General features: G+C 67.0%; 104 protein-coding genes and 6 tRNA genes (1 of these 110 only partly in view). 57 read left to right on the forward strand and 53 right to left on the reverse strand.

The features are described from left to right. The 3 genes in view from AC5P5S_RS08855 to AC5P5S_RS08865 are tightly spaced (at most 59 nt apart) and all read right to left on the reverse strand, a layout consistent with a single transcriptional unit that may run on beyond the window. Positions 1–2,230, reverse strand: partial view of a DNA internalization-related competence protein ComEC/Rec2 gene (locus AC5P5S_RS08855; protein WP_062607578.1) — the 5' portion only. It extends 170 nt beyond the left edge of the window; the window shows 2,230 of its 2,400 coding nt (coding positions 1–2,230); it begins with the start codon at positions 2,228–2,230; its stop codon lies off the left edge, out of view. A 59-nt stretch (positions 2,231–2,289) separates the two neighbouring features. Beyond that, a complete protein-coding gene (locus tag AC5P5S_RS08860) occupies positions 2,290–3,633 on the reverse strand; it encodes a sensor histidine kinase (protein ID WP_005408871.1) in 1,344 nt (447 codons plus the stop codon). A 1-nt stretch (position 3,634) separates the two neighbouring features. Continuing rightward, on the reverse strand, positions 3,635–4,306 hold the full coding sequence (locus tag AC5P5S_RS08865; RefSeq protein WP_005408870.1) for a response regulator transcription factor: 672 nt from the start codon (positions 4,304–4,306) through the stop codon (positions 3,635–3,637). A gap of 145 nt (positions 4,307–4,451) precedes the next feature. Between AC5P5S_RS08865 and AC5P5S_RS08870 the strand changes: the two genes are divergently transcribed. After that, the gene (locus tag AC5P5S_RS08870; protein WP_062607576.1) at positions 4,452–5,219 is read left to right on the forward strand and encodes a MipA/OmpV family protein; all 768 of its coding nucleotides are present in this window, start codon (positions 4,452–4,454) and stop codon (positions 5,217–5,219) included. A gap of 30 nt (positions 5,220–5,249) precedes the next feature. Further along, on the forward strand, positions 5,250–5,534 hold the full coding sequence (locus AC5P5S_RS08875) for a hypothetical protein (RefSeq protein WP_005408868.1): 285 nt from the start codon (positions 5,250–5,252) through the stop codon (positions 5,532–5,534). A 42-nt stretch (positions 5,535–5,576) separates the two neighbouring features. Here AC5P5S_RS08875 and AC5P5S_RS08880 read toward each other — a convergent pair whose 3' ends face one another. Then, on the reverse strand, positions 5,577–5,717 hold the full coding sequence (locus tag AC5P5S_RS08880) for a hypothetical protein (RefSeq protein ID WP_005408867.1): 141 nt from the start codon (positions 5,715–5,717) through the stop codon (positions 5,577–5,579). A gap of 162 nt (positions 5,718–5,879) precedes the next feature. On the opposite strand from AC5P5S_RS08880, the gene AC5P5S_RS08885 reads away from it, so the two are divergent. The 3 genes from AC5P5S_RS08885 to AC5P5S_RS08895 all read left to right on the forward strand — a co-directional run bounded on the left by AC5P5S_RS08885 (position 5,880) and on the right by AC5P5S_RS08895 (position 7,340). After that, the gene (locus tag AC5P5S_RS08885; protein ID WP_062607574.1) at positions 5,880–6,449 is read left to right on the forward strand and encodes a TlpA family protein disulfide reductase; all 570 of its coding nucleotides are present in this window, start codon (positions 5,880–5,882) and stop codon (positions 6,447–6,449) included. A 112-nt stretch (positions 6,450–6,561) separates the two neighbouring features. Continuing rightward, entirely contained in the window at positions 6,562–6,750 is a 189-nt protein-coding gene (locus tag AC5P5S_RS08890) for a hypothetical protein (protein ID WP_005408865.1), read from the forward strand. 257 nt (positions 6,751–7,007) lie between these two features. After that, positions 7,008–7,340, forward strand: coding sequence for a hypothetical protein (locus AC5P5S_RS08895; protein ID WP_062607572.1), 333 nt, complete (start codon positions 7,008–7,010; stop codon positions 7,338–7,340). 94 nt (positions 7,341–7,434) lie between these two features. Here AC5P5S_RS08895 and AC5P5S_RS08900 read toward each other — a convergent pair. From AC5P5S_RS08900 to uvrB, 3 genes are all read right to left on the reverse strand, one after another. Next, positions 7,435–7,509 (reverse strand) — tRNA-Val (locus tag AC5P5S_RS08900). Positions 7,510–7,607: 98 nt separating this feature from the next. Further along, positions 7,608–7,682: transfer RNA gene (locus AC5P5S_RS08905), tRNA-Val, on the reverse strand. Between the two features lie 107 nt (positions 7,683–7,789). After that, positions 7,790–9,814 (reverse strand): excinuclease ABC subunit UvrB, encoded by a 2,025-nt coding sequence (gene uvrB, locus AC5P5S_RS08910; RefSeq protein WP_062607569.1) that lies wholly within the window; start codon positions 9,812–9,814, stop codon positions 7,790–7,792. 129 nt (positions 9,815–9,943) lie between these two features. Here uvrB and AC5P5S_RS08915 point away from each other — a divergent pair, with 129 nt between their 5' ends. Further along, on the forward strand, positions 9,944–10,480 hold the full coding sequence (locus AC5P5S_RS08915; RefSeq protein ID WP_100443192.1) for a GspH/FimT family pseudopilin: 537 nt from the start codon (positions 9,944–9,946) through the stop codon (positions 10,478–10,480). Positions 10,481–10,528: 48 nt separating this feature from the next. Here AC5P5S_RS08915 and AC5P5S_RS08920 read toward each other — a convergent pair. The 11 genes from AC5P5S_RS08920 to grxD all read right to left on the reverse strand — a co-directional run bounded on the left by AC5P5S_RS08920 (position 10,529) and on the right by grxD (position 24,002). Further along, a tRNA-Asn gene (locus AC5P5S_RS08920) sits at positions 10,529–10,605 on the reverse strand. A 47-nt stretch (positions 10,606–10,652) separates the two neighbouring features. Continuing rightward, positions 10,653–11,078, reverse strand: coding sequence for a type IV pilin protein (locus AC5P5S_RS08925; RefSeq protein ID WP_062607567.1), 426 nt, complete (start codon positions 11,076–11,078; stop codon positions 10,653–10,655). 13 nt (positions 11,079–11,091) lie between these two features. Further along, positions 11,092–14,913, reverse strand: a complete 3,822-nt coding sequence (locus AC5P5S_RS08930) for a pilus assembly protein (RefSeq protein WP_062607565.1) — start codon at positions 14,911–14,913, stop codon at positions 11,092–11,094. 11 nt (positions 14,914–14,924) lie between these two features. Continuing rightward, entirely contained in the window at positions 14,925–15,446 is a 522-nt protein-coding gene (locus AC5P5S_RS08935) for a pilus assembly PilX family protein (RefSeq protein WP_005408859.1), read from the reverse strand. Positions 15,447–15,449: 3 nt separating this feature from the next. Then, positions 15,450–16,619: a PilW family protein gene (locus AC5P5S_RS08940; RefSeq protein ID WP_005408858.1), complete on the reverse strand. Its 1,170-nt coding sequence runs from the start codon at positions 16,617–16,619 to the stop codon at positions 15,450–15,452. Continuing rightward, positions 16,616–17,116 (reverse strand): type IV pilus modification protein PilV, encoded by a 501-nt coding sequence (gene pilV, locus AC5P5S_RS08945; RefSeq protein WP_005408857.1) that lies wholly within the window; start codon positions 17,114–17,116, stop codon positions 16,616–16,618. Before pilV ends, AC5P5S_RS08940 begins: the two co-directional genes overlap by 4 nt. After that, complete coding sequence (locus AC5P5S_RS08950; RefSeq protein WP_005408856.1) at positions 17,113–17,628, reverse strand: GspH/FimT family pseudopilin; 516 nt, start codon at positions 17,626–17,628, stop codon at positions 17,113–17,115. Before AC5P5S_RS08950 ends, pilV begins: the two co-directional genes overlap by 4 nt. 161 nt (positions 17,629–17,789) lie before the next feature. Beyond that, positions 17,790–19,178 carry a nucleotide 5'-monophosphate nucleosidase PpnN gene (ppnN, locus tag AC5P5S_RS08955; protein WP_005408855.1) on the reverse strand — a complete coding sequence of 463 codons (1,389 nt, stop codon included), beginning with the start codon at positions 19,176–19,178 and terminating at the stop codon, positions 17,790–17,792. Positions 19,179–19,430: 252 nt separating this feature from the next. After that, positions 19,431–22,676 carry a TonB-dependent receptor gene (locus AC5P5S_RS08960; protein ID WP_081113781.1) on the reverse strand — a complete coding sequence of 1,082 codons (3,246 nt, stop codon included), beginning with the start codon at positions 22,674–22,676 and terminating at the stop codon, positions 19,431–19,433. Between the two features lie 232 nt (positions 22,677–22,908). Then, positions 22,909–23,685, reverse strand: coding sequence for an SDR family NAD(P)-dependent oxidoreductase (locus AC5P5S_RS08965; protein ID WP_062607560.1), 777 nt, complete (start codon positions 23,683–23,685; stop codon positions 22,909–22,911). Next, a complete protein-coding gene (grxD, locus tag AC5P5S_RS08970; RefSeq protein ID WP_005408852.1) occupies positions 23,682–24,002 on the reverse strand; it encodes a Grx4 family monothiol glutaredoxin in 321 nt (106 codons plus the stop codon). The genes AC5P5S_RS08965 and grxD overlap by 4 nt, the downstream gene beginning before the upstream one ends. Before the next feature lie 121 nt (positions 24,003–24,123). Between grxD and AC5P5S_RS08975 the strand changes: the two genes are divergently transcribed. Next, on the forward strand, positions 24,124–24,702 hold the full coding sequence (locus AC5P5S_RS08975) for a superoxide dismutase (protein ID WP_032966020.1): 579 nt from the start codon (positions 24,124–24,126) through the stop codon (positions 24,700–24,702). A 114-nt stretch (positions 24,703–24,816) separates the two neighbouring features. Here AC5P5S_RS08975 and AC5P5S_RS08980 read toward each other — a convergent pair whose 3' ends face one another. From AC5P5S_RS08980 to purE, 3 genes are all read right to left on the reverse strand, one after another. After that, positions 24,817–25,158, reverse strand: coding sequence for a carboxymuconolactone decarboxylase family protein (locus AC5P5S_RS08980; RefSeq protein ID WP_099561649.1), 342 nt, complete (start codon positions 25,156–25,158; stop codon positions 24,817–24,819). Positions 25,159–25,270: 112 nt separating this feature from the next. Next, entirely contained in the window at positions 25,271–26,419 is a 1,149-nt protein-coding gene (locus AC5P5S_RS08985; protein WP_024956581.1) for a 5-(carboxyamino)imidazole ribonucleotide synthase, read from the reverse strand. Next, entirely contained in the window at positions 26,416–26,919 is a 504-nt protein-coding gene (gene purE, locus AC5P5S_RS08990) for a 5-(carboxyamino)imidazole ribonucleotide mutase (RefSeq protein WP_005412808.1), read from the reverse strand. Before purE ends, AC5P5S_RS08985 begins: the two co-directional genes overlap by 4 nt. Positions 26,920–26,977: 58 nt before the next feature. Between purE and AC5P5S_RS08995 the strand changes: the two genes are divergently transcribed. The 4 genes from AC5P5S_RS08995 to AC5P5S_RS09010 all read left to right on the forward strand — a co-directional run bounded on the left by AC5P5S_RS08995 (position 26,978) and on the right by AC5P5S_RS09010 (position 29,629). After that, positions 26,978–27,247, forward strand: coding sequence for a Trm112 family protein (locus tag AC5P5S_RS08995; protein WP_005408847.1), 270 nt, complete (start codon positions 26,978–26,980; stop codon positions 27,245–27,247). Beyond that, complete coding sequence (gene nadC / locus AC5P5S_RS09000) at positions 27,244–28,095, forward strand: carboxylating nicotinate-nucleotide diphosphorylase (RefSeq protein ID WP_005408846.1); 852 nt, start codon at positions 27,244–27,246, stop codon at positions 28,093–28,095. Before AC5P5S_RS08995 ends, nadC begins: the two co-directional genes overlap by 4 nt. A gap of 114 nt (positions 28,096–28,209) precedes the next feature. Further along, a complete protein-coding gene (locus tag AC5P5S_RS09005) occupies positions 28,210–29,211 on the forward strand; it encodes a DUF2272 domain-containing protein (protein ID WP_231336790.1) in 1,002 nt (333 codons plus the stop codon). A gap of 67 nt (positions 29,212–29,278) precedes the next feature. Then, positions 29,279–29,629 (forward strand): DUF3301 domain-containing protein, encoded by a 351-nt coding sequence (locus AC5P5S_RS09010; RefSeq protein ID WP_005408844.1) that lies wholly within the window; start codon positions 29,279–29,281, stop codon positions 29,627–29,629. A 46-nt stretch (positions 29,630–29,675) separates the two neighbouring features. Here the strand turns inward: AC5P5S_RS09010 and AC5P5S_RS09015 are convergent, their stop codons facing one another. The 7 genes from AC5P5S_RS09015 to AC5P5S_RS09045 all read right to left on the reverse strand — a co-directional run bounded on the left by AC5P5S_RS09015 (position 29,676) and on the right by AC5P5S_RS09045 (position 35,734). Beyond that, positions 29,676–30,128, reverse strand: a complete 453-nt coding sequence (locus AC5P5S_RS09015; RefSeq protein WP_005412806.1) for a ClpXP protease specificity-enhancing factor — start codon at positions 30,126–30,128, stop codon at positions 29,676–29,678. A gap of 84 nt (positions 30,129–30,212) precedes the next feature. After that, positions 30,213–30,848: a glutathione S-transferase N-terminal domain-containing protein gene (locus tag AC5P5S_RS09020; protein WP_005408842.1), complete on the reverse strand. Its 636-nt coding sequence runs from the start codon at positions 30,846–30,848 to the stop codon at positions 30,213–30,215. Between the two features lie 134 nt (positions 30,849–30,982). After that, on the reverse strand, positions 30,983–31,732 hold the full coding sequence (locus AC5P5S_RS09025; RefSeq protein ID WP_060380407.1) for a cytochrome c1: 750 nt from the start codon (positions 31,730–31,732) through the stop codon (positions 30,983–30,985). Continuing rightward, positions 31,725–32,984 carry a cytochrome b gene (locus AC5P5S_RS09030; RefSeq protein ID WP_012479669.1) on the reverse strand — a complete coding sequence of 420 codons (1,260 nt, stop codon included), beginning with the start codon at positions 32,982–32,984 and terminating at the stop codon, positions 31,725–31,727. The genes AC5P5S_RS09025 and AC5P5S_RS09030 overlap by 8 nt, the downstream gene beginning before the upstream one ends. Beyond that, entirely contained in the window at positions 32,984–33,604 is a 621-nt protein-coding gene (gene petA / locus AC5P5S_RS09035; protein WP_004151998.1) for a ubiquinol-cytochrome c reductase iron-sulfur subunit, read from the reverse strand. The genes AC5P5S_RS09030 and petA overlap by 1 nt, the downstream gene beginning before the upstream one ends. Before the next feature lie 194 nt (positions 33,605–33,798). Further along, positions 33,799–34,719 carry a lytic transglycosylase domain-containing protein gene (locus AC5P5S_RS09040; RefSeq protein ID WP_062607555.1) on the reverse strand — a complete coding sequence of 307 codons (921 nt, stop codon included), beginning with the start codon at positions 34,717–34,719 and terminating at the stop codon, positions 33,799–33,801. Positions 34,720–34,765: 46 nt separating this feature from the next. Next, on the reverse strand, positions 34,766–35,734 hold the full coding sequence (locus AC5P5S_RS09045; RefSeq protein ID WP_062607553.1) for a helix-turn-helix transcriptional regulator: 969 nt from the start codon (positions 35,732–35,734) through the stop codon (positions 34,766–34,768). An 80-nt stretch (positions 35,735–35,814) separates the two neighbouring features. Here AC5P5S_RS09045 and AC5P5S_RS09050 point away from each other — a divergent pair, with 80 nt between their 5' ends. Both AC5P5S_RS09050 and miaB read left to right on the forward strand, forming a co-directional pair. After that, positions 35,815–36,435 (forward strand): glutathione S-transferase family protein, encoded by a 621-nt coding sequence (locus AC5P5S_RS09050; RefSeq protein ID WP_049395457.1) that lies wholly within the window; start codon positions 35,815–35,817, stop codon positions 36,433–36,435. Positions 36,436–36,583: 148 nt separating this feature from the next. Continuing rightward, on the forward strand, positions 36,584–38,002 hold the full coding sequence (gene miaB, locus AC5P5S_RS09055) for a tRNA (N6-isopentenyl adenosine(37)-C2)-methylthiotransferase MiaB (protein ID WP_012479666.1): 1,419 nt from the start codon (positions 36,584–36,586) through the stop codon (positions 38,000–38,002). A 221-nt stretch (positions 38,003–38,223) separates the two neighbouring features. On the opposite strand, the gene AC5P5S_RS09060 is transcribed toward miaB, so the two are convergent. Genes AC5P5S_RS09060 through AC5P5S_RS09070 form a run of 3 tightly spaced genes read right to left on the reverse strand, consistent with a single transcriptional unit; the run spans position 38,224 to position 41,233 of the window. Further along, a complete protein-coding gene (locus AC5P5S_RS09060) occupies positions 38,224–39,336 on the reverse strand; it encodes an ABC transporter permease (RefSeq protein WP_062607551.1) in 1,113 nt (370 codons plus the stop codon). Continuing rightward, entirely contained in the window at positions 39,333–40,256 is a 924-nt protein-coding gene (locus AC5P5S_RS09065) for an ABC transporter ATP-binding protein (protein ID WP_062607549.1), read from the reverse strand. Before AC5P5S_RS09065 ends, AC5P5S_RS09060 begins: the two co-directional genes overlap by 4 nt. A 20-nt stretch (positions 40,257–40,276) precedes the next feature. Further along, on the reverse strand, positions 40,277–41,233 hold the full coding sequence (locus AC5P5S_RS09070; RefSeq protein WP_059033876.1) for an HlyD family secretion protein: 957 nt from the start codon (positions 41,231–41,233) through the stop codon (positions 40,277–40,279). A gap of 481 nt (positions 41,234–41,714) precedes the next feature. Here AC5P5S_RS09070 and AC5P5S_RS09075 point away from each other — a divergent pair, with 481 nt between their 5' ends. From AC5P5S_RS09075 to AC5P5S_RS09110, 8 genes are all read left to right on the forward strand, one after another. Continuing rightward, positions 41,715–42,701 (forward strand): PhoH family protein, encoded by a 987-nt coding sequence (locus AC5P5S_RS09075; RefSeq protein WP_033834734.1) that lies wholly within the window; start codon positions 41,715–41,717, stop codon positions 42,699–42,701. Beyond that, the gene (gene ybeY / locus AC5P5S_RS09080) at positions 42,698–43,183 is read left to right on the forward strand and encodes an rRNA maturation RNase YbeY (protein WP_032966554.1); all 486 of its coding nucleotides are present in this window, start codon (positions 42,698–42,700) and stop codon (positions 43,181–43,183) included. The genes AC5P5S_RS09075 and ybeY overlap by 4 nt, the downstream gene beginning before the upstream one ends. A gap of 48 nt (positions 43,184–43,231) precedes the next feature. Next, positions 43,232–43,840, forward strand: coding sequence for a hypothetical protein (locus AC5P5S_RS09085; protein WP_005412797.1), 609 nt, complete (start codon positions 43,232–43,234; stop codon positions 43,838–43,840). A 74-nt stretch (positions 43,841–43,914) separates the two neighbouring features. Continuing rightward, positions 43,915–44,523 (forward strand): hypothetical protein, encoded by a 609-nt coding sequence (locus tag AC5P5S_RS09090; protein WP_062607547.1) that lies wholly within the window; start codon positions 43,915–43,917, stop codon positions 44,521–44,523. Continuing rightward, positions 44,523–45,110 (forward strand): hypothetical protein, encoded by a 588-nt coding sequence (locus tag AC5P5S_RS09095; protein WP_172711786.1) that lies wholly within the window; start codon positions 44,523–44,525, stop codon positions 45,108–45,110. Before AC5P5S_RS09090 ends, AC5P5S_RS09095 begins: the two co-directional genes overlap by 1 nt. A gap of 64 nt (positions 45,111–45,174) precedes the next feature. After that, a complete protein-coding gene (locus AC5P5S_RS09100; protein ID WP_005408827.1) occupies positions 45,175–46,056 on the forward strand; it encodes a CorC family transporter in 882 nt (293 codons plus the stop codon). Next, a complete protein-coding gene (locus tag AC5P5S_RS09105) occupies positions 46,053–47,303 on the forward strand; it encodes a lipoprotein N-acyltransferase Lnb domain-containing protein (protein WP_033834730.1) in 1,251 nt (416 codons plus the stop codon). Before AC5P5S_RS09100 ends, AC5P5S_RS09105 begins: the two co-directional genes overlap by 4 nt. Positions 47,304–47,309: 6 nt before the next feature. Then, positions 47,310–48,338 carry a magnesium and cobalt transport protein CorA gene (locus AC5P5S_RS09110; RefSeq protein ID WP_049396223.1) on the forward strand — a complete coding sequence of 343 codons (1,029 nt, stop codon included), beginning with the start codon at positions 47,310–47,312 and terminating at the stop codon, positions 48,336–48,338. 181 nt (positions 48,339–48,519) lie between these two features. Here AC5P5S_RS09110 and AC5P5S_RS09115 read toward each other — a convergent pair whose 3' ends face one another. From AC5P5S_RS09115 to AC5P5S_RS09130, 4 genes are all read right to left on the reverse strand, one after another. Beyond that, entirely contained in the window at positions 48,520–49,884 is a 1,365-nt protein-coding gene (locus AC5P5S_RS09115) for an NAD-dependent succinate-semialdehyde dehydrogenase (protein WP_049417555.1), read from the reverse strand. Positions 49,885–49,967: 83 nt separating this feature from the next. Next, on the reverse strand, positions 49,968–50,810 hold the full coding sequence (locus tag AC5P5S_RS09120; RefSeq protein ID WP_005408823.1) for an ABC transporter permease subunit: 843 nt from the start codon (positions 50,808–50,810) through the stop codon (positions 49,968–49,970). Next, positions 50,807–51,739, reverse strand: coding sequence for an ABC transporter permease subunit (locus AC5P5S_RS09125; protein ID WP_005408822.1), 933 nt, complete (start codon positions 51,737–51,739; stop codon positions 50,807–50,809). The genes AC5P5S_RS09120 and AC5P5S_RS09125 overlap by 4 nt, the downstream gene beginning before the upstream one ends. Further along, complete coding sequence (locus AC5P5S_RS09130) at positions 51,736–52,872, reverse strand: ABC transporter ATP-binding protein (protein ID WP_005408821.1); 1,137 nt, start codon at positions 52,870–52,872, stop codon at positions 51,736–51,738. Before AC5P5S_RS09130 ends, AC5P5S_RS09125 begins: the two co-directional genes overlap by 4 nt. 273 nt (positions 52,873–53,145) lie before the next feature. Between AC5P5S_RS09130 and AC5P5S_RS09135 the strand changes: the two genes are divergently transcribed. Next, complete coding sequence (locus AC5P5S_RS09135; RefSeq protein WP_099595525.1) at positions 53,146–54,546, forward strand: flavin-containing monooxygenase; 1,401 nt, start codon at positions 53,146–53,148, stop codon at positions 54,544–54,546. A gap of 38 nt (positions 54,547–54,584) precedes the next feature. Here the strand turns inward: AC5P5S_RS09135 and AC5P5S_RS09140 are convergent, their stop codons facing one another. The 3 genes from AC5P5S_RS09140 to AC5P5S_RS09150 all read right to left on the reverse strand — a co-directional run bounded on the left by AC5P5S_RS09140 (position 54,585) and on the right by AC5P5S_RS09150 (position 57,942). Then, positions 54,585–55,694: a polyamine ABC transporter substrate-binding protein gene (locus AC5P5S_RS09140; RefSeq protein WP_005408819.1), complete on the reverse strand. Its 1,110-nt coding sequence runs from the start codon at positions 55,692–55,694 to the stop codon at positions 54,585–54,587. Between the two features lie 92 nt (positions 55,695–55,786). Next, complete coding sequence (locus AC5P5S_RS09145) at positions 55,787–57,184, reverse strand: glutamine synthetase family protein (RefSeq protein WP_005408818.1); 1,398 nt, start codon at positions 57,182–57,184, stop codon at positions 55,787–55,789. Beyond that, a complete protein-coding gene (locus AC5P5S_RS09150; protein WP_231336789.1) occupies positions 57,181–57,942 on the reverse strand; it encodes a gamma-glutamyl-gamma-aminobutyrate hydrolase family protein in 762 nt (253 codons plus the stop codon). Before AC5P5S_RS09150 ends, AC5P5S_RS09145 begins: the two co-directional genes overlap by 4 nt. Positions 57,943–58,103: 161 nt before the next feature. Here AC5P5S_RS09150 and AC5P5S_RS09155 point away from each other — a divergent pair, with 161 nt between their 5' ends. From AC5P5S_RS09155 to AC5P5S_RS09175, 5 genes are all read left to right on the forward strand, one after another. Then, positions 58,104–59,381, forward strand: coding sequence for an NAD(P)/FAD-dependent oxidoreductase (locus tag AC5P5S_RS09155; protein ID WP_049460103.1), 1,278 nt, complete (start codon positions 58,104–58,106; stop codon positions 59,379–59,381). 50 nt (positions 59,382–59,431) lie between these two features. Next, positions 59,432–61,036: an MASE1 domain-containing protein gene (locus AC5P5S_RS09160; protein WP_062607538.1), complete on the forward strand. Its 1,605-nt coding sequence runs from the start codon at positions 59,432–59,434 to the stop codon at positions 61,034–61,036. A 198-nt stretch (positions 61,037–61,234) separates the two neighbouring features. Next, on the forward strand, positions 61,235–62,788 hold the full coding sequence (locus AC5P5S_RS09165) for an MASE1 domain-containing protein (protein ID WP_062607536.1): 1,554 nt from the start codon (positions 61,235–61,237) through the stop codon (positions 62,786–62,788). A gap of 96 nt (positions 62,789–62,884) precedes the next feature. Then, positions 62,885–64,228, forward strand: coding sequence for a diguanylate cyclase (locus AC5P5S_RS09170; protein ID WP_005408813.1), 1,344 nt, complete (start codon positions 62,885–62,887; stop codon positions 64,226–64,228). An 85-nt stretch (positions 64,229–64,313) separates the two neighbouring features. Next, complete coding sequence (locus tag AC5P5S_RS09175) at positions 64,314–64,775, forward strand: bacteriohemerythrin (RefSeq protein ID WP_004151683.1); 462 nt, start codon at positions 64,314–64,316, stop codon at positions 64,773–64,775. On the opposite strand, the gene AC5P5S_RS09180 is transcribed toward AC5P5S_RS09175, so the two are convergent. Continuing rightward, a complete protein-coding gene (locus AC5P5S_RS09180) occupies positions 64,756–66,048 on the reverse strand; it encodes an MFS transporter (protein ID WP_176394327.1) in 1,293 nt (430 codons plus the stop codon). The genes AC5P5S_RS09175 and AC5P5S_RS09180 overlap by 20 nt on opposite strands. 154 nt (positions 66,049–66,202) lie before the next feature. Between AC5P5S_RS09180 and AC5P5S_RS09185 the strand changes: the two genes are divergently transcribed. Then, the gene (locus AC5P5S_RS09185; RefSeq protein WP_044569750.1) at positions 66,203–66,844 is read left to right on the forward strand and encodes a hypothetical protein; all 642 of its coding nucleotides are present in this window, start codon (positions 66,203–66,205) and stop codon (positions 66,842–66,844) included. 115 nt (positions 66,845–66,959) lie between these two features. Here the strand turns inward: AC5P5S_RS09185 and AC5P5S_RS09190 are convergent, their stop codons facing one another. Then, on the reverse strand, positions 66,960–68,456 hold the full coding sequence (locus AC5P5S_RS09190) for an aldehyde dehydrogenase (RefSeq protein WP_012479650.1): 1,497 nt from the start codon (positions 68,454–68,456) through the stop codon (positions 66,960–66,962). 103 nt (positions 68,457–68,559) lie between these two features. On the opposite strand from AC5P5S_RS09190, the gene aptA reads away from it, so the two are divergent. The 6 genes from aptA (at position 68,560) to AC5P5S_RS09220 (ending at position 74,780) form a co-directional block, all read left to right on the forward strand. Continuing rightward, a complete protein-coding gene (aptA, locus tag AC5P5S_RS09195) occupies positions 68,560–69,912 on the forward strand; it encodes an omega-aminotransferase AptA (protein WP_005412783.1) in 1,353 nt (450 codons plus the stop codon). Positions 69,913–69,975: 63 nt separating this feature from the next. After that, positions 69,976–70,854 (forward strand): hypothetical protein, encoded by an 879-nt coding sequence (locus tag AC5P5S_RS09200; RefSeq protein ID WP_062607534.1) that lies wholly within the window; start codon positions 69,976–69,978, stop codon positions 70,852–70,854. Between the two features lie 118 nt (positions 70,855–70,972). After that, complete coding sequence (locus AC5P5S_RS09205) at positions 70,973–72,259, forward strand: DUF445 domain-containing protein (protein WP_024958724.1); 1,287 nt, start codon at positions 70,973–70,975, stop codon at positions 72,257–72,259. 246 nt (positions 72,260–72,505) lie between these two features. Continuing rightward, the gene (locus tag AC5P5S_RS09210; RefSeq protein ID WP_005412781.1) at positions 72,506–72,820 is read left to right on the forward strand and encodes a DUF3649 domain-containing protein; all 315 of its coding nucleotides are present in this window, start codon (positions 72,506–72,508) and stop codon (positions 72,818–72,820) included. Beyond that, positions 72,817–74,454, forward strand: coding sequence for a PepSY-associated TM helix domain-containing protein (locus AC5P5S_RS09215; protein WP_060381011.1), 1,638 nt, complete (start codon positions 72,817–72,819; stop codon positions 74,452–74,454). The genes AC5P5S_RS09210 and AC5P5S_RS09215 overlap by 4 nt, the downstream gene beginning before the upstream one ends. Beyond that, complete coding sequence (locus tag AC5P5S_RS09220) at positions 74,451–74,780, forward strand: DUF3325 domain-containing protein (protein WP_049396280.1); 330 nt, start codon at positions 74,451–74,453, stop codon at positions 74,778–74,780. The genes AC5P5S_RS09215 and AC5P5S_RS09220 overlap by 4 nt, the downstream gene beginning before the upstream one ends. A 120-nt stretch (positions 74,781–74,900) precedes the next feature. Here AC5P5S_RS09220 and rlmKL read toward each other — a convergent pair whose 3' ends face one another. Further along, positions 74,901–77,039 (reverse strand): bifunctional 23S rRNA (guanine(2069)-N(7))-methyltransferase RlmK/23S rRNA (guanine(2445)-N(2))-methyltransferase RlmL, encoded by a 2,139-nt coding sequence (rlmKL, locus tag AC5P5S_RS09225; protein ID WP_049396278.1) that lies wholly within the window; start codon positions 77,037–77,039, stop codon positions 74,901–74,903. 145 nt (positions 77,040–77,184) lie between these two features. Then, on the reverse strand, positions 77,185–77,712 hold the full coding sequence (locus AC5P5S_RS09230; RefSeq protein WP_024958728.1) for an alpha/beta hydrolase: 528 nt from the start codon (positions 77,710–77,712) through the stop codon (positions 77,185–77,187). 72 nt (positions 77,713–77,784) lie between these two features. On the opposite strand from AC5P5S_RS09230, the gene AC5P5S_RS09235 reads away from it, so the two are divergent. Then, the gene (locus AC5P5S_RS09235) at positions 77,785–78,351 is read left to right on the forward strand and encodes an N-acetylmuramoyl-L-alanine amidase (protein ID WP_012479642.1); all 567 of its coding nucleotides are present in this window, start codon (positions 77,785–77,787) and stop codon (positions 78,349–78,351) included. 335 nt (positions 78,352–78,686) lie between these two features. On the opposite strand, the gene AC5P5S_RS09240 is transcribed toward AC5P5S_RS09235, so the two are convergent. The 3 genes from AC5P5S_RS09240 to AC5P5S_RS09250 all read right to left on the reverse strand — a co-directional run bounded on the left by AC5P5S_RS09240 (position 78,687) and on the right by AC5P5S_RS09250 (position 81,306). Continuing rightward, positions 78,687–79,589 carry a sulfurtransferase gene (locus AC5P5S_RS09240; RefSeq protein ID WP_012479641.1) on the reverse strand — a complete coding sequence of 301 codons (903 nt, stop codon included), beginning with the start codon at positions 79,587–79,589 and terminating at the stop codon, positions 78,687–78,689. Further along, complete coding sequence (locus AC5P5S_RS09245; RefSeq protein WP_024957875.1) at positions 79,586–80,389, reverse strand: CoA pyrophosphatase; 804 nt, start codon at positions 80,387–80,389, stop codon at positions 79,586–79,588. Before AC5P5S_RS09245 ends, AC5P5S_RS09240 begins: the two co-directional genes overlap by 4 nt. Before the next feature lie 215 nt (positions 80,390–80,604). Further along, positions 80,605–81,306 (reverse strand): FKBP-type peptidyl-prolyl cis-trans isomerase, encoded by a 702-nt coding sequence (locus tag AC5P5S_RS09250; RefSeq protein ID WP_005408797.1) that lies wholly within the window; start codon positions 81,304–81,306, stop codon positions 80,605–80,607. A gap of 167 nt (positions 81,307–81,473) precedes the next feature. On the opposite strand from AC5P5S_RS09250, the gene AC5P5S_RS09255 reads away from it, so the two are divergent. The 15 genes from AC5P5S_RS09255 to rnt all read left to right on the forward strand — a co-directional run bounded on the left by AC5P5S_RS09255 (position 81,474) and on the right by rnt (position 94,860). Further along, on the forward strand, positions 81,474–82,256 hold the full coding sequence (locus tag AC5P5S_RS09255; RefSeq protein WP_231336788.1) for an enoyl-CoA hydratase/isomerase family protein: 783 nt from the start codon (positions 81,474–81,476) through the stop codon (positions 82,254–82,256). 4 nt (positions 82,257–82,260) lie between these two features. Beyond that, complete coding sequence (locus tag AC5P5S_RS09260) at positions 82,261–82,614, forward strand: hypothetical protein (RefSeq protein WP_005408795.1); 354 nt, start codon at positions 82,261–82,263, stop codon at positions 82,612–82,614. Next, a complete protein-coding gene (gene nth / locus AC5P5S_RS09265) occupies positions 82,614–83,303 on the forward strand; it encodes an endonuclease III (RefSeq protein WP_012479638.1) in 690 nt (229 codons plus the stop codon). Before AC5P5S_RS09260 ends, nth begins: the two co-directional genes overlap by 1 nt. A 196-nt stretch (positions 83,304–83,499) precedes the next feature. Next, entirely contained in the window at positions 83,500–84,711 is a 1,212-nt protein-coding gene (locus AC5P5S_RS09270) for an OprO/OprP family phosphate-selective porin (RefSeq protein ID WP_295570785.1), read from the forward strand. Positions 84,712–84,933: 222 nt separating this feature from the next. Then, positions 84,934–85,950 (forward strand): phosphate ABC transporter substrate-binding protein PstS, encoded by a 1,017-nt coding sequence (gene pstS, locus AC5P5S_RS09275; RefSeq protein ID WP_005408792.1) that lies wholly within the window; start codon positions 84,934–84,936, stop codon positions 85,948–85,950. A 691-nt stretch (positions 85,951–86,641) separates the two neighbouring features. Further along, on the forward strand, positions 86,642–87,730 hold the full coding sequence (gene pstS, locus AC5P5S_RS09280; RefSeq protein WP_005408791.1) for a phosphate ABC transporter substrate-binding protein PstS: 1,089 nt from the start codon (positions 86,642–86,644) through the stop codon (positions 87,728–87,730). A gap of 82 nt (positions 87,731–87,812) precedes the next feature. Next, positions 87,813–88,781 (forward strand): phosphate ABC transporter permease subunit PstC, encoded by a 969-nt coding sequence (gene pstC, locus AC5P5S_RS09285; protein WP_005412771.1) that lies wholly within the window; start codon positions 87,813–87,815, stop codon positions 88,779–88,781. Further along, the gene (gene pstA / locus AC5P5S_RS09290; RefSeq protein WP_005408789.1) at positions 88,781–89,644 is read left to right on the forward strand and encodes a phosphate ABC transporter permease PstA; all 864 of its coding nucleotides are present in this window, start codon (positions 88,781–88,783) and stop codon (positions 89,642–89,644) included. Before pstC ends, pstA begins: the two co-directional genes overlap by 1 nt. A 19-nt stretch (positions 89,645–89,663) precedes the next feature. Continuing rightward, complete coding sequence (gene pstB, locus AC5P5S_RS09295; RefSeq protein ID WP_005408788.1) at positions 89,664–90,494, forward strand: phosphate ABC transporter ATP-binding protein PstB; 831 nt, start codon at positions 89,664–89,666, stop codon at positions 90,492–90,494. Positions 90,495–90,559: 65 nt separating this feature from the next. Next, on the forward strand, positions 90,560–91,267 hold the full coding sequence (gene phoU, locus AC5P5S_RS09300) for a phosphate signaling complex protein PhoU (RefSeq protein WP_005408787.1): 708 nt from the start codon (positions 90,560–90,562) through the stop codon (positions 91,265–91,267). Between the two features lie 258 nt (positions 91,268–91,525). After that, positions 91,526–91,882, forward strand: a complete 357-nt coding sequence (locus AC5P5S_RS09305; protein WP_005408786.1) for an HvfA family oxazolone/thioamide-modified RiPP metallophore — start codon at positions 91,526–91,528, stop codon at positions 91,880–91,882. Then, complete coding sequence (locus tag AC5P5S_RS09310) at positions 91,869–92,744, forward strand: HvfB family MNIO-type RiPP peptide maturase (RefSeq protein WP_062607527.1); 876 nt, start codon at positions 91,869–91,871, stop codon at positions 92,742–92,744. Before AC5P5S_RS09305 ends, AC5P5S_RS09310 begins: the two co-directional genes overlap by 14 nt. Then, positions 92,737–93,492, forward strand: coding sequence for an HvfC family RiPP maturation protein (locus tag AC5P5S_RS09315; RefSeq protein ID WP_062607525.1), 756 nt, complete (start codon positions 92,737–92,739; stop codon positions 93,490–93,492). Before AC5P5S_RS09310 ends, AC5P5S_RS09315 begins: the two co-directional genes overlap by 8 nt. Before the next feature lie 26 nt (positions 93,493–93,518). Next, entirely contained in the window at positions 93,519–94,040 is a 522-nt protein-coding gene (locus AC5P5S_RS09320) for an HvfX family Cu-binding RiPP maturation protein (RefSeq protein WP_005408783.1), read from the forward strand. Between the two features lie 169 nt (positions 94,041–94,209). Beyond that, entirely contained in the window at positions 94,210–94,860 is a 651-nt protein-coding gene (gene rnt / locus AC5P5S_RS09325) for a ribonuclease T (RefSeq protein WP_032965690.1), read from the forward strand. 191 nt (positions 94,861–95,051) lie between these two features. On the opposite strand, the gene AC5P5S_RS09330 is transcribed toward rnt, so the two are convergent. The 3 genes from AC5P5S_RS09330 to AC5P5S_RS09340 all read right to left on the reverse strand — a co-directional run bounded on the left by AC5P5S_RS09330 (position 95,052) and on the right by AC5P5S_RS09340 (position 100,400). After that, positions 95,052–98,078 carry a ligand-binding sensor domain-containing diguanylate cyclase gene (locus AC5P5S_RS09330; protein WP_062607520.1) on the reverse strand — a complete coding sequence of 1,009 codons (3,027 nt, stop codon included), beginning with the start codon at positions 98,076–98,078 and terminating at the stop codon, positions 95,052–95,054. Between the two features lie 177 nt (positions 98,079–98,255). Further along, entirely contained in the window at positions 98,256–99,665 is a 1,410-nt protein-coding gene (locus AC5P5S_RS09335; protein WP_005408780.1) for an ATP-binding protein, read from the reverse strand. Positions 99,666–99,671: 6 nt separating this feature from the next. Continuing rightward, on the reverse strand, positions 99,672–100,400 hold the full coding sequence (locus tag AC5P5S_RS09340) for a response regulator (protein WP_005408779.1): 729 nt from the start codon (positions 100,398–100,400) through the stop codon (positions 99,672–99,674). A 204-nt stretch (positions 100,401–100,604) separates the two neighbouring features. Here AC5P5S_RS09340 and AC5P5S_RS09345 point away from each other — a divergent pair, with 204 nt between their 5' ends. The 3 genes from AC5P5S_RS09345 to AC5P5S_RS09355 are packed head-to-tail and all read left to right on the forward strand — an operon-like array spanning position 100,605 to position 105,240. After that, positions 100,605–101,849, forward strand: coding sequence for an efflux RND transporter periplasmic adaptor subunit (locus AC5P5S_RS09345; protein WP_005408778.1), 1,245 nt, complete (start codon positions 100,605–100,607; stop codon positions 101,847–101,849). Further along, the gene (locus AC5P5S_RS09350) at positions 101,846–103,804 is read left to right on the forward strand and encodes a MacB family efflux pump subunit (protein WP_005408777.1); all 1,959 of its coding nucleotides are present in this window, start codon (positions 101,846–101,848) and stop codon (positions 103,802–103,804) included. The genes AC5P5S_RS09345 and AC5P5S_RS09350 overlap by 4 nt, the downstream gene beginning before the upstream one ends. Further along, the gene (locus tag AC5P5S_RS09355; protein ID WP_033834108.1) at positions 103,801–105,240 is read left to right on the forward strand and encodes an efflux transporter outer membrane subunit; all 1,440 of its coding nucleotides are present in this window, start codon (positions 103,801–103,803) and stop codon (positions 105,238–105,240) included. Before AC5P5S_RS09350 ends, AC5P5S_RS09355 begins: the two co-directional genes overlap by 4 nt. On the opposite strand, the gene AC5P5S_RS09360 is transcribed toward AC5P5S_RS09355, so the two are convergent. The 4 genes from AC5P5S_RS09360 to rnr all read right to left on the reverse strand — a co-directional run bounded on the left by AC5P5S_RS09360 (position 105,212) and on the right by rnr (position 109,407). Further along, positions 105,212–105,445 carry a hypothetical protein gene (locus tag AC5P5S_RS09360; protein WP_065183348.1) on the reverse strand — a complete coding sequence of 78 codons (234 nt, stop codon included), beginning with the start codon at positions 105,443–105,445 and terminating at the stop codon, positions 105,212–105,214. The genes AC5P5S_RS09355 and AC5P5S_RS09360 overlap by 29 nt on opposite strands. Before the next feature lie 30 nt (positions 105,446–105,475). Next, positions 105,476–106,219 (reverse strand): 23S rRNA (guanosine(2251)-2'-O)-methyltransferase RlmB, encoded by a 744-nt coding sequence (gene rlmB / locus AC5P5S_RS09365; protein WP_005408775.1) that lies wholly within the window; start codon positions 106,217–106,219, stop codon positions 105,476–105,478. Between the two features lie 151 nt (positions 106,220–106,370). Further along, positions 106,371–106,853, reverse strand: coding sequence for a GFA family protein (locus tag AC5P5S_RS09370; protein ID WP_005408774.1), 483 nt, complete (start codon positions 106,851–106,853; stop codon positions 106,371–106,373). A gap of 94 nt (positions 106,854–106,947) precedes the next feature. Further along, positions 106,948–109,407, reverse strand: coding sequence for a ribonuclease R (rnr, locus tag AC5P5S_RS09375; RefSeq protein WP_062607517.1), 2,460 nt, complete (start codon positions 109,405–109,407; stop codon positions 106,948–106,950). Between the two features lie 128 nt (positions 109,408–109,535). On the opposite strand from rnr, the gene AC5P5S_RS09380 reads away from it, so the two are divergent. Both AC5P5S_RS09380 and AC5P5S_RS09385 read left to right on the forward strand, forming a co-directional pair. Next, positions 109,536–109,620, forward strand: a tRNA-Leu gene (locus AC5P5S_RS09380). 205 nt (positions 109,621–109,825) lie between these two features. Next, positions 109,826–109,910 (forward strand) — tRNA-Leu (locus tag AC5P5S_RS09385). Between the two features lie 56 nt (positions 109,911–109,966). On the opposite strand, the gene AC5P5S_RS09390 is transcribed toward AC5P5S_RS09385, so the two are convergent. Then, positions 109,967–110,713, reverse strand: a complete 747-nt coding sequence (locus AC5P5S_RS09390) for a sulfite exporter TauE/SafE family protein (protein ID WP_033834104.1) — start codon at positions 110,711–110,713, stop codon at positions 109,967–109,969. 99 nt (positions 110,714–110,812) lie between these two features. Here AC5P5S_RS09390 and AC5P5S_RS09395 point away from each other — a divergent pair, with 99 nt between their 5' ends. Further along, positions 110,813–111,712, forward strand: coding sequence for a LysR family transcriptional regulator (locus AC5P5S_RS09395; protein ID WP_062607515.1), 900 nt, complete (start codon positions 110,813–110,815; stop codon positions 111,710–111,712). A gap of 50 nt (positions 111,713–111,762) precedes the next feature. Continuing rightward, positions 111,763–111,847: transfer RNA gene (locus AC5P5S_RS09400), tRNA-Leu, on the forward strand. The last annotated feature ends 107 nt before the right edge of the window (positions 111,848–111,954 follow it).

The following is a 111,954-nucleotide window of genomic DNA, read 5'->3' on the forward strand; positions in this document are numbered from 1 at the left end:
CCTCCGCGCCTTGCGCCTGCCAGCGCTGGACCACCTCTTGGCGCGGGTGGCCGAAGCGGTTCCGGTGCCCGGCCGAGACCACCGCCAGCCGCGGCGCCACCGCCGCAACCCACGGCGCACTGGAGCTGCCGCCGCTGCCATGGTGCGGCACCAGTACCACGTCCGCCCTCAGCGCGTGCGGGTACGCCTGCAGCAGCGCCCCCTCGGCCGGTCGACCGATGTCACCCGGCAGCAGGACCACGCCGTGACGGCTGGCGATGCGCAGCACGCAGCTGTCCTCGTTTTCGGCTTGCCGGCTGCCCGGCGCCGGGTGCAGGACCTGGAAATCAACCCCGTCCCACTCCCAGCGCATCCCCTGCTGGCAGGGCGTGGCGCCGCCGATGGTGCTGCCCGGTGGCGCCAGCAGCTGCAGCCCGGGCAACTGCCGTCGCAGGCTGGGCAGGCTGCCGGTGTGATCCAGGTGGTCATGGCTGAGCATCACCTGCCGGGGCGGCCCCTGGCCGAGCGCGCGCAGGGCCGGGACCAGGATGCGTTCGTTGCCCTCGCCGCCAGTCGGCGGCCCCACGTCGTACCAGAGCGCGTGCCGCGCCGTGCGCACCAGCACCGCCGTGCCCTGGCCGACATCGTGCACCAGCAGCTCCAGTTCCCCCGCAGCCGGTGCATGCCGGGCCGGCCACAGCAGCGGCAGGCACAGCAGCAGGCCCGCCAGGCCACCGCCGGCGCCGCGCGGCAGCAGCCACCAGAACACGCCCAGCAAGGCCACGGGTAGCGCCCAGCGCGCCGCCTCGGCCAGCCACCACATCGCCTGCGGATGCAGCGCCAACGGCTGCAGGGCCCCCCAGCTGAGCTCGAACAGCCAGGCCGCGGCACGCCAGGCCCAACGCCCCGCGCCGTCATGCAGCACGTGCAGGCCGGTACCGAGCAGCGACAGCGGAACAACCAGCATTGTCCACCACGGGATGACCGGCAGGTTGACCAGCGGCCCCAGCCGCGCGGTCCCGCCGAACAAGGCGATGCACAGCGGCAGCAGCCCAAGGCTGGCAACACCCTGCGCGGCAAGGAACCCGCGCAGCCCGCCACCGATTCCCTCCGGCCCCGTCCTCGGCAGGCACCAGAGCAGCCACAGCACGCCACCGAAGCTCAGCCAGAATCCAGCCGAGAGCACCGACAGCGGCGCAGGCAACAGCATCACCATCGCGGCCAACGCCAGCCCCTGCCCTGCGCCCACCGGGCGACGCCCGGCCCTGGCCAGTGCAACCAGCCCGATCATCAGCGCCGCGCGCACCGTCGGCAGCGCACCACCCGCCGCCATGGCATAGGTGGCTGCGGCCAGCGCCGCTCCCCATGCGGCGGCCTGCGGCCGTGGCCAGTACCGTCCCAGCAGCGGGCACAGCCACCACCACAAGCGGCACAGCAGTACACCGAAGCCAGCCACCACGCCCACGTGGAAACCGGAGATGGCGACCAGATGGGTCAGGCCCAGCGCGCGCAGGTGTTCCCAGTCGGCATCGGACAGGCCACGGGTATCGCCCAGTGCCAGCGCCTGCACGAACCGCGCGGCAGGATGTGCCACCTGCACGGCGATCGCCGCACTGCTGCGTTCCCGCCAGGCCTGCAGGCCCTGCGCCGGCAGCCACTCCCGCGCACGGGCCGGATCACGCACCGAGGCATTGCCGGAGATGCCCCGCAGCACGGCGTGGCGCTCGCCATCGAAGCCGCCGGGATTGATCCGCGAGCGTGGCGCGCGCACGCGCAACGACAACTGCCAATGCGATCCTGCGCGAACCGCATGGCGCCCGCCCTCCGCCTCGTGCGCCGGCGATCCGCGCCGCGGATCGTTCCAGGTCACCTGCAGGCGCTTGCCACGCAGCGATGGCAGCGCGCCGGCATCTTCGACATGCAGCACGAAACGCGTGTAGCCGGGCCCCTGCTGGGGAAGGTCGGCAACCCGGCCCCGCACCTGCACATCCTGCGGTGGGGCGCCGGGTGGCAGCTGGCCATGCAGGACCCAGTGCCCGTGCACCGTTGCCCAGGCCAGGCCGAGCAGGGCCGCGGCCCAGGCACGGCCGCGCCAGGGCAACAGCCAGCCGCCGACGCCGGCGATCGCCATCGGCACACTCAGCCACAGCGGCAGCAACATCGGCATCTGCACGCAGGCCAGCGCCCCCAGCACCAGGCCTGCAGCGCAGCCAAAGCCAAACAGGGCCGGGGCGGATCGATCGGGAACCATTTCCCCAGCCTGCCGCTGGAGGCCGCAGGCTGCCTATCGGGCCTTTCCCCGTGCGCCTGTCAGCGCCGTACGGTACCGCGGTGGAAATTGACTCTGAAGCTGGCGCCGCCGCCAGCCGCTTCGCCAACGCTGACCGAGCCACCGTGGTGCTGCACGATTTCCTTCACCAGGTGCAGGCCCAGGCCACTGCCGCTGCCGGCTGCACGCAGGCGGTGGAAGGGCTCGAAGATCGCTTCGCGGTCGCCGACCGGAATGCCGGCGCCCTGGTCGCTGACCTCCAGCAGGCCGCGTGCATCGAGGCGCACGCAGATCGTGCCGCGCCCGCCGCCATGGACGATGGCGTTGTGCACCAGGTTGGCGATCACCCGCCCCAGCGCCAGGCTGTCGCCATGGATCCACACGGGCGACTCCGGCGCATCCACCTCGAAGCCATAACCGGCGCCGACCACCAGCGGCGCCAGATCGGCGGCCGCCTCGCGCACCAGCAACGCCAGGTCCAGCCGCTGCAGCGCGCCGACATTGCGATCGAGACGCTGCAGGTCGAGCAGGTGCTCAGCCACGTTGCCGAGGCGGGCGACGTCGGTCAGCAACTGCGATTTCAGTTCACCCTGCGGCAGCTGCGACAGGCGCGCCTGCACCACCGCGATCGGTACGCGCAGCTCATGCGCGGCATCGGCGAGGAACTTGTCGCGCGCTGCATAGCCCTGCTGCACCTTGTCGATCGCATCGTTGAACGCTTCCACCAGTGGTGCGACCTCGGTGGACACCAGCTGCGCATCCAGGCGCGCGCCCGGCTGGCCGATGTCCAGTTCCTTGGCCTGCTGCGCGGAGCGGCGCACGCCGCGCATCGCGCGATGGATCACCGTCGGCATCACCAGCAGCGTGACCACGATCAACGGCAGGAAGAACCACAGGCCGATCAGGCGCAGCACCATCAGCGCGCCATCCAGCAACCCGCCCTTTGGAGCACCACCGACCATCACCGTGATGCGGCGTCCATCCTCGTTGCGGATCATCACCCGCGCCACGTCCAGATAGGGTGGCACCAGTGAACCCAGTTCGGTGGCGCCCACTGTCGGCAAGCGTGCCAGCAATGGCGCGTGGACCGCAGGAATCGTGCCGCGCTCCAGCCACGTGCCCCTGTCATCAACCGCCGCGAACCAGAGGTTGCCGCCGGCCCCGGCATTGAGCTTGTCCCAGCGCGCCTGGTCCAGTTCCAGCCGGCCGCCTTCGCTGTGCACGGCTTTGGCCACCGCCTCGGCCGTGAACATGTCCATGCCCCAGGAGTCCTTGTCACCCCAGGTCAGGATCAGCGCGACCACCGCGAACAGCACGGTGAACGCCTGCGCAAGGAACAGGCGCCAGGCCAGGCCCAGGGTGATGGAACGGATCGGGCGTGCCATCTCAGGCCTCCGCCAGCAGGTAGCCGACGCCGCGGATCACATGGATCTCCACGCCGGCCCCGGCCTGTTGCAGCGCCTTGCGCAGCTTGGAGATATGCGCGTCCAGTGCATTGGACTGGATCTCGTCATCGAAGCCGTACACCGCCGCCTCCAGTGCACTGCGGGTGACGGTACGCCCCTGCCGCATCGCCAGCGCCTGCAGCACCAGCACCTGGCGCCGGGGCAGCGCCAGCAGCTGGCCATCGACCTGCGCCTGCAGCGATTCGAAATCGAACTCCAGCCGGCCCAGTCGCAAGCGTGGTGTCACCATTGCCGAGGGCCGTCGCGAGACCGCACGGATGCGCGCCATCAGTTCCTCGATCGCCACCGGCTTGACCAGATAGTCATCGGCGCCGACATCCAGGCCCTCGACCTTGTCCGACAGCGTGCCCTTGGCCGTCAGCATGATCACCGCCAGGTTCGGACGCAGGGCCCGCGCAACGGCAACGAAGCCAGCGCCATCGCCATCAGGCAACTGGCGGTCGAGCAGCATCAGCTGGTGCACCGGTTCGCGCAGCGCGATGGCCGCTTCGGCCAGGCAACCAACCACATCGGCGACCACGCCCTGCCGCTCCAGCCCCGATTGCAGGGCACGGGACAGGTCAGGATCGTCTTCGACCAGGAGGATGCGCATCGGGGGCTCGGCTACCGGAAACGGTGCCGATCATAGTGCCTGGCGCCCACTTTTTCCGCTTCGGCCTGGCGGATGCGCCGACGCAATGTTCTGACAATGTTGCTCGCCCATCATGCGCAGCCATCCTCCGCAACGTCGTTGACCGATGCCGCCACTGCCCTCGACCCTGCTGCGCCCGCTGCTGTTCTCCGCTGCCTTTGGCCTGCCGGTGTTCGCGCAGGCCGCCGACAGCAACCCGGGCGTAAAGGCCGGCATCAGTGCTGGCGCGACCTCGGGCGCGTATGCGCACTACGACGTCAAGCCACTGGTGGTCCCCTCCATCGCCTGGCAGGGCCAGCGCTTCTTCGCCAGCCCGGGCTCGCTGGGCATGTACCTGTACAAGCGCGAGGGCCTGCGCCTGTCGGCGGCGGTCACGCCCTACACGCTGCGCTTCAAGACCGACGACGTGAACGATCCTCAGCTGCGTCTTCTGCACAGCCGGCAGATGTCCGCCATGGCCGGCATCAATGGTGAATACAGCGCCGACTGGGGCATCGTCGAGGCCAGCGTGATGCGCGAGGTCACCGGGCACGGAGGTGGCATGGAGTCGCGCCTGCACTACAGCTATCCGATCCAGGCGGGTCGCTTCACCTGGGTCCCGAAGGTCGGCGTGGTCCACTCCAGCGCACGCTTGCTGGATTACTACTACGGCATCAGCGATGAGGAAGCGCTGCGCTCGGGACTTGCCGCCTACAACCCGGGCAGCGCGACATCACCGAGCCTGCAGATCGCGGTCAGCACGCCCCTGGGCACGAAGTGGCGCGCGACCGGCGTGGTCGCCAACCAGTGGTTCGGCGATGCAGTAAAGGACAGCCCGATGGCACGACGCGGCACTCAGTCATCGGCCTTCATTTCCCTGATGCGCTCGTTCTGAACGAGCACCCGCTACGGACAAGGACTCCCCATGGCCTCCGTCTCCCCCACCTCCGAAGCACACGCGATCCTGCGAGCCCCCGATCTGGACAGCGCCGAACGCGTCTACCTTGGCCTGATGCCCGACCTTGAGCACGTAAGCGCGCTTGCACGTCGCGCGCTCGGCCAGTCGCGCGTTGCCGACGCGGCCCGGGGATACGCGCTTTCGATGACCCTGGTCGGGCTGCGCCTGCAGGAACTGGAAATGGGCGAGGCCAGCGCGAAAGAGCACCGGCAGGCCACCCTGCGCAGCCTGCGCCAGGCCTTCAGCGCCTGAGCACCGGCCTGCCGCAACGCGGCGGCAGTGCCGCGCCCCCGCTCAGCGGAACGTGGTCCAGGCCAGCACAGCGGACAACAGGGCGACCCAGATCACTGCCTTGAACGTACCTTCCAGCATGTTGCCGCCGAACAGCAGTTCAAAGAACGGATTGGGCCTGGAAACCGGCACATGATCGCTCATCGTTGAAAGATCCTGGGGATGGGTGGAGGGCATGCACGCATGCCTGCGCGGGCACAACTCTAGTACATGCGCTCCGTCGGAGGATGTGCCGGGAACATCCGCTTAACAACCTGCGCGCCAGTTCGGGTATGTTCGACCCAACGCTGTGTTCAAGGATGATCGATGCTCAAGCGCGTCCTGTTCCCCGTTGTCGCCCTGCTGCTGTCCGTGCTGGTCATCGCGCTCGGATGGCAGAACCGCCAGCTGCGGCAGATCAATGAGCAGATGGCCACGCAGCTGCAGGACATGCGTCTTGCAGCACATGGCCTCGAACTGGGTAGTCGCCCGGATGCGCTGGCGCTGCGCACCACGCAGCAGACTTTCGTCGATATCGGCGGTGCCCGCGAGGTTCCGCAGATCCTCTATTTCTTCTCCACCGCATGCCGCTACTGCCTGGCCTCGGTACCGCAGCTGCAACAGATCGCCGCGGCCCGCGGCAACAGCGAACTGGTCGGTGTCGGCATGCCGCCATACGACCAGCTGGCGGACTACGCCGGCAAACATGCACTGCGCTTCCCGATCGCCATCGACAACGAAGCCACCGCGTCCACGCGCTATCGCGCCACCGTCACGCCGATGCTGATGGTGCTGGCTGCCGATGGCCGCGTTGCCTACAAGCATGTCGGCCAGCTCGACGCCCAGGTCGTGCAGGCTGCCGTCGCGTCGCTTGCACCGAAGCCGGCGCTGCCCTGATCCCGCGTGCCGCGCATCGCGTCGCGGCCCCCTGTTACCGCATTCGCGCCACAACCGGCACTCCCGTGCCTTCGGCAACTGCAACTCCACAACGCCAACCAAGGAGATACACATGATCGGAAAGAAAGTGCTTTCGTCCGTCGCCGGTATCGTCGTTGTCGCGGCCATGGCCTTCGGCGCCAGCCAGGCCTTCGCCGTCTCGCCCAAGACCGGATATGCACCGGGCTGCGAACCACACCCGCAGTGCCCGTTCGGCAACGCGGGCAAGCACGGCCAGCTGCTGTGCTGCGATCCGTTGTAACCGGATCCGTGCATGGGGTCGGCATCGCTGACCTGCCACACCCGCCGCGGAGCTGAGCCAGCGCCGCGGCCATGACCGGGCCACCCCGCAGTGGCCCACCACGCCGGGCCGCCTTGAAGCGCGGCCCGGCACTTCCTGGCCCGGATTCATCCTTCCCGCAGCGACTTGGCGGGCGCTTTTCCGGCTTTCGTCGCATACCGGTTTCACAGCGCAGGGGGCAGTGCCACGCTGGACTCCCTTCTCCGGAGCACCGTGCCATGCCGATGCTTGCCCTGCTGCTGTTGTGCGCTGGCCTGTTCGGCCGCGATGCCGACGCCGGGGATGCCTCCCTGCGCAGCCAGATCCTGCAGGCCGACGCCGGGCAGGCGGGCGTGCCCGCGGCACATGACCAGACACCGGAGCCGACGGCCCTGCAGTTGTACCGGTTGCGCCAGGACCGCGTGCTGCGCGTGGGCAACCAGCGCCTGCCTGCAGGCGGCCAGCAGCATCAGGCCGGTTCAGCACGTTTCGCGCAGGTCTGGGAACGCGTGGACGGGCACTGGCGGCTGCAGCGCATGATCAGCATCGACGAATGGCTTGCCCAGCGCTGACGCTCCGCACCGGCAACCGTCGTAAACGAAAAAGCCGGCCCAGGGCCGGCTTTCATCGTGATCCACCGCTGCACCGGCAATGCCGGGAGCCAGGTGGTGGGCGGTACAGGGTTCGAACCTGTGACCCCTACCATGTCAAGGTAGTGCTCTACCGCTGAGCTAACCGCCCATCTTGTTCCTGCCGCCCGAAAGCTGGCCTTGCTACGTAAAAACCCGGCGCCAGGGCCGGGCTCTTCAGTTCACGACAGCCTCCTTCCGGAGACTTCGTGGTGGGCGGTACAGGGTTCGAACCTGTGACCCCTACCATGTCAAGGTAGTGCTCTACCGCTGAGCTAACCGCCCGTTTTTGCTTCTGAACGTCCGCGATTGCGTCGGTGCAGGCCGCGTATATTACGGATGCCGGCCGTGAAGCGCAACACTTTTGTGAAGAAGATGCTGCACCGCCGCGTTCAGCCCAGACTCGCTTCCTTCAGCTGCCGGATCTGGTCACGCACCCGTGCGGCATCCTCGAATTCCAGGTCCTTGGCGTGCTGGTACATCTGCTGTTCCAGCGCCTTGAGACGCGCCGCCAGCTGCGCCGGACCGAGCGAACGGTAATCGGCTCCGTCCTCGGCAACACCCGCCCTGCCCTTGCCCTTGCCCTTCTTGGCTTCCTTCTCCGCCGCATCCGAACGCGCACCTTCGAGGACGTCGACGATCGGGCGCGCCACCGAGCGCGGCACGATGCCATGTTCTTGGTTGTACTCGACCTGCTTGGCGCGGCGCCGGTCGGTCTCGTCGATCGCTGCCTGCATCGAGCGGGTCACCTTGTCCGCATACAGGATCGCCTTGCCGCGCACATTGCGGGCGGCGCGGCCGATGGTCTGGATCAGCGAACCGGTGGAGCGCAGGAAGCCTTCCTTGTCGGCGTCGAGGATCGCCACCAGCGACACCTCGGGCATGTCCAGGCCTTCGCGCAGCAGGTTGATGCCCACCAGCACATCGAACTTGCCCAGGCGCAGGTCGCGGATGATCTCCACGCGCTCGACCGTATCCACGTCCGAGTGCAGGTAACGCACGCGGATACCGTGTTCGGTCAGGTATTCGGTGAGGTTCTCGGCCATGCGCTTGGTCAGCGTGGTGACCAGCACTCGGTCACCGGCCTTGATGCGCGCGTTGGCCTCGCTCATCAGGTCATCGACCTGGGTGCCCACCGGGCGGATCTCCACCACCGGATCGATCAGGCCAGTCGGGCGCACCACCAGCTCGGTGATCTCGTCGCCGGCCTCGCGGTACTCATACGGGCCCGGCGTGGCGGACACGTAGATCGCGCGCGGGCAGCGCGCCTCCCATTCTTCGAAACGCAGCGGTCGGTTGTCCAGTGCCGACGGCAGGCGGAATCCGAACTCGACCAGGGTCTCCTTGCGCGAGCGATCGCCCTTGAACATGGCGCCGATCTGCGGAATGGTCACGTGCGATTCGTCGATGACCAGCAGCGCGTCCGGCGGCAGGTAGTCGAACAGCGTCGGTGGCGGCTCGCCGGCGTTCTTGCCGGTCAGGTGCCGCGAGTAGTTCTCGATACCGTTGCAGAACCCGACCTCGGCCATCATCTCGATGTCGAACTGGGTGCGCTGTGCCAGGCGCTGCGCCTCCACCAGCTTGTTTTCCGCGTACAGCTGCTCAAGCCGCTCCTTCAACTCCACCTTGATCGTTTCCACCGCGGCCAGCACGCGTTCGCGGGTAGTGGCGTAGTGGGTCTTGGGGTAGACGGTGAAACGCTGCATGTTGCGCATCGTCTCACCGGTGAGCGGATCGAACAGGGTGATCTTCTCGACCTCGCCGTCGAACAGCTCGATGCGCAGCGCTTCGCTGTCCGACTCGGCCGGGAACACGTCGATCACTTCGCCACGCACGCGGAACGTGCCGCGCTGCAGCTCGTACTCGTTGCGCGTGTACTGCAGCTGGGTCAGGTGATTGATCAGGTCGCGCTGGTCGATGCGCTCACCCTTGGACAGGATCAGGCGCAGCGACAGGTAGTCCTCCGGCGCACCCAGGCCATAGATCGCCGACACCGTGGCCACCACGATCGCATCCGGGCGCGACAGCAGGGTCTTGGTCGCGGCCAGCCGCATCTGCTCGATGTGCTCGTTGATCGAACTGTCCTTCTCGATGAAGGTGTCCGACGAAGGCACGTAGGCCTCCGGCTGGTAGTAGTCGTAGTAGCTGACGAAATACTCGACCGCGTTGTGCGGGAAGAACGCCTTGAACTCACCATACAGCTGCGCCGCCAGCGTCTTGTTCGGCGCCATGATCAGCGTCGGCTTCTGCACGTTCTGGATGACGTTGGCGATGGTGTAGGTCTTGCCCGAGCCGGTGACGCCCAGCAGGGTCTGCTTGGCGATGCCCGCCTCGAAGTTGCTGGTCAGCTTCGCGATGGCATCAGGCTGGTCGCCCGCCGGCGAATACGGCGAGACGAGTTCGAAACGGTCGCTCATGGTGTTGCCAGTTCCCGGGAAAGACAAGTATACGGGGCAAGGGGTGACGGCCGGCTGAGGGCTTTCCGGGCAGGCGGGCGCGGCAGTGCCTGATGGCGGCCGTCCCGCTGCGGCGCGAGGCTTGATGCCATGCATCGCACTCCCGCCCACTGTCGTTCAGCACCACGCGGCATGCATCTGGTCGAGATGCTGGTGGTGATCGCCATCCTTTCCGTTCTGCTGGCCGTGGGCTGGCCGGCCCTGCGCCCGGTGCTGTTGCGGCAACGCGCCGACGCCCTGCAGCTGACCCTGCATGCCAGTCTTTCCAGCGCCAGAAGCGAGGCCCTGAAGCGCCGCGAACTGATCGGGCTGTGCGCCAGCGACGACGGTGAGCAGTGCTCCCGCGACTGGAGCGCAGGGTGGATCATCTATCGCAGCGGCAGGCACCGGGGGACACCAGCATCCGCCCAGGACATCCTGATCCACCATCAAGGCCGGACCGACATCGCCATCGTCGCCCAGGCCAGCGGTGGACGGCCGCTGCTGTTCTTCCAGCCTGACGGGCGCAGTCCCGGTGCCAATCTGACACTGCGCATCTGCGCAGGAGACCGGCTGCATGGCAGGTTGGTCATCAACAACGGCGGCCGCATCCGCAGCGAGCGTGTCGACCGCACCCTTCCCTGCTGACGGGCCAAAACGACAAAAGCCGCGATTTCTCGCGGCTTTTGCAGTATCTGGCGCCCGAAGTTGGACTCGAACCAACGACCCCCTGATTAACAGTCAAGTGCTCTAACCGGCTGAGCTATTCGGGCGGGGAGGCGCATTGTACTGGGCGTTCAGAGGAAGATCAACACCTGATTTACCAGCAATCGGAAACCGTGCCGCTGGCCGTTTTGCGGTTGGCCTGGTCCACGCTCAGCGTCCCGCAGCTGTCCTTGGTCTGGTTGCCCTGGGGCGTCGCAGTCAGCGTGAACGAGGACGCCTTGCCATCGAACGTGATCGCGTACCGTGTGGTCCCGCCCTCGCGCGGCGACACCTTGCTGGGCAGCGCGAAGCCCGAGTAGGTGTTGTTCACCGAGTAGTAGCGCTCAGCACGCTGCGCGTATTCCACCAGGTCCGCCTTGGCCACGCCCCGGTGCGACTGGCGGATGTACTGCTGGTACGACGGAACGACAATCGCGGCCAGGATGCCGAGCACGATCACCACGATCATCAGTTCGATGAGGGAGAAACCGTGCTGTTTGCCGGGACGACGCAGGGTACTGGAAAGAGTGTTCAGGCTCATGGGCATGTCTTCGTTACTGGATCTGGCGCCAGGATTGGCGACCGCAGGGATAAGGCACGTACATCGTCGGAGCACCCGCCACGTTGACCGCCATCCAGCAGGCACGTCCGCCTCGATCGGCACCCTTTGCCAGGCGCGGCATCACCGAGACATTGACGTCCTTCACCGGTGCGGTGCCGCCGGTGTCGAGACTCACGCCAGCCGTGCCCGCTCCGTAGGGCGTGCCGGTAATGGACCCGACCCGCGCCTGCTCCAGCGATGCAACACCCGAGATCGGATTGAGGCCAAACAGCCAGTTGCTTCCCTCGGTCGAACAGCCACGGCCACCCGCGGTAGGCATGTAGGTCGGCATGAACACCGTTCCCGACGCCACGGCAGGATTACCAACAAAGCGTTCACCTGCGCCGGGCAGTGCAATGCTCCATCCGCGCGCCGCCCCGGAGAAGGGCGTGGCCGTGACCGTGCGCAACTTGTTGGTGGTGGTCACCGTATAGGCCAGCAGATTGGCGGGCACGATCGTGGCCTCCGGCTGGTCCTTGCTGGTGTCGTTGACACCGTACAGCGACTGCGCGGTGAGATCCTGGGGGTCATTGTCGAAGGAGAAGCTGCCGGTACCCAGCACCAGCATCACGCCACCACCGGGTCCGGTCACGGCGGTCATGCCACCGGTAATCGGCTGGCGATACACCTGGTTGTTGTTGTTGGTCTGGCGCGCCGTGGTGAACACCGGCGTGGTGACCGAGGTCGCCGTGCTTTCCAGGTCGAACTTCCACAGCGCGCCGCGCTGGTCGGCCGCATAGATCGTGTCCGCCAGGCCGTCACGGCCACGTACACGCCCCGTCCCACCGGCGCTGTCGGCGCGCCAACGGTCGACAGCCACGATGTTGCCCAGGCCATTGTCACCGGCGGGTGCAGTTGCTGCGGCCTCGGTAGCAGTGATCATCCGCACCGCGCCCGATCCCAGGTCGACCACGAACAGCACGGCCTTGCGGCTGAGGCTGTTGTAACCGTTGCCGAAGATCGCTTTCCACGCCACCCCGGTCCCTTCCTTCACCGGCACGATCACCGGCTTGCCAAGGACATGGCCGATGTTCGCCTTGATGGTGCTGTCGAGCCCCGGCGCCACGTCACTGATTTCCCACAGGCGATTGCCGGTGCCGAAGCTGGACGGCGTGGTTACATCCAGCGCGAACACCGAGCGCCCACCGGCGCCGGCCGTACCGACCAGTGCCGTGGCCCAGTTGCCACCGATCTGCGCGTCCGCCACCGCAATCGGTCCATCCACGTAGTAGCGATGACGGAAGCGCTGGTCGGACTTGTTGGCCGCCACGTAGGGATACAGCAGGTTGGCCATGTGGCCCAGCGCGGTTCCAGGGATGTAGGCGAAGGTCTCGCTGCCACCGGCACCGTCACTTACGCCATTGCCGTTCATGCCACCGTCGAAGGCATGCAGCATGCCGTCATTGGCACCGACATAGACCATGTAGCGGCCATTGTTGCGCTTGCGGGTCAGATACGTGGCATACGAGGTCGCCATAGCGGTGCTGATGCGCTGGTAGCCATAGTCGTCGCGGGGCGAACTGATCACCGGGCTGGAATTGACGATGTCGCCCAGCACGGTGGTACGGGTGCGATAGATGCCCCCCGAGTTGCGTACTTCGCGCGATGCGTCGCCGCGCAGATAAGCCATGGCCGTGGCGATGTCGCCGCCCAGCTTTTCAGCCTCGGTCGCGGAACAGCGCGCAATGCCCGGATACTGCTTCTCATCCTTGTTGCAGAGGTCGGTGAACGCGATGTTGGTGCTGCTGAAGTCAACTGCAGCGTTGCCCTTGGTGGCAACGATGGTGCGCGAACGCTGCGCCCCCAGTTTCTCCGCCGCTTCCCACACCTGCGTGTACTCGGTCTGCTGCGTCTTGTCGTTCACCGCAAGCTTGGATGCCTTCAGGCGGCTGAACCAATCGGTTTCCTCGTTGGCTACTTCGAACTGGGGCGTGACCGCCAGCGACCCGGTACCGATACGCGCGCCGGTCAGGCCCTGGCTGCCCGAAGGCGCTGGCCCGGAGGTGACCGACGAGAGCACCCGGCGCATGGCCGTGGTGATGTCTGCCGGAGTACGCGCGTTGATGTACTCACCGCGGGTATTGGTCGCGGCGTGCCAGATGTCATCCACGGTGCTGGGGTTGTTGTTCTGACGTGGCGGCCAGTTGTTGTAGATGGCCGAATCGGTATACGGATTCTGCTGTTTGTCCGGATCGAACAGGTTGCCACGCGCACCCAGGGTGATCCCGTAGAAGTTGATATGCAGGTTCTTGTTGCAGTCCAGCGACTTGTCGGTACTGGTCGCGCACTGCTCCGGCACCGGCACATTGCCCTTGGGCATCGCGGTATCGGTGCGCAACGGATTGACGTAATAGTACGCCGCGATATCAGCCATCGTATCCGAGTTGCTGTCCTTGAACGGGGCACCCATGGCACCGTCAATGTTCCCTGGGGTGGGAATCGAACTCGATGGGAACCCGTTGCCGTTGTTGCTATAGCCATCGGTGAACAGCATCACCGCGTTTTTCTGGCAGGAAAGCTTGATGGGGGCCGCATCGTCGGTTCGCATGAACTGCAGGCCGGCCGCATTGACCGCATTTCGGTTGGGCGTACCGCCATTGGCGGTCAGCGCAATCATGTCGCTGTACAGTTTCGCCTTTTGCGAGATCAGGCTCATGTCCTGGATCGCGAGACGCTTCGCATCATCCGACGAGCTGTTGTACTTCAGGAAGTCGTTGATCTTGAAGTAGCCGACATACATGTCGTTGACGTTCAACGCATGCGTCATGCCAGCGATCATCGCGCGGTTTCGGTTACCGTAGTAGGAGTACCAGTTGGCGAAATTCTGGAGCGCGGCGGCATCACCGGATGCGATGACATACTTCCACATGTCACACCCTGGGCCACAGGCACCCGCAATTCTGGTGCGCTTCACGCCCGCATATGCGTTGGTCGTCCCCGGCAGCTGGGGACGGGGGTCCGCATCACTGCTGTAGGGCATGAAGAATGTTGCCGGAACGTACCTGAGAGATGCGTAATCCGCCGAAGTCCAGCTTCGGCCAGCGCTATTGCCATTGCTGTTTTCGCTACCGAATGTATACGTTACGTTCCCCGAGCGATCCTCGTATCGGGTCACATTCGCATAGGCCTGCCCCTGCGGCGCAACCATGCCCTTCTGCATCCGTTGGACATCCCAACTGGATTTACCCAGGTAGCTCGCAGCAAGCGACAGCGAATTACCCGTGTCACGCGGATCAATGAGGGTGGCTGTCGTATTGGCCTGAGGATAGGACACGACCTCTTCCTTGACGATGTTCAGCCAAGGCTCGTACTTGATGTTCGGATCGTAGTACGCCGGATTGTAGGCGGCCGATCGCGCGAACCCGAATACGTCCAGCGCGGGAATGCCGCTGTTGTCGTTGATTCGGGCACCTGGCAGTACATAGAAGTAGTCGCACTCACCCGCGCCATAGATGGGATTTCCATAGCGATCGTAGCCACTGATGATGTCGTCAACGGTGTTCAGTACACCCTTGGATCTGAAGAAGCTCTGCCGGGCATAGTTCCAGCACGCCGTTCCGTCCTGCCCCGGGAACTGGGTCTGGAAGGTCATCGAACCCGAATCGTCCACCGCCATGATGAATGACGGCGGCGCGGAGACCTTCAGGTTCATCGGGTGCTGCGACAATGTGCCCTGCGCCTGCGCGGCGAACAGGTTCATCGCAAGCCAGGTGCCGCCAGCCACCGCCAGCAACAGCCCGGAGCCGGCCAGGATCTTGATCTTTCGGGTCGCCATGACCGGGTTCCTCAAAGCTTGAAAACAGTGTCGACAGCCGCCGAGGAAGTACCCTCGTTGCTGGTGGCGGCATCGCGATCGGAGCCGAACGCGGTGATCTGGTAGACGCGGGTGGGCTCTTCGCTTTCCGGCGTGCCCATGCCCAGCGTCGATTCGCCCTGGATGCAGGCGTCGATGCGGCGCACGCTGACCACCGGCGCCGCCGACAGTTTCTGCTCTCCCACCCAGCGGGTGGGATCGAAGCCGTCATCGCAGATGCGCTTGATGGCGTCAGCCTTCAACGAGCCGCCGTCGCCGGTATTGTTGTCGATCTCCTCGATCGACCGCTCGGCGTCACGGACCGCCCGCTCGCTGGCCTGGAACGCCACGTTGGCGGCCCGGTAGTTGGAGGACATGCGCTCCTGCATGCTCGCCACCTGCATGCCGACCACGCCGATCAGCGACAGCAGGATCAACAGCATCAGAGCCACGTACAGCACCGCACCGCGCTGCTGCGTACGCCCCTGGAATCGACGGGAGACGGAGGGCTTCATGGGTCAGTTCCCGAACAGTCGGTTGCGCAGTGCCACGGACACCTCGTAGGAGGCGCGGTAGCGATCGTCGTAGGTCGTGGGCGGATTGAAGCCAACGCCGAGCACGCCCAGCTGGGCCACGGCCGTATTGGCCTGCTCGGCCGCGGCGCGCTGCGGGCTGCGCACCAGCAGTCCAAACTGCACCAGGCCAACCCGTCGCCACGCAGCGACAGCGGCGGCATCGGTACCGGTACTGACCCCGCTGGCAGTCTTCTGGAAGGCGATTACCCCGGTCGGCGGCGCGGTGCTGCTGATCGCCGTCTCGGTATCCTGGCCGTAGAGGAACTGCAGGCTCTCAATGCCCTCCACCAGCTCCTCACCGGTGGCGAACGTGTTGTCGCCAGCGCCACGCGCGCGGTACAGCGCGGGTTCGCCGGCGGTATTCGTTGCCACGTAGTACGCCATCGATTCCACCCGATAGACCATGGTCACCGCGTTGTTGGCCGAATACGCCGAGAGATCGGCTTTGCTGGCCGTGATCGTGCTGCCGGCGATTTTTCCGGCAAACACGTCCACTTTGCTGCAATCGGCCACGGCAAACGCCGAGGGCGTGGTGACGGCACCGGCCGACAGGCGGGCCGCCGCGTCACTGGCGATCGTGATGTCCGGCGAAGTACCGGAGCCGATGGACAGCACCGGCGAGCCTTCCGGCGCAAGGTAGCGCATCACGATGATGTCGCTGCCGCCAAGCGGTTTGGGCTTCAGATTGGTGATCGCCGACGGCGTGCTGCCGGCAGCCCCCCAGCTTGCGCCGAGGGTCAGCTTGTTGCCAGGCGCGGTGCCCTGTGCCTCGTAACCCTGGATCGGCACCGAGAAGTCCATCGGGCTGCCATCACCCGACTTCACGCCGGCAATGTTGACCTTGACACTGTCCTGGGCGCGCACCAGGTGCGCCTGGTCATTCACGCAGCCCATGTGCCCGGCCATCCGGATGTCGCGCTCGAGGAACTCCAACGCGAATCGGGCGTTCTCCTGGGTGCGCGCGACACCTTCGGACAGCTGCGAGGCCGCCCGCGAAGCCATGAAGATCTGGGTCACGCCCAGCATCAGCACCAGGCCGATGACCAGCGAGATCAGCAGTTCAACCAGCGAGAGGCCAGCCGCATGGCTGGCAGCGGAAGGCGCGCGCTTCATAGACGGGTAACCAGGGTGAACGTGGTGATGCTGTCGGGATTGGCTGCGTTCCATCGCTCGTCTCCCCAGCCGATGCCCACCGTGACCAGACCATCATTGACGGTCACGTTGGCGCTGGCCTTGCCTCCCAGCACCTTGACGACCTGGCATTGCCAGCGCGCCACGTTCGCCTTGGAGGCTGTCACGTCGGCACTGTTGGGCCAGGTGCAGGGGCCAGCCGGCGCGGTGACCGAGCCGGCAGTGAAGGAGGCCTTGGTGTATTCGCCACCGTTGAGGGTTTCGCTGCGCTGTACGCGCATCAGCTCGATCAGATCGTAGGCCAGGCTGGTGGCCTGGGTGCGCTGGCTGGCGCTCTGCACGAACCGCACGTTCATGGTCTGCAGCAGCGCAAAGCCAAGCAGGCCGAACGCCAGCACCAGCAGCGCGATCAGCACCTCGATCAGGCTGAAGCCACGACTGCGGGCAGGCCCGCCCATGCCGGAACGACGACGTTTCATTTGCAGGTTCCTGCGGTGGAGCGGACCTGGCCGGAGAACAGGACGGTCAGGGTCCGCATGGGGTCACCCGTCTTGCAGCCTTGCGGCACCAGGCTCACGACCTGGTCGGCGGACGCGCGGCGGCGTCCCTGGGAATCGAAGGTGATGACGGTTGGGCTGGGAGCCTCGACCGCCAGGCTGCTGCTGCCCTTGGAGAAGCGCAGCACGCTTTCGCTGCCGCTGACGGAGCCATCGCCATCGGCGTCGCCCCAGGCCAGCATGCCCTTGCTCCACTCACCATCGCAGGACGTGCCGTTGCTGCTGCCGCACACCCCGCCACCATGGCGGTTGCGGATGGCCTCGCTGCGAGCGAGCGACAACAGACCGATCACCTCGTTGTTGGTGGTGGTCAGCCGGTTCGAGCGCATCGCGGTGCGGAAGCTGGGATAGGAGATGCTGGCCAGAATGACCAGGATGACCAGCGTGATCATCAACTCGACCAGCGTGAAGCCGTTTTGCCGGCGCAAAGACATTGGACGCTCCCCAGCGTGTTGATGGCCACGATGGGCCATCGTCCCGCCACCGGCAAGCGGCGGCAGGATGAACGGTCAATCCAGGGCGACGGGCGTCAAAGCCTTGACGACCCGCACCTTCCCACCCCGGCCGGCGCGATCCCCATCGCACCGGCCCGGGCTCAGGCCAGCACCTGGTAGCAGGGCTGGTATTCGCCGGAGATCTTCATCCGGCGCTGCTCGACGAAAGCGCGCAGCAACGCGTCCAGCGCCTGCATCATGTCCGGGTCGCCATGGATCTGGAACGGTCCGAACTGTTCGATGCGACGCATGCCGTCTTCCTTCACGTTGCCGGCGACGATGCCCGAGAACGCGCGGCGCAGGTCGGCCGCCAGCGCATGCGGCGCACGCCCGTGGTGCAGGTCCAATGCGGCCATCGCCTCGTGGGTGGGCACGAACGGCTGCTGGTACTCCCAAGGAATCTCGATCGACCAGTTGAAGAAGAACGAGTCCTTCTGCGCCAGGCGGTGCTCGCGCACGCGCTTGATGCCATTGGCCATCTTCTTCGCCACCGCCACCGGGTCGCCGATGATGATCTCGTAGCGCTCGGCGGCCGCGTCACCCAGGGTCAGGCGGATGAAGCGGTCGATCTGCTCGAAGTACGGCGCCGCCACGGTCGGTCCGGTCAGGATCAGCGGGAACGGCAGGTCCTTGTTTTCCTCGCGCAGCAGGATGCCGAGCAGGTACAGGATTTCCTCGGCGGTACCGACGCCACCGGCGAACACGATGATGCCGTGGCCGATGCGGACGAAGGCCTCCAGGCGCTTCTCGATGTCCGGCATGATCACCAGGTGGTTGACGATCGGGTTCGGCGATTCGGCGGCGATGATGCCCGGCTCGGTCAGGCCGATGTAGCGCGTCACGGTACGGCGCTGCTTGGCATGGGCGATCGTGGCCCCCTTCATCGGGCCCTTCATCGCGCCCGGGCCGCAGCCGGTGCAGATGTCCAGGCCGCGCAGGCCCAGTTCATAGCCCACCTGCTTGGTGTACAGATACTCGTCGCGCGAGATCGAGTGGCCGCCCCAGCACACCACCAGGTTCGGGTCACCCGGGTTGAGGATGCGCGCATTGCGCAGCAGGCCGAACACCGCGTTGGTGATGCCCTCGGACGACTCCAGCTCGGCCGCGTAGGCAGGGCCCATCTCGATGGCCATGTAGGCCAGGTCACGCACCACGGCGAACAGCAGTTCGGCAACACCGCGGATGATCTCGCCATCGACGAAGGCCATGGCCGGTGCGTTGACCAGGTCGATGCGCACGCCGCGATCCTGCTGCGCTACCTGGATGTCGAAATCGGGATACAGATCGCGCGCCGCGCGCGGATCGTCAGAGGCACTGCCGCTGGTCAGCACGGCCAGCGCGCAGCGGCGCAGCAGCTCGTGCATGCCGCCGGCAGAGGCATCGCGCAGGCGGGCCACTTCGGCCCGCGACAGCACATCCAGCCCACCACGCGGGTAGATCCGCGCGTCCTGCACCGGCAGTGCGCGGGCTGATTTTTCGTTCGTGGTCATGTCCAATTTTTTGCTTCCTTCAAGGTTTCCGACTGTACTGCCGCCCCCTTAAAAAGCAAAACGGCCGGGAAGCCCGACCGTTGGATGTGTGCTCCCCGCGTTCGCCTTTCCGGGACCGCATCGGCGGCGTTGGCACCGCGCACATTTCCGGATGCTACGCCGATGCAGAGTGGCCTGCAAGGACTTTCGCCTGAACGGAAAACGGCCGGGTTTCCCCGGCCGTTTCCGTTTACATCATCAAGCCCTGACGGATCAGAACTTGTACTTCAGGGTCAGCTGCATCGACCAACGCGACACGGCGGTGTTGCCCTTGTCGTTGTTGTTTTCCTGGATCGAGGAATTGTCGGTACGGCCGGTGAAGTTGTACAGGTACTTGCCGGTAGCCGGGTCGATACCCGAGTAGTTGGCAACGCGACGGGTGGCGTAGAAGCCGTAGTCGTCGATCAGGCCCCACTTCTTGTTCAGCAGGTTGCCGACATTCATGATGTCCAGCGCGACTTCACCCTTGTGACCCTTCACGAAGCCCGGGAATTCCTGGCTGATACGGACGTCGAAGCTGTTGACCCACTTGGCGCGGTGCGAGTTGGCCGGGACCACGCTGCCACGGTAGGCCTCAAGTTCCGGGTTCTGCGCCAGCCAATCGAAGAACTTCTTCTCCATGTCGGCGCCGCCGGTGAAGATCACGTCACCCGGGCCCTTCGGCACGTAGAACAGGTCGTTGGTACCGGCACCGTCGCCATTCACGTCGTTGTAGTAGACGTAGCTGTACGGACGGCCCGAACGGCCTTCATAGAACAGGCCAACGCGGGTGGCGTTGTCACCGAAGAAGTTGTGCTTCCACTCCAGGGTACCGGTGATGCGGTCCTTGATCGCGTAGCGCGAGTTGTACGCAACGTTGTCGTTGGCGTTCAGGCTCAGCGTGTTGTTCCAGTTCGAGGTGTTCTGCGAGCTGGACAGCGGGCTCACTTCCTTGGACTGGGTGTAGGTGTAACCCAGCGACCAGCCCCAGTTCTCGGTCAGCGGCTTGGCCAGCGAGAAGGTAGCCTGCGAACCGCGACCCTTGTCGGTATTGCGCAGCAGGATCACGTCGCCGATGTCACCCGGACGGTTGACACGGTCACCCGGGCAGGTCCGATCGGTCGCCGAGCAGGCGCGACCATTCTTCTGGCCAGCCTGCATGCCGTTCGGGCCGGCATTGGCACCATTCATGCCGTAGTCGTTCCAGTACAGCGCGCGACCGTCCTGACCGACCGAACGGTTGGCATTCGGGGTCATCACGTCCAGGCGGTCGAAGTACAGTCCATCCTTGACCTTGGTGAACAGCACTTCAGCCGACGCCACGATGCCGTACCACGGCAGCTCGTGGTCGAACGCCAGGTTGGCCTTCCACACCGACGGCAGACGGGTGCCCGGAGCGATCAGGTCAACGTTCTGGCGGGCCGAGGCCAGCGACGGGTTCGGGATGTACGGGTTGTCGGCGTCGAAGCTGAAGCCACCCGGGTTGCGGGTCAGGTTGTACTCGGAGTAGTTCAGGCCGGTGTTCTGGTAGGCACCTGCCAGCCACACGTTCGGAGCAGCGCCGCCGAACAGGCCAACGCCACCGCGCAGCTGGGTCGGACGATCGGTGTCGAAGGTGTAGTTGAAGCCGACGCGCGGCTGGAACAGCTTCTTGTCGACCAGCTGGGTGTTGTTGAAGCCGTACAGCTGTTCGATGCGCGGGTTGTACAGGCGCTGGGTGCTGAAGTCCGGCATGTCGATACGGATACCGAACATCAGGCTCAGGTTGTAGTTGATCGCCCAGGTGTCCTGGATGAACAGGCCGGTGTTCTTCAGGTGGAACTTGGCCGGGATGTCGTCAACGCTGCCGCCGGCGCGCGGGACGCGCACCTGGTAGGCCGACGGGGTACCGGCTTCAAACGCAGCCAGGTCGGCGAACTCGTACGCGCCGTACAGGTTGCGGCCATAGAAGTTCATCAGGTCGTTGTCGGTGTAATCGAAACCGAACTTGACGGTGTGGTCACCGATGTACCAGGTACCGGCACCGAAGGCGCTCAGTTCCTTCGACTCGACGATGTTGGTGTGGGTGTTCTGCTCGGTACCCAGGTACAGCGAGTTGTTGCCGAAGCGCACGCGGATCTGCGGCAGGTGCGAGGCAGCAACGCGGTTGGACGAGTAGTCCTTGTGCGAAACCTTGAACTCGGTCGAGAAGTTCTCGGACCAGTCACTGAACAGTTCACCCATCCAGGTTTCGTACTGGGTCGGCTGGGTGTACCAGAAGTCGCTCAGCGAGATGGCGCTGTTGTTGACCTGCGGGAAGCGGACGACGTCCTGCTTCATCTTGTTGTAGCGCAGGGCCGCGCGGTGGTTCTCGTTGATGTTCCAGTCGAGCTTGATCGCGTACTCTTCGATCGAGGTCTTGTTGTCCAGCGCGCCGATGCCGCCAACCGGGTAGCCCAGGTCGGACATGCGCTTCTGCACGCGGGCGATGTCGGCGTCGCTGATGCCGTTCGGCTTGTTGTACGGGGTTTCGCCGAGGCTCACGCCGCCGCCGCTACGCTCGTACTTTTCATAGTTGGTGAAGAAGAACAGCTTGTCCTTGACGATCGGGCCGCCCAGGGTCATGCCGTAGGTCTTCTCGTCCTTGAAGCCGTTGAAGTCCGTCGTGTCACCTTCCAGGCGCGTACGGATCATGTCCTTGTCGCGGTAAGAACCGTACACGGTGCCGTGGAACTCATTGGTACCCGACTTGGTCACGGCGTTGATCACCGCACCGGTACCACCGGCGATGGTGGTGTCGTAGTTGGCCAGGTCGATGTTGATTTCCTGGATGGCGTCCATCGACACCGGCTGACGCTCGGTCGGCAGGTTGTTGGAGCCCAGGCCGAACGGATCGGAGGCGCTGATGCCGTCGATGCGGATGGCGTTGTAGCGGGTGTTCTGGCCACCGGCCGAGATCGCGCCGTCAGCCTTGCTGACCTGCGAGATGCGCGGGTCCAGGCGGATGTAGTCCTGGATGTTGCGGTTGGCCGACGGCAGCGCGTCCATCGTTTCGCGGGTCACGTTGCTGCCGGTGCCCATCTTGTTGGCGCTGAACAGGTCCAGGCCGCCGGCGGTCGCAACAACGTTCACCGCGTCCAGGTTGGTCGCAGCCAGGTCACCGCCCAGGTTGGCGTTGACGGTGTTGACCTGGTTCAGGTTCAGGTAGACACCCTCTTCGGTCTTGGTGCCTTCACCGGACTTGGTGATGGTGATGGTGTACGGACCACCCACGCGCAGGCCGCGCGCGTTGTATCGACCCGACGCATCGGTGGTGGCACGCGAAACGGTGCCCGACTCGGTGTGGGTGATGGTGACTTCAGCGCCGGCGACAGGCTGGCCTGCGGCGGACATCACCTGGCCGCCGACACCGGCAGAGGTGCTCTGGGCGAAGGCGGGAGCGGCGGCGAGCGCAGCCACGAGACCAAGGGTGAGCTTGGACATCCGGAGTGGGTGGGTCATTTTTCGGTAGCCTCGATGCGAGTTGGCGATGGCGGAAAAAAAGCGCATCCAAACAGCCCTGCGGGTGGCTGGTCGGAGATTTATCTGGGGTTCCCTACCGCTTGGCTGAAGGCAGCCACAACGGTTAACACTAGATTAACACGCTACGCCATCAATGTGACGGTTGTGCGACAAACGGCACCGGATCGCAACGCAATCGTGACGAGTTCTTCACTCCGCCTTTCCCCCGGCCTCATTCCGGCAGGGGCGCCTCACTGGCGTCGAGAATCCGGCCCCGCCAGGCAAGCCCAGCGCTGGACAGCAGGGTCACGGCCGCCGCAGCGGCGGCCTCCGGGCCCCGGGCGGCCGGGTCCTGGTCGACGGAATAGGCCCTGGCGCGCAGCGCCGTGCGCAGGGGGCCCGGATACAGGCCGCTGACCCGCACCGGGCTGCGGCAGAGTTCGTCATGCAGGCTGGTGATCAGCCCGCGCAGGCCATGCTGGGCCACACCGTATCCACCCCAATAGGCCTGCCCCACCCGTTCGGAGGCATCGACCGCAAACACCAGGGCCGCGTCCTCGCGCTGCCGCAGCAGCGGCAGGCAGGCCTGGGCCAGCCACGCCGGAGCAGTGAGCGTGACATGCACCGCACGGGCGAAACTGGCCGGGTCGGCCAGTTCGAACGGGGTCAATCCGGGGAAATGGGCGGCACAGACCAGCACTCCATCCAGGCGCCCCAGCTCGCGCTGCAGGGCCTGGGCCAGTTCGGCATAGTCGTCGGGGCCCGCGCCCTCCAGATCCAGCGGATACAGCAGCGGTTCCGGGCCGACGGCCTGGACCTGGGCATAGACACGGTCCAGGCGGCGCGGCTTGCGGCCCAGCAGGACCACGGTGGCCCCGGCGGCGGCGGCGGCAACGGCCGCCGCACTGCCCAGCCCACCGCCGGCGCCGGCAACCAGCACCACGCGATCCTGCAACGGGCGGCCATCGAGCGCCCCGTTGGTCGGTGACGTCGATGGCCAGGCACTCATCCCTGGGTCGCCTCTTCGACGATGCGCTTGAGCTCGCCGGCTTCAAACAGTTCCAGGACGATATCGCAGCCGCCGATCAGCTCTCCATTGATGAACAGCTGCGGGAAGGTCGGCAGGTTGGAGAACCGCGGCAGGTTGGCGCGGATCTCGGGTTCTTCCAGCACGTTGACGGTGCGCAGGGTGACCGCGCCGGCTGCCATCAACGCCTGTACGGCGCGGCTGGAGAAACCGCACATCGGGTATTGCGGGGTGCCCTTCATGAACAGCACGAGCGGGTAACGATCGACCTCGGCCTGGATTTGCTGCATTACCGCCACAACCTCACTCCTTGCTTCGCCGGACAAACCGACCGCGGTGGTCGGCTAGACTGCCCACGGTAGCCGCCATTGTAAGCGGATGGAACCGGCTGCCGCCGCCCCTCTGGCCACGAACCTGTCCATGCCTGTCGAATTGCCTGCCCTGCCCTACCTTTCCGGCTCCCTGCAGCCGCACCTGTCCGCACAGACCCTGGAGCTGCACCACGGCCGCCACCATCGCGCCTACGTGGATGCGGTCAATGCCGGCATCCTCGGCACCGAGTGGGAAGACGCGTCACTGGAAGAGATCGTCCGCCAGGCCCAGGGCAAGCTGTTCGATGCGGCTGCCCAGGCGTGGAACCACGGCTTCTACTGGCAGTGCCTGCGACCGCGTGGCGGTGGCGAACCGCAGGGTCGCCTGGGCGAGCTGGTGAAGCGCCAGTTCGGCGACGTGCAGCGCCTGCGCGAGGAATTCAACCGTACCGCGCTGGGCCTGTTCGGCTCCGGCTGGGTGTGGCTGGTGCAGCATCCGGGCGGACAGCTGGGCATCCAGGCGACCCGCAATGCCGGCACGCCGCTGACGGGTGAAAGCACGCCGCTGCTGTGCTGCGATGTCTGGGAGCACGCCTACTACACCGACTACCAGAATGACCGCGCGCGCTATCTGGACGCGTTCTGGCAGATGGTCAACTGGGAATTCGCTGAGAGCCAGCTACGCTGAGGCAGCGGCTCCGCTCCGGGGTAGTGCCGGCCGCTGGCCGGCATCCCCATCGGTGTACAGAGATGGCGAATCTGCCAGCCAGCGGCCGGCACTACCGGAAAGCAGAGCGTGGCTTCACGCGTTCTCGTGCGCGGCCACCGCATCCATCACCCGCGCCCAGTACACCAGCGCCGCACCGGCATTGAGCGACACCGCCACACCCAGCGCCTCGGCGATTTCCTCGCGGTTGGCACCGTGCTTCAGCGCGGCATCCACGTGCACGGTGATGCAGCCGTCGCAGCGGGTAGTGACCGCCACCGCCAACGCGATCAGCTCGCGGGTCTTCGCATCGAGGTGGTTGGTCTGCGCGCCAGCGTTAGCCAGGGTGGCGTAGCCCTTGACCGTATCCGGTGAGAGCTTGCCGATCTCACCGATACGGCCCTTCAGTTCCTTGCGGTAGGCATTCCAGTCGAGCATGGGGGTGACTCCTGTGAAAGGAGCTCCACGCTACCACCGGGAATGTTGCGCCGATGCCTGCACCGGCGCTTCGCAGCGTTGCACTGCCGGCCAGCGGCCGGCACTACCGGGCTCAGCGATTGCGCAGCGCGTGCACCGCCGGCGCCACCTGGGCCTGGCGATCCAGCTCCAGGCCGACCTGCTCCAGCGCATCGGCCAACGCGGCAGCATCGTCATCGCGCAACGTGGCGTGGCCGACCTTGCGGCCTTCGCGCGGCTCCTTGCCATAGTCGTGCCAATGGCCGCTGGCCTGGCCCAGCACCGGTGCCGGGTCCGGCATCGCGCCCAGCCAGTTCAGCATGCAGGCGTGGCCGAGCATGCGGGTGCTGCCCAGCGGCAGGCCCAGCACGGCACGCAGATGGTTCTCGAACTGCGAGGTCTCGCTGCCCTCGATGGTCCAGTGGCCGGAGTTGTGTACGCGCGGCGCCATCTCGTTGGCCAACAGCTCGCCATCGCGACAGAACAGCTCCAGCGCGAACACGCCGACGTACTGCAGGTGCTCGGCGACACGGCGGGCATAGCCGATCGCGGCCTGCTGCTCGGCATCGGACAGCACAGCCGGTGCCACGCTGGCCGACAGCACGCCGTCGACATGCCAGTTGCCGGTGACCGGCCAGGCTTCGAAGCTGCCATCGCGGCCACGCACGGCGACCACGCTGACCTCGCGCTGGAACGCCACGAAGCCTTCCAGGATCAGGCCGGTACGCTCGACCTGCGCGCCCAGTGCATCCCACGCGGCGTCGATGTCGGCCTCGCTGCGCAGGCGGAACTGGCCCTTTCCGTCATAACCAAGGCGGCGGGTCTTGAGGATGCACGGCAGGCCGAACTCAGCCGCCTTCGCAGCCAGCTCGTCACGGCTGCGGATATCAGCGAAGGCCGGCAGCGGGATGCCCAACTGCTGGAACAGGGTCTTCTCGCTCAATCGGTCCTGGGCCACCGCCAGCGCGGCCGGCGGCGGATAGACCGGCACGCGGTCGGCCAGGAACTGCGCGCTGTCTGCGGGCACGTTCTCGAAATCGAAAGTGACCACATCGACCTTGGCGGCGAATTCCGCCAGCGCGTGGCGGTCATCGAAGGCACCGACGGTGAGCGGCGCCAGCGGGCCACTGCAGGCGTCGGCCGCCGGGTCGTACAGCTGGAAGCGCAGTCCCAGCGGCGCACCGGCCAGGACCATCATGCGGGCGAGCTGGCCGCCGCCCAGGATGCCGACGGTCAGGCTCATTGGCGCGGATCGTCGTGGGCCATCACGTCTTCGGTCTGGCGTGCACGGAAGGCGTCGAGCGCCTGGCCGATCGCCGGCTGGTCGCTGGCCAGCATCGCAGCAGCGAACAGCGCCGCGTTGGACGCGCCGGCATTGCCGATGGCGAAGGTGGCGACCGGAATGCCGGCCGGCATCTGCACGATCGACAGCAGCGAATCCATGCCGTTGAGGGCCTTGGACTGCACCGGCACGCCCAGCACCGGCACGGCGGTCTTGGCGGCGATCATGCCCGGAAGGTGCGCAGCCCCGCCGGCGCCGGCGATGATCGCGCGCAGGCCACGCGGGCCCGCCTGCTCGGCGTAGCTGAACAACACATCCGGCGTCCGATGCGCGGACACCACCTTCACTTCGAACGGAACACCCAGGGCTTCAAGCTTCTGGGCGGCGTGCTGCATGGTTTCCCAGTCGGAACGGGAACCCATGACGATGCCGACAAGCGGCGCGATCGGGTTGGGGGTCATTGGCCGTCACCTGCCTTAAAGACGTATTCTAGCCATCTTCCACGCAAGACGAAGAACCATGGATCGCAAGCTGCTCGACCTGCTGGTGTCGCCGGACACCCGCCAGCCCCTGTCCCTGCTGGATGGCAAGGGCCTGGAAGCCCTCAACAAGGCCATTTCCGCCGGCGCGGTGAACAAGGCCGATGGCAACCCGCTGGCGCAGCCGCTGCGCGAAGCGCTGGTCACCCGCGACCGCAAGCAGGTCTTCCGCGTTGACGACGGCATCCCGGTGCTGCTGGCCGAGGAAGCCATCCCCACCGCCCAGATCGCCGACTTCCCGGCCGCATGAGCGCGCTGCCGACGCCGGATGCGGCCGTTGTCGCCGCCGATGTCGCGCGTGCGCTGGCCGAGGACCTGGGCAGCGGCGACGTCACCGCCGCCCTGCTGCCCGACCAGGCCGACAGCGCTTACCTGCTGTGCAAGCAGGACGGGGTGATTGCCGGCCGTCCGTGGTTCGACGCCACCCACCGCGCACTCGACCCGGACGTGCGCATCGAATGGCGTGTCTCCGAAGGTGACGCGGTCACCGCAGGCACCGTGCTGGCCCTGCTGCACGGGCGCAGCCGCAGCCTGGTCAGCGCCGAACGCACCTCGCTGAACTTCCTGCAGACGCTGTCTGGCACCGCCACCACCACTGCCCGCTACGTGGCGGCGGTGGCCGGTACCGGCACGCGCATCCTCGACACGCGCAAGACTCTGCCTGGCCTGCGCCTGGCGCAGAAGTACGCAGTGCGCTGTGGCGGCGGCGACAACCACCGCTTCGGCCTCTATGACACGGTGATGCTGAAGGAAAACCACATCCGTGCCGCCGGTTCGCTGGCCGCGGCGGTGGCCGCCGCGCGCCGGCAATGGCCCGCGCTGCCGCTGGTGGTCGAGGTCGAGGACCTGGCCCAGCTGCGCCAGGCGCTGGAAGCCGGTTGCGAGCGCATCCTGCTGGATGACTTCAGCCCCGACCTGCGCCGCGAGGCAGTGCGCATCACGGCCGGCCGCATTCCGCTGGAAGTGTCAGGCAGCGTGGGCCTGGGCGGCCTGCGTTCGATCGCCGAGGACGGCGTTGACTGCATCTCCATCGGTGGACTGACCAAGCACGTGCAGGCCATCGATCTGTCGCTGAAGCTGGGCCCGCCGCCGGGTTGAGGCCTGGCGTGGGGGCCGATCCGTTGTCCATGGGAAAAGGGATCTGACCCCGTTCTCACACCCGGCGTTCACGACAGCGCTGCGACGCTGAGGTATCCCCCACAGGAGCCGCGCATGCGCCGGATGCTCTTGCCTGCCTGCCTGCTGCTGGCCGCGGCACCATTGTCCGCAGCGGCCGCCGAGGCCTGCGATGTTCCGCCCCGCTTCGGCCTGAGTCCGTTGGCGGTGGCCATCCGCAACACCGCCTGCAATGAGCACCGGCTCTGGTACCGGCCCTTCATCGATCGTGAAGGCCGTGCCGCCAGCCTCAGCGTCACCGAAGCCGAAAGCGATCACTTGGCAGACAATGGCCTGATCGCCTGGCAGCGCGTGGCCGGCTACTGGCGCAACAGCGGCACACTCAATGCGATGGGCAGCATCGCGGGCGCCAGCAGCTGCCTGGCGCCGTTGGGCACGCGCTACACCGACAGCGACTGCCGCGCCTTCCTGATCGACAACCCATGGTCGGCCGCGTTCATTTCCTGGGTGATGGTGCAGTCCGGCGTTCCTGGCTTCAATACGTCGCCACGCCACATCGACTACATCCGTGCCGCCTACCAGGGCGGCCCCTCGGGCGTGCCGTACCGGCTGGTCGACCCGGCCACGGCCAAACCCGCACCGGGCGACCTGCTGTGCTTCCTGCGCGACCGCAGCACCACGCTCAGCTACAGCGGGCTGGTGCAGGCACTGGGCAATGGCTCGGTGGGCCACTGGAAATCGCATTGCGAAGTGGTGGTGGCGGCCAACCTCGGCGGCGACCAGACCCTGTACCTGGTCGGTGGCAACGTGATGAACACCGTAGCGATGCGGTTGCTGCAGCTGGATCGTACGGGGCTGATCAAGCTGCCTCCGTCACGCGAACGCAACAGCACCGGCATCGACCCCGGCTGCACACCAGGTCGCGAGGACGAATGCAGCTTCAACCGGCAGGACTGGGCAGCGCTGCTGCAGCTGACTGCAACCTCACCGCTGGTGATGCCCTCGCCCACTGCGACGCCGATGCAGCCCACTCCGGCACCGCAACCGGTCATCGTGCCCGCGCAGCCGATGTCCAGCGAACCGCAGCCGCGGCGGTGAGTGCAGCGCTTGATCCAGCGCGCGTTCGCCGCCATCTTTGCGGGATCGACCCCTGACGGCTGACGCCATGCCCACCCTGCTGCTGTTGCTGATTGCCGGCGGAATCATCTATTTCTTCTGGAACGCGGCGCGTTCGGCCGCCGAGCGCGCGGTCGAACTGGGGCGCAATGCCTGCCGTGCTGCCGACGTGCAATGGCTGGATCAGGCGGTGCACGCCACCGGCCTGCGCCTGTCGCGCGGCGAAGATGGCCGGCTCGGCTTCGAACGTACCTTCAAGTTCGAGTATTCCTACGACGGCATCGATCGCCACGTGGGCCGCATGGTGCTGCGCGGCGACCAGCTGATCTCATTCACTGGTCCGGGCGCGGCGCGGATCAGCCAGATCCGCGCGGATGTGGACGATGCCGAGGATGTGTAAGGGCTGAAGGCGTGCCGACCAACGGTCGGCACCCACCGTTACCTGGTTACTTGACCACGCGCAGGTTCGGGCGCCCCTTCGGCGGCGGGCTGGCTGGCGGCGTATCGTCCGGCGGCGTGCCTTCCTCGTGCAGCAGCTCATCGCTGGTCGGAGCGGTCTCGTTGCCCGGGATGTCATCCGGTAGCGCCATGCCCTGCCCGGTCTCGCGGGCGTAGACGGCCAGCACGGCGCTGATCGGCACCTGCACCGGGTAGCTGGTACCGGAGAAGCGCGCCGAGAAGCTCACCATCTCGTTGTCGATCATCAGTCGCACGACAGCACGTTCGGCGATGTTGAGCACGACCCGGCCATCCTTGACCGCCGAAGGCGGGACCTGCACGCCGGGAACGCCGGCGTCGACCAGGATGTGCGGGGTCAGCTGGTTGTCGTTGATCCATTCCACCAGCGCCCGCAGCAGGTACGGGCGGTGGCTGGTCATGTGGAAGAAGTCTTCGGTCATGCGTGAAGTGTACGCGCCCGGCGCCCCGCCGGGGCGGATCACCTGCACGCCGGTCGGCGTGCAGACGGGTAACGCAGGCCCGGATCAGACCGGCAGATCGCGCAGCTTCTTTTCCTGATCGGTCAGGCTGCGGACGAAGCCCGGGTGGCGGAAGATGCGGTTGCCGTAGTCCTCGATCGCCTTGCCGTCCTTCGGCAGCGGTACGTCCAGCGACTGCAGGCGCCAGATGATCGGCGCCATCGCGCAGTCGGCCAGGCTCATTTCCGGGTTGAGGAAGAACTTGCTGGCCTTGAACAGCGGCAGCGAGGCGGTCAGCAGCTCCTTCAGGCGCTTGCGGCCAGCCTCGGCCTGGGTCTTGTTGCCGAGCTGGATGGCCTGCACCTGTGGCACCCAGTCGTGCTCGATGCGCAGCATCGCCAGGCGGATGCGCGCACGCGAGAGCGGATCGACCGGCATCAGCGGCGGATGCGGATAACGTTCGTCCAGGTACTCGCTGACCACTGATGCGGCGTACAGCACCAGCTCGCGTTCGACCAGGGTCGGCACCGAGTGATACGGATTGAGGTCGATCAGGTCTTCAGGCGGGTTCTGTGGATCAACCGGAACGAAGTCGAAGGTCACACCCTTGGCCGCCAGGACCAGGCGTACACGGTGGCACAGTACATCGTCGTTCGAGGAAAACAGCGTCAGTGTATTGCGCATGCGTACGCTCGCCGCCATCAAAGGCTCTCCCACGACAGGAGACCGCCTGCCGCATCGGCGCCGCCGGCACCGTGCCGGCGGTCGACTCCTCCCCGAGTGTGCAACCGACCATCACAAAAGCCAATAGGCCCGTGCGATGGCCGGCGGCAGATTCAGTGAACGTCCTTCCAGTATTCCTTCTTCAGCAGGTACAGCAGGAAGGTGAGCAGGGCCAGGAACAGGATCACCCACACGCCCAGCTGCTGGCGCTTGAGCGCGGCCGGTTCGCCGGCATACTCGAGGAAGTTGGTGATGTCCCGCACCGCCTGGTCGTACTGCCCGGCATCAACCGAACCCGGCGTTTCGATCTTCAGGCCGGTCACCGGCGGGTCCATGCCGGGCGCTTCCGCCTTGCCATGGACCGCATGCTGCAGGCCCTGCATCTCCCACAGCGGGTTGGGCATGGAGGCATTGGCGAACAGCGCGTTGTTCCAGCCCAGCGGCCGGCTGCTGTCCAGATAGAACGACTTGAGGTAGGTGTAGACCCAGTCACTGCCCCGCACGCGCGAGATCAGGCTGAGGTCCGGCGGCATCTTGCCGAACCACTTCTCCGCGTTCTCCTTGGGCATCGCCACCGGGATCGGGTCGCCGATCGCCGAGCCGGTGAAGTTGAGGTTGTTCATCACCTCTTCCTCGGTCAGGCCCAGGTCCTGCGCCATCCGCGAATAGCGCAGGTACTTCAGCGCGTGGCAGCCGGAGCAGTAGTTCATGTACAGCTGCGCGCCACGCTGCAGCGAAGCGCGGTCGCCCAGATCGTTGCCGGCCTGCAGCAGCTTGGTGCCACCTTCGGCGGCGGAGGCCAGGAAACTGCCCAGCATCAGGGTGGCCGTCAGGGCCAACCGGACCATCCAGCGATCAGTCATGGGTGGTCACCCTCTCCGGTACCGGCTTGGTCTTGTCCAACCGTGTCCATAGCGGCATGGTGATGAAGAACGCGAAGTACAGGAAGGTCAGCACCCGCCCGATGTAGGTCTCGTGCACGTCGGTGCCCGGGCCGGAACCAATCACGCCCAGCCACACGAAGCACACCGCCAGCACGCCCAGCATCACCTTCGAGATCCAGCCGCGGTAGCGCACCGACTTCACCCTGGCCTTGTCCAGCCACGGCACCAGGAACAGGATCGCAATGGCCGAGAACATCACCAGCACGCCACCGAGCTTGTTCGGCACCACGCGCAACATCGCGTAGTAAGGCGTGTAGTACCAGACCGGCTTGATGTGTTCCGGGGTCACCAGGCGGTTGGCCTCGGTGAAGTTGTCGTGCTCCAGGAACAGGCCGCCGAAACCGGGCGCGAAGAAGATGATGAAGGCGGCGATGATCAGCAGGAAACCAGCGCCGACGCCATCCTTGAGCGTGTAGTACGGGTGGAACGGAATGCCATCGGCCGGTGCGTTCGGCGACCAGCGGTTGCCCTTCGGCCCCTTCTTGATCTCCACGCCATCGGGGTTGTTCGAACCCACTTCGTGCAGCGCGCCCAGGTGCAGTACCACCAGCAGCAACAGCACCAGCGGCAGGGCGATGACATGCAGCGCGAAGAAGCGGTTGAGCGTGGCGTCACTGGGCAGGTAATCGCCCATGATCCATTCGGTCAGGCCGTTGCCGATCATCGGTATCGCGCCGAACAGCGAGATGATCACCTTGGCGCCCCAGAACGACATCTGGCCCCACGGCAGCACGTAGCCCATGAAGGCTTCGGCCATCAACACCAGGTAGATCAGCATGCCGAGGATCCACACCAGCTCGCGCGGCTTCTGGTAACTGCCGTACAGCAGGCCACGGAACATGTGCAGGTAGACGACGATGAAGAACAGCGAGGCACCGGTGGAGTGCATGTAGCGGATCAGCCAGCCCCACTCCACATCGCGCATGATGTATTCGATGGAGCCGAACGCCTCGGCGGCGCTGGTCTTGTAGTGCATCGTCAGGAAGATGCCGGTGACGATCTGGTTGACCAGCACCAGCAGCGCCAGCGAACCGAAGTAGTACCAGATGTTGAAGTTCTTCGGCGCGTAGTACTCGCTGACGTGCTTCCGGTAGACCGGCATCAGGCCGGGCGCGCGGGCGTTGACCCAGTCGGCCACGCCGCTGGCGGTACGGCTGAGGATATTGGCCATCAGGCAGCCCCCTGCGGATCGACACCGATGATGATGGTGTTGTCGTCCTGGTAATGGTGCGCGGGCACCTTCAGGTTGATCGGCGCCGGCACGTCCTTGAAGACGCGTCCGGACATGTCGAAGCGCGACTTGTGGCACGGGCAGAAGTAACCGCCCTTCCACTGCGGGTCGTAGGGCTCAGGCCGGATTTCGGCGACCATTTCCGGCGAGCAGCCCAGGTGCGTGCACAGGCCGACCAGCACGGAGATGTCCGGCTTGATCGAGCGCAGCTCGGGGTTCTGCTTCAGCACGTAGTCCGGCTGCTGGTCCTTCTCGCCGGACTCGGGGTCCTTGAGGCGGCCATCCAGCCCGTGCAGCGCGTCCAGGATCGCCTTGGACCGCTTGACGATCCAGATCGGCTGGCCACGCCATTCCACGATCAGGCGTTGGCCTTCCTGCAGGGCGCTGATGTCGGCCACCACCGGTGCGCCGGCAAGCTTGGCGCGGGCACTGGGGTTCCAGGATTTGATGAAAGGAACTGCGGTGAATCCGACGCCGACGGCGCCCACCACGGCTGTGGTGGCAGAAAGAAAACGCCGACGTCCGGTGTTGACTGGATCGTGTACCCCATCGTTGGCCATCCGGCACTCCGATATTGATTAGGTAGCTTTAAGGCTGCCAGCGGATCCGGTGGGGGCCAGAGCCGCATTGAATCACGGTCGAGTGTAGCGGAACCGTCGCGCGCCACACAACGCATTGCAACAACATTGATTGCGGGGTTGCCGGCCAGCGGCCGGCACTACCTTTCAAAGGAGTGCCGACCAACGGTCGGCACCTACTGGTGACTCAGGGCGGTGCGGTAACGCTCGGCCAGCTGCCCGACCCGGCGCACGTAGTACTGGGTTTCGCTGTAGGGCGGTACGCCACCGTGGCGGTCGACCGCGCCTTCGCCAGCGTTGTAACCGGCTGCGGCAAGGGTCAGGTCGCCATTGAAGCGCTTCAACAACCACGCAAGATACTGCACGCCGCCGCGGATGTTCTGCCCGGCATCGTAGGAATCACTGACGCCGAAGCGCGCGGCGGTTGGCGGCATCAGCTGCATCAGGCCCTGCGCACCCGCGCGGCTGAGCGCGGTCGGGTTGTAGGCCGACTCGGCATGGATGATGGCCCGCACCACCGCCTCTTCCACGCCGAACTCGCGCGCGGCCGAGGTGATCTCGGTCTGGAAGGCCGAGGTGTTCAGGCGCACGGTGCCGAAGTCCACGCGTGGATTGACCCCGCACGCGTAGCAGCGCTCCATGAAGCTGTAGCGGATGGTCCGCACCGGGCCGAGGTTGGCGACCTGGGTCGGGCGCGCACTGGTGTAGTGCCGCACGCCGTCCTTCATGAAGGAATAGACCTGGCCGCTGACCATGCGCCCGGCGCGCGAGGCGGCCGGCTGTGCCGGAGCAGCTGCGGGCGCGGGTGCAGGCGCAACCGTTGCCGGCGTTGCGGCGCTGGCGGCAACGGCAACCGGGTTGCGTTCGATGCTGGCCACCGTGGTCGGCGCTGGCCTGGGTGCGGCCACTACCGGACGCGGTGCCGGGCGGGTGTCGCGGCTGTAGCTGACGGTGCTGCAGCGCGCGCCAGCCACCCGCTTGCTCACATAGCTGGTGACGCCGTCAGCGCCCTGGCACTTGTACAGGGTTCCAGCGCTGGCCGGCGCAGCGGTCAGCGCAGCGATGATGATCGCCGTTGTCCCCAGTATCCCCTTCATGGCGGCGAGTGTCCCAGCTTCGCCGGGGCTTGCCAAGCGATGTGGCTCAGCCTGTGACCGGCGGCACAGCCAGCAGCTGGCCGAGGCCCGCCAGCCGCTGTGCCAGCTCGTCGCGCAGGCCCGGCGGGGTGGTCCAAAGCGCCACAGGTATGCGGTCCAGGCTGAGAATCTGCGCCAGCATCATGCCGCGGCTCTCGGCGCCCATGCGCAGCAGGCAGTGGTCGTGGCCATCCGCTTCCAGTACTCCACACCACGGCGGGATGCGGCCTTCCAACTCGGAATGACTGCCGGCCAGGCGGAGGATGGCCTGCAGCGCGAACGGGGCCTGGCTGACTGCCTGCCGCACCATCACGTCCGGCGGCGCCGGCGTGCGCCGATGCATGCCCGGCTCGGAGCACTCGCGTACCGCGCCCATCCGGTCCACGCGCAGGGTGCGCCAGTCCTGCCGGCCCAGATCCCAGGCCAGCAGGTACCAGCGCCGCCCGTAATTGACCAGGTGCTGGGCCTCGACCTCGCGCTGGGTCACCGCATCCTGTGCACTGCGGTATTCAAAGGCCAGCCGGGACGCCTGCCGGCAGTGCTGGGCCAGCCGCCCGAGCAGGCGTGCGTCGGTGGACGGAAGGTCGGACAGGGTGGCCGTCGCTGCATGCACCTCGCCGGCCTGCTGGCGACGACGGGTCGGCACCAGCGGATCGAGCTTGGACAACAGGCCACGCGCGGTGTCGTCGATCCCGGCAACGGTGGCCGAGGCTGCGCGCAGGGCGATGGCCAGGGTGGTCGCCTCCTCCTCGTCCAGCAGCATCGGCAGCACCGGGGCCCCGGCCCCCAACTGGTAGCCGCCGCCGACCCCGGACGAGGCCTGCACCGGATAGCCCAGCTCGCGAAGGCGCTCGATATCACGGCGGATGCTGCGCCGGTCCACACCCATGCGCTCGGCCAACTCGGCCCCGGACCACTGGCGGCGGGCCTGCAGCAGGGCGATCAGGCGCAGCAGACGATGGGCGGTATGGCGCATGAAGGATCGAGGACAGAAGTCGTCCGCAATAGTGCCCCAGGATGGCCTCCAGTTCACCACCCACCGCAAGGAGCAATGCCATGAATTCACGCCAGATCACCCTGTACCACGCCGCCCGATCCCGCTCGAGCGGCGCCGTGGCCCTGCTCGAAGCGCTGGGTGCCGACTACCGCATGCAGGTGCTGGACCTGAAAGCCGGCGCCAACCTGGCCCCGGCCTACCTGGCCATCAACCCGATGGGCAAGGTGCCGGCCATCGTCCACGACGGCGCACTGGTGACCGAGCAGGTGGCGATCTACCTGTACCTGGCCGACCTGTATCCGGAAGCCGGGCTGGCACCGCCGATCGGCGACGCCCTGCGCGGCCCCTACCTGCGCTGGATGGCCTTCTATGGCGCCTGTTTCGAGCCGGCGATGATCGACAAGGCGATGCACCGCGAGCCGCCGCCGCGCCTGATGTCGCCGTACAACGATGCCGAGACCGTGCTGCAGGTGGTCGAGGCCCAGCTGGCGCAGGGCCCGTACCTGCTGGGCGAGGTCATGAGCGCCGCCGACGTGCTGTGGGGCAATGCACTGGCGTGGACCACGGCCTTTGGCCTGGTACAGCCGGCGCCGGCCACGGCTGACTACATCGCACGGATGAGCGCGATGACCGCGTTCGACCGTTCGCGGCAGATCGATGCGGAGCTGGTGGCGGCGTAAGGGCGCCCGCCGGGCACCGCCCGGCGCTACCGGGGCCGGCGGGATGCGGGTAGCGCGGGGCCGTGCCCCGCGAGCGCACAGCGCGGCGTACGCGCCGGGATGCAGGTAGAATTGCCGGCTTTCCCGCCACCCGAATGGATTAAGCGCCATGACCGGGACGCCAGACGTCTTTCCGCCCGCCACGCCGGGCGGTGCCCCGCTCGTTGCCCTGCCCGCCGGTCCGCGCAAGCCCGACCAGGTGAAAGGCAAGCTGTACATCAAGACCCACGGTTGCCAGATGAACGAGTACGACTCGGCCAAGATGGCCGACGTGCTCGCCGCCAGCGATGGCCTGGAACTGACCGATACCCCGGAAGACGCCGACGTCATCCTGGTCAACACCTGTTCCATCCGCGAGAAGGCGCAGGAGAAGGTGTTCAGCCAGCTGGGCGTCTGGAAGGGCCTGAAGAACAAGGGCCGCGAGGTCATCATCGGCGTGGGCGGCTGCGTTGCCTCGCAGGAAGGCGAGGCGATCATCAAGCGTGCGCCGTTCGTGGACCTTGTGTTCGGCCCGCAGACCCTGCACCGGCTGCCGGAGCTGATCCGCGCCCGCCGCGAGCAGAAGCGCCCGCAGGTGGACATCAGCTTCCCCGAGATCGAGAAGTTCGACCGCCTGCCGGAACCGCGTGCCGAAGGCGCTTCGGCGTTCGTGTCGATCATGGAAGGCTGCTCGAAGTACTGCTCGTTCTGCGTGGTGCCCTACACCCGCGGCACCGAAGTCAGCCGCCCGTTCGAGGACGTGGTGGTGGAAGTGGCGCAGCTGGCCGCGCAGGGCGTGCGCGAAATCAACCTGCTCGGGCAGAACGTCAATGCCTATCGCGGCCCCTATGGAGATGGCGAGTTCGCCGATCTCGGCCTGCTGATCCGGACCATCGCCGAGATCGACGGCGTCGGCCGCATCCGCTTCACCACCTCGCACCCGCTGGAGTTCAGCGACTCGCTGATCGATGCGTTCCGCGACGTGCCGCAGCTGGCCAACTTCCTGCACCTGCCGGTGCAGGCCGGCAGCGACCGCGTACTGTCGGCGATGAAGCGCGGCTATACCGCGCTGGAATTCAAGTCGAAGATCCGCAAGCTGCGCGCGGTGCGCCCGGACATCTCGATCAGCTCGGACTTCATCGTCGGCTTCCCCGGCGAAACCGATGCCGATTTCGAGAAGACCATGAAGCTGATCGAGGACATCGGCTTCGACCACAGCTTCTCCTTCATCTATTCGCGCCGCCCGGGCACCCCGGCGGCCGACCTGGAGGACACGATCAGCGATGCCGAGAAGCACGCGCGCCTGTCGCGCCTGCAGGAGCGCATCAATGCGCACGCTGCCGGCATCTCCGAGAAGATGGTCGGTACCGTGCAGACCGTGCTGGTGGAAGGCCCTTCGCGCAAGAACCCGAACGAACTGACCGGCAAGACCGAGAACATGCGTTCGGTGAACTTCCCGGCGCCGGCGCGGCTGATCGGCCAGTTCGTGGATGTGGTGATCACCGAGGCGCTGACCAATTCGCTGCGCGCGCGCGTGGTGGCGGAATAAGGTGCGCCGACCAACGGTCGGCACCCACCGAATTGATGCCGACCAACGGTCGGCACCCACCGGAGTTGATGCCGGCCAACGGTCGGCACCTGCCGAATTGATGCCGACCAACGGTCGGCACCCACCGAATTGATGCCGACCAACGGTCGGCACCCACCGAATTGATGCCGACCAACGGTCGGCACCTACCAGGGTGGATGCCGACCGTTGGTCGGCATGCCTCAATCCAAACGCTTGCGGAAACGCAGGATCGCCAGGGTCATCATCACCGCGATGAAGGCCAGCAGCGCCAGCGCGTCGTGCCACAGCTCCCACAGCGAGGCGCCGCGCAGCATGATGCCGCGCACGAGGCGCAGGAAGTGGGTCAGCGGCAGTACTTCGGCCAGCCATTGCACCGGCCGCGGCATGCCCGCGAACGGGAACATGAAGCCCGACAGCAGGATCGACGGCAGGAACAGGAACAGGGTCATCTGCATCGCCTGGAACTGCGAGCGCGCGCGCGTGGAAATCAGCAGCCCCAGTGCGAGGTTGGCCAGCACCAGCAGCACCGCGGCCAGGTAGATGTCCAGCAGCCTGCCGCGAATGGGCACCTGGAACAGCCAGGTGCCCAGCACCAGCACCAGCGTGGTCTGCAGCAGGCCGATGGCTGCATAGGGCAGCACCTTGCCCACCATCAGTTCGCTGCGCGACACCGGCGTGGCGATCAGCAGCTCCATGTTGCCGCGCTCGCGTTCACGCACCACCGCCACCGCCGTGAACATCACCAGGGTCATGGTCAGGATCACCCCGATCAGGCCTGGCACGATGTTCACCGCCGAACGCCGCTGCGGGTTGTAGAAGCTGGTCACGCTGATTGGACCCCCGGCGATGCTGCCTTCGCGCAGCGGCCGCGTGTTGCTGGTCGGTCGCGTCTCCAGCGGCACCTGCGCCAGCTGGATCGCCGCGCTCTGCACCACGGTGTCGCTGCCATCAACCAGCACCTGCACCGCCTCGCGTCCATCGAAGCGACGGCGCTCGAAGTCGGCCGGCACCACGATGCCGACACTGATCTCGCCACGCCGCAGCGCCTGCATCAACTGGTCGGGCATATAGGCTTCGCTGCGCGGCGTGATCACGCCGGTGGCGACCATGTCCTGCACCAGCGCGCGTGACGCCGCACTGTTGGCCTGGTCGGCGACACCTGCGTCGAGGTGGCGCAGGTTGAGATTGATCGCGTAGCCGAACAGCAGCAGCTGCATCACCGGAATGCCGACGATCATCGCCAGCGTGATGCGGTCGCGGCGCAGCTGGCGCAATTCCTTGAGCATGATCGCCCACAGCCGGCGCAGGTTCATGCCGCTGGCTCCCGGCCACGGCCGCGGGTGGCGGCGACGAAGACGTCTTCCAGGTTCGGCGCCACCGCCTCGATGCGGGCCTGCGGGTCGGCGTTGGCCAGCGCGCGCCGCAACGCTGGCGTATCGGCGGCCGCCTCGCTGCACAGCACGCGCAGCTGCGTGCCGATCTGTGCCACGCTCAGCACGCCGGGCAGCTCAGACAATGCGCGGCTGGCCTGCCGCGGCTGCGCCGACGTGACCTGCAGCGTGCGGCCGTCCAGCCGTGCACACAGTTCGGCCGGCGTGCCATCGGCGACCAGCGCGCCTCGATCGAGGATCGCCAGCCGGTGGCAGCGCTCGGCTTCGTCCATGTAGTGGGTCGATACCAGCACGGTGGTACCGGCGTCGGCAAGTTCAAACAGGGCCTCCCAGAAATCGCGGCGTGACTCCGGGTCAACCGCGCTGGTCGGCTCGTCCAGGAACAACAGCTCGGGCGCGTGCACGACGGCGCCGGCCAGCGCCAGGCGCTGCTTCTGGCCACCACTGAGGGTGCCGGCCAGCTGCGGCTGCCGGTCCAGGAGACGGTACTGCTGCAGCAGTTCGTCGACCCGCTGCCGGGCCTGCGTACGCGGCAGGTCCTGGATGGCGGCGAGGAATTCCAGGTTCTCGCGCACCGAAAGGTCTTCATACAACGAGAAGCGCTGGGTCATGTAGCCGATGCGCCGGCGCAGTGCCTCGGCCTGCTCCGGCACGGCCAGGCCGAGCACCTCGATCTGGCCGGCACTCGGTTCCAGCAGGCCGCACAGCATGCGGATGGTGGTCGACTTGCCCGACCCGTTCGGGCCCAGGAAGCCATAGACCTGGCCACGCGGCACGGTCAGGTCGACATTGTCCACGGCCAGCAGATCGCCGAAGCGGCGGGTCAGGCCCTGGGCATGCACCGCGATGTCGTTGCCGGTGTTCAGAAGCTCACCTGCACCGGCATTCCCGCCGGCAGCTTCTGCATGTCGGAGGGAGCGTCCACTTCGATCTCGGCGAGGTAGCTCAGGCGCGCGACGTCGTCACCGGTCAGTGCGTAGTACGGAGTAAATGAAGGCTCGCTGCGGATCGAGCGCACATGCCCCTTCAACGCAGCGCCTTGCCCTTCCAGATGCACCTGCGCGACCTGCCCGACCTTGACCTGCAACCGCAATGGCTGCGGCAGGTACACGCGCGCATAGGGGCGCTCGCCGACCAGCATCACCGCCAGCGGCGCGCCGACCGGCGCCTGGTCGCCCTGCCGGTAAGGCAAGGCATCGACCACGCCGTCGCGCGGCGCACGCAATTGCAGCTTCTGCAGGTTCACGGCCTGCACTGCCTGTTGCGCCTGCGCGGCATCGGCGGCGGCCTGGCCCTGGGCGATATCCTGCACACGGCTGCCGTGCACCCGCTCCAGCCAGGCCTGCTCGGCAGCACGCACGCTGGCCTCGGCATTGCCGGCGGCGGCACGTGCACGATCCAGCTCAGCGGCGGCAATCAAGCGCTGCTGTGCCAACGGCTGGACCCGCCGGTAATAGGCACTTGCTTCGGCAGCCTGGGCGCGCAGCGCGGCCAGTTGCGCCTGGGCCTGCGCGATCTGCTCCTGGCGTGGGCCGATCTTCAGTTCTTCCAGCTGCGCCTGCGCACGCGCTGTATCAGCCTGCGCTGCGGCGAACTGCGCGTCGCCGCGGGCCGGGTCGAGCTGCATCAGCACGGCGCCGGCCTTGACCTGCTGTCCCTCGCGCACCTCCACCGTGGCGATCACTTCGGCCGCCGGCGCCGGCACCGTGATCCGGTCCCACTCCAGCGTGCCCAGTGCAGTCGGTGTTGACTGCACACACCCGGCCAGCAGGCCGATGCCCGCCAGTCCGATTCCTCGCATCCCGTTGCCGATGCCCATGCCATCCCCTCCTGCGACGGCGACACGGTGCCATGTGCCCCGTGCACCCTCAATGATTCCGATCAGCCCTGGCGGTTTTTTCGCCACGCGCCGGCACGCCTTTTGCTGCAAGGCTCCGCACCACCTATCCACAGGTTGATTCGGCATCATTCCACAACCGTTGTGGAAATCCGCCAGCGCCCGGCTTTGTTGCTCACCCGGCAACGAAACCTGCACTGTCGTCACGATGAATGCCCCCGTGCAGGCCCCCGCGGCAGTGCTGCCGAAGCGACGAGCGACCATGACGTTTTTTTCACCAGGACCTCATGGGCCTTGTGGCACAAGCATTGCGAAGGTCTATCCACAGGTTTTCGCGCCCCCCGTCCACACCGGGTGTGGAAAACGCTGTATCGACCGTCTGCTGGCCGTGTGCCCCGCACGCGCGCTACCCTTGTCTCCCCTGAATACACTGCGGTGGAAGGCGTCCGCCCCACCCGAAGCAATGAAAAGCATCGAGCATCGAGACTTCACCCTGTCGCCGGAAGACAACGAACGGCTGGCCAACCTGTGTGGCCCGTTCGACGGGCACCTGCGGCAGATCGAACTGAAACTCGGCGTGGAAATCGCCAACCGTGGCTTCGTGTTCCGCATCAGCGGGCCGAACGAAGCCATCGTCGAGGCGCAGAAGCTGGTTGAAGCGCTGTACGCCGAAGCCGGCGAAACCACCTTCGACAACCACGCCATCCACCTGCGCCTGGCGCAGGCCAATGTCGAGCAGATCGCCGAACGCTCCTACGAAGCGCAGGAGGTGGCGATCAAGGTCAAGCGCGGCACGGTACGCGGGCGCGGTGCCAACCAGGCCCGCTACCTGCACCAGATCGCAACCCACGACATCAACTTCGGCATCGGGCCGGCCGGCACCGGCAAGACCTTCCTGGCCGTGGCCAGCGCGGTCGAAGCGCTGAACGAATCGCGGGTGCAGCGGCTGATCCTGGTCCGCCCCGCGGTGGAAGCCGGCGAGAAGCTGGGCTTCCTGCCCGGCGACCTGAGCCAGAAGGTCGATCCCTATCTGCGACCGCTGTACGACGCCCTGTACGAGATGATGGGCGTGGAAAAGGTGGTCAAGCTGCTGGAAAGGAACGTCATCGAGATCGCGCCGCTGGCCTATATGCGCGGCCGCACGCTCAACGATGCGTTCGTGATCCTGGACGAAGCACAGAACACCACCATCGAGCAGATGAAGATGTTCCTGACCCGCCTCGGCTACGGCTCCACCGCGGTGGTCACCGGTGACCTGACCCAGACCGACCTGCCCAAGCACGTGAAGTCGGGCCTGCGCGATGCCATCGATGTGCTGCGCGACGTGGAGGGTGTCAGCTTCACCTTCTTCGAATCCCGCGACGTGGTCCGCCACCCGCTGGTGGCGCGCATCGTCAGCGCCTACGACCGCCGCGACCTGCATCAGATCCAACCTGGAGCAACTCCATGACCCGTGGTCCCGTGCGACTGGACGTCGCCGTCAGTTACGCCCTGCCGCGTGCCGGCCTGCCGGCGGCAGTGAGCTTCCGCAGGTGGGTGGCTGCCGCGCTGAAGGGCCGCATCCGCGAGGCCGACCTGGCCATCCGCGTGGTCGACGCCAAGGAAGGCCAGTCGTTGAACCGCCACTACCGTGGCAAGGACTACGCCACCAACGTGCTCAGCTTCCCGGCCGAAGTGCCCGAAGGCCTGCCCAAGGGCGTCAAGTTCCCGCTGCTCGGCGATCTGGTGATCTGTGCACCGGTCGTAGCGCGGGAGGCCGACGAACAGGGCAAGGCGCTCAACGCCCACTACGCGCACCTGACCGTGCACGGCGTGCTGCACCTGCTCGGCTGGGACCACGAGGACGACAAGGAAGCCGAAGCGATGGAACAGCTGGAACGGGAGATCCTGGCCGAGCTGGGCATCGACGACCCCTACGCGGGCGAGCGCTGACACCGGGCCCTGTTCCGAGCCCACGCACTCACGGAAGAGGAGCGCAGCATGACCCTGCCCGCACTTGTGCTTGCCGCGCTACTGCAGTCCGGGGCAGGCCTGATGCCCGATCCTGACCGTCCCTCACCGTTCCCCGCCAGCGACAGCGAGGCCGACATCGCCGCAAAGATCGCCGAATTACGGGCGTTCTTCGGCAGCAGCGAGCGCGACACCCGCAACATCGTCGCCACTGCCCAGCAACGGGCACTGATCGAGCGCCTGGAAGCGCGGCACGCGGCACGTCTGGCCGGCATCTGGGTGGACAATGCGAGGGGCTGGAACGTTGTCGTGCGACTGACAGGCGCCGCACCCGAGGCCGATGAGACACATCCAGGGGCGGATGGCCCGCAACGTGTGCGCTACATCACCGGCGCCGCGATGACCGAAGCGGAGATGACGCGCCGCCTGCACGCACAGCAGGACTGGCTGCGGGCCCAGCTGCCCGACCTGTTCGGCCATGGCCTGGATGTCAAGACCGGGGAGCTGGAGGTGGAGCTGCGGGATACCCCAGCCAACCGCGCGACGGCGGCGGCCGTGCGTGACCACCTGCAGGCGCGACTGGGCTACCCGGTCAGGCTGCGCTGGTACCCAGCGGCCACGCGCTGGAGTCCGCCCTGACTGCGCCACGGCTGGAGTGCCAGCCATGCGCTGAGCTACTGTTCAACACCGGCCAGGACGCGGAAGGAAAAAGGATGAACCCAGGGAACAGCTTCACGACGTTTGCGATGGCCGCCGGCCTGCTCGCGGGCCTGCTGGTGCTGGGCGCTCACACCGTGCGCCGCATCAGCGCCCGCGCCCCCGGCGGCAGGCACTGGCTGCTGCGCAGCCTGGCCCTGCTGTCGCCCGTGTGCCTGCTGGCCGGGCTGGCGATCGGCATGTTCGGCCCGCACTTCACAGGTAGAGCGGAACCCGCCCACCTGCCGGGGCTGTGGGAAACGTCGATGGTGCTGATACTGGTCGGTGCCTTGACCTTGCCAGTGCTGTGGCGAACGCTGCTGCAGCAGCGGTTTGGCAGGCCGGTCAATGCACTGCCGTTCTTCCACGCCAGCCGCACCTCGCTGCTGGTGCTGTTCGTGCTGGCCGTGATGTACATGAAAGTGGCCAGGACAACCGCGGCGGAACTGATGCCCTGGCTGACCAGCCCGGGCCTGTGGCCGGCGGTGGTGCGCATCGCGGGGCAATCGATGCAGGTCGCCATGCTTGCGGTCGTGCTGACTCTCTCACTGATGGTCGTACGGCGGGCGATGACCGGTTTCCTGCGCCTTCTCAGCGGGCTGTTCCGGCGCTCGCCGGGGCTATGATGGCGGCCCCTCGCCTGCGGAAACCGACCGTGTCACTGCGCTGCTGTCTGCCCCTGCTCTGTGCCCTCGCCGCTCCCTCCGCCTTCGCCACCCGCCTGGACCTGCCGGCCCTGATCGAATGCCGCCAGGGCGTGGCCGAGCAGGCCGCGCTGGCGCCGCTGCTGGCCGATCCGCTGAAGGCCGTGGCCCAGGGCCTGCAGCCGCTGCCGCAGGGCAACCAGTTCATGAGCGAGTTCCGGCTGGCCAGCCCGATCACCGTCTTCGGCCAACAGACCGATCGGGTGGCGGTGGCCGGCGCCAGCGTCATGGCCGTCCTCGACCAGGCCGACCCACGCCCGCTGGCCAAACGGCTGGAATTGGAGACCGGCTACGACCAGGACGGCAAGTTCATGGCCGGCCGCGAGCTGGTCAGCCGCGACGTGACCGACCCGAAGACCGGCGAGGCCCAGATCGAGTCGATCATCCTCAGCGTCTCCACCGTGGCCTCCCACCCGGGCAAGACCCTGGCCGGCTGCACCTACAGCCTGGACCTGCCCGAAGAGGCGCCGGCCGCGGCCGCCCCAGCCCCGGCCACCGGCAGTCACTGACAGGCCATCACATCCTGCTAGACTTGGGTCAACGCCCGGCCTGCCGGGTGCCTTTTTTCCAGAGATGTCAGAAGACGACAGTAGTAGCTCCCCTGCGGAGCACAGTGAAAAGAAGCGCGGCTGGCTTGAACGCCTGACCTCCGCCTTCTCCGGCGAACCCCATACCCGCGACGAGCTGGTCGCTGTCCTGCACACCGCGCAGGAAGAGGGTCTGATCGCCGCCGATACCCTGAAGATGATGGAAGGGGCCATTTCGGTGGCCGAGCTGACCGTGGGCGACGTGATGATCTCGCGCTCGCAGATGGTCTCGCTGCCGGTTGAAGCGCCCTTCCTGGAACTGATGAAGCAGGTGGTCGAATCCGGCCATTCACGCTTCCCGGTGCACGGCGAGAACAAGGACGACATCCTTGGCATCCTGCTGGCCAAGGACCTGCTGCGCGGCGTGGTCGCCGACAACGGTCCGGCCAACGTGCGCGAGCTGCTGCGCCCGGCGGTCCTGATCCCGGAAGCGAAGAAGCTCAACGTGCTGCTGAAGGAGTTCCGCCTGTCGCGCAACCACATGGCCATCGTGGTGGACGAGTACGGCGGTGTCGCCGGCCTGGTCACCATCGAGGACGTGCTGGAACAGATCGTCGGCGAGATCGACGATGAGCATGACGAGGCCGAGGATCCCTCGGCGCAGATCGCGATCCAGTCCGACGGCCAGTACGTGGTCGACGCGCTGACCCCGATCGGCGACTTCAACGAGCGTTTCGGCGCGACGTTCTCCGACGAGGACTACGACACCATCGGTGGCCTGGTCACCGAGGCCGTGGGCCACCTGCCGGAAGTCGGTGACGAGCTGGCGCTGGACCGCTTCATGTTCCGCGTGGCCCGCGCCGATGCGCGCCGGGTACAGGCCTTCCACGTGACCGTGCTGCCGCCGGACGCGCAGGACGACGCTTGAAGCGCCGCGGCCTGATCCTCATGGTGTGGCTGGCACTCTACGTGCTGGCCATGGCCCTGCCGCTGGCCGCCTTCGCGCAGCCGGCGCCGGCCACACCTGCCGTGCCCGCGGCCAGCGCTGAAGCCCCTGCTCCGCGCATCGGCGTGGTGACCATGCAGCCGGGCACGGTGTTCTTCGAACGCTTCGGCCATGACGCCATCGTGGTGGTCGATCCGCTCAGCGGTGAAGCGACCTCGTACAACTTCGGCTACTTCGATCCGTCCGAGGACGATTTCATCAGCCGCTTCGCGCGCGGCGACATGATGTACTACCTGGTGGCGCTGCCGCTGCAGCAGGACCTGTCGTACTACGACGAGACCGGCCGTGGCGCCAGCGTGCAATGGCTGGACCTGCGCCCGGACCAGGCGCGCTCGCTGGCCGCCGGCCTGGCCGAGCGGGCCAAGCCGGAAAACGCGCGTTACCACTACGATTACTACACCGCCAACTGCGCCACGATGGTGCGCGACACGCTGGACAAGGCGCTCGGCGGCGGCCTGCAGTCGCAGCTGTCGGGGCGCTCGCGTGGCAACACCTATCGCAGTGAATCGGTCCGTCTGGCCTCGCCGGCACCATGGATGTGGCTGGGCTTCGATGTAGGCCTCGGACCGTTCGCCGACCAGCCGCTGTCGCGCTGGCAGGAAGCGTTCGTTCCGATGCGCCTGGCCGATGCCCTGCGCCAGGCACGCAACAGCGATGGCCGGCCGCTGGTGCAGTCCGAACAGGAACTGTTGCCGCACCGTATCGATCCGGAGCCGAAGGAGTTCGCACGCCGCTGGTGGCCGTGGCTGCTATGTGGCCTGGTGATCGCCGCTGGCGTGCTGGCGCTGCGCAACCGCCCGCGCCTGCTGGCCGGGCTGGCCCTGCCGTTCTGGCTGCTGTGCGCCCTGTTCGGTGGCGTGCTGGTGTTCCTGTGGGGCTTCAGCATCCACTACGCCGCATGGGCCAACCGCAACCTGCTGCTGCTTTCGCCACTGGCCGTGCTGCTGCTGCCGGGCGCGATCGCACTGCTGCGCCGGCGCGTGCCGGGACGCATGTTCAGGATCGTGCTGTGGCTGCTGGCGGTACAGGCGGTGGCCGCGCTGGTGCTGCACTGGCTGAGCCTGCAGGCGCAGTACAACGTGCAGTGGATCGTGCTGCTGCTGCCGGTGCACGTGGCACTGGCGTGGGTGCTGGCGCGTCGTCCTCACTTGTCCGAAACACGGCCCTGACGCACGATGGCGGGCATGTCATTGCCCGCCTCCGCTTCCGCTTCCGCCCCCGCTTCGGCCAACCCTACCTGCGTCATCAACTGCGTCCACTACGATGACGAGGGCAAGCGCCACGACATCAGCCTGGATGCCATCAGCGATGTCATTGCCAGCGGCAACGGCTTCGTCTGGGTCGGCCTGTACGACCCCAACGAAGACGTGCTGCTGAAACTGCAGGAAGAATTCTGCCTGCACGACCTGGCCATCGAGGATGCGCGCAATGCGCACCAACGGCCCAAGGTCGAGACCTATGGCAACTCGTTGTTCGTGGTGGTGACCACCGCCCAGATGGTCGACGAACGCATCCAGTATGGCGAAACCCATGCCTTCCTCGGCCCGCGCTTCCTGGTGACGGTCCGCCACGGCGCCTCGCTGTCCTACGCGCCGGTGCGCGCACGCGTCGAGCGCGAGCCGCAGCTGCTGAAGATGGGCCCGTCGTACTGCCTGTACGCGGTGACCGACTTCGTGGTCGACAACTACCTGCCGATCGTGCACCGCTTCCGCGACACCCTGGACCTGCTGGAAAAGGACATCTTCGCCGACACCTACAAGCGCAGCACGGTGGTGCGGCTGTACGAGCTCAAGCGCGAATTGAACAAGATGCGGATGGCGGTGGCGCCGTTGCAGGACGTGCTGGCGCAGCTGCGCCGCTACCAGGGCGAACTGATCCCCGACGAAGTGAAGCTGTACGTGCGTGACGTGCATGACCATGCGGTGCGCATCAGCGATGTGATCGACACCCTGCGCGAGATGCTGGGCACCGCGCTGAGCGTGAACCTTTCGCTGGTGACACTGGCGCAGGGCGAGACGGTCAAGCGGCTGGGCGCCTGGGCTGCCCTGCTCGCCGCGCCGACGCTGATCACCAGCTGGTACGGCATGAACTTCAGTCACATGCCGGAGCTGAGCGAACCCTGGTCGTACCCGCTGATGATCGTTGGCGTGGGCGGTGTGTGCGTCGGGCTGTACCGGTTGTTCAAGCGCGCGAAGTGGTTGTAGCGCGTATCGACCAACGGTCGATACCCACCATGCACGGGGGGGCGTCGATACCCTGCAATCCGGTAGGCCACGACCGTTGGTCGTGGCGCATGGCCCGCTTCTGGTAGTGCCGGCCGCTGGCCGGCAACCCGGCAATGCCGGCCGGCGGCCGGCGGCCAACGGCCGGCACTACCGTTCGGGATCAAGCCACGTAGACGGTCTTGATGTTCATGAACTCATGGATGCCATGGTCAGCCAGCTCCCGACCAAAGCCTGACTGCTTGCTGCCGCCGAACGGCAGCCGCGCGTCGCTCTTGACGATGGCGTTGACGAACGCCGCACCGCATTCCATGCGCTGCGCGAAGCGCTCGCCGCGTACCGGATCGCCGGTCCACACGCTGCCGCCCAAGCCGAAGCGGGTGTCGTTGGCCACGCGCAGTGCCTCGGCCTCATCCTTGACCCGGATCACTGCGGCCACCGGCCCGAACAGCTCCTCGTCATACGCCGGCATGCCCGGGCCGACCTGGTCGAGCACCGTGGCCGGATAGCCGGCATGGGTGCCGGCAATCGGCTCACCACCGATCAGCACCCGCGCGCCCTTGGACACGCTGGCCTGCACCTGCTTGTGCAGTTCGTCACGCAGGTCGGCGCGAGCCATCGGCGCCAGCGTGGTACCGCGCTCATCGGGATCGCCGTACTGGCGCTCGCCCGCCGCCTGTACAAAGCGACGGGTGAATTCATCGGCCACCGCCTCGACCACGATGAAGCGCTTGGCCGCGATGCAGGTCTGCCCGCTGTTGTCGAAGCGCGACTTCACTGCCGCGGCCACGGTCTTGTCGAGGTCGGCATCGTCGAGCACCACGAAGGCATCGCTGCCACCCAGCTCCATCACCGACTTCTTCAGCTGGCTGCCGGCATTGGAGGCGATCGAGCGCCCTGCCCGCTCGCTGCCGGTCAGCGTCACCGCCTTCACCCGTGCGTCGCGCAGCACGTCGGCGGCCTGGTCGTTGTCGATGTGCAGCACGTCGAACACGCCATCAGGCAGGCCGCCGTCACGGCACACCGCCAGGATCAGGTCGGCGCACTGCGGCACGTTGCTGGCGTGCTTGAGCAGGGCGACGTTGCCAGCCATGAACGCCGGGGCGAGGAAACGGAACACCTGCCAGATCGGGAAATTCCACGGCATCACCGCGAACACGCAGCCGATCGGCTCGTAGCGCACGTAGCTGCGCTGGGCTTCGGTATCGATCAGCTGCGGCTTGAGATAGTCGGCCGCGTGATCGGCATAGTACTCGCAGGCGGCAGCGCACTTGTCGACCTCGGCCAGCGCCTCGGCCTTGAGCTTGCCCATCTCGTGGGTCATCGCCTGCTGCAGGTCGTCGCGCCGCGTACGCAGCTGCGCGGCGATCTGGCGAAGGATGGCGCCGCGGTCCTGCAGCGAGCGATCTGCCCAGCCCGGAAATGCATCGGCAGCGGCCTGCAGGCGCTGCTCGATGTCGGCTGCGCCCATCAGTTCATGGCGGTAGGTCACCTGTCCGGTGGCCGGGTCGACGATCTCGACGGTCATGGGGGATCTCCATCTGGAAGACCCCCATTGTGCGCCGCCGGCTGTGAGCCGGGTGTTGCCGGCGTTGTCGGCAGACCGTGTGCTCAGCCGTTGTCCTGCCGCGCCAGCTGCAGGTCGCGCTGGCGCCGCTTCTCGGCGCGGGCGTTGATGTACCAGCCGATCACCGCGGCGATCGACACCGCCGACACCAGCAGCGTGGCCAACGCGTTGATCTTCGGGCTGATGCCCATGCGCACCGAGGCGAACACCTTCATCGGCAGCGTGGTCGAGCCCGGCGTGGCGACAAAGCTGGCCACCACCACGTCATCCAGCGACAGGGTGAAAGCCAGCAGCCAGCCCGCCACCAGCGCCGGCGCGATGATCGGCAGGGTGATACGGCCGAACACGGTCAGCCGGCTCGCACCCAGGTCCATCGCCGCTTCTTCCAGCGACAGATCCATCTCCTGCAGCCGCGAGGACACCACCACGGTGACGAAGCACAGGGTGAAGGTGACGTGGGCGATCCAGATGGTGGCCAGGCCGCGTGCCGGGAAGCCGGGAATCGCGCCCATCGAGGCCAGCAGCGCCATCAGCGAGAAGCCCAGGATCACATCCGGCATCACCAGCGGCGCGGTGACCAGCGCGCCGAACAGCGGCTTGCCGCGGAAGCGCTTGAAGCGGGTCATGACCATCGCTGCCAGCGTGCCCAGCACGGTGGCCGTGCAGGCAGTCCAGAACGCCACCACCAGGCTGGTCCACATCGCATCCATCAGCGCGCGGTCGGCGAACAGGTCGCTGTAGGCACGGGTGGAGAACCCGGCCCAGACCATCGCCAGCCGCGAGCTGTTGAACGAATAGAACATCAACAGCAGGATCGGCAGGTACAGGAAGGCGAAGCCGAGCAGCAGCACGCCCAGCCCCAGGCCCTTTGCGCTACGCGGGCTCATGCCTGCTTCCCTTCCAGCAGGCGCTGCTGGGAACGGTTGAACAGCAGGATCGGCACCAGCAGCAACAGGATCATCGCCACCGCCATCGCCGAGGCGCCCGGCCAGTTGCGGTTGTTGAAGAACTCGTTCCACAGCTGGCGGCCCACCATCAGCGTCTCCGAGCCACCCAACATTTCCGGGATCACGAATTCACCGATCGCCGGAATCATCACCAGCATGCAGCCGGCGATGATGCCCGCTTTGGACAACGGCAGGGTGATGCGCAGGAACGCCTGCCACGGCTTGGCACCGAGGTCGTAGGCCGCCTCCAGCAGGCGGTGGTCATGTTTGACCAGATTGGCGTACAGCGGCAGCACCATGAACGGCAGATAGCAGTAGACGATGCCGATGTAGGCGGCGGTCGGGGTGTCGATCAGCTGCAGTTTCGGCAGGCCCATCGACGTCATCAGCGTCTGCAGGCCGGTGAACTGCAGGAACTGGTCGAGCAGGCCGTTGCGGTCCAGGATCGCCTTCCATGCATACACGCGGATCAGGAATGAGGTCCACGACGGCAGCACCACCAGCATCATCGCCACGTTGCGAGCGGCGGGCGACAGGCGCGCGATGGCATAGGCCATCGGATAGCCGATCAGCAGCGTCAGGAAGGTCGAGATCGCCGCGATCCTGATCGAGCTCAGGAAGGCCTGGGCATAGATCGAATCGCGGAACAGCGCCAGGTAGTTTTCCAGGTTCAGCTTCAGCGAGAAACCGCCGTCGGCGTACTGCAACAGCCAGGTGTACGGCGGCGAGCCGACCCGGCTGAGCGAGAAGCTGATCATCAGCACGATCAGGAACGGCACTGCGAAGAACAGCAGCAGCCACAGGTACGGAATGCCGATCACCGTGGCACGCAGCCCCGGCAGCCAGCGCTTCAGGCCGGCGGTGCTCATGAGGTGAGCACCACGCCGTCGTTGTCGCGCCAGTGCACCCACACCTCGTCGCCCCAGGTGAGGCCATCACTGGCCCAGCGCTGCGAATTGGCGAAGTTGGCCAGTACCTTGGCGCCGCTGGGCAGGCGCACGTGGTAGACCGAATGGCTGCCGAAGTAGGCGATGTCCTCGATCACGCCCTGGGCCTTGTTGGTGTGCCCTTCCGGTTCGTCCTTGCCGATCATCACCTTCTCCGGGCGCAGCGCGAACGCGACCGGCTGCCCTTCATAACCGGTGATGCCATGGGCGATGTAGATCGGCGCCGGGAACAGCGGCGAGCGTACGGTCACGTACTCCGGCAGGTCCTCGTCGATCACCCCGTCGAACAGGTTGACCGAACCGATGAACTCGGCGACGAAGCGGTTGGCCGGCTGCTCGTAGACCTCGTCCGGCTTGCCGACCTGCTGGATCCAGCCGGCATCCATCACCGCGATGCGGGTGGCCATGGTCATCGCTTCTTCCTGGTCGTGGGTGACCATCACGCAGGTCACGCCCGACGATTCGATGATGCTGACCAGTTCCAGCTGCATCTGCGAGCGCAGCTTCTTGTCCAGCGCGCCCATCGGCTCGTCCAGCAGCAGCAGCTTCGGCCCCTTGGCCAGCGACCGCGCCAGCGCCACGCGCTGCTGCTGGCCGCCGGACAGCTGGTGTGGCTTGCGCTTGCCCAGGTGGCCCATCTGCACCAGGTCGAGCATCTCGCCCACGCGCTTGCCGATCGCATCCTTGCCCAGGCCATCCTGCTTCAGGCCGAAGGCAATGTTCTGCTCGACCGTCATGTGCGGGAACAGCGCATAGGACTGGAACATCATGTTGACCGGCCGCTGGTACGGCGGCAGCGCGTCCAGGCGCTGGCCATCGAGGGTGATGCTGCCCTTGGTGGGCGTCTCGAAGCCGCCCAGGCAGCGCAGCAGGGTCGATTTGCCACTGCCGGAGCCACCGAGCAGGGCAAAGATCTCGCCCTTGCGCACGTCCAGGTTGACGTCGTCGACGGCGACGAAACCGTCGAATTCCTTGCGCAGGTCACGAATGGAGAGATAGCCGGGCGCACCGGTCGTGTCGACGACGGTGGCTACCGGCTGGGCTTCAACGGGCATGGGGGCTCCGGGAGCGGGCGGTGGACAGCGGCCGCCATTCTAACGGCCGGGGGGCCCAGGGGATATGACGGCGGCAGGCGGAAGCGGCCGCTGGCCGGCTCCGGGGGCCCCAGGAGTGTCGGTTTTCCCCCGCCATGGTGGCCTGCCCGCGCAGAGGCCCGGGCTCCCCGGGACGACCCTGCGGTCGTCCCGGCCAGACACCACAGGCGACGCCTCGATCTGCAACGTTTTTCAGAACCGGATCTGTTGAAGGCCCGGGGCATTCCCCGCGCAATGGCCCTGATCAAGGCCTTGCATGGACCCACCCTGGTGACTTCCCCGGACAGCCCCTCCCCTTTCCCGCCCCGCCTGCCGGGCTCCCTGCCTGCAAGGCTGCCGCTGGTCATCATCGGCGCCGGCCAGGCCGGGCTGTCGCTCAGCGCGCTCCTGCAGGAAGCCGGCGTCGAGCATCGCGTGCTGGAGGCCGAAACCGTAGGCGCCAGCTGGCAGCGGCGCTGGGAGTCGTTCCAGACCAACACCGCCAACGCGACGATGGCCCTGCATGGTCATGCCTATGCCGGCGATGACCCGGATGGCTTCATGGGCGCCCCGGAGGTGATCCGGCACCTCCGCGACTATGCCCACGAGCGTTCCCTGCCGATCAACGAGGGATGCGGGGTGCATCGGGTTGGGCCTGGGCCCGGTGGCTACGCCATCCACAGCAGCCAGGGGCTGATCCATGCCCGCTCGGTGGTGGTCGCCACCGGTGAATACCGCCGCGCACGGATGCCCCGGGTCCCGTTCGCGCCCGCGCCAGGCCTGACCGTGCTGCACTCGGGCGACTACCGCAGTGCCCGTCAGCTACCCGATGGCGCCGTGCTGGTCATCGGGGGTGGGCAGTCCGGCGCGCAGATCGCCCAGGACCTGCGCGACAGCGGTCGCAGCGTGCACTGGTCACTGGCCCAGCGGCATTCGCATACCCGCCGGCTGCGCGGCAAGGACTCGATGACCTGGTGGGACATGGCCGGGCGCATCCATCAACATGTGAGTGAAGCGGCGGGCGTACTTGCCGGGGAACCGGATGCACTGCGCAAGGCCCGCACCGCGGAGTTCCCGCTTATTTCCGGCAAGGGAAACGGTGGCCTGGGCAGCTCGATCAGCCTGCTGGCGATGCACCGCGCGGGCATCAGGCTGCTGGGCCGGTTGCAGGGCTTCGATGGAAACGTCGCCCGCTTCGCCGATGTGCGCCCGCAGCTGCGTACCGCGATCGAGGCCACGCAGGCCGAGTACGCCTATCTTGATTCGCTGGCCAGCGCGTACTACGCCACGCGTCCCGAGCCACGCACCGACGATGCCCGCCACATTCCGGAGGAGGTCTATCTGCACTGGGAGCCGGACGCCGCCCCGCGTGAACTGGATCTGCAGGCGGAAGGCATCCGCTCGGTGGTGCTGGCCACCGGCTTCGTCGCCGAATGGCCCTGGCTCGACGTACCGGGCGCGCTGGATGCACATGGCTACCCGCTCGGCGACTTCGGTGTTTCACCGCAACCGGGGCTGTTCTTCATCGGCATGCACAACCTGCAGCGGATGAGTTCATCGTTCCTGTGCAACGGCGGTCGCGATGCACGCGACCTGCTGCCTGCCATCCTGCGGCACCTGGGCCGAAGCGGGAGTACCGGCATCGACCCAGGGTAAGGCAGCCGCCGGGCATGACCCGGCGGCACCAGGCCGGCTCAACGGCCGGTCTTCACCTCGGTCCACAGCCGGGTGTAGAGCTTGTCGGTCTCCGGCGTGTTGATCGAATACGTGAACATCTTCGCGGCCACGTCGGCCGGCGGGTAGATGGTCGGGTCGGTACGGATCGCCTCATCCACCAGCGGGGTCGCGGTCGGCACCGGGTTGGCGTAGTGGATGAAGTTGGTGTTGGCCGCGGCAACCTTCGGCTGCAGCAGGTAATTGATGAAGGCGTAAGCGGCCTCCGGATGCTTGGCGTCCTTCGGGATCGCCAGCATGTCGAACCACTGCGGGGCGCCTTCCTTCGGGATCGAATAGGCCACGTGCACGCCATTGCTGGCTTCCTCGGCGCGGTCGCGGGCCTGGATGATGTCACCCGACCAGCCGACCACCAGGCAGGTGCCGCCATTGGCCAGCGAACCCACGTACTGCGAGGAGTGGAAATTCTGCACGTACGGTCGGATCGACTTCAGCAGGTCGGCCGCCTTCTGCAGCTCGGCCGGGTCACCGCTGTGCGGGTCCAGGCCCAGGTAATGCAGCGCGATCGGGATCATGTCGGCCGGCGTGTCCAGGATGGTCACGCCGCAGTCCTTCATCTTGCTGATGTTCTCCGGCTTGAACACCAGGTCCCAGCTGTTGGCGATGTCGGTGCTGCCACCGAAACGCTGCTTCAGCATCTCCACGTTGTAGCCGATGCCGGTGGTGCCGATCATGTACGGCACGCCGTACTGGTTGCCCGGGTCCTGGGTGGCGATGCGCTTCATCACCGCCGGATCGAGATTGGCCAGGTTCGGGATCTTGCTCTTGTCCAGCGGCAGGAACACACCGGCCTGGATCTGGCGACCGAAGAAGTTCAGGGTCGGCACCACCACGTCGTAGCCGCTGTTGCCGGCCAGCAGCTTGGTCTCGACCATCTCATCGCTGTCGAACACATCGTAGGTCACCTTGATGCCGCTCTCCTTCTCGAAGGTCGGGATGGTGTCCTCGGCGATGTAATCGCTGTAGTTGTAGACGTTCAGGACCTGGCTGTCCTGCGCGCCGCCATTGCCACCGCCACAGGCGGCGAGCATGGCGGAGGCCAGGCCGAGCGTGAGGATACGCAGCTTCATCGGGTGCTCCAGAATGCGGGAAAGGGGGGCCGGCGGGGCCGGCGACGGGTGCCAGCCTACCCCCCGGCGGCGGATTTTTCTATTCCGGATGCTCAGACGTTCAGCAGCAGGAACTCGCGCTCCCACGAGCTGATGACACGGAAAAAGGTCTCGTATTCCTTGCGCTTCACCGAGATGTAGGCCCGGCAGAAGCGCTCGCCCAGCAGGGCCTGCAGTTCGCTGCACTGCTCCAGCCCATCCAGCGCTTCGCCCAGCGAGCGCGGCAGGTTGTAGCCCAGTTCCTTGGCGCTGCCGGTCACCGGCGCATCCGGTGCCAACCGCTCGCGGATGCCCAGCAGGCCGCAGGCCAGGGTCGCCGCCATCGCCAGGTAGGGGTTGGCGTCGGAACCGGCGAAACGACTCTCCACGCGCATGTTTTCCGGCGTGTCCAGCGGCACGCGCAGGCCACAGGTGCGGTTGTCGAAGCCCCAGTGCACGTTGCTCGGCGAGACTTCGCCGAACACCAGCCGGCGGTAGGAATTCACGTTCGGCGCGAAGAACGCCATCGCCTGCGGCGCGTACTTCTGCAGGCCGCCCAGATAGTGGCCGAACACCGGGCTGAACTCGCCTTCGGCATCGGTATCGCCAGCGAACACATTGCTGCCGTCGCTCACCCGCACCAGGCTCTGGTGGATGTGCATGGCACTGCCCGGCTCGTTCTCCATCGGCTTGGCCAGGAAGGTGGCATACACGCCGTGGCGCATCGCCGCCTCGCGCATGGTGCGCTTGAACAGGAACACCTGGTCGGCCAGGTCCATCGCATCGGCATGGGTGAAGTTGACCTCCAGCTGCGCCGCACCGGATTCGTGGATCAGCGTGTCCACATCCAGCTTCATCGCATCGGCGTAGTCGTACATCAGGTCGAGGATCGGGTCGAATTCGTTGACCGCATCGATCGAGTACGACTGCCGCGCGGTTTCCGGGCGCCCGGAGCGGCCGGCCGGTGGCAGCAGCGGGAAGTCCGGGTCGGTGTTCTTCTGCACCAGGAAGAACTCAAGCTCCGGCGCCACCACCGGGCGCAGGCCCAGCTCGGCGTAGGCCGCCAGCACGCGGCGCAGTACGTTGCGTGGCGCCAGCTCGTGCGGCTCACCGTTCTTGGTGTAACAGTCGTGGATGACCTGCGCGGTGGCGTCGGCCGCCCACGGCACCATGCGCACCGTGTCCGGATCGGGACGCAGCATCATGTCCGAGTCCGACGGCGAGGTCAGCTCGTAGTAGTCATCAGGGAACTCGCCGGTGACGGTGGTGGCGAAAATGCCTTCGGGCAGCCGCGTACCGTAATCATGCGAGAACTTGTCGGCGGGAATGATCTTGCCGCGCGCGTTGCCGGTGATGTCCGGGACCAGGCATTCGACCTCGGTGATGCGCCGCTCCTTCAGCCAGCGCAGCAGGCTGCTTTCCTGCGGTGCGGGGGGCGTAGCCGTCTTGCGCGGGCGCGTTCGGGAACTCATCGGGAATCCAGTCGGTTCTGTTGGTGCTGCCGGCAAGCTTGGCCGAACGCACGGAAAATAGCGTGATAGAACGGCGAGTCCATGACACGCCACTCCGGGTGCCACTGTACGCCGAGCACGAAACGATGGTGTGGGCTGCGCGCTGCCTCGACCAGTCCATCATCGGCCCTGGCCTCGACCTGCAGCCCGTGTGCCAGTCGGTCGATGCCCTGCCTGTGAACCGAATTGACCTGTGCGCGGTCACCGCCTTGCCACTGCGCCAGCCAGCCATCCGCCGCCAGGGCGACCGCATGGGCCGGCCCGTACTGCACATCAACCGGCGCCTTCGGGTCTTCACGATGATCCGAAAGACCGGGCGCCGCGTGCACCTGCGGATGCAACGTGCCACCCAGCGCAACGTTCAGCTCCTGCAGGCCGCGGCAGATCGCCAGCACCGGCAGGTCCAGCGCCAGCGCCTCGTGCAGCAGCGCGAACGCGTTGGCGTCACGGGCCGGGTCATGCGGATTGCCCGGCCAGCTGCGACCGCCGTCGTAATGCTGCGGTTCGATGTTGCTGACCGCACCGGTCAACAGCAGGCCATCGAGCCCCTGCAGCCAGTCGCCGGCCGGCAGCGGCGGCTGCACGCTCGGCAACAGTACCGGGGTCACCTCGGCGGCCTCGACCAGCGCGCGCACGTACTTCTCGCCGGCCACCGCGAAACGGTGATGGCCGAGCACGGTGCTGTCGGTGGGCAGGCCCACCCAGGGCAGGCGGCGCATGGGAAAACTCCTTGGCGTGCCGACACGTTACCCGCCGTCCGGCGAAGGCGGCAAGTCGTCGCCGTCACACCATGGCTGTCACGCATCGGCGAAACTACTCGGGTGAATGCTGATCGTCCTCCCCCGCTCTCCTCTCCCGCACTGCGCCCGCGAGGCCTGCGGTGAGTGCCGCGTTCCCGCCCAGCTGGTATGCCGCCAGCCTGCCCGAACCACCCGCGCTGCCCCCGCTGCAGGGCGAGGTTCAGGCCGATGTGGCAGTGCTTGGTGCGGGCTACACCGGCCTGACCGCGGCCCTGGAACTGGCCTCGCGTGGCCAGCGCGTGGTGGTACTGGAGGCGCAGCGGATCGGTTGGGGCGCGTCCGGCCGCAATGGTGGCCAGGCGCTGGTCGGCTACGGCTGCGAGGTGGACGAACTGGAGCGTCAGCTGGGTCGTGATGATGCACGCCACCTGTTCGACTGGTCGCGCGACGCGGTGCAGGCGATGCGCACGCGCATCGATCGCCACCGCATCGACTGCCATTGGGTTGAAGGCCACGCCAGCGTGGCCATCCGTGAACGCCACGAGCGTGACCTGCACGCCAACTGCGAGCACCTGCAACGCCACTACGACTACCCCATGCAGTGGTGGAGCCGTGACGCTCTGCGCGCGCAGCTGGACAGCCCGCGCTACCGCGCCGCGATGTTCGACCCGCTCAGCGCACACCTGCACCCGCTGGCGTATGCACGCGGTCTGGCCGATGCAGCGCGCGCGGCAGGTGTGGTCATCCACGAGGATTCGCCCGTCGTGCGCATCCAGCGCGGGCCACGGCCGAGCCTGCACACTGCCCAGGGCAGCGTGTGCGCCACGCATCTGGTGGTGGCCGGCAATGCCTGGCTGCAGGGCCTGCTGCCCGAGCTGGAACGGCGGATCATGCCGGTGGGCACCTATATCGGTGCCAGTGAGCCACTGGGCGCCGAACGTGCCCGCGCCCTGATCGGCAACAACATGGCCGTGGCCGACACCGCCTGGGCACTGGACTACTTCCGCCTCAGCCACGACCATCGCCTGCTGTTCGGCGGCCGCGCCAGCTACTCGGCACTGCCCCCGCCCGGCCTGCGCGGGGTGATGCAGCGACGCATGCACGACGTCTTCCCGCAGCTGGCCGACGTGGTGCTGGACCAGGTCTGGGGTGGCTACGTGGACATCACCCGCAACCGCGCCCCGCACTGGGGCCGGCTGGACGGCAACCTGTACTTCGCGCAGGGATTCTCCGGCCATGGGGTGGCCGCCGCCGGACTGGCCGGCGAGGTGATCGCCGCCGCCATCGCCGGCCAGAGCGAGCGTCTGGACGTGTTCCAGCGCCTGCGGCATGCGCCCTTCCCCGGCGGCCGGCTGCTGCGCACGCCCCTGCTGGTGGCGGCGATGTCGTGGTACAAGCTGCGGGATGCGTTGTGGTAGCGGGGCCCTTCCCAGCCACATAATCGGCGCAGGAGCTGGGGAGCACGTGGATGCAGTGGTGGAAGGACGGCCTGCTGGTGAGGATACGGGTCAGCCCCGAAGGGCTGGCGCTGGCGCTGCTCTATGCCCTCGCCTGCTGGGGTGCGCGCAAGCTGTCACTGGACCAGTTCTTCCTGCCTGCCGGCGTGCGGGTGGCCGCGCTGTTGCTGTGTCCGCCCCGTCTTTGGCCCTACCTGCTGATGGGTGAATACGCCTACTTCGCGCATCTGCGCATCCCCCTGATCAGCAAATACAACCTGACCTGGGTAATTCTGGCCTCGGTGTTCCTGATGCCTGCCGTGATGCTGATCGTGCGCCTGCACCGGAAACTGCTGGCACGCACCACGATCGTCGGCGTGATCTCCATTGCGGTATGCGCCGCGACGGTCATCAGTCTGCTCAACCTGGGAATCTCGTACCTGCTCTGGGAGCCGTTGCAGAACGCGTCATTCATCACCAACGTATTGCGCTATGCGCTGGGCGACTTCACCGGCATCCTGATCCTGGCACCCCTGGCATTGCTGTGGATCCGCCGCGCCGAGGAAAAATGGACAACCGGGTCTGTCGCGGCCACGGTCGCAGCACTCGGCGCCATGCTGGTCATTGGCCTGCAGGCGACGCCGGTACCGGCCTCGATCACGGCCCCCGGCTCGCTGCAGCTGCTGTTGATCCTGCCTATTCCCGCGATCGCCCTGACCTGCCTGCTGGGATGGCGCGGTGCGGCCATCGGTGTCGCCGCCGTTAACATGATTCTTGGCCTCAGCACCCCCGCCGACCATCCGACCGCATTCGACCCGGCTACCTTCGCTACCCAGCAGGCCATGGCCATCGCCAGCATCGCCCTGCTGTTGCTGGGTGCGCGCATCACCCACTTCCAGAACCAGCACCGGCTGCGCGAGGAAGATGGCAGAGCGGCCCTGCAGCTTGCGCGGAACTCACACCTGGCCAGCGAGATGGACCTGCGTGAGCGCGCGGCCCATCTGCGCCAGCTGGGCGATGGCATGGACCTGTCGCTGAACGAAATGGTGAACTGGCTGCATGCGCAGGGTCATCACGCCGTGGCCGACAGCCTGCGGCATACCTCGGAGGTGCATTCGCGCCTGTTCCGGGCCCAGGCCAGCATGATCTATCCCGCCGCCCTGGAACAGCTGGGCCTGTACGTGGCGTTGCAGGCTGGCGGGGTGCGCGAGGCATGGAATGCTACGCATCGCATCGGCCAGCCGAGGTTGAAGGGTGACCCCTGCGCACTCGGGGTCGGCCTGCAGCTTGCTGCCTATCGACTCGTGGTCGATGCGGTCTCGCTTCTATTGAAGTGCGAGTGTGGACAGATCTCGGTCAGTATCCGCTGCGGAAGCTCCACCCGGAAGCGTGGTGCCTTCATCTGCGTGGCTCTTCTGGACCGCCACGCATCACTGGGAAGCCGTGCAAAGGCGCTGGCAAACGAGCAGCTGCTGGGCCGAGTGCTCGCACACGCTGGCCACATGGACCTGAGTGGCAACAGGCTCAGGATGGTGTTGACCGAAGCACGGGACGCTCCCCGCCAGGCAGGCGCTGCTGAAGCCTTGAGGGAAAGCACACGCTCCATGGACGCTGGCGCCCCCCGGGCCGCGATCTGACTATCCCGGTGAAAGGAGCTGCAGATCATTGCGCGAAAGTGATCTTTGGTCGGCGCCGAACCCACCCCGTCAGGATCTGGCGCCGGCGTGCAATTGCGCCCCCCTGCTTCCATCGATACTGTCATCCAATGGCGCGTCATGGCGCGTTCAAGCAACCCGCACGGCCGCTGCCATGTCACGAGCAAGGGAGGCTCGGGTTTGGACCGATTCAAGAAGGCAGTTGAACTGAGCTTCCGTATCCGGCCAGCCGGCATCGCACTCGCGGCCGTCTATGCGCTGAGCTGCCTCGGCTCGCGTCAGTTTTCGCTGGATCAGTTCTTCCTGCCGGCGGGCATCCGCGCAGCGGCACTGCTGATCGTCCCGACCCGCCTGTGGCCCTACCTGCTGCTGGGCGAGTACGCGTACTTTGCAACGCTGCGCATCCCCATGATCGACACCTACGGCCTGGATTGGGTCATCCTGGCTTCGACGCTGCTGATGCCGATGGCGATGCTGGTGGTCTACCTGCATCGGATGAGAATACCGTCCGAAGCAGCCACCGGTCTGTGGCTGCTGTCGCTGTCGTTCTGCACAGCGTTGTTCGTGCCGGGTCTCAACCTGGGCATTTCATATGTCCTATGGTCCAACCCACCGCCCAGCAACCTGCTGGACGCGGTCGACCGGACGATCTTTGGCCACTTCGCCGCCATCATCACCCTGGTACCGTTGGCATTCCTCTGGTCGCGGCGGCAGGCCGACCCCGGTTGGACAGACCGTTTCGTCGCCCCTACCGCCTCGGCGATCCTGGTGATGCTGGTGCTGGGCCTGTGCATGCAATTGACACGCGCCGACGCCCACACGACGCGGACACACATGGTGCTGCTGGCCGCCCTTCCCGCCATCGCCCTGACCTTCATGCACGGGTGGCGCGGCGCAGCCATCGCGATTCCGTTGTTGAACCTCCCCCTGCACGGCGCAACGCCCAGCACTGGCCTGCCTTCCTCGTTCGACCTGGGCACGTTCGCCACCCAACAGAACATGGCGGTGATGAGTGTCGCACTGCTGGCACTCGGTTCCAGCATCAGCTATCACCATCAGCGCGCCCGGTCCCGCGGCCTGGCCGAGGCAACCACGCTGCGCCTGGCACGCGGCTCACTTCAGACCAGCGAGCGTGAGCTGCGTGAACGGGCCGTCCACCTGAAGCACCTGGGCGAGGGCATGGACAATTCGCTCAGCGAGATGGTCAGCTGGCTGAAGTCCCAAGGCCACCATGCGGTCGCAAACAGCCTGCAGCACGCGTCGTCGGTACATTCACGGCTGTTTCGCGAACAGGCCAGCCTGGTCTATCCCACCGGACTGGAGCAGGTCGGGCTCTACATCGCGCTGCAAGCCGGCGTTGCATGCGAAATCTGGAACAACACGCATCGCGTCATTCCACCCAGGCTGGCGGGCAATCCCTGCCTGCTGACCGTGGATCTGCAACTGGCCATCTATCGCTCGCTGATCGAGGCGGTTTCACTTCTGCTGGAACTGGAAACCGGGCAGGTCTGCGTGCGCGCCCGAAGCGGTCGGGCAGGCAAGCATCGCGGCATTGTTGCCGTGGTGAGCCTGCTCGACCGTGGTTGCCCGCTTTCCACGCGTACCACCCAACAGGCCGTCGAGCGCCTGGCCGGACGGATGCTTGCCTACGGCGGAACGGTCCACTGCCGCGGCAATCGGCTGCGGCTGGTCCTGCATGAACCGATCACCCACGCGTCGCCAGCGGCGGCCTGACGCGGAATCTGGCCCGGCGCGCAACGTTCGCCGCTAAAGTTACACCCGAAACCGCCGTTATCCGTGCCGAGCCCCTCCCTCGTGAGCCACCGCATCATGCCCGTCCTGCCGCAGGCCGCCGTCGATGGCGACCTGGCCGATCCGCTGCCGCAGCGGATCCTGCTGGTCGAAAACTCCCGCGCCTTCACCGGCATGCTGCGCGAGGCCATCGAGCAGCGCCTGGAACTGCCGGTGGTGATCGCCTCCACCCTGGCCGAGGCCGACCGCCTGCTGAGCGAAGGTGGCGGCTGGTTCCTGGTACTGACCGGGCTGGTCCTGGCCGATGGCGACCGCGACGCGGTGGTCGAGTTCTTCCTCAAGCGCGACCTGCCCACCGTGGTGGTCAGCGGCGTGTACGACGAGGACCTGCGCAAGCGCGTGCTGCAGCAGCAGATCATCGACTACGTGCTGAAGAACACTCCCGGCAGCATCGATTACCTGGTGTGGCTGGTGCAGCGGCTGGAGCGCAACCGGCGCATCGCCGCGCTGGTGGTGGACGACTCACCGTCCGCGCGCGGTTATGCCGCAGCCTTGCTGCGCATGTACGGCCATGAGGTGCACGAAGCGGCCGATGGCAACGAAGGCCTGGCCGCGATCGAGGCGCATCCGGCGATCCGCCTGGCCGTGGTCGACCAGGAAATGCCGGGCATGCAGGGCGTGGAGTTCACCCGCCGCCTGCGCACCCTGCGCTCGCGCGACAAGGTGGCGGTGATCGGCATCTCCGGCAATACCGATGCATCGTTGATTCCGCGCTTCCTGAAGAACGGCGCCAACGATTTCCTGCGCAAGCCGTTCTCGCGCGAGGAATTCTTCTGCCGGGTCTCGCAGAATGTGGACCAGCTGGAGCTGATCGGCACCCTGCAGGACCTGGCCACCCGCGATTTCCTCACCGGCCTGCCCAACCGCCGCTGCTTCCTGGAGCAGAGCCAGCGCCAGCTGCCGCAGCTGCAGCTGCACGGCCAGTGCGTGGCGGTAGCGATGATCGACATCGACCACTTCAAGCACATCAATGACACCCATGGCCACGAAGCCGGCGACGATGCGCTGCGCGCGGTGGCCGGCGCGGTGGCCACGCATGCACGCAGCCACGACCTGATCGCGCGCTTCGGCGGCGAGGAATTCTGCCTGCTGGTGCCGGACATGGAGCAGGACGAGGCGCTGCTGTACTTCGAGGAGCTGCGCCAGCGCATCGCCGCGCTGGAGGTGGACATCGGCACCGCCACGCTGCGCATGACGGTCAGCATCGGGCTGTGCTGCCTGCGCCCGCAGCGCGATGCACTGCACCGGCTGATCTCCGAAGCCGACCGCCAGCTGTACCTGGCCAAGGCCGGTGGCCGCAACCGGGTCAGCTGCACCACGGTCGCCAGCCCGCTGCGCCCACGCGAGCCGGCGCTGCCCTGACCGGTACGCTTTGATCCAGATCAACGCCGCCCGCGCAGGGCGGCTCTACAGTCGGCCCCGACATACGCATGAAGGGGAGCCGGGGATGGCACTACTGGTCTGGCAGGACGATCTGAACATCGGCATCGATGTGATCGACCAACAACACCGCCGCATCATCGAAATGCTCAACCACCTGCACGTGGCCCAGGCCAGCATGCAGCGTGCCGCAGTGGGTGAAGTGATCGACGAGGTGGTGGACTACACCATGTCGCACTTCGCGTTCGAGGAAGAGCTGATGGAGGAAGCGGGCTACCCGTTCTGTGCCGCGCATAAACGCGTGCATGAGGTCTTCATCAAGCGTGTCTCGGAGTACCGCATGCGCTTCCAGGCCGGCGAGGACATCAGTGACGAGCTGCGCACCATGCTCTCGCGCTGGCTGTTCAACCACATCCGCGGCGACGACCAGGCCTATGCCGAACAGGTCAAGGCGCACCTGAACCAGTTCGCCCGCGAACACCAGGGCGGCGGCTGGCTGGGTCGCACGCTCAAGCGCTTCTTTGGTTGAGCCGCAGCGCGCGCCGGTGCAGTGCCACCAGCGCGCACAGGGTCGCCACCGCAGTCAGGCACAGGTAGTAGCCGACCGCGACCAGGCCGAAGCGTTCGGCCAGCCAGGTGGCCAGGTACGGCGCCGGTGCCGCACCGAGGATGCCGGCCAGATTGAAGGACAGCGAGGCACCTGTGTAGCGCACCTCCACCGGGTAGATCTCGGCCAGGAAGGTACCGCAGGGGCCGTAGGTCAGCCCCATCAGGAACAGGCCCAGGCACAGGAAGGCGGTGACCAGCCACGGGCTGTGCGGCTGGAACAACGGTGCGAACAGTACGCCGAAGCCGACGATCAGTACGCTGGCAACAATCATCGTGCGCCGCGTGCCCCAACGGTCGCCATAGCGCGCCGACAGCGGGATGCCCAGCGCGAAGAACAGCATGCCGGCCATCTGCATCAGCAGGAACTGCTCGCGGCTGTAGCCCAGCACCGCGGTGCCATGGCCGAGACTGAACACCGTCATCAGGTAGAACAGCACGAAGGTGGCGAACGCACCCAGCGTGCCGAGCAGCATCGGTACCGGGTGGTCACGCAGTACCGTCCACATCGGCAACCGCACCGGCGCCTTGCGCTCCAGCGCCTTCTTGAAGTCCGGCGTCTCGTGGATGTTCAGGCGCACCCACAGGCCGAGGCCGACCAGCAGCGCGCTGGCCACGAACGGAATGCGCCAGCCCCACTGCAGGAAGTCGTTCTGGCTCAGGCAGCGGCCGAGCACGAGGAAGATGCCGGCCGACAGCAGGAAGCCGAGCGGTGCGCCCAGCTGCGGGAACATGCCGTACCAGGCGCGCTTGCCCGGCGGCGCATTCTCGGTGGCCAGCAGCACCGCCCCACCCCACTCGCCGCCCAGCCCCAGGCCCTGGCCGAAACGGCACAGCGCCAGCAGCGCCGGCGCCCACAGCCCGATCTGCGCATGGGTCGGCAGCAGGCCGATCAGCACCGTGGACAGGCCCATGGTCAGCAGCGCGGCGACCAGGGTGGCCTTGCGGCCGATGCGGTCGCCGAAATGGCCGAACACCGCCGAGCCGACCGGACGCGCGATGAACGCCACCGCGAAGGTCGCCAGTGACTGCAGCAGGGCCGCCTGCTCACTGCTGTCCGGAAAGAACAGGTGCGGGAACACCAGCACGGCGGCCGTGGCGTAGATATAGAAATCGAAGAATTCGATGGTGGTGCCGATCAGGCTGGCCAGCAGGACACGAAGGGGGGAATTCACGGGCGGCGCGGCAGCAGTGATCGTCGACATCGGCAACACGGGTAACGGCGGATCGCCCGATTCTGCCACGGGCCGATGGCCGCACGGGACGATGGTTTCAGCCGACACCGATGCCAACGGAATTTTTCCGGCCGCCGGCTAGGCTGCCACCGGTCCCTGCATGGATGCCTTGCCCATGGCTGCAGTTGCGTTGTCATGCTCCGATTCGCCGAAGCTGCCGCGCATGGCGGCATGGCTGGTGGTACTGCTGGTGCATGGCGGGCTCGCTCTGTGGCTGCTGGACAGCGGCCGGATCGAACTGCGTAGCGGTGAGGGCCCGCGGATCTCGCTGCATTGGCTGCCACCGGAACCGCCGGCGCCGGTACCTCAACAGCCCGCCTTGCCCTCCGCAAAGATGACGCGTCCGGCCGCATCGATGATGCCCCGCCCTGCCCCGGTTGCACAGGCAGAGAGCGCCCTGCCTGCCCCGGGGAACGTGGCTGCAGTGGCGCCACTGATCCTGAGCCTGCCTGCGGGCAGCATCGACGGTGGTGACGGCATCAGCGCAGCTGGCTTGGCGCCGCGCCTGATCGGTCGGCGCGAGGTCCATCCTGCGTTCGGGCCTCGCCGCAATTACTTCCGGATCCGTCGGCAGATGAGCCCCGAGCAGATCGTGCATGGCGTGGCGCAACTGCTGGGGCTTTGGCCGCCGGGATACATCGTCGACCCGTGCGAACTGGGCCGGCAGGACATGGATTACTTCCAGAATGCCGTCGAAGAAGCCGATCGCGACATGCTGCGTGCGGCAGTGCTGCAGGTGAGTGCCCGCTGCCGGTAGCTCGACGGCTGTCTGCCTTCTGTAGAGTCGAGCAAGGCTCGACTGCTCTTCGCGAGAAGCAGTCGAGCAGGGCTCGACGCTACAAAGAACGAACAGCGGTCAAGCAGCCACGTCGTTACAGCTGGATCCAGGTGGCCTTGATCTCGCTGTACTTGTCGAACGCATGCAGTGACTTGTCGCGCCCATTGCCGGACTGCTTGTAGCCACCGAACGGTGCGGTCATGTCGCCACCATCCCAGCCGTTCACCCACACGCTGCCGGCGCGCAGCTGGCGTGCGACGCGATGGGCGCGGCCGAGGTCGCGTGTCCACAGGCCCGCCGCCAACCCATAGCGGCTGTCATTGGCCACGCGCACTGCCTCCGCTTCATCCTCGAAACCAAGCACCGCCAGCACCGGGCCGAACACCTCCTCGCGTGCCAACGCGTGGTCCGGACGCACCTGGTCGAACACCGTGGGCTGCACATAGCAGCCGCCGGCCTCCACCTCGGCCCGATGGCCGCCGAGCAGCAGGCGGGCGCCCTCGCCTTCGGCCCGTGCGATATCGGCCAGCACCTTGTCCACGTGCGCGGCATCGACCAACGCGCCCATCGGTGCATCGGCCTCCAGTGGATGCTGCGGCTGCATATGCTGGCCGTAGGCAATCACCTGGTGCACGAAGTCCTCACGGATCGAGCGCTGCACCAGCAGCCGCGAGCCGGCGGTGCAGACTTCGCCCTGGTTGAAGAAGATGCCCTGCGCCACGGCCTTGGCTGCTACGTCCAGGTCCGGTGCGTCGGCGAACACCAGGTGCGGGCTTTTGCCACCGCATTCCAGCCAGACCCGCTTGAGGTTGGACCGTCCCGCATGCTCCAGCAGCTTCGCGCCGGTGGCGGTGGAACCGGTGAAGGCCAGCACGTCCACATCCATGTGCAGCGCCAACGGTTCACCGACGCGCGTACCGTGGCCTGGCAATACGTTCAGCACGCCGTCCGGCAGGCCCGCCTCAGCGGCCAGCGCGGCCAATCGCAACGCACTCAAGGGCGACCGCTCGGAAGGCTTGAGCACCACCGAATTGCCCATGGCCAGCGCAGGCGCGATCTTCCAGCAGGCCATCAGCAACGGAAAGTTCCATGGCACGATCGCTGCGACCACGCCGGCTGGCTCGCGCGTGACCAGGCCCAGCTCGTGTGGGCCAGTCGGTGCGACTTCGCCGTACAGCTTGTCCACCGCTTCGGCGGTCCAGCGCAGGCAGCGCACCACGCCGGGCAGGTCGATACGGCGTGCGTCGCGCACCGGCTTGCCCATGTCCAGGGTTTCCAGCAGGGCCAACTCATCAGCGTGCTTTTCCACCAATGCCGCCAAGGCCAGTAACACCCGCTTGCGATGGGCCGGGCTGGCCTCTGACCAGTGGCCCGCATCGAAGGCACGCCGCGCCGACCGAACTGCGCGCTCTACGTCCTCTGCATCGCAGTCGGCGACCACCCCCAGCACGCGCCCATCAATCGGGCTGATGCAGTCGAAGCGCGCGCCGCTGGCAGCGTCGGTGTAGCGACCATCAATGAAGGCCTGTGCGGGCATCGAAAGCTGCTGGGCCAGCACCTGCCAGTGGCTGCGGTCGGGAAAGTCGGCCATGTCGGGCTCCTCGGAACAGTTTCCCCGGTTATACCGGCGCGGCCGCGACTCCGCCGTGACGTGGCTGCGCTACATTTCCCCCATCGGACCCGATGGAGCTGGCATGAAGCGTTCCGCGAGCGACCTGCACGATCTGGCTACCCAACGCCCGGAGTCATTGGAGGCGTACTGGATGCCGTTCACCGCCAACCGCCAGTTCAAGGCCGCGCCGCGTGTGCTGGTGCGTGCCGAGGGCATGCACTACGAGGATGTCGACGGCCGCCAGATCCTCGATGGCACCGCCGGCCTCTGGTGCTGCAACGCGGGCCATGCCCGCCCACGCATCGTCGAGGCCATCGTCGAGCAGGCACGCACGCTCGACTACTCGCCGGCCTTCCAGATGGGCTCACCGCCGGCCTTCGCGCTGGCGCAGCGACTGGCCGCATTGGCGCCGACGCCACTGAACCATGTGTTCTTCACCAGCTCCGGCTCGGAGGCGGTGGATACCGCGATGAAGATCGTGCTGGCCTACCACCGCCAGCGTGGCGAGGGCCAGCGCACGCGTTTCATCAGCCGCGAGAAGGCCTACCACGGCGTGGGCTTCGGCGGCATGGCGCTGGGCGGCTTGCCCAACAACCGCAGGGCGTTCGGCCTGCAGCTGGGCGGCGTGGACTACCTGCGCCACACCCTGGACCTGCAGCGCAATGCGTTCAGCAAAGGCCTGCCGCGCCAGGGCGCCGAGCTGGCCGATGACCTGGAACGACTGATCGCACTGCATGATGCCTCAACCATCGCGGCGGTCTTCGTCGAACCCATTGCCGGTTCCGCCGGGGTGATTCTGCCGGCGCCGGGCTACCTGCAGCGCCTGCGCGAGCTGTGCGACCACCACGGCATCCTGCTGGTGTTCGATGAGGTCATCACCGGTTTCGGCAGGGTCGGCATGCCATTCGCCGCACAGCGCTTCGGGGTCACCCCCGACCTGCTGACCTTCGCCAAGGCGGTCAGCAACGGCGCAGTGCCACTGGGCGGCGTGCTGGCCAGCGACGCCGTGCATGCAACCCTGATGCAGGCACCGCCACAGGCCATCGAGCTGTTCCATGGCTATACCTATTCGGGGCATCCGCTGGCCTGCGCGGCCGCACTGGCCACGCTGGAGGTCTACGCCGAGGAGCGCCTTTTCGAGCGCGCCATCGAGCTGGGCGAGTACTGGCAGGAACGGCTGCATGCGCTGCAGGGCCTCCCCAACGTGATCGACATCCGCAACTTCGGTCTGGTCGGCGCGGTCGAGCTGGCGCCTCGCCGCGATGCGCCGGGCAGCCGGGGCTACGAGGTCTATCGGCGCTGCTTCCACGACGGCGGGCTGCTGGTGCGCTGTACCGGTGACATCATCGCGCTGTCGCCCCCGCTGATCGTGGACAAGGCGCAGATCGACCAGATCACCGGCACGCTGGGCGAGATGATCCGGGCCACTGCCTGAGCCCTGGCCGGCGGCGGCGAGCGGGTACAATGGGCGGTTCCGCTCCTGCTCGCTGCCGTGCCCATGGATATCGTCGTCAAAGAAGAACTCAAGGCCTATATCGACCCGCTGACTGCGGACGAACATGACGCGCTGGAGCGCAGCATCCTGGCCGAGGGCTGTCGTGACGCGCTGGTCCTGTGGGGCAACGTACTGGTCGACGGCCACAACCGCTTCGGCATCTGCCAGAAGCATGGCCTGCCCTTCAACACCGTACAGAACACCCGCTTCCAGAGCATGGAAGACGTGCACCTGTGGATGATCGAGCAGCACCTGGGCCGTCGCAGCGTGTCCGACTTCCAGCGCGGCGTGCTGGCGCTGCGCAAGCGCGACATCCTGGCCGCCCGCAAGCAGATCGAGCAGGCGCAGCTGCAGCGCGAGAGCGATGGCACTGCCGACGCCACCGATGAGGCCGGTGAAGACAGCCCGCCGTGGGAGCCGGCGCCGAAGATCAGCCGCGCCGAGCTGGCCCGCGAAGCCAAGCTGAGCACCAGCCAGGTTGGCATGATCGAGCGCATCCACGCCCAGGCCGCGGCCGAGGTGGTGGAAGCGGTCAAGGCCGGCGTGATCTCGATCAGCGCCGCCGCCGCCGTGGCTGACCTGCCGGAAGAAGAGCAGCGCGCCGCCGCCGCCGGTGGCAAGGACGAGCTGAAGCAGGCCGCCAAGCGCGTGCGCGAGTCCAAGCGCAAGCCGCGTGCGCCGAAGCCGGAAGCAGCCGAGATGGATTTCGAGGAGGCAGATGAGGACGAGATCGCCAGCCGCGATGCCGAGGTGCTGTCGGCGCTGGAGCAGCTGGGCGAGGACGCACCAGCGCTGCGCCGTCGGGTGGTCGCGCTGACCCGCGAGAACGACACCCTGCGCGCGCAACTGGCCGCGCTGCGCAAGCAACTGGAAGCGCTCTGAACCAAGGGGTAGTGCCGGCCGCTGGCCGGCAACGCCATGAACGTATCGGGTGCGTTGAGGTTGCCGGCCAGCGGCCGGCACTACCAGATGCTCATGCCGTGCCGGTTAGACTTCCGGCATGACGTCTGCCAACGACCCGCGCCGCGCTCAGCTGCGGCGCCTGAAAGCCCTCGCGCTGGGCCTGCTGCTGTTGATGCTGGCCGGTTTCGCGGTCAGCCACTGGCAGGGCGAGCGCGGCATCTGGGCCTGGGTTTCGGCGTTCTGCGAGGCCGCAGCCGTGGGCGCACTGGCCGATTGGTTCGCCGTGGTCGCGCTGTTCCGGCGGCCGATGGGCCTGCCGATCCCGCACACCGCGATCATCCCGCGCAGCAAGGAACGCATCGGCGACAGCCTTGCGCTGTTCGTGCGCGACCAGTTCCTGGAGCCGGGCGTGCTGCTGGCCAAGCTGCAGGTGTTCGATCCGGCCAGCCGCCTCGGCAGCTGGCTGGCCGACCCGGCACGCTCGCGCATGCTGGCCGACATGGCCCGCGGCTGGGCGCTGCAGGCACTGGATTTCTTCGACGAAACCGCCGTGCGCCGGCAGCTGCACGGCTTCGTTGTGCAGCAGTTGCGGCAGTGGAATGCCGCTGCCACTGCCGGTGAACTGCTGGCCCTGCTGACCGCCGATGGTCGCCACCAGCGCGTGCTGGACGAAGGCCTGCAGCGGCTGGGCCGCTGGCTCGAGCAGCCCGAGGTGAAAGAACGCGCCTCGCAGCTGATCGTGCGTTACATCCAGCGCGAATGGCCGACGCTGTCGAGCACGGTGAACTGGGTCAAGCCGATTGACGAGATCGGCGACAGCCTGGCCGAGCGCTTGGCCCGCGCGGTACTGGAAGAGCTGCAGCAGGTACTGGCCGAGCCGCAGCATCCGCTGCGCCAGGACTACGAGAGCTGGCTGCAGAATTACGTGCAGCGCCTGCGCGAGGACCCGGCCCTGGCCGAGCGCATCGAACAGCTCAAGCAGGAAATGATCGACCATCCGGCCCTGCAGGACTACGTGCAGGGGTTGTGGGCGCGCATCCACGCCAGCCTGCGCGCGGACCTGCAGCGCGAGGACTCGGCGCTGGTCGGCCACCTGCAGCGCAGCCTGGGTTCGCTCGGTGCCAGCCTGCAGGCCGACCCGGCGCTGCGCGAGGCCCTCAACCAGCACCTGCTGGAAGGCGCGCAACGCCTGACCGGCCGCCTGCGCGAAGGCGTGACCACGCATATCGCGCAGACCGTGAAGGGCTGGGACGAGCGCCATCTGGTGGAACAGCTGGAACTGAGCGTGGGCCGCGACCTGCAGTTCATCCGCTTCAACGGCACCCTGGTGGGTGGCCTGATCGGCCTGCTGCTGCATGCGGCGACAGTGGTGTTCAGGTTCTAGGCCTCAACGCGCCCCTCGGGTCATCACGCTTGATTCATAAAATGCGAATGCCTATCATTTACTGATCGGTTGTACGCTTAGCCAATCGGGTGCGGAAGACGCACCCATCGCCCGTGTACATCCCCGACCTCTGAACTGCCCGTCTGCGCGGGCCGTGCTTTGTCGATGGGACACGCTGGGCAACATGCGCAGGGCGCAAGGGGGCCGCGGACGCGTTCCATCCCCTCTCCTACCTGCAGGAATGCCGTGGACCGCTCGCCCGCAACCGCCAGCCCCCGCACCTTCTTTTCCAACCCGCGCTGGGGCGTGCTGTCACGCTCGTTGGCCGCGATCTTCGGCGGTTACGCACTGGCCTCGATGACCAGCGTGTTCTGCGCCGTGGCCCTGCCCGGCGCACGTGGCCAGACCGTGCTGACCGGCATGCTGCTGGCCATCCTGGTCGCCGCCTGTGCGGCACTGTGGGCATTCGCCACCCGCAGCGCGCTGCGCGCCTGGGTCGGCATCCTCGCGCCCGCGCTGCTGATGGCCGCCATTGCGCGCCTGATGGGGGCCTGGGCATGAAGAACGGATTCCGCCAGTCGATGGCCTGGCTGCACACCTGGACCGGGCTGCTGGTTGGCTGGTTGCTGCTGCTGATCTTCATGGCTGGCACGGCCAGCTACTACCGCGAGGAAATCAGCCGCTGGATGCGGCCGGAACTGCCGTCCAGCAACGTCAGCATCGACGTCGCCGCACAGCGCGCGGTGGACTACCTGCAGGCCAACGCCGCGCAGGCCGAAAACTGGTTCGTCACACTGCCGCAGCCGCGCAACCCGGCCATGCAGATGTTCTGGCGGTTGCCGCCGGAACTGGCCGATCCCAGCCGTGGCCGCCGCGGTGGCTTCGGCGACGCCACGCTGGACCCCAACACCGGCCAGGCATTGAAGGCGCGCGAGACCCGCGGCGGCGACTTCTTCTACCGCCTGCACTTCGACCTGCACTACATCCCGGTGCTGTGGGCACGCTATCTGGTCGGCTTCTGCGCGATGTTCATGCTGGTGGCGATCATCACCGGCATCATCACCCACAAGAAAATCTTCAAGGACTTCTTCACCTTCCGCAAGGACAAGGGCCTGCGTTCCTGGCTTGATTTCCACAACGTCAGCGCGGTGATGGCCCTGCCCTACCACGCGATGATCACCTACACCGGCATTGTGACGTTGATGATCATGTACCTGCCGTGGGGGGTGAAGGTGGCCTACCCGCAGGACGAGGACGCGTTCTTCTTCGAGGCCTTCGGCGGCCTCCCGGAAGTGACCGCGCCCGCCGAGGGCCACGCCACGCCGTTGCCGATCGCACAACTGCTGGACAGCGCGCGCGCGCATTGGCACGGCGTGGAGGTGGCCGGCTTCACCGTGTCCAATCCGGGCGCGGCCAATGCGGTGATCGACATCCGCCAGCGCGACGGCAAGCGCCTGTCCATCGACACCCCGGCCGTGCGTTACGACATGGTCAGCGGTGCTCTGCTTGAGGAAACGCCGCCTTCCGGCGGTGCCACCGCCACTCGCGGCGTGCTGTACGGCCTGCACCTGGCGCGTTTTGCCGACTGGGGCCTGCGTGCACTGTTCTTCCTGTCCGGCCTGGTCGGCTGCCTGATGGTGGCCAGCGGCGTGGTGCTGTGGGCGGTGAAGGAACGGCCCAGGCACGCCAAGAGTGGCCGCACCGGCTTCGGCCTGCGCCTGGTCGATGCGCTGAACATCGGCACCGTGGCCGGCCTGCCGATCGCCTTCGCCGCCTACTTCTGGGGCAACCGCCTGCTGCCGCTGGACATCGCCGAGCGCTCGAGTGCGGAGGCCAACGTGTTCTTCTACGCCTGGGCCGGCGCGCTGCTGGCCGCCTTCATCTGGCCGAAGCGGATGATGTGGGCGTGGCAGCTCTACCTGGGCGCGGCCGCGTTCGCACTGGTACCGGTGGTCAATGCGCTGACCACGCATGCGCACCTGGGCAACACCCTGCGCAACGGCGACTGGATATTGGCTGGCTTCGATCTGTCGATGATCGCGTTCGGCGCGATGCTGGCGCTGTGCGGTTGGCGCATGCAGCGCTGGACGCCACCGCTGAGTGCGGCCGAGAAGAAGAAGCGTGCGGCCGCTGCGGCTGCGCCGAAGGCATCGGTGAACACTGCAGACGCGGCCGAAGCGGAGGCCAGCGCATGATGCTGCTGGCGCTGACCCTGTCGTTCTCTGCGTTTACTGCGCTGTCGCTGGCGATGGAAAAGCACCAGCACGATCTGCACGGCAAGGCTGCAGCCCCCCCGGCACGGCGCACGCAGTGGCGGGTACTGGGCTGGGTACTGCTGGCGGTAGCGTTCGCACTGTGCGTGGCCGACCACGGCTGGGCGATGGGCCCGGTGCTGTGGCTGGGCACGATGACACTGGGCGGTCTGGCGCTGTCATTCGGGTTGTATCCGTACCAGCCGAAGTGGATCGTGCCACTGGCGATCGCGCTGCCGGTGTTGGGGCTGGTGGTGGCGTTGCTGTAACCGGGCCACCGGGGTCGGATCCCTTTCGCGAAGCGCAAGGGCTCTGACCCCTGGTACGTAGATCCAGATGGGGTCAGAGCCCCTGCGCTTCGCGCAGGGGATCCGACCCCGGGCGTCGTGTTACCCCAACCGCTTCAGCTCCCACGCGCGATGGATGCGCGCGTTGCGTTCGAAGTCCGGCCCGATGGTGCGCGCGGTGATCTCGCGGCACTGGGCAAATTCGGCAATGGCGTTTTCTTCCAGCTTGAAGCGGCGGAAGTTGTTCGAGAAGTACAGCACGCCCCCCGGGGCCAGCCGCGCCACCGCCGCACGCAGCAGCTTCAGCTGTTCGCGCTGCACGTCGAAGTCATCGGCGCGTGCGGAGTTGGAGAAGGTCGGCGGGTCACAGAAGATCACGTCGTACTGGCCACGGTCGCCTTCCAGCCAGGCCATCGCATCGGCCTGCACCAGAAGGTGCTGGTTGCCGCCCTGCCCGTTCAACGCCAGGTTGTCGTAGCACCACTGCAGGTAAGTGGCCGACAGGTCGACGCTGGTGGTGCTGGCGGCACCAGCCACGGCGGCCTGCACGCTGGCCACGCCGGTGTAGCAGAACAGGTTGAGGAAACGCTTGCCACGCACCTGCTCGGCCATCATCCGGCGCAGCGGGCGATGGTCGAGGAACAGGCCGGTATCAAGATAGTCGAACAGGTTCACCTGCAGCAGTGCATTGTTCTCGCGCACTACGATGAATTCATCTCGCTGCTCGAAGCGGCCGTACTTGCTGCCGCCCTTGCCGCGCTCGCGCGACTTCATCGAGACCTGCTCCGGCGGCACGCCGAATACTTCGCGCGCGGCGGCCAGCAGTTCGTTGCGGCGGCGGCGCACGTCGTTCTCGGGAATCGCGGCCGGTGCGGCGTATTCCTGCACGTGCAGGAAGGTACGGCGCTTGCCACCGTCTTCCTCGTAGACGTCGATGGCGGCCGCGTATTCCGGCAGGTCGGCGTCATAGGCACGGAAGCAGGTGATGTGCTCGCGGGCGCGCCAGCTCTTGAACTTCTTCAGGTTCTTGCGCAGGCGATTGGCCACCATCTGCGCACCTTCGCTCAGCTCGCGCGGTTGTGCCGGATCACGGCCCGGCACGGCAATCGGATCGCAGACGATCAGCGCGCATTCCAGCGCACCGTTGAACATCTGGTACTTCTTGCTGGCGCGCAGGCCGGTGGCGAAGGCCAGCTCGTCGTTGCCGCACAGCAGGCTGGCACGCCACTGCGGCACCGCCTTCTGCAGGGCGGTGCCCAGTGCGCGGTACAGCGCCGGATCGGCGGCCAGGCGCTCGTCGTACGGCGGGTTGCAGACCACCGCACCGATCTCCTGCTCCGGCGCGGCCAGGTCGGCCACATCGGCACGGGTGAAGCGGATCGCATGAGCGACGCCCGCGACCTCGGCATTCTCGCGTGCCGCCTGGATCGCGGTCGGATCGATGTCGCTGCCGTGGATGACCGGCTTCAGCGCGGCCAGGCCAGCGGCCTCGCGATCGCGTGCTTCGCTCTGGAGGGTCTTCCAGGCCGCTTTGTCGAAGCCCAGCCAACGGCTCGGCGGCAGGCTGCCGTGGCGCATCAGGCCCGGGGCGACGTCGGCGGCCATCAGCGCGCCTTCGATCAGCAGCGTGCCGCTGCCGCACATCGGGTCCAGCAGGCCGCCACCGGCGGCGTGCAGGCGCGGCCACTGCGCGCGCAGCAGCAGCGCGGCGGCCAGGTTCTCCTTCAGCGGCGCCTCGTGAGCAGCACCGCGCCAGCCACGGCGGTGCAGCGGGCCACCGCCGAGGTCGATCGACAACGAAGCGCGGCCCTTGCGCAGCGACAGGTTGACGCGCACATCGGGCAGATCGGTGTTGACCGAGGGACGCTCCAGGCCTTCATCGCGCATGCGATCGACGATGGCGTCCTTGATCCGCTGCGCGGCGAAGCGGGCATGGGTGATCTTGTCGCCGGACACGTGTGCGTCCACCGCCAGGGTCATCTCCGGCTTGATGTGCTCATGCCACGGCAGCGCACGCACGCCGTCGTACAGAGCCTGCTCGTCCGGGCAGTCGAACTCGTCGATCGGCCACAGCACGCGGCTGGCCAGGCGCGACCACATCACGATCCGCAGCGCCTGCTCCAGTTCGCCCTCGGCGTTGACGCCAGCAATGGTGGCAGTGGCCTTGCCAAGGCCTAGGGCCGACAGTTCATCGGCGAGCAGGTATTCCAGGCCCTTGGCGCAGGAGACGAAGAATTTCACGGGGTCGGTTCGCAGGTGGTCGGGCGCGGCACAGGGGCCGGGCCGGTCGGAAAGGAGGGCCGTAGTCACGGCCGGCAGGCCCGCGCCAGGGGCGGCGGGCCTGCCATTGTAGTCAATGCGGGCGGGCGCGCCGTGCGCCCGGGCTTCACAGTTGCCGCAACAGGCGCTCGAAGGCCTGCGCGGAGGCCTCCACGTGGCGTTCCAGGCGGTGGCCGTCGTCGACCAGCAGCAGCTGCGCCGAACGCGCCTGCGCCCAGGCGATGACCCCGGCGGCCGGGACCACATCGTCATGCCAGGCCTGCACCACGGTGGTCGGCACGGCGGCGGCATCCAGCGCCGGCATTGGGCCCATGGTGGTCGGCGGCACCATCAGGAACAGGCCGGCCACCGGCACCTGCAACGAGGCGATGGCGGAGATGTAGGCGCCCAGGCTGGAGCCGGCCAGCACCACCGGCCCCTGCCGGGCAGCGATGGCGGCGCGCTCGACCAGGCGGCGCAGGCGGGTCGGCACGTCGCCCACCCGGCTGACCTCGCTCATCGCGTCCAGGTCGGTGTAGTCGGGGCGCTCGTGGGTCCAGCCCAGGCGCTGTGCCACCTCGGCCAGCGCGGTGACCTTGGTCGCTTCCGGGCCGCTCTCGAAGCCGTGGGACAGGATGCAGTGGCCGCGGCTCATGCGTGCGCTCCGTGGGCGCGGGCCAACCAGGAAAGAGAAGGCAGGTTCATGCCGCAATGCTAGCATCGCCGGATGCCCAACCCGCTCCTGCCCGGCCTGCAGCTGCAGCCCCTGCCCTACGAAGACCGCCTGCCACTGCGCGACCCGGCCACGCTGGAGATGGTGGTGATCCACTGCACCGAGTTGCCCGACCTGGCGATGGCCCGCGAGTACGGCGAGCGTGTGCTGTACGACAGTGGTGCCGGCAACAGCGGGCATTTCTACATCGACCGCGATGGCAGCGTGGTGCAGTACGTGGCACCGGAACGGGTGGCCCACCACGTTCGCGGCATGAACGCGCATACGCTGGGTATCGAACTGGTCAATACCGGGCGCTACCCGCACTGGTTCGACAGCCGTCACCAGGCGATGGACGAGGCCTACACCGAGGCGCAGCTGGAAGCGCTGGAGCGGCTGCTGCTGGCGCTGGTGGCACGCTATCCGTCGCTGCAGCGGATTGCCGGGCATGACCAGCTGGATCGGGAGCAGGTGCCGGCCAGCGATGATCCGACGCTGATGGTGGCGCGCAAGCGTGATCCGGGGCCGTTGTTCCCGTGGGCGCGGGTGCTGGCGAAGGTGCCACTGCAGCCGGTTGGGTAAGCGGCAGGGCTGCGCCCTGCACCCGCAGAAGCAACGTCAACGTCAACGTCAACGTCAACGTCAAGAGCTGGCATTCCGGGGGATGGCGGAGTGGGTCCGGTTGCGGGGGACGCCGTAAACCCGTCCATGGGGGCTTGGCCGCGGCATCCATGCCGCGGACACCCCCGCAACCGGCCCCACCCCGCCTTCGACAGATTTCTGCCGCTGTTGGTGGGTGCCGACCTTAGTCGGCACGGAGTCGGATCCCGTTGCCACGCAACGGGCTCTGACCCCGATTTACGCTCGATGCGGTCAGAGCCGTTGTCCGTTGGAAAACGGATCCGACCCCGCGCTTCTCAGGCGCCGGTCGCCACCGGGCGGCTGCTGTCGCTCACCCAACCGCTCCAGGAGTCGGCGTAGATGCGTGCGCCGCTCAGGCCTGCGCTTTCCATCGCCAGCAGCAGGTGGCAGGCGGTCACGCCGGAGCCGCACATCAGCACCACCTGCTGCGGATCACGGTTCCCGATCACACCCTGCAGCTCGACGCGCAGTTCCTGTGCATCGCGCAGCCGGCCGTCGGCCACGTTCAACGCAAACGGACGGTTGACCGCGCCGGGTACGTGGCCGGCGACCGGGTCCAGCGGCTCGACTTCGCCGCGGAAGCGTTCGCCCGCGCGTGCGTCGACCAGCCAGCCCGGCGCGTGCTTCAGGCGTGCGCTGATCTCCTCGGCATTGGCGATCTGGGCGGTGTCGAAACGGCCCAGGTAAGCCGGCAGCGCGGTCACCTCGTCCGGCCCCGTCGCCAAAGGTTGCCCTGCGGCCTGCCACGCGGCGATACCACCATCGAGCACGGCCACCTTGCTGTGCCCGATCAGGCGCAGCAGCCACCACAGGCGCGAAGCGGCCATGCTGCCGTCGCTGCCGTCGTAGACCACCACCTGCGTGTCAGGACCGATACCCCACTGGCCGAGCTTCGCGGCGAAGGCATCGCTGTCCGGCAGCGGATGGCGACCATGGCCGACGCGCGACAGATCGGACAGGTCACGATTCAGATCGGCATACACCGCACCCGGGATATGACCTGCCAGGTAATGGCCGCTACCCGCCTGCGGATCGGCCAGCGAGGAACGCGCATCAACCACGCGCACCGCGGTGCTGGCGGTGGCGCGTGCGTCGACCACGCGGATGCCCTCGCCCAACGCGGCAGCCAGGGTGGCGACATCGACCAGGGTGGTCCACGGCGGATCGATCGGGTTCATTGCACTTGCTCCAGGCGGCGACGCAGGTTGTAGAGAATGGCCGCGGTGGCGCCCCAGATGCGCTGGCCGGGCCAGCTGTACTCAAGGACGTGACGGATGCGGCCGCGATGGTTGATTTCGACCTGGCGCAGGTTGTCCGCCGCCATCAGGTAGTCCAGCGGCACCTCGAACACCTCGGCCACTTCGCTGGGCTGCGGCACCGGCACGAAGTCCGGATCGACCACCGCCACCACCGGGGTGACCCGATAGCCGGTGATCGTCACGAAGGGATCGAGATAGCCCAGCGCCTGCACCTGGCCCGGAGCCAAGGCGATTTCTTCCTGGCTCTCGCGCAATGCTGCCGCCAGGGCGTCGCGGTCGTCGGGCTCGGTGCGGCCGCCGGGGAATCCGACCTGGCCACCGTGCGTGCGCAGGGTTTCGGTGCGACGGGTGAGGATCACCTGCGCGCCACTGGCGCGCGGCACGATTCCCGCGAGCACGGCCGCTTCCACCGGAGGCCCGGGCGGCAGCAGATCGATCAGTTCACTGCGGTTCCAGCCATCGCCGGCCGGCGGATCGGCCAACGGATGCAGCGCGCGCATCAAACGTTCGTGGTCGGCCAGCGAGCCGCGCAGTGATTGCTGGAGCTGCGCCCGCAACGGCTGCACGCGATGCAGGATGCGACTGCGTTCGTCGTTGCTCATCGACGACCACCGTGCGATTTCATCGATATGACGTCCGCAGCCGGTGCACTGCCGGTGCGGATCCAGCGTGCACACGCCGATGCAGGGACTTGCGACAACACGCGCCGTTTCTTCCATTGTTTGCACCCGGCAACAGTAGCGCGAAAGGGCTGAATTTGCGCGGGTGGGCCGGTCGGACGGTAGAGTCGACTGTCAGTCGACTCGCGCGCGCAGCGGGCGTTTCCCCGATGTGACCCAAGAGCAGTCGACTGACAGTCGACTCTACCGTCAGGCACTGCGCAAACAAAAACGAGCCGGTGGAATCACCGGCGCGTTTGGTTTACTGCTTCGATTTACTTGACGCTGACCAGCTTGATCTCGAACTGCACAGCCACGTTCGGCGGGAACGGGGTGCGCGGGTCCGCACCGTAGGCCTGGTCCGGCGGCAGGGTGACTTCCCACTTCGAGCCGGCCGGCATCTGCAGCAGGGTCTCGCGCATGGCCTTCATTTCGACTTCGCTGACCTTGATCGACGGGATCTGCTGGGCCGGGCGGGCTTCGGTCGGGCGCTGGCCGTACGGGAACGGACCGGCCACTTCCAGCTGCACGGTGCTGGCCTGGGTCGGCTTGGCACCCTTGCCGGCTTCGATCACGCGGTACTGGACGCCGCTCGGCAGCGACTGCACGCCGGCCTTGGCCTTGTTCGCCGCGATGAACTGATCGCTCTTGGTCTTGTTTTCGGCAGCAGCCTTCTCGTACTCGGCCTTGGCAGCCTGGGCACGGCCCTGCTCGCGCTTCTGGAACGCTTCAACGGCCGGCTTCAGCTGCTCGGCGGTGATCGCCGGCTGCTTCTTGGCGTAGGCATCCTGCAGGCCCTTCACCACCGAGTTGATGTCCAGCTGCTCACCACGACCGGTCAGCTCCGCCAGGTTGTTGCCGTAGTCGTAACCGAAGTAGTAGCTCAGCTTGCCCTTTTCGGACGAGACGTCCTGGGCGAAGGCATTGCCCGTCAGGGCCAGGGCCGCGACGGCGACCGCGATAGAACGCAACTTCATCAAACAGTTCTCCAGGGGTGGTAACTCAGGGACGTTCTGCGCCGCCCTGAGGCGACGGGTTAGGATAACGGGCGCAACGTGTAACCGCTACTCACGATGCAGGCTATGACCCGTCTGCGTTCGCGGAGTTCAATATCACTTTTTTTTAACGTTCCAGGAGTTTCCCCGTGGCCGATGCCCTGATCGATGTCACCGACGACGGCGCCATCCGCACCGTGACGGTCCAGCGCCCGGACAAGCTCAACGCCCTGAACGCCGCGACCCTGCAGGCCCTGGCCGAGGCCTTCAGCGCCGCGGCCGCAGACCCGGAGATCCGCGTGGTGGTGCTGACCGGTGCCGGCCCGAAGGCGTTCGTGGCTGGCGCTGACATCGCCGAGATGAACACACTCAGCGCGGTTCAGGGACGTGATTTCTCGCTGCTGGGCCAGGCCCTGATGCGCCAGATCGAGCGCATGCCCAAACCGGTCATCGCCCGCGTCAACGGTTTTGCCCTGGGCGGCGGCCTGGAACTGGCCATGGCCTGCCACCTGCGCATTGCCGCCGATACCGCCAAAGTCGGCCAACCGGAAATCAATCTCGGGCTGATTCCCGGCTTCGGCGGCAGCCAGCGCCTGCTGCGCCTGTGCGGCCGCGCCGCCACCCTGGAGCTATGCCTGCTGGGTGCACCGATCAATGCCGCACGTGCGCTGGAACTGGGGATCGTCAACGAGGTGGTACCGGCCGACGCGCTGGACAACCGCGTGCAGGACATCGCCCGGCAGCTGGCACGCTCGGCGCCGCTGGCCCTGCGCGGCCTGCTCGATGCGGTGCACGTGGGCGGCGAATGCAGCCTGGAAGCCGGGCTGGAATACGAAAGCGCACATTTCGGCCTGCTGTTCGCCACCGAGGACATGCGCGAGGGAACCAGCGCCTTCCTGCAGCGCCGCCCGCCGGCCTTCCAGAACCGCTGACGCCATGGCATCCCGACCCAACCCCGCGCAGCTGTTTGCCCGGGTCCAGGCAGACGATCTCGACGGCGCCCTGCAGGCCGGGCTGATGGACTATGTCGCCCGCGCCGACGACGCGCAATTGCTGCCCGGCCACCCGGAACTCCCGCAGCGGTTGCAGCAGGCCCAGCAGCAGCTTCAGGCCGCCTGGGCGGCACGCGAACGCTACCGCGCCCGTGCGGTGCGACTGGCCCGCCGCGAAGCCGAACGCGACGCGCGGCGCACGCCCGCCCCGGCGCCGGACGTGAAGCCCGCCCTGCCCGCCGCAGCCGCCGCCATCCTCGCCCGGGCCAAGGCCCGCGCCAGCGGCAAGGAGCAGTAATGGCGACCACGAAGAAAACCGCACGCGCCCCGGCGCGGCGTGGCGGCACGATGCCGCGCGCCGACGTGGTGGAGATGTTCACCCGCCTGCGCGAACTCAACCCGCACCCGAAGACCGAACTGGAGTACAGCTCGCCGTTCGAGCTGCTGGTGGCGGTGGCGCTGTCGGCGCAGGCCACCGACGTCGGCGTCAACAAGGCCACGCGCCGCCTGTTCCCGGTGGCCAACACGCCGGCGAAGATCCTCGCGCTTGGCGAAGAAGGACTGAAGCAGTACATCGCCACCATCGGCCTGTTCAACGCCAAGGCGAAGAACGTGATCGCCACCTGCGCGATCCTGCTGGAAAAGCACGGCGGTGAAGTGCCGCGCGATCGCGATGCGCTGGAAGCACTGCCGGGCGTGGGCCGCAAGACCGCCAACGTGGTGCTCAACACCGCCTTCGGCGAGCCGGTGATGGCGGTGGACACGCATATCTTCCGCGTCTCCAACCGTACCGGCCTGGCCCCGGGAAAGAATGTGCGCGAAGTGGAAGACAAGCTGGTGAAGGTGATCCCCGCCGAGTTCCTGCTCGACGCGCATCACTGGCTGATCCTGCACGGACGTTATGTGTGCAAGGCGCGCAAGCCGGATTGCCCGGGATGCGTGATCGCCGATCTGTGCCGGTTCAAGGACAAGACCCCGGCCGAGTGACGGCCGCATCCATGCAGGGCGTGGATCGACTGCAACCAAGGCGCAATCCGGGCGTCATACGCAAGCGGGTTCAATGGCAGGCCCTGCCGTGACGGGGCCTGCGGTGGATGTCTGCCGCGCGTGAACTGTCACATTTACGCAATCTTTACCTTCTAGCCTGCGCGCATCTTCCCACCTGCCTGCAAGGCTCCTCTCCATGAAACTGCATCACCAACTCCTGACGGTGGCCATGGCTGCTGCGCTGTATGTGCCGGCTGCACACGCCGAAGTCGCCATCGACGTGATCGGCGGTTCGGAAATCACCTTCGAAGGCCTGGTCCAGGCCGACGGCAACTGGTTCCACAACGATGTGGTCGACCTCAACGGTGGCGACGCCGGCAACGGCAAGAACAGCGAATTCGAACTGCGTCGCGCCGAGCTGGTGCTGAAGGGCAAGGGCCCGGGCAACGTGGAGTGGGTGGTCGGCTATGACGCCAAGGCCGACAAGTTCCTCGACACCAACGTGAAGTACAAGCTGCTGGGCAACGCCAACCACTTCCTGCAGCTGGGCCAGTTCAAGCAGCCCAACAGCCTGGAAGAACTGTCCAGCACCAAGAACAACGATTTCATTTCCAAGGCAGCGGTCACCAACACCTATGCCATCGCCCGCCGCCTGGGCGGCGCGTACAGCTACGGCCAGGACAACTGGTCGGTGACTGCCAGCGCCTTCGGCCGCGAGCTGACCCGCAACCTGGCCCACGGCAGCGGCTACGGCGCGCGTGGCACCTGGGCCCCGATCAATGAAAAGGGCCAGGTCCTGCACTTCGGCCTGAGCTACGTCAACTACGACACCGACGCCGACACCCTGCGCGTGCGTGCACGTCCGAATGCCGACCTCGCCACGGCCCGCCTGGTCGACAGCGGCAACCTGACCGACACCGACCGCGTCAGCACCATCGGTGCCGAAGCGATGTACTTCCAGGGCCCGTTCAAGGCCCAGGCCGAGTACTACACCAGCAAGGCCAAGCGCTACGACCACGACAACTACACCAGCGACGGCTATTACATCAGCGGCGTGTGGAACGTCACCGGCGAGACCTGGAGCTACAAGGGCGGCACCCCGGGCACCGGCCTGCCGAACAACCCGGCCGGCGGCCAGTGGCAGCTGGGCGTGCGCTACGACCACATGGACCTCAATGACGGCAACCTCGCCGCCAACCCGGTTGCCGGTCGCCCGCCGATCGTCGATGGCGTGCTGGGTGGCAAGATGGACATCTGGACCGTGGGCGCCAACTGGTACCTGCGTTCCAACTTCAAGCTGATGCTCAACTACGTGATGGTCGACAGCAAGAAGTACAGCTCCACGGCGCGCGGTTTCGTCAACGATGATCCCAACATCCTGGAAGCCCGCGCGCAGTTCTTCTGGTAAGTCCAGCCCCCTGCGTTGACCCGCGAAGGCACGGCCCCGGCCGTGCCTTCGTCGTTGCATCGGTAGCCGCGCTGCCCTGCCGGCGCAGCGGACGTGACATCGCTCATGACGCGTGTCACGCCCGCGTCATATGACAGACGCGGGGGTGTCACGCAACCGTTATGGAATGTGCACCGAAACGTCGGGCAACCGCCCTTCGACCACCACCCCAGGAGTCTCCCCGTGATCCACGCCTTCAAGTCGCGCGCCGCTGTCGCCATCCTGGCCGCATCGTCCGTGTTCGCCGCCAACGCCGCCGATATCACCGGCGCGGGCGCATCGTTCATCTACCCGGTCATGTCCAAGTGGTCGGCCGACTACAGCACCGCAACCGGCAACAAGGTCAACTACCAGTCCATCGGTTCCGGCGGCGGCATTGCCCAGATCAAGGCCAAGACCGTTGATTTCGGCTCCTCCGACGCGCCGCTGAAGCCGGAAGACCTGGCTGCTGCGGGCCTGGCGCAGTTCCCGTCGGTGATCGGCGGCGTGGTGCCGGTGGTCAACGTGGCCGGCATCGCGCCGGGCGCGCTGAAGCTGGACGGCGCGGTGCTGGCCAACATCTTCCTGGGCAAGATCAAGACCTGGAACGACCCGGCCATCGCCGCGCTGAACCCGGGCGTGACCCTGCCCAACGCCAAGGTCACCGTCGTGCATCGTTCGGACGGCTCGGGCACCACCTTCAACTTCGTCAATTACCTGTCCAAGGTCAGCCCGGAGTGGAAGAGCTCGGTCGGTGAAGGCACCTCGGTGCAGTGGCCCGCCGGCATCGGCGGCAAGGGCAACGAAGGTGTTGCCGCCTATGTGAAGCAGATCAAGGGCGGCATCGGCTATGTCGAACTGTCCTACGCGCTGCAGAACAAGCTCTCCTACACCGCGATGAAGAATGCCGCCGGCAAGTTCGTGCAGCCGAGCGACACCTCGTTCGCAGCCGCTGCCGCCAGCGCCGACTGGGCCAACGCCCGCGACTTCTACCTGGTGATGACCAACGCGCCTGGCGCCGAGTCCTGGCCGATCACCGCCACCAACTTCATCCTGGTGCAGAAGACGCCGAAGAATGCTGCCAATGGCAAGGCGACCCAGGAGTTCTTCCGCTGGGTCTACAAGAATGGCGACGCCCAGGCCCGCCAGCTGGACTACGTGCCGCTGCCGGACAGCCTGGTCCGCCAGATCGAGACCTACTGGTCGCAGAACCTGAAGTAAGCAAGCGCGTTCCCCCGCAGGAACGGGGGCGGCGGGTCCTCTCTCCCCCGCCGCTCCCACCCGGGCGCGAGATCCTCGAGATCTCGCGCTCTTCTTGTTTTTGGGGGATTGGTCGTGAAGAGCGTTGCGCCTGCGCTGATCCATGGGGGAGTCGGTGGGCCAGGGCGTGCAGGACACGCCGTAAACCCCGCTCCGCGGTCCGGCCCAGCCGCTGGCGGCTGTGCGTTCGGGCGCTTGCGAGGCAGTGCCTCGCGGGCAAACCGCCCTCACCCTTGGGGGCTCGTCCACGGCATCCATGCCGTGGACGGTCCTGCACGCCCTGGCCCACCGCCTCTCGACAGTTCATCGGGGGCGCGGTGGGGTCATGGAAGGCAGGAGCAAAGGCAGGAGCGTCTGTAGAGACGAGCCCACGCTCGGCTGGGTGCTGGAGCGTGCGGACCAACGGTCCGCACCTACCGAGAACAGGGAGCAGTCGAGCATGGCTCAACTCTACAAGGGCCAACCGACCGTCATATCGGTGCGCAGATCGGGGGTTTCCGGGCACCTGCCGGATCGGCGCCAATCCTGTGAAACCCTTGTCAGAACGTGATCCAGGACACCCCTGTCATGGTCGTAATACGGCTGTAACAAAAACATCATTTCATAGCCGCATCCGCCGACCACGTCGGCTCTTCCCCGCTATGGAGTGACCATGAAACTGCACTCGGCCGGCCTCGCCGCCCTTTCCCTGGCCATCGCCCTGGGCCTGTCGGCCTGCGGTGGCGACAAGCAGGCCGCGCAGCAGCCGGCTGCCGACGGCGCCGCCGCCCCGGCCGCTGCCGGTGCCAAGGTGACCGCCGAAGTGTCCGGCGCGGGCGCGTCCTTCATCTTCCCGCTGGTCTCCAAGTGGTCGGCTGACTACAACACCAGCACCGGCGCCAAGATCAACTACCAGTCGATCGGCTCCGGCGGCGGTATTGCCCAGATCAAGGCCGGCACCGTCGACTTCGGTTCCTCCGACAAGCCGCTGAGCAGCGAAGAGCTGGCCCAGGCCGGCCTGGCGCAGTTCCCGTCCGCCATCGGCGGCGTGGTGCCGGTGGTCAACATCGAAGGCCTGGAAGCCGGCAAGCTGCGCCTGAGCGGCGCCCTGCTGGCCGACATCTTCCTGGGCAAGGTCAAGACCTGGAACGACCCGGCCATCGTCGCCGCCAACCCGGGCGTGAAGCTGCCGGACGGCAAGATCACCCTGGTCCACCGTTCGGACGGTTCGGGCACCACCTTCAACTTCTCCAACTACCTGTCCAAGGTCAGCCCGGAGTGGAAGAGCAAGGTCGGCGAAGGCACCTCGGTGCAGTGGCCGGACGGCGTCGGTGGCAAGGGCAATGAAGGCGTCGCTTCCTACGTGAAGCAGATCAAGGGCTCGATCGGCTACGTCGAACTGGCTTACGCGCTGCAGAACGGCATGCCGTACACCGCCATGCAGAACGCGGCCGGCAACTGGGTCGAGCCGAGCGCGGAAACCTTCGCCGCCGCGGCCGCCAGCGCCGACTGGGCCAGCGCCAAGGACTTCAACCTGGTCATCACCAACGCTCCGGGCGAGCAGGCGTGGCCGATCACCGCCACCAACTTCATGCTGATGCAGAAGAAGCCGAAGGACGCCAAGCGCAACCAGGACACCCTGGCCTTCTTCAAGTGGGCCTTCGAGAACGGCCAGGCGCAGGCCAACGAGCTGCACTACGTGCCGCTGCCGGCCGAACTGGTCAAGCAGATCGAGGCCTACTGGGCGACCGACCTGAAGTGATGGACACGACGGTGCCCGCCCCACGCGGGCACCGCTTCTTCCACGCCGTGCCGCCCCGCCCCTTCCTGGCCCTGCCGTCCTCATGAATGCCATCGCCCAGCCTGTAGCCGCCCCGTCCACGCGTGATGCGCGTGATGCCCGCAACGACAAACTGTTCCGATGGGTGCTGGTCGGCACTGTCATCTTTGTCCTGATCGCCCTGGCCTGCGCCGCGCTGTCGATGCTGTGGGGCGGCCGCCATGCCCTGCAGATGCAGGGCCTGAGCTTCTTCTTCTCCGCCGACTGGAATCCGGTCGAAAACAAGTTCGGTGCGCTCGCCCCGATCTACGGCACCCTGGTCACCGCCGTCATCGCGATGGTCATCGCCGTGCCGGTCAGCTTCGGTATCGCCTTCTTCCTCACCGAAGTCGCGCCGCGCTGGCTGCGTGGCCCGGTCGGTACCGCCATCGAACTGCTGGCCGGCATTCCCTCGATCATCTACGGCATGTGGGGCCTGTTCGTGCTGGTGCCGGTGATGACCGAGTACGTCACCCCGTTCCTCAACGAGACCCTGGGCGAATGGCCGATCATCGGCCCGATGTTCCAGGGCCCGCCGCTGGGCATCGGCATGCTCACCGCCGGTTTCGTGCTGGCCATCATGGTCATTCCGTTCATCTCCTCGGTGATGCGCGAAGTGTTCCTGACCGTACCCACCCGCCTGAAGGAGTCGGCGTACGCGCTGGGCTCCACCAAGTGGGAAGTGAGCTGGGACATCGTCCTGCCCTACACCCGCTCGGCAGTGATCGGCGGCATCTTCCTCGGCCTCGGCCGTGCCCTGGGCGAGACGATGGCGGTGGCCTTCGTGATCGGCAACAGCGTGCGCCTGTCGCCGTCGCTGCTGGAGCCGGGCACCACCATCGCCGCGCTGATCGCCAACGATTTCGGCGAAGCCACTGAAACCTACCGTTCGGCCCTGCTGCTGCTCGGCTTCGTCCTCTTCATCGTCACCTTCGTGGTGCTGGCCATCGCCCGCCTGATGCTGATGCGCCTGTCCCGCAAGGAGGGCAACTGATGTCCACCACCGCTGATTCGTTGTACCTGCGCCGCCGCATCGGCAACGTCGTTGCGATCACCGCCTCCTGCGCCACCGCGCTGTTCGGCCTGTTCTTCCTGGGCTGGATCCTGTTCACCCTGGCCTCGAAAGGCCTGGCCGGCATCAACTGGGACCTGTTCACCAAGATGACGCCGCCGCCGATGCAGGACGGTGGCCTCGCCAACGCCTTCTTCGGCAGTGCCGTGATGTGTGCGCTGGCGATCGGCATCGGCACGCCGCTGGGCGTGCTGGCCGGTACCTGGCTGGCCGAGTACGGCAACGCCCGCAAGGCCGGCACCGTGGTCCGCTTCGTCAATGACATCCTGCTGTCGGCACCGTCGATCGTGCTGGGCCTGTTCGTCTACACCCTGTACGTGATGCAGACCGGCGGCAACTTCTCGGCGTTCGCCGGTGCCCTGTCGCTGGCCTTCATCGTGCTGCCGGTGGTGGTGCGCACCACCGACGAGATGCTGCGGCTGGTGCCATCGCAGATGCGCGAAGCGGCCCTGTCGCTGGGCATCCCGCAGTGGAAGGTGATCGTGCAGGTGCTGTACCGCAGCGCGTCGGCCGGCATCATCACCGGCATCCTGCTGGCGCTGGCCCGCATCTCCGGCGAGACCGCTCCGCTGCTGTTCACCGCTTTCGGCAACCAGTACTGGAACAACAACATCTTCCAGCCGATGGCCTCGGTGCCGGTGGTGATGAACCAGTTCGCCGGCAGCCCGTATGAATCCTGGCAGGTGCTGGCCTGGGCCGGTGCCCTGGTGCTGACTGTCTTCGTGTTGCTGGTCAGCCTTGCCGCCCGCGGCATCCTGCTGCGCAACCGTATCTCCCATGACTGACCTTTCCGTGGACAACGCCATGAACGACCTTTCCAACGCCGTGCCGATGCAGCGCATCGCCGTGCCGTCCTCGCACGAGAGCCTGCACACGCCGTCGCCGGTGAAGCTGGCTGCGCGTGGACTGGACTTCTACTACGACAAGTTCCACGCCCTGAAGGGCATCAACCTGGAGATTCCGGAAAAGCGCGTGACCGCGCTGATCGGTCCCTCCGGTTGCGGCAAGTCGACCCTGCTGCGCATCTTCAACCGCATCTACGCGCTGTACCCGAAGCTGGAAGCGCGCGGTGAAGTGCTGCTGGACGGCGAGAACATCCTGTCGCCGAAGTACCCGATGAACCGCCTGCGCAGCAAGGTCGGCATGGTGTTCCAGAAGCCGGTGCCGTTCCCGATGACCATCTTCGAGAACGTGGCCTACGGCATCCGCCACCACGAGAAACTGAGCAAGGCCGACATGGCCGACCGCGTCGAGCAGGCACTGCGCCAGGGCGCACTGTGGGACGAAGTGAAGGACAAGCTGGGGCAGAGCGCGCTGGGCCTGTCCGGTGGCCAGCAGCAGCGCCTGTGCATCGCCCGTGCCGTGGCGCTGCGCCCGTCGGTGCTGCTGCTGGACGAGCCGACCTCGGCGCTGGATCCGATCTCGACCAGCCGCATCGAGCAGCTGGTGGAAGAGCTCAAGCACGAGTACACCATCGTCATCGTCACCCACAACATGCAGCAGGCCGCGCGCGTTTCCGACTACACCGCCTTCATGTACCTGGGCGACCTGATCGAGCACGACCGCACCGAAGTGATCTTCTCGCAGCCGTCGCAGCGGCAGACCGAGGACTACATCACCGGTCGCTTCGGCTGATCGACGCTGATCCTTCGCCACATGCCCCAGCCAGGCACGGCCTGGCTCTACCCGGATTGCAGACCATGAACCTTCCCAACGATCACATCGTCAAGAGCTACGACGAAGAGCAGCAGCGCCTGGTGGCCGAAATCGTGCGCATGGGCGAGATGGCCGTCGCCCAGCTCGAAGCGTCGATGGACGTGATCGAGAAGCGCGACGAGAACGCCGCCCATCGCATCATCGCCAACGACGAAGCCATTGATGCGCTGGAGCAGCAGATCAGCCATGACGTGATGCGCCTGGCCCTGCGCGGCCCGATGGCGCGCGACCTGCGCGAGATCCTCGCCGGCCTGCGCATCCCGGCCGACATCGAGCGTATCGGCGACTACGCGGCCAACGTCGCCAAGCGTTCGATCGCGCTGGGCAAGGTGCCGCCGCTGCCGCAGATCCAGGGCCTGCGTGCGCTGGGCCGCCTGGCCGCGCAGCAGGTCCGTCGTGCCATTGCCGCCTACCGCGACAACGACGCCGACGCCGCACTGGAACTGCGCGAGGACGACGCTCGCCTGGACGCGCAGTACACCGCGCTGTTCCGCGAGCTGCTGACCTACATGATGGAAGACCCGCGGAACATCACCCCGTGCACGCACCTGCTGTTCATGGCCAAGAACCTGGAGCGCGTGGGCGACCACGCCACCAACATCGCCGAGAACGTATGGTTCCTGGTGCACGGGGAGCAGCCGCTGCCGCCGCGCGAGAAGCGCGACGAGACCTCCAGCACCGGCCAGCCCTGACGCTGCACTGCAACACCGGAGTTGACTCCAAGGTGGCCGCTGTCCTGGTGACAGCGGCCTTCTTTTTTGGGGCGTTCCACCCGCGTTGTGGGCGCCGGGCTTGCCCGGTGCGAACCTTCCGGATGCTTCTGTAACAAACCTCACGAAAATTTGAGTTCTTGGCGAGGATTCGTTGAGTAGGATCGCTGCACCATCGTTTCCACCGGCATCCCTGCCGGCCATCCGGGCACCCGCCCACACCACCCAGGAGCACGACCGATGAGCAGTTCCAACAAGACCCTGTCCCTGCTGACTGCTACCGCCCTGGCCGCCGGCCTGGGCATGACCGCCAGTGCCTCGGCCCTGAGCATGAGCGACCTCGCCCAGGGCTACCTGGTTGCCGGGCAGGCAGCCAAGGCCAGTACCGACGCCAAGGCCGCCGACACCAAGATGGCCGCTGACGCGACCAAGCATGCCGAAGGCAAGTGTGGCGCCGACGGCAAGACCGCCGAAGGCAAGTGCGGCGCCGACAAGGGCAAGGCTGCCGGCGCTGCGGCAGGCGCCAAGGCCACGTCCGGCGACAAGAAGGCGGCCGAAGGCAAGTGTGGCGAAGGCAAGTGCGGTGGCAAGCACTGACGTCCGCGCCAGCGTCGTCAGCCCGCGGTCGCCGCTTCGTGCGGCGGCCGCCGGGTTGGGGCTGCGCCGGGCGCTGCTGCAGGAGCTGCGTGATGCACCGGCGGGCGACTTCGATTTCCTCGAATGCGCGCCGGAGAACTGGATCCATGTCGGTGGTCCTGCCGGGGATGCACTGGCCGAGCTGGCACAGCGCCATCCGCTCAGCTGCCACGGCCTGTCCCTGTCGCTGGGCGGCAGTGCGCCGCTGGATACCCGGCTGCTGGAACAGGTCGGCCAGTTCCTGGAAAAGCACCGCGTGCCGCTGTACAGCGAGCACCTGAGCTACTGCAGCGACGACGGCCACCTGTACGACCTGCTGCCGATTCCATTTACCGACGAAGCGGTACGCCATACCGCCGCACGCATCGCCCGTGTCCAGGACCTGCTGGGTCGCCGCATCGCAGTGGAGAACGTGTCCTACTACGTGGCGCCGGAGCCGGCGATGGACGAGCTGGCCTTCACCAACGCCGTGCTCGCCGAGGCCGACTGCGACCTGCTGCTGGACGTCAACAACGTCTACGTCAACGCCTGCAACCACGGCTACGACGCCGACACCTTCATTGCCGGGCTGCCCGCAGAACGCATCGTCTGCCTGCACGTGGCCGGGCACCTGGACGAGGCACCGGACCTGAAAATCGATACCCATGGCAGTGCGGTGATCGACCCGGTCTGGGCGCTGCTGGCACGCACCTATGCGCGCATCGGCCCGCGCCCTACCCTGCTTGAGCGCGATTTCAACTTCCCGCCCTACGCCGAACTGCAGGGCGAGCTGCAGACCATCCGTCGCCTGCAGGCGACGCACGCCGGGGGCGCACATGGCTGATGCTCCCGACACGCTGCGCGCGCAGCAGCACGCATTCACTGCCCATCTGCGTGATCCACAGGGCGTGCCGCCACCGGCCGGGCTGGAATCACGCCGGGTCGCGGTATACCAACGACTGCTGTTCAACAACCTGCTCGGCCTGTTGAGCAACGGCTTCCCGGTCTGCGTGCGCCTGCTCGGCGAACCGGCCTGGAGCGGACTGGTGCGCCAGTACTTCGCGACCCATCGCTGCCAGACACCGCTGTTCACCGAACTGGCCGCCGAATTCGTGCAATGGCTGCAGGCGCAGCCACAGCTGCCGCATCCGGCGTTGGCCGAACTGGCCCACTACGAGTGGGTGGAAACCGCGCTGTACCAGCTGGATGCCGAACCGCTGCCGGCGCAGGACGACACCGACCCGCTGCGGCTACCGCTGCAGCGCTCGCCGTTGGCATGGCCGCTGCTGTACCAGTGGCCGGTGCACCGGCTCGGTGCCGAGGACGCACCGACCGAGCCGCCGGCCGAGCCGACTGGCCTTCTGGTGCGCCGCGATGCCGACGGCGAGGTGCGATTCGCCGCGCTCAGCCCTCTGGCGGTGTTCCTGCTGTCCAGCATCGGCGAACAGCCTGGGCTGGAAGGACAAACCTACCTGCAGCAGCTGGCCAGTGGACACGGGCTGGCCGAGGATGCGCTGGCCGAACCCGGTGCCGCGCTGCTGCGGCAGTTCCTGCAGGCCGGCGTGATCGGCCCGCTCACAGCCCCTCCCTGACACACCTCATTCGCGGAGACCCCCTGATGAACCTTCCGACCCTGGCCACCGCGCGTGGCCAGCTGGACCGTCTCGCCCCCTGGTTGGCCCCGCTCGGCCTGCGCCTGCTGCTGGCCTGGGAGTACTTCGAATCCGGCCGCGAGAAACTGCACGGCCAGAACTGGTTCGCCGACCTGCAGGATGCCTTTCCGTTCCCGTTCGATCAGCTGCCGAGCACGCTGAACTGGCAGCTGGCGACCTGGTTCGAACTGGTCGGCGCGGCCTGCCTGCTGTTGGGTTTCGGTACGCGTTTCGCCGCCGCCAGCCTGCTGGTATTGACCGTGGTGGCCACCTACGCCGTGCACTGGCCGATGCAATGGGACTCGCTGGGCGACCTCGCGATGGGCTATGCGATCACTGACCAGGGCTTCGGCAACTTCAAGCTGCCGGTGCTCTTTATGGCGATGCTGCTGCCACTGATCTTCAGCGGCGCCGGTAGGCTGAGCGTGGATGCGTGGTTGGCACGGTGGCAGCCATCGGGCACGCCTGCGCGGCCAGCAGTCCGGTAGATGCCGATCTTGGTCGGCGCGCATCGTGCCAACCCAGGTTGGCACCTACCGGAATCCTGGGCGCGCGGTGCACCGGTAGGTGTCGACCTTGGTCGACACGCTCCTGCGCAGGGAGCCCGTGCGCCACAGGCTGGCCGGGCGCTCGAGGCCGCTCTGCTAGAATTCACGCATGAATGACCCCACTCCCGCACCTGCCGCCGCCTCCGATTCCGCAATCCCCCAGGCGCAGCGCGCGATGTCACAACGGTTCCGCGGCTTCCTGCCGGTGGTGGTGGACGTGGAAACCGGCGGCTTCGACAGCCAGCGCAACGCCCTGCTGGAAATCGCCGCGGTGCCGATCGAGATGGATGAGAACGGCCTGCTCTACCCCGGCCAGACCGCCAGTGCCCATGTGGTGCCGGCCGAGGGCCTGGAGATCGACCCGAAGTCGCTGGAAGTGACCGGCATCATCCTCGACCACCCGTTCCGGCTGGCCAAGGAAGAGAAGGCCGCACTGGACCACATCTTCACCCCGGTACGCGCGGCGATGAAGAAGTACGGCTGCCAGCGCGCGATCCTGGTCGGCCACAACGCCCATTTCGACCTGGGCTTCGTCAACGCCGCCGTGGCCCGGACCGGCCACAAGCGCAATCCGTTCCATCCGTTCAGCGTGTTCGACACCGTCACCCTGGCCGGCATCGCCTACGGGCAGACGGTGCTGGCGCGTGCAGCCACGGCCGCCGGGTTGGGCTGGGATGCGAACGAAGCGCACAGTGCGGTGTATGACACCGAACAGACCGCACGATTGTTCTGCACCATCGCCAACGCCTGGCCGCGGTAAGACAGCCAGCGGCGGAGCCCCTCGTGGCGTGAAGCAAATCAGCGGTCGGGCCGGACAAGGTGGGTTCGCGGGGGACGCCGTGAACCCGCCCCTGGGGGCATAGCCGCACTTCTCTGGTGGGTGCCGACCGTTGGTCGGCACCGCCGGTTGGTACGACAACACCAGTAGATCCACGCCATGCGTGGATGCGATCAACCAATACTCGTACGATCGCGGCCGTCGCTCTTGGCGCGGTACAGCGCGCGGTCGGCGCGCTGGTACAGCAGCGCCGGGGTGCGGTCATCGGCATCCAGTTCCACAAGGCCTGCGCTGAAGGTCACGCGCAGGCCCGCTACACCGGCCCAGTCGGGGTGGTCATGGAACAGGCCGCGCAGGCGCGCGCACAGCTGCGCGGCTTCTTCCAGGCGGGTGTCGTTGAGCAGCAGCGCGAACTCCTCGCCACCGGTACGCGCGGGCAGGTCCGAGTCGCGGCAGGCCGCGGCGATCAGCCTGGCCACCTGCACCAGCACCGCATCGCCGATGCTGTGGCTGTGGCGGTCGTTGACGTCCTTGAAGTGGTCGATGTCCAGCACCACCAGGCACAGCGGGTGGCCGCTGCGCTGTGAACGGGCGAAGTCGCGCGCCAGCGTTTCATCGAAGGCACGGCGATTGGCCAGCCCGGTCAGCGCATCCTCGCGCGCTTGCCGCTCAAAGGCCTCGGCCTGCCGTGCAAGGCGCTCGGCCAGCTCGGTCTTTTCCTGGTTCAGCGCCTGCAGGTGCACGGTCTTGGCCTGCAGGTCGAAGGTTGCCTCGTCCACGCGCCGTGCCAGGCGCAGGTTGCTGGCCTTCAGCTGCTGCAGCAGCAGGCGGTACAGCACCACCAGCCCAGCCAGCAGCAACAACCCGCCCAGCAGCTGCACGCTGCGGCGTTGCCACCAGAACGGCTCCACCGTGAAGCTCCACACGGCTTCCTGCTGGCCCCAGGCCCCGCCTGGATGCGCCGCCGACACGTGCAGGGTGTAGTCACCCGGAGGCAGGCCGACGAACTCGACGCTGCGCTGCGGGCCGCGCTCGACCCAGCCGGTGTCCAGGCCATCCAGCCGCGTGCGATAGCGGATCCGGTCCGACATCAGGTAACTCAGGCCCACATAGCTCACCGCCAGACGTCGGCCGCCGGGAATGTAGTTGCGATCCGGGCCCTCCCAATGCACGGGTGCGCCATCCACCTGCACGCTCTCGATCGCTGCCGGCGGTGATGGGCGCTCGCGGAAGCGCTGCAGGCGTAGCGGGTCGACGGTGCTCAGGCCTCCGGCGGTGACCACCCAGAAGGTGCCGTCCTGGCGCAGGATGGCCGATGGCCCGGAGCTGCCGTTGGCCTGCGCGTTGGCCATGCCGTCGATCTCGTTGTAGCGCTCCACCACCACTCGTGGTGCGCGGCCATCGGCCACGGCATTGAGGGTCGCCATGTCGGTGCGCAGCACGCCGCGGTTGCTGCTGATCCACACGTTGCCAAGACGATCCGGCACCAGCTGGAACACCGCATCCACCGGCATGCCCTGCTCCAGGCCGACGCGCGCCAGCTTTCCGCCGAGCCAACGGTACAGGCCGCGGTCGCTGCTGATCCACATCGCGTCGCCCAGCTGGTGGAAACCGAACACACTGCGGCCCCCGCCCATCGGTGCCAGGTCGATCGACTGCACGTGGTCGCCACGCAGCACGCGGATGCCCTCGATGGTGCCGATCCACAGGTTGCCCTGGTGGTCATGCTCGAGTGCGGTGATGAGGCCACCGGGCATGCCCGGGGCAGTCGACACCTGCACTCGGTCGCCGTCGATGCGTACCACGCCCTTCTGCGTACCCGCCCAGACCCTGCCCTGCGGATCGACACTGATCGCGCGGATGTTGCCACCCGGCATGCCGTCGGCTGCCGCATAGTTGTGGCGGAGACTGCCATCGCGGTCCAGCCGGTAAACGCCGTCGCCGAACGTACCGACCCACAGGTCGCCGTCCGGCCCCTGCGCCAGACTCAATACCGATGGCGCCTTGCCGCCGCGGTTGTGCAGGGGAACCGCGCGGAAGCGGCCATCGGGTGTCTGCAGGTCGAGACCACTGGCACTACCGACCCACAACTGGCGGTCGCGGTCCTCCAGCACCGTGCGCACATAGTCGCCACTGAGGCCATCGCGCTCGGTGTAGCTGCTGAACAGTGTTTCGCGCAGGCGGTACAGGCCACCGTTGGCCCCCACCCAGATGCTGCCTTCGGCATCCTCGCGCAGGCTGACCACGCGCCCGCCCGGCAGGTTCAGGCCGGCCGGCAATCGTTCCAGACCATGCGCCGAGATCCGCAGCAGGCCCTGGTTCTCGGTTCCCAGCCACAGGTCGCCGTGCCGGTCCTGCAGCATCGAGGTCATGTGCAGCTGTCCCGGCAGCCGGTGCACCAGCACCAGCTGATCGTCCTCCACGCGGTACAGGCGCTCGCCAGCGACGATCCACAGCGCGCCATCAGGAGCCCGGTACGGCCAGGACAGGCCGGTGCCGGCACCCAGGCCCCACGCCGCGGGCGCGCGCTTGAGCACGCCGTCGTTGTCGCGCAGCACCAGCCCGTCAAGCGTGCCAACCCAGACCCGGTCCTGCGCATCGACCACCAGCTTGGTGAAGCTCATCGCCATCGGCAGGTCGGCCGCCGGCGCCTGGTAGACGATGCCCTTGTCCGGCGTGAGATAGCCGATGCCCTTGCCTTCGTACAGCAGCCACAGGCGCCCCTGGCTGTCCATCTGCATGGACTGGATCAGCACCTGCGGGGTGTCGGCCTGATGCTCCCAGACCCGCCACTGGCCGTCGTTGCCACGATGGCTGACGTTACCGCGCGAATCACTGATCCACAGCCCTCCCTGCCGATCGACCAGCAGTGCGCCGATGCCGTTGTCGCGCAGCCCCGGGCGGGTGCTGCGGTCGAACACGGTGAAATCCAGGCCGTTGTAGCGGACCAGGCCTTCCCAGGTGGCAAACCACAGGTGCCCCTCGGGGGTCTGCGCGATATCGCGCAGGGAGTTGTGCGGCAGGCCATTGCGCGAGGTCCACACGTCGATGGCGTAGTCGCGCAGCGGCGGCGCGCCCTCCTGCGCGGCCAGCGGCAGCGCCAGCACCAGCAACAGCCACAGCAGACCGCGCTGCAGTGCCTGCCTGGCCTTCGAAACGCGGCGCTCCACCCAGCACCCGTTGTCCCCTGACCTGCCCATCAGCTCGGCGGCAGTGGCCGGTAGCGGCTGCAGGGCATGACAGCAAGCGGGAACGACCGGGCAACGCGGAACGGCGTGCCGTCAGGAACGGGCTGACTCATCGGGGAGAAACTGGGGAGATGCGCAGATGATAGGCCAAACCCTGGCCCCGGCGTCATCGCGTGCGTCCGGCGGGGCTCAGCCGGGCCGGCCAGGCGGCACCACCTGCGCACTGGCCGGCCACTGCACCACCGCCTCCAGACCGCCCTCGGCACGGTTGCGCAGCCACAGCCGCGCGCCATCCTTCTCGGCCAGGGCGCGCGCGATGGTCAGGCCCAGCCCGGCGCCGCCGGTTTCCCGCGAACGCGAGGTTTCCACCCGCACGAACGGGTCGAACACGGCCTCCAGCTGGTCTTCCGCCAGGCCCGGGCCATCGTCGGACACCATCGCCGTGATCGTGCCGCCGCTGCGTTCCACCCGCACGCGCACGCGGTGGGCATACATCACGGCGTTATCCACCAGGTTGGAGAACAGACGGTGCATGGCCAGCGGGCGCAACATCAGCACCGCACCGGTGCCGCCCTCGAAGACCACGTCGGCACCACCCTCTGCGGCGTCTTCCACGATGCTTTCCAGCAGCGAATCCAGATCCAGCGCGGCGCGCTGCTCGGCGCTCTCGGCACTGCGGGCCAGCTCCAGCCCTTCGCGCACCAGTGCCTGCATCGCCGCCAGATCGCCGATCAGGCGCTCGCGCAGCACCTCGTCGCTGACGTTCTCCAGGCGCAGGCGCAGGCGGGTCAACGGGGTCTGCAGGTCATGGGTGATCGCCGCCAGCATCTGCGTGCGTTCGGCCAGGTGCCGCTGCAGGCGGTGCTGCATGGCATTGAAGGCCTCGGCGGCGCGCTGCACCTCGCGCGGCCCGCGCAACGGCAGTGGATCGCGCTGCAGATCGTCGCCGAGATCCTCCGCGGCTGCCGCCAGCTCCTGCAGCGGCGCACTGGCCATGCGCGCAACGATATAGGCCAGCACCGCGATGGCCAGCACCAGCAGGGTCAGGAACCACGGGTCCACGGCCAGAATGCCGTTGTGGGCCACTGCTGGCGAATCCAGCGCCAGCTTCAGCAGCGTACCGTCGTTGAGCGTTACATCGACCGCGCGGCACTTGGGCGGAATGAAGGCCGGATCGCGCTCACGCGGATGCCGTCGGTGCCCCGGCGGCGGTGGCGGCAGCAGATCCTGCAGCTTGGGAATGCAGGAACGGAACGAGGTGAAATGCACATGCGCGCGCGACACCGGGCCGGGCCGGTCATCCAGGACTTCCATCAGTGCGGTATCCGCCCGCCCCAGGCGCGCGCCGGGCTGCAGCGCACGCACGCTGGGCCCACCGATCTCAAGCAGTCGCTCGCGCAGTTCGGGATTGCCATCGAGCAGGTTGACGTAGCCCTGCAGGCGGTCGGCGATGCGGTTCAGGTTCTGCCGCTCGAACTCCTGCTGGCGTTTGGAGGTGGCCAGCATGGTCGCGCCGATCGCAGCCACGCTCATGCCCAACAGCAGGATGACGAACAACCGCCCGACCATCGAGGACAGGAAATGGCGCAGGCGCTTCATGACGGCTTATTCCAGGTTCACCGAGGAGGCCAGCACGTAGCCTTCGTTGCGCACGGTCTTGATCAGGCCATCCGGGCCACCGTCATCGCCCAGCTTGTTGCGCAGGCGGCTGACCTGCAGGTCGATCGCGCGATCCTGCGCCTCGTAGTTGCGGCCGCTGCTGAGCGCGACCAGCTGTTCGCGCGACAGCACCTTGTTGGCATGCGCGATGAACACGCGCAGCAGGCGGAACTCGGCACCGGACAGCACTACCACGCGGTCGTCCGGATCGACCAGGTGGCGATGCTCCAGGTCGAACACCCAGCGCGAGAAACGCGCACGGCGCACCGCCAGCGGCTCCAGGTTGGCCGGCAGCGCCTCGGTCCGGCGCAGCACGTTGCGGATGCGCGCCAGCAGCTCGCGCGGTTCGAACGGCTTGGCCAGGTAGTCGTCGGCGCCCATTTCCAGGCCGAGCACGCGGTCGATCGGCTCGGCGCGCGCGGTCAGCATGATCACCGGCGTGTTCGAGCGCGCCCGCAGGTCGCGACACAGGGTCAGGCCATCCTCGCGCGGCAGGTTGAGGTCGAGCACGATCAGGTCCACGTGTTCGCGGTCCAGCAGCTGGCGCATGGCGGTGCCGTCTGCGGCCGTGCTCACCTGGTAGCCGGCGCGGCCGAGCTGCTCGGCCAGCAGGGTGCGGATGTCGTTGTCGTCGTCGACGATCAGCAGTCGATGCATCGTGTTTTCAGTCTCCATGTCGCGATCATCCCGTGTCGGCAGCTGAACCGCATCCGGGGCAATGCGTACCAGTGTATCCAGCCATGAGCGGGATACCTGTGGTTACGCGTATTCGCCGACAGTGTTACATAGAGACATACCCCGAGGATTGAGCCGCCTGTCGCCCGGTCTTCACAATGCCCACCAACGCCGCCGCCGCGGCCCCGAGAGTGAAGCCACGACGTGACGTTCCGCCTGTTGCCCGCGACCCGCCGTGGTCGCCTGATACTGATCGCCCTGCTCGCCCTCATCGTGGCCGTCGCCGCTTGGTGGCTGCTGCGCAAACCCGCCGCCCCGGCGGTGGCGACCACGCCGGTCAGCCGCGGCGACATCGAGCAGACCGTGGAAGCCACCGGCGTGATCGACGCCTACAAGCTGGTCAGCGTCGGTGCGCAGGCCTCGGGCCAGATCAAGTCGCTGAAGGTACAGCTGGGCGATACCGTGAAGGAAGGCGACCTGATCGCCGAGATCGATGCCACCACCCAGCAGAACCAGGTGCTCAACGCGCAGGCTTCGCTGGACCAGGTCACCGCCCAGCGCGCCGTGCAGCAGGCCACCCTGCGCCAGGCCGAACTGGAGTTCGCGCGCCAGCAGCAGATGCTGGCGGCCGAGGCCACCTCGCGCCAGGAATACGATGCCGCCGAAGCACAGCTGAAAACTGCCCGCGCCCAGCTGCAGTCCTACGAGGCGCAGATCAAGGGCCGCCAGACCGAGCTGGGCACCGCCCGCGCCAACCTGGCCTACACCCGCATCACCGCGCCGATGGATGGCACCGTGGTGGCGGTGGTGGCCGAGGAAGGCCGCACCGTGAACGCCAACCAGACCGCGCCCACCATCGTGATGCTGGCGCGGCTGGACGTGGTCACGGTCAACGCCGAGATCTCCGAGGCCGACGTGGTCAAGATCAAGGCCGGCATGCCGGTGTACTTCACCACCCTGGGTGACCCCGACCGCAAGTACCACGCCACGCTGCGCCAGATCAATCCGGCGCCGGCCTCGATCGCCAACGAGAACTCGTCCAGCTCCAGCAGTTCGTCCAGCTCCAGTTCCAGCAGCGCGGTCTACTACAACGCGCTGTTCGACGTGGAAAACCCGGACGGCACCCTGCGCATCGACATGACCGCGCAGGTCTCGGTACTGCTCAAGCAGGCCAAGGACGTGCTGATGGTGCCGGCGGTGGCGCTGGGACCGAAGCGCCGCGGCGACGAGCGCATGGTGAGGGTGCTGGACGACAAGGGCCAGCCGCAACCGCGCAAGGTCACCGTGGGCATCAACAACGGCGCCTCGGCCGAAATCCTGTCCGGGCTGAAGGAAGGCGAACGCGTGGTGGTGGGCGAAGCCGGTGCGGCCGGTGCCAGCGCCGGCGGCGGCAACCGCGGCGGCATGCAGATGCGGGTCGGCGGCCCGGGCATGGGTCCGCGCCGATGAGCACGAAGGCGCCGCTGCTGCGCCTGCGCGACCTGCGGCGCGAATTCCCGGCAGGCGATGATGTGATCGCCGTCCTGCGCGACGTCAACCTGGATATCCACGCCGGCGAGATGGTGGCGATCGTCGGCCAGTCCGGCTCGGGCAAGTCGACGCTGATGAACATCCTCGGCTGCCTCGATCGCCCTACCCGCGGCAGCTACCAGGTGGCCGGCCGCGAAACCGGCAGGATGGCGCCGGATGAACTGGCCGAACTGCGCCGCGAGCATTTCGGCTTCATCTTCCAGCGCTACCACCTGCTGGGCGACCTGGATGCGCGCGGCAACGTGGAGGTACCGGCCGTGTATGCCGGCAGCCCGGGCGCAGTGCGCAACGCGCGCGCCGAGCAGCTGCTGCAGCGGCTGGGCCTGGGCGACCGCATGCACCACAAGCCGGGCCAGCTGTCCGGTGGCCAGCAGCAGCGCGTGTCGATCGCACGTGCGCTGATGAACGGCGGCGAGGTGATCCTGGCCGACGAACCGACCGGCGCGCTCGACACGAAATCCGGCGAGGAAGTGATGGCGATCCTCGGCGAGCTGCACGCGGAAGGCCACACCATCATCATCGTCACCCACGACATGAGCGTGGCCGAACACGCGCAGCGCATCATCGAAATCCGCGATGGCGAGATCATCGCCGACCGCACCAATCCGAACGCACCGACCTACCGCGCGCAGCGCGAGGCCAGCACCGGCGTGGCCCGCGGCAACAGCTGGCGGGCGGCCCGTGACCGCTTCACCGAAGCGTTCCGCATGGCCCTGCTGGCGATGAACGCACATCGGCTGCGCACCTTCCTGACCATGCTCGGCATCATCATCGGCATCGCCTCGGTGGTCTCGGTGGTGGCGCTGGGCAATGGCTCGCAGCAGCAGATCCTGCAGAACATCAGCGCGCTCGGCACCAACACCATCGACGTCTATCCCGGCCGTGGTTTCGGTGACATGCGCTCGGCGCGGGTACAGACGCTCAAGGCCAGCGATGCCGATGCACTGGCAAAGCAGAGCTACGTGGACAGCGCCACCCCCAGCGTGTCGACCTCGGTCACCGCGCGTTACCGCAACCAGTCCTCCACCGCCCAGGTCAGTGGCGTCGGCGAGCAGTTCTTCCGGGTCAAGGGCGTGACCCTGCTCAGCGGCAGCTTCTTCGATACCGATGCGGTGAAGGGCCTCGGCCAGGTGGCGGTGATCGACGAGAACACCCAGACCCAGTTCTTCCCCGATGTCGATCCGGTCGGCCAGGTGATCCTGCTCGGCAACGTACCGGCACGCGTGGTCGGCGTGGCCAAGCGCCAGAGCTTCGGCTTTGGTGGCAGCACCAGCCTCAGCGTGTGGGTGCCCTACACCACGGTGATGTCGCGCATGCTCGGCCAGAGCCACGTTTCCAGCATCACCGTGCGCGTGGACGACGACACGCCGATGGATGCGGCGCAGGAAGCGATCACCCGCCTGCTGACCCTGCGCCACGGCACCGAGGACTTCTTCCTCAGCAACAGCGCCGAGATCCGCCAGACCATCGAGCAGACCACGCGCACGATGACCCTGCTGATCGGCGCCATCGCCGCCATCGCGCTGCTGGTCGGCGGCATCGGCGTGATGAACATCATGCTGGTCTCGGTGACCGAGCGCACCCGCGAAATCGGCGTGCGCATGGCGGTGGGGGCACGGCAGAGTGACATCCGCCAGCAGTTCCTGATCGAAGCGGTGCTGGTGTGCCTGCTCGGTGGTCTGCTCGGCATCGGCCTGGCCCTGCTGCTGGGCTCGATGATCGGCCGCTTCGCCAGTGACTTCCAGGTGCTGTTCTCCACCGCCTCGATCGTTGCCGCGTTCGCCTGCTCGACCCTGATCGGCGTGGCATTCGGCTTCCTGCCCGCGCGCAACGCCGCGCAGCTGGACCCGGTGGAGGCCCTGGCCCGCGAATGAAGATGATGACCCGACTGCCCTTCCCTGCTCCCTCGCGCCTGCTGCTGGTGGGCGCTGTTCTGCTTGCCCTCTCAGGCTGTGCCTCGGTGGGCCGCTACCCGGTGCAGGCCCCCGACGTGGCGGCCAGCTACGGCCGTGGCGATGCCACCCTCAACGCACCGGCCGACGACCCGCGCAGCAGCCTGGATACACCGGGCCGCGACATCCGCCAGGACAGCTGGTGGACGGGCTTCGGCGATGAACGACTGAACCGCCTGGTGGCGCAGGCGCTGGCCGCCAACAGCGATCTGGCCGCCGCTGGCCTGGCCGTGCAGCGGTCGCGCCTGCAGGCCGGCCTGGCCAGCAATGCGCTGTGGCCGCAGCCTTCGTCGTCCGGCGTCAGCGGCAATGCCAGCCGCGCCACCGATCAGGCCGACGACTGGCGCCGCAGCTATTCCACCGGCGTCTCGCTGGGCTGGGAGGTCGATCTGTGGGGCCGTCTGCGCACCCAGCGCGACATCGCCCGCTGGGAAGCCGAGGCCAGCGAGGAAGACCGGCAGAACACCGCGCTGCTGGTGATCGGCGACACCATCACCCAGTACTGGAACCTGGCCTATCTCAACCAGTCCATCGCCACCGGCCAGGCCAACCTGGAGCGGCTGGAGCGCACCCGCGACCTGGTGCAGGCCCGCTTCGATGCTGGTGCGGTATCGCGCCTGGAAGTGCGCCAGGCGCTGCAGAACCTGCAGTCGCAGCGCTCCTCGCAGAGCGCGCTGGAACAGCAGCGGGTGGAGGTGCGCAATGCACTGACCGTGCTGCTGGACGGCACGCCCTGGCCGCAGCAGGACGAACCGCAGGACCTGCTGGGCGCACGCAGCCCCGGGATCAACGAAGGCCTGCCGGCCGAGCTGCTCGGCCGCCGTCCCGACCTGCGCGCGGCCGAACTTCGCCTGCGCAACAGCCTGAAGACCATCAAGGTGACCGCTACCCAGTACTACCCGGCGCTGAGCCTGACCGGCAGCCTCGGCTCCAGTGCAACGTCGCTGGGTGACGTGCTGCGCAACCCGGTGGCCACGCTGGGCGCCGGCCTGTCGCTGCCGTTCCTCAACCTGCAGCGCGCACAGCTGGATACCGACATCGCCGGCACCAGCTATCAGATCGCCGCGACCAATTTCCGCAAGACGCTGTACACCGCGCTGTCGGAAGTGGACAACGCGCTGTCGGCACGAGAGCAGCTGGCGCGCCAGGTGGCGGCCTCGCAGGCGTCGTACGACGAAGCAGTGGAAGTGGAGCGCGCGCAGGAAGTGCGCTACCGCGTAGGTGCCACCGACCTGCGCACCTGGCTGGAAGCGCAGCAGACCCGGCGTGATGCCGAGCTGTCGCTGGCGCGCGTGCGCCAGGGCCAGCTGAACAACGACGTCACCCTGTTCAAGGCACTGGGCGGCAGCGCGGGGTGAGGCGGCAAGGGCGCCAACCCGGGTTGGCGACTACCCGGTGGGTGTCGACCTTGGTCGACACGGCAACGATCCGGTAGGTGTCGACCTTGGTCGACACGGCAACGATCCGGTAGGTGTCGACCTTGGTCGACACGGCAACGACCCGGTAGGTGTCGACCTTGGCCGACACGGCAACGGCCCGGTAGGTGTCGACCTTGGTCGACACGGCACATGGAAAAGAGATCCGACCCCGAAATCAACCGCGCTGGCGCACGGCCTCGAACAGGCTGACGCCCGCGGCGACGGAAACATTCAGGCTCTCGATCTCGCCCGGCATCGGGATCTTGACCAGGCCATCGCAGTTCTCGCGGGTCAGGCGGCGCAGGCCATCGGCCTCGCCACCCAGCACCAGGGCAATGTTGCCCTTCAGGTCCAGCTGGTAGAGCGAAGCGGTGGCTTCGCCGGCCAGGCCGTAGATCCACACGCCCTGCTTCTGCAGGTCCTTCAGGCAGCGCGACAGGTTGGTCACCGCCACCACCGGGATCAGATCGGCGGCACCGGCCGAGGTCTTGCGCACGGTCGCGTTCACCGTGGCCGACTTGTCCTTGGGGATGATCACGGCAGTGGCGCCTGCGGCAGCCGCCGAGCGCAGGCAAGCGCCAAGGTTGTGCGGGTCCTGCACTTCGTCCAGCACCAGCAGCAGGGCCTTGCCCTCGGCTGCGGTGACCAGGCCCTCCAGCTCGTTCTCGCTGTAAGTGCGGGCGGCGGCATAGCGAGCGGCCACGCCCTGGTGGCGTACCGAACCGCCGACACCGTCCAGCGCCTGGCTGTTCACCTTGCGCACGTCGATGCCCTTGCGGCGGGCGTTTTCCTCGATCTCGGTCAGGCGCGGGTTCTTCGCACCGGCCTCGACCAGCACTTCGCGGACGTTCTCGGCGTCGTTCTCGATGGAGGAGGCGACGGCGTTGACGCCGACGATCCACTGGCTGTTCTTGCTCATGCGGGCGGGGACCGGAAAGGGGGTGGCTATGGTAGAGCATCGGCGGGCCGGGCGCTGCGGCGGGGCCGTGTTGAGCCGAGCCTGCGCTCGCTGCCCGGGCTGAGGCCGCGGCGACCTGCCAACCGAGCCTGGGCTCGGCGCTACAGGGGCGTTACCGGCTGCGCGGCGGCCAGTGCGGGGTGTCGTGGTCCGGGTGCTGATGGGACACGATGGTGGCCAGGAACTCCAGCGCCGCGATGTCTTCCTCGGTACGACGGGCCGGCAGGCTGGCCAGCGTATCGACGAACGGCAGCTTGCGCTCGACCCCGTACTGGATCGTCGGCGGCAGGCGCTCGGGTTCGTCAAAGGCACCGGCCGCCACCGCCACACCGTCCGGCGCCTCGTAGCTCAGCGGCGTGCCGCAGTCGGCACAGAAGCCCCGGCGCACCACGTTGGAGGACTGGAAATAGCGCGGCTGGCCACGGGTCCAGCTGAACTGCACGCCGCGCACCGACACCAGCGGTGCGTAGTAGGCACCGAAGGCCTTCTGGCACATCCGGCAATGACAGATCGAACTGTCGGTCAGCGCGCCACGCACCTGGAAGCGGATCGCGCCGCACTGGCAGCCGCCACTGTATTCGGGTTGGCCCTGCATGCGATGTCTCCTGGTAGTGCCGGCCGCTGGCCGGCAACCCGTCGGTGCCGAGGGTGCCATGGATGCCGGCCAGCGGCCGGCACTACCACGGTCATCAGTATTTCTCTTTCTTCCGCTTGGCCGGCTTGCCACGCTCGGGCAGCGGCGGCAGGCCATCGCCTTCGTCCTCGCCCTTGTGCTCGACCAGGCGGAAGTCGATCTTGCGCTCTTCCATGCTGGCCTTCAGTACCAGGATCCGCACGCGATCACCCAGACGGTAGCTGCTGCCGCGGCGTTCGCCGGTCAGCGTCTTGCGCGTGGCGTCGAACTTGTAATAGTCCTGCGGCAGCTGGGTCACGTGCACCAGGCCCTGCACCTTCGACTCGTCCAGTTCCACGAACAGGCCGAAGCTGGTCACGCCGCTGATCACGCCATCGAACTGGCCACCCACGTGCTTTTCCATCCACGCCGCGCGGTAACGCTCGTCGACCTCGCGTTCGGCTTCATCGGCACGGCGCTCGCGCTCGGAGCACTGCAGCGCCAGCGCAGCCATTTCGCGCGCGTTGTAGGTGAACTTGTCCAGCGGTTTGCCGGACAACGCGTGCTTGATCGCGCGGTGTACCAGCAGGTCGGGGTAACGACGGATTGGCGAGGTGAAGTGCGCGTACGCCTCCAGTGCCAGGCCGAAATGACCGTGGTTTTCCGGGCTGTAGATCGCCAGGCTCTGGCTGCGCAGCAGCACCGATTCCAGCAGCGTGGCATCGGGGCGGTCGCGGATCTTCTTCAGCAGCTTGGTGTAATCGCCCGGGCGCACCTTCGACCATGGCGGCAGGCTCAGCTTGAACTCCTTGAGGAATTCCAGCAGGTCGGCGTACTTGGTTTCCGGCGGCTTCTCGTGGATGCGGTACGGGGCCGGCACATGGCGCGACAGCAGGTACTTCGCCGCCTCCACATTGGCCGCGATCATGCATTCCTCGATCAGCTTGTGCGCGTCGTTGCGCACCAGCATGCCGGCCTGGGTCACTTCACCGCGGTTGTCCAGCACGAAGCGCACTTCGCTGCTTTCGAACTCGATGGCGCCACGCTTGGCACGCGCCTTGGACAGGACCTTGTACAGCTGGTGCAGGCGCTGCACCTGCGGCAGCAGGTCGCCCATCCAGGCCTTGGTATCGGCATCGTCCTCGCCCACCGCCTTCCACACCTGGGTGTAGGTCAGGCGCGCATGCGAGTTCATCACCGCTTCGTAGAAGCGCGAATGCGTGACCAGGCCGTCGCGGTCGATCTGCATGTCGCAGACGAAGCACATGCGGTCGACCTTCGGCATCAGCGAACAGATGCCGTTGGAGAGCGTCTCCGGCAGCATCGGCACCACGAAGCCCGGGAAGTACACCGAGGTGGCACGCTTCTGCGCCTCTTCGTCCAGTGGCGTGCCGGGCCGGACGTAGTTGGAGACATCGGCAATCGCCACCACCAGCCGGAAGCCATCGGCGTTCGGCTCGCAGTACACCGCGTCGTCGAAGTCCTTGGCATCTTCACCGTCGATGGTGACCAGCGGCATGCTGCGCAGGTCCACGCGGTCGCCGATCATCGCCGGCTCGACCACCAGCGGCACCGAGGCGGCTTCGTCCAGCACTTCCTGCGGGAACTCGAACGGCAGTTCATGGCCGTGGATGGCGGTCTCCACCACCAGCGAGGCGGTCAGCTTGTCGCCGAGCACGGCGATGATGCGGCCGATCGGCGGGCGACGGCTGTCCGGCGCCTGGGTCAGTTCGCAGACCACCAGCTGGCCGTCGCGCGCACCACCGGTCTGGTCCGGCGGCACCTGCACGTTGCGCTGCACGCGCTTGTCGTCGGGCACCACGTAGTTGATGCCCATCTCGACGCTGAAGCGACCGATCAGACGGGTCATGCCGCGCTCCAGCACGCGGGCGATGCTGCCTTCGCGTCGGCCACGGTGGTCGATGCCGGTCACGCGGGCCAGCACCTTGTCGCCGTGCATGACCTTGCGCATTTCATACGGCGGCAGGAACAGGTCGTCGCCGCCCTCGACCGGGCGCAGGAAGCCGAACCCCTCCGGGTTGGCGATCACCACGCCGGTGACCAGGTTCAGGGTCTGGATCGGGGCGAAGCCGCCGCGGCGGTTCTGCACCAGCTGGCCGTCGCGGACCATGGCGCCGAGCCGGCGCGACAGTGCTTCGGCACGGTCCGGGGCGGTCAGGCCCAGGCGTGCGCCCAGTTCCTCTGCCGTCTGCGGCCCTTCGCAACGCTCCAGCAGGGCCAGGATGGCTTCGCGGCTGGCGATGGGCTGTTCGTACTTCTCTGCTTCGCGGGCGGCATAGGGATCGTCGATCACCTTGCCGGTCGGCGGCAACTTGCGGCCCGGGGCCGGGCCCGGTGCGTCGCTGCTGCGGACCTTGCGGCCACGCGGCGGTGCGCCGCCTTCATTCAATTCGGGGAACCAGCCCGGCAACGGCTTGCCCGGCTTGGTGGTGCGGGCCGTGCCCGCCTTGGCGCCCTTCTTCGGGGCCTGGCCGCGGGAGGTGCTCCCGCCCTTGCTTGGTTTTTTGGTAGTCATCGCCCTACATGGTAGCCGTTGACGGCGTGCAGAACGGGTCAGTGGCCGTCTTGACGGCCTTGCGTGAAAAATATTCAGGAAGTCGTTGACAGCCTGCGGATTCATCTTCACAATTGCGCCTCTGGAACGCCCAGGTGGCGGAATTGGTAGACGCACTAGTTTCAGGTACTAGCGGGTAAAACCGTGGAGGTTCGAGTCCTCTCCTGGGCACCAACGAAAAAACTCCTCGCTTCGGCGGGGATTTTTTTTGCCTGCAATCCAGCAACGGGGCCGAATTTCTTTCCGAAGGAAAGCGCTCCGCCCCCAAGCGAGTGAGATGGGGTCAGAGCCCGCTCCGCACGCGAAACGGGGGCCGACACCGGATCCAGAAAAAGTGTTGACACCCCCGTAACAACACCCCATAATATCGCTCCTCGACGCCCAGGTGGCGGAATTGGTAGACGCACTAGTTTCAGGTACTAGCGGGTAAAACCGTGGAGGTTCGAGTCCTCTCCTGGGCACCACGTCGAGAATGAGAAAAACCCGCGAGAGCGGGTTTTTTCATGCCCGGAATCCGGCATCAGAGCAGCGGCCGCAGCACCAGTTCCAGCCCGAGCAGCAGCAGGAAACCCAGGAAGCAGCCCCGGAACACCCGCGCACTGATGCGCTGCCGGATCACCTGCCCCAGCCACATGCCCAGCAATGCCGGCAGCACCGCCAGCGCACTCAGCCCCAGCTGCTGGATGCCGAATGCGCCGTGCAGCACCAGACCGGCGGTCAGCGAAATCGTTGACACCGTGAACGCCAGCCCCAGCGCCTGCACCAGCTCCTCGCGCTGCAACCCCAGCGACTGCAGGTACGGCACCGCCGGCATCACGAACACGCCGGTGGCGCCGGTCACCACGCCCGACAACGCCCCCACCAGCGGCCCCAGCCAACGCTCGCGCCGCTGCTGCACGCGGAACACCGGCGCAAGCAACGCATAGGCGGCATAGACCACCAATGCCACGCCCAACGCAACGCGCGACCAAGTGCGATCGACCCGCACCAGCAGCGCCGCCGAGCCCAGCGTCACCACCACCACGGCCAGCATCATCGGCCACAGGCGCCGCACGATACGGTCCAGTGACGGCCCGGACAACAGCTGCCACGCATTGGTGACGAAAGTGGGAATGAACAGCATCGACGCTGCCGCCACCGGCGACAGCGTGCTGCCCAGCAGCCCCATCGCCACCGTCGGCAACCCCATGCCAGTCACACCCTTGACCACACCGGCCAGCACGAACACCGCCACCAGCAGCACGTAGAAGTACATTGATTCATTCATGCCTTCATTGGATCGGCCGGCCGCTCGGCGCACAATGCGGTGTTTCCGGCCTTGCCTTCGGCTGATCCGAAGGCGCAGCCGTTGCGATGAGGGCATCACATGCGGATGGATATCGCCGACCTGCGCCTGTTCCTGGCGATTGCCGAGGCGGGCAGCATCACGGCCGGCGCAGCGCAGGCAAACCTGGCACTGGCGTCGGCCAGCGAACGCCTGCGCACGATCGAAGCCGATGCCGGCACCGCGTTGGTGAACCGGCACCCCCGCGGCGTCAGCCTGACCGAAGCCGGCGCCGCCCTCGCCCACCATGCACGATTGATCCTGCAGCAGCAGGCGCAGCTGCGCGGTGAACTGCAGGCGTTCGCGCACGGCGCGCGCGGCACACTGCATCTGTATGCCAACACCGCAGCACTGACCAACTACCTGCCTTCGCGGCTGGCACCGTGGCTGGCCGAACGCCCGCGCCTGCACGTGGAACTGCTGGAGCGCACCAGCCCCGAAGTCGTGCGTGCGATCAACGCTGGCCAGGCCGAAGCCGGCATCATCAGTGATGCGGTCGACGCTGCCGGCCTGCAGCAGCACGTGGTCGCCGAAGATCCACTGGTGATGCTGCTGCCCGCGGAACACCGCTTCGCATCGCGGCGCAGCGTGGCCTTCGCCGATGTTTCCGGCGAGACCTTCGTCGCGCTGGCCGACGGCAATGCACTGCAGGCCTACATCGAAGACCAGGCACGCGACATCGGGCGACGCCTGGACGTGCGCATCCGCATGAAGACGTTCGAAGGCGTGTGCATCATGGTCGGCCACGGCATTGGTGTCGGCATCGTGCCGCGTACCATCGCCCGCCAGCATCGACGCAATACGCGTACTGTTGCGGTTCCGCTTGCAGATGCTTGGGCACAGCGACGCCTGTGCGCCTGTTTCGCCGAATGGGCGCAGCTGTCACCGGCGATGCGCAGCCTGCTGCTTCACCTGGGCGTGCAGCCGCAGAAAAATGTGTGAAATGTTGTTGACACACTCTCTGCCGTCCCGCACAATTCATCTCCTGAGTCGCCCAGGTGGCGGAATTGGTAGACGCACTAGTTTCAGGTACTAGCGGGTAAAACCGTGGAGGTTCGAGTCCTCTCCTGGGCACCACGACTCAAGATGATCAAACCCGCGAAAGCGGGTTTTTTCGTTTCCGGGGTTTGGCGATCCTGGCATCGCAACCGCCACTCGGACTGTCGTATCTCGCACCGTCAGGG

It is taken from the genome of Stenotrophomonas sp. YJH_SMC_54 (assembly GCF_059368435.1).

What these genes read in the sequence shown, in the direction of transcription:
- AC5P5S_RS09215 (WP_060381011.1), top strand. Translation starts at nt 72,817, where the DNA reads ATGAAGAACGGATTCCGCCAGTCGATGGCCTGGCTGCACACCTGGACC.
- AC5P5S_RS09350 (WP_005408777.1), top strand. Translation starts at nt 101,846, where the DNA reads ATGAGCACGAAGGCGCCGCTGCTGCGCCTGCGCGACCTGCGGCGCGAA.
- AC5P5S_RS09040 (WP_062607555.1), bottom strand. Translation starts at nt 34,719, where the DNA reads ATGAAGGGGATACTGGGGACAACGGCGATCATCATCGCTGCGCTGACC.
- AC5P5S_RS09200 (WP_062607534.1), top strand. Translation starts at nt 69,976, where the DNA reads ATGGATATCGTCGTCAAAGAAGAACTCAAGGCCTATATCGACCCGCTG.
- AC5P5S_RS08880 (WP_005408867.1), bottom strand. Translation starts at nt 5,717, where the DNA reads ATGAGCGATCATGTGCCGGTTTCCAGGCCCAATCCGTTCTTTGAACTG.
- AC5P5S_RS08975 (WP_032966020.1), top strand. Translation starts at nt 24,124, where the DNA reads ATGCCTGTCGAATTGCCTGCCCTGCCCTACCTTTCCGGCTCCCTGCAG.
- AC5P5S_RS09230 (WP_024958728.1), bottom strand. Translation starts at nt 77,712, where the DNA reads ATGAGCCGCGGCCACTGCATCCTGTCCCACGGCTTCGAGAGCGGCCCG.
- ppnN (WP_005408855.1), bottom strand. Translation starts at nt 19,178, where the DNA reads ATGACCACGAACGAAAAATCAGCCCGCGCACTGCCGGTGCAGGACGCG.
- AC5P5S_RS09090 (WP_062607547.1), top strand. Translation starts at nt 43,915, where the DNA reads ATGAACCCAGGGAACAGCTTCACGACGTTTGCGATGGCCGCCGGCCTG.
- AC5P5S_RS09220 (WP_049396280.1), top strand. Translation starts at nt 74,451, where the DNA reads ATGATGCTGCTGGCGCTGACCCTGTCGTTCTCTGCGTTTACTGCGCTG.
- AC5P5S_RS09050 (WP_049395457.1), top strand. Translation starts at nt 35,815, where the DNA reads ATGAATTCACGCCAGATCACCCTGTACCACGCCGCCCGATCCCGCTCG.
- AC5P5S_RS08935 (WP_005408859.1), bottom strand. Translation starts at nt 15,446, where the DNA reads ATGAAGCCCTCCGTCTCCCGTCGATTCCAGGGGCGTACGCAGCAGCGC.
- AC5P5S_RS09130 (WP_005408821.1), bottom strand. Translation starts at nt 52,872, where the DNA reads ATGCCCGTTGAAGCCCAGCCGGTAGCCACCGTCGTCGACACGACCGGT.
- AC5P5S_RS08985 (WP_024956581.1), bottom strand. Translation starts at nt 26,419, where the DNA reads ATGAGCCTGACCGTCGGCATCCTGGGCGGCGGCCAGCTCGCCCGCATG.
- purE (WP_005412808.1), bottom strand. Translation starts at nt 26,919, where the DNA reads ATGACCCCCAACCCGATCGCGCCGCTTGTCGGCATCGTCATGGGTTCC.
- AC5P5S_RS09015 (WP_005412806.1), bottom strand. Translation starts at nt 30,128, where the DNA reads ATGACCGAAGACTTCTTCCACATGACCAGCCACCGCCCGTACCTGCTG.
- AC5P5S_RS09160 (WP_062607538.1), top strand. Translation starts at nt 59,432, where the DNA reads ATGCAGTGGTGGAAGGACGGCCTGCTGGTGAGGATACGGGTCAGCCCC.
- AC5P5S_RS09245 (WP_024957875.1), bottom strand. Translation starts at nt 80,389, where the DNA reads ATGGAAGAAACGGCGCGTGTTGTCGCAAGTCCCTGCATCGGCGTGTGC.
- pstA (WP_005408789.1), top strand. Translation starts at nt 88,781, where the DNA reads ATGTCCACCACCGCTGATTCGTTGTACCTGCGCCGCCGCATCGGCAAC.
- AC5P5S_RS09020 (WP_005408842.1), bottom strand. Translation starts at nt 30,848, where the DNA reads ATGGCGGCGAGCGTACGCATGCGCAATACACTGACGCTGTTTTCCTCG.
- AC5P5S_RS09240 (WP_012479641.1), bottom strand. Translation starts at nt 79,589, where the DNA reads ATGAACCCGATCGATCCGCCGTGGACCACCCTGGTCGATGTCGCCACC.
- AC5P5S_RS09075 (WP_033834734.1), top strand. Translation starts at nt 41,715, where the DNA reads ATGAAAAGCATCGAGCATCGAGACTTCACCCTGTCGCCGGAAGACAAC.
- AC5P5S_RS08860 (WP_005408871.1), bottom strand. Translation starts at nt 3,633, where the DNA reads ATGGCACGCCCGATCCGTTCCATCACCCTGGGCCTGGCCTGGCGCCTG.
- AC5P5S_RS09395 (WP_062607515.1), top strand. Translation starts at nt 110,813, where the DNA reads ATGCGGATGGATATCGCCGACCTGCGCCTGTTCCTGGCGATTGCCGAG.
- AC5P5S_RS09135 (WP_099595525.1), top strand. Translation starts at nt 53,146, where the DNA reads ATGGCCCTGATCAAGGCCTTGCATGGACCCACCCTGGTGACTTCCCCG.
- AC5P5S_RS09320 (WP_005408783.1), top strand. Translation starts at nt 93,519, where the DNA reads ATGAACCTTCCGACCCTGGCCACCGCGCGTGGCCAGCTGGACCGTCTC.
- AC5P5S_RS09260 (WP_005408795.1), top strand. Translation starts at nt 82,261, where the DNA reads ATGGCATCCCGACCCAACCCCGCGCAGCTGTTTGCCCGGGTCCAGGCA.
- AC5P5S_RS09335 (WP_005408780.1), bottom strand. Translation starts at nt 99,665, where the DNA reads ATGAAGCGCCTGCGCCATTTCCTGTCCTCGATGGTCGGGCGGTTGTTC.
- AC5P5S_RS09010 (WP_005408844.1), top strand. Translation starts at nt 29,279, where the DNA reads ATGCCCACCCTGCTGCTGTTGCTGATTGCCGGCGGAATCATCTATTTC.
- AC5P5S_RS09175 (WP_004151683.1), top strand. Translation starts at nt 64,314, where the DNA reads ATGGCACTACTGGTCTGGCAGGACGATCTGAACATCGGCATCGATGTG.
- AC5P5S_RS09330 (WP_062607520.1), bottom strand. Translation starts at nt 98,078, where the DNA reads ATGGGCAGGTCAGGGGACAACGGGTGCTGGGTGGAGCGCCGCGTTTCG.
- AC5P5S_RS09340 (WP_005408779.1), bottom strand. Translation starts at nt 100,400, where the DNA reads ATGGAGACTGAAAACACGATGCATCGACTGCTGATCGTCGACGACGAC.
- pstC (WP_005412771.1), top strand. Translation starts at nt 87,813, where the DNA reads ATGAATGCCATCGCCCAGCCTGTAGCCGCCCCGTCCACGCGTGATGCG.
- AC5P5S_RS09120 (WP_005408823.1), bottom strand. Translation starts at nt 50,810, where the DNA reads ATGAGCCCGCGTAGCGCAAAGGGCCTGGGGCTGGGCGTGCTGCTGCTC.
- AC5P5S_RS09045 (WP_062607553.1), bottom strand. Translation starts at nt 35,734, where the DNA reads ATGCGCCATACCGCCCATCGTCTGCTGCGCCTGATCGCCCTGCTGCAG.
- AC5P5S_RS09390 (WP_033834104.1), bottom strand. Translation starts at nt 110,713, where the DNA reads ATGAATGAATCAATGTACTTCTACGTGCTGCTGGTGGCGGTGTTCGTG.
- AC5P5S_RS08980 (WP_099561649.1), bottom strand. Translation starts at nt 25,158, where the DNA reads ATGCTCGACTGGAATGCCTACCGCAAGGAACTGAAGGGCCGTATCGGT.
- AC5P5S_RS08965 (WP_062607560.1), bottom strand. Translation starts at nt 23,685, where the DNA reads ATGAGTGCCTGGCCATCGACGTCACCGACCAACGGGGCGCTCGATGGC.
- AC5P5S_RS09100 (WP_005408827.1), top strand. Translation starts at nt 45,175, where the DNA reads ATGTCAGAAGACGACAGTAGTAGCTCCCCTGCGGAGCACAGTGAAAAG.
- nadC (WP_005408846.1), top strand. Translation starts at nt 27,244, where the DNA reads ATGAGCGCGCTGCCGACGCCGGATGCGGCCGTTGTCGCCGCCGATGTC.
- AC5P5S_RS09250 (WP_005408797.1), bottom strand. Translation starts at nt 81,306, where the DNA reads ATGAAGTTGCGTTCTATCGCGGTCGCCGTCGCGGCCCTGGCCCTGACG.
- AC5P5S_RS09030 (WP_012479669.1), bottom strand. Translation starts at nt 32,984, where the DNA reads ATGGCCAATATCCTCAGCCGTACCGCCAGCGGCGTGGCCGACTGGGTC.
- uvrB (WP_062607569.1), bottom strand. Translation starts at nt 9,814, where the DNA reads ATGAGCGACCGTTTCGAACTCGTCTCGCCGTATTCGCCGGCGGGCGAC.
- AC5P5S_RS09095 (WP_172711786.1), top strand. Translation starts at nt 44,523, where the DNA reads ATGGCGGCCCCTCGCCTGCGGAAACCGACCGTGTCACTGCGCTGCTGT.
- ybeY (WP_032966554.1), top strand. Translation starts at nt 42,698, where the DNA reads ATGACCCGTGGTCCCGTGCGACTGGACGTCGCCGTCAGTTACGCCCTG.
- rnr (WP_062607517.1), bottom strand. Translation starts at nt 109,407, where the DNA reads ATGACTACCAAAAAACCAAGCAAGGGCGGGAGCACCTCCCGCGGCCAG.
- AC5P5S_RS08890 (WP_005408865.1), top strand. Translation starts at nt 6,562, where the DNA reads ATGATCGGAAAGAAAGTGCTTTCGTCCGTCGCCGGTATCGTCGTTGTC.
- AC5P5S_RS08885 (WP_062607574.1), top strand. Translation starts at nt 5,880, where the DNA reads ATGCTCAAGCGCGTCCTGTTCCCCGTTGTCGCCCTGCTGCTGTCCGTG.
- rnt (WP_032965690.1), top strand. Translation starts at nt 94,210, where the DNA reads ATGAATGACCCCACTCCCGCACCTGCCGCCGCCTCCGATTCCGCAATC.
- AC5P5S_RS08895 (WP_062607572.1), top strand. Translation starts at nt 7,008, where the DNA reads ATGCCGATGCTTGCCCTGCTGCTGTTGTGCGCTGGCCTGTTCGGCCGC.
- AC5P5S_RS09190 (WP_012479650.1), bottom strand. Translation starts at nt 68,456, where the DNA reads ATGGCCGACTTTCCCGACCGCAGCCACTGGCAGGTGCTGGCCCAGCAG.
- AC5P5S_RS09110 (WP_049396223.1), top strand. Translation starts at nt 47,310, where the DNA reads ATGGCGGGCATGTCATTGCCCGCCTCCGCTTCCGCTTCCGCCCCCGCT.
- phoU (WP_005408787.1), top strand. Translation starts at nt 90,560, where the DNA reads ATGAACCTTCCCAACGATCACATCGTCAAGAGCTACGACGAAGAGCAG.
- AC5P5S_RS09205 (WP_024958724.1), top strand. Translation starts at nt 70,973, where the DNA reads ATGACGTCTGCCAACGACCCGCGCCGCGCTCAGCTGCGGCGCCTGAAA.
- AC5P5S_RS08870 (WP_062607576.1), top strand. Translation starts at nt 4,452, where the DNA reads ATGCCGCCACTGCCCTCGACCCTGCTGCGCCCGCTGCTGTTCTCCGCT.
- miaB (WP_012479666.1), top strand. Translation starts at nt 36,584, where the DNA reads ATGACCGGGACGCCAGACGTCTTTCCGCCCGCCACGCCGGGCGGTGCC.
- pstB (WP_005408788.1), top strand. Translation starts at nt 89,664, where the DNA reads ATGAACGACCTTTCCAACGCCGTGCCGATGCAGCGCATCGCCGTGCCG.
- AC5P5S_RS09355 (WP_033834108.1), top strand. Translation starts at nt 103,801, where the DNA reads ATGAAGATGATGACCCGACTGCCCTTCCCTGCTCCCTCGCGCCTGCTG.
- pilV (WP_005408857.1), bottom strand. Translation starts at nt 17,116, where the DNA reads ATGAAACGTCGTCGTTCCGGCATGGGCGGGCCTGCCCGCAGTCGTGGC.
- AC5P5S_RS08960 (WP_081113781.1), bottom strand. Translation starts at nt 22,676, where the DNA reads ATGACCCACCCACTCCGGATGTCCAAGCTCACCCTTGGTCTCGTGGCT.
- AC5P5S_RS08915 (WP_100443192.1), top strand. Translation starts at nt 9,944, where the DNA reads ATGCATCGCACTCCCGCCCACTGTCGTTCAGCACCACGCGGCATGCAT.
- AC5P5S_RS09005 (WP_231336790.1), top strand. Translation starts at nt 28,210, where the DNA reads ATGCGCCGGATGCTCTTGCCTGCCTGCCTGCTGCTGGCCGCGGCACCA.
- AC5P5S_RS08995 (WP_005408847.1), top strand. Translation starts at nt 26,978, where the DNA reads ATGGATCGCAAGCTGCTCGACCTGCTGGTGTCGCCGGACACCCGCCAG.
- AC5P5S_RS09070 (WP_059033876.1), bottom strand. Translation starts at nt 41,233, where the DNA reads ATGGGCATCGGCAACGGGATGCGAGGAATCGGACTGGCGGGCATCGGC.
- pstS (WP_005408791.1), top strand. Translation starts at nt 86,642, where the DNA reads ATGAAACTGCACTCGGCCGGCCTCGCCGCCCTTTCCCTGGCCATCGCC.
- AC5P5S_RS09125 (WP_005408822.1), bottom strand. Translation starts at nt 51,739, where the DNA reads ATGAGCACCGCCGGCCTGAAGCGCTGGCTGCCGGGGCTGCGTGCCACG.
- AC5P5S_RS09185 (WP_044569750.1), top strand. Translation starts at nt 66,203, where the DNA reads ATGGCTGCAGTTGCGTTGTCATGCTCCGATTCGCCGAAGCTGCCGCGC.
- AC5P5S_RS09060 (WP_062607551.1), bottom strand. Translation starts at nt 39,336, where the DNA reads ATGAACCTGCGCCGGCTGTGGGCGATCATGCTCAAGGAATTGCGCCAG.
- AC5P5S_RS09085 (WP_005412797.1), top strand. Translation starts at nt 43,232, where the DNA reads ATGACCCTGCCCGCACTTGTGCTTGCCGCGCTACTGCAGTCCGGGGCA.
- AC5P5S_RS08865 (WP_005408870.1), bottom strand. Translation starts at nt 4,306, where the DNA reads ATGCGCATCCTCCTGGTCGAAGACGATCCTGACCTGTCCCGTGCCCTG.
- aptA (WP_005412783.1), top strand. Translation starts at nt 68,560, where the DNA reads ATGAAGCGTTCCGCGAGCGACCTGCACGATCTGGCTACCCAACGCCCG.
- AC5P5S_RS08950 (WP_005408856.1), bottom strand. Translation starts at nt 17,628, where the DNA reads ATGTCTTTGCGCCGGCAAAACGGCTTCACGCTGGTCGAGTTGATGATC.
- AC5P5S_RS09150 (WP_231336789.1), bottom strand. Translation starts at nt 57,942, where the DNA reads ATGCGCCGCCTGCCCTGGGTGGGCCTGCCCACCGACAGCACCGTGCTC.
- rlmB (WP_005408775.1), bottom strand. Translation starts at nt 106,219, where the DNA reads ATGAGCAAGAACAGCCAGTGGATCGTCGGCGTCAACGCCGTCGCCTCC.
- AC5P5S_RS09140 (WP_005408819.1), bottom strand. Translation starts at nt 55,694, where the DNA reads ATGAAGCTGCGTATCCTCACGCTCGGCCTGGCCTCCGCCATGCTCGCC.
- petA (WP_004151998.1), bottom strand. Translation starts at nt 33,604, where the DNA reads ATGGCCAACGATGGGGTACACGATCCAGTCAACACCGGACGTCGGCGT.
- AC5P5S_RS09235 (WP_012479642.1), top strand. Translation starts at nt 77,785, where the DNA reads ATGCCCAACCCGCTCCTGCCCGGCCTGCAGCTGCAGCCCCTGCCCTAC.
- AC5P5S_RS09025 (WP_060380407.1), bottom strand. Translation starts at nt 31,732, where the DNA reads ATGACTGATCGCTGGATGGTCCGGTTGGCCCTGACGGCCACCCTGATG.
- AC5P5S_RS09145 (WP_005408818.1), bottom strand. Translation starts at nt 57,184, where the DNA reads ATGAGTTCCCGAACGCGCCCGCGCAAGACGGCTACGCCCCCCGCACCG.
- AC5P5S_RS08930 (WP_062607565.1), bottom strand. Translation starts at nt 14,913, where the DNA reads ATGGCGACCCGAAAGATCAAGATCCTGGCCGGCTCCGGGCTGTTGCTG.
- AC5P5S_RS08875 (WP_005408868.1), top strand. Translation starts at nt 5,250, where the DNA reads ATGGCCTCCGTCTCCCCCACCTCCGAAGCACACGCGATCCTGCGAGCC.
- AC5P5S_RS09170 (WP_005408813.1), top strand. Translation starts at nt 62,885, where the DNA reads ATGCCCGTCCTGCCGCAGGCCGCCGTCGATGGCGACCTGGCCGATCCG.
- AC5P5S_RS09305 (WP_005408786.1), top strand. Translation starts at nt 91,526, where the DNA reads ATGAGCAGTTCCAACAAGACCCTGTCCCTGCTGACTGCTACCGCCCTG.
- AC5P5S_RS09115 (WP_049417555.1), bottom strand. Translation starts at nt 49,884, where the DNA reads ATGACCGTCGAGATCGTCGACCCGGCCACCGGACAGGTGACCTACCGC.
- AC5P5S_RS08925 (WP_062607567.1), bottom strand. Translation starts at nt 11,078, where the DNA reads ATGAGCCTGAACACTCTTTCCAGTACCCTGCGTCGTCCCGGCAAACAG.
- AC5P5S_RS09315 (WP_062607525.1), top strand. Translation starts at nt 92,737, where the DNA reads ATGGCTGATGCTCCCGACACGCTGCGCGCGCAGCAGCACGCATTCACT.
- AC5P5S_RS09370 (WP_005408774.1), bottom strand. Translation starts at nt 106,853, where the DNA reads ATGCAGGGCCAACCCGAATACAGTGGCGGCTGCCAGTGCGGCGCGATC.
- nth (WP_012479638.1), top strand. Translation starts at nt 82,614, where the DNA reads ATGGCGACCACGAAGAAAACCGCACGCGCCCCGGCGCGGCGTGGCGGC.
- AC5P5S_RS09270 (WP_295570785.1), top strand. Translation starts at nt 83,500, where the DNA reads ATGAAACTGCATCACCAACTCCTGACGGTGGCCATGGCTGCTGCGCTG.
- AC5P5S_RS08940 (WP_005408858.1), bottom strand. Translation starts at nt 16,619, where the DNA reads ATGAAGCGCGCGCCTTCCGCTGCCAGCCATGCGGCTGGCCTCTCGCTG.